Origin of the sequence: Kitasatospora sp. NPDC004614, from assembly GCF_042873675.1 — a bacterium.
GTDB lineage: Bacteria > Actinomycetota > Actinomycetes > Streptomycetales > Streptomycetaceae > Kitasatospora.
The window spans coordinates 1-109929 of sequence record NZ_JBIALR010000020.1; the positions used below are offsets into that span (position 1 = coordinate 1).

General features: G+C 72.8%; 108 protein-coding genes, 5 tRNA genes, 1 pseudogene and 1 riboswitch (1 of these 115 only partly in view). Of the genes and pseudogenes, 53 read left to right on the forward strand and 61 right to left on the reverse strand.

From position 1 onward, the window contains the following. Positions 1–471 precede the first annotated feature (471 nt). The 3 genes and pseudogenes from ACFYST_RS30075 to ACFYST_RS30085 form a co-directional block, all read right to left on the reverse strand. Positions 472–1689 (reverse strand): annotated as a pseudogene (locus ACFYST_RS30075) (PP2C family protein-serine/threonine phosphatase); the annotation flags it as partial. A gap of 252 nt (positions 1690–1941) precedes the next feature. Then, entirely contained in the window at positions 1942–3231 is a 1290-nt protein-coding gene (locus tag ACFYST_RS30080; protein WP_387866878.1) for an NAD(P)/FAD-dependent oxidoreductase, read from the reverse strand. Between the two features lie 250 nt (positions 3232–3481). Then, positions 3482–3916, reverse strand: a complete 435-nt coding sequence (locus ACFYST_RS30085) for a hypothetical protein (protein WP_387866880.1) — start codon at positions 3914–3916, stop codon at positions 3482–3484. Positions 3917–4494: 578 nt separating this feature from the next. Between ACFYST_RS30085 and ACFYST_RS30090 the strand changes: the two genes are divergently transcribed. Both ACFYST_RS30090 and ACFYST_RS30095 read left to right on the forward strand, forming a co-directional pair. Further along, a complete protein-coding gene (locus tag ACFYST_RS30090) occupies positions 4495–5301 on the forward strand; it encodes a TetR/AcrR family transcriptional regulator (protein ID WP_387866883.1) in 807 nt (268 codons plus the stop codon). A 306-nt stretch (positions 5302–5607) separates the two neighbouring features. Continuing rightward, entirely contained in the window at positions 5608–7581 is a 1974-nt protein-coding gene (locus tag ACFYST_RS30095) for a sigma-70 family RNA polymerase sigma factor (protein WP_387866886.1), read from the forward strand. A 53-nt stretch (positions 7582–7634) separates the two neighbouring features. Here the strand turns inward: ACFYST_RS30095 and ACFYST_RS30100 are convergent, their stop codons facing one another. From ACFYST_RS30100 to ACFYST_RS30110, 3 genes are all read right to left on the reverse strand, one after another. Further along, positions 7635–8330, reverse strand: a complete 696-nt coding sequence (locus ACFYST_RS30100; RefSeq protein ID WP_387640664.1) for a DsbA family oxidoreductase — start codon at positions 8328–8330, stop codon at positions 7635–7637. 90 nt (positions 8331–8420) lie between these two features. Further along, a complete protein-coding gene (locus ACFYST_RS30105) occupies positions 8421–8909 on the reverse strand; it encodes a universal stress protein (RefSeq protein ID WP_387640661.1) in 489 nt (162 codons plus the stop codon). A gap of 46 nt (positions 8910–8955) precedes the next feature. Further along, complete coding sequence (locus tag ACFYST_RS30110; RefSeq protein ID WP_387866888.1) at positions 8956–11037, reverse strand: asparagine synthase-related protein; 2082 nt, start codon at positions 11035–11037, stop codon at positions 8956–8958. A 656-nt stretch (positions 11038–11693) separates the two neighbouring features. On the opposite strand from ACFYST_RS30110, the gene ACFYST_RS30115 reads away from it, so the two are divergent. The 7 genes from ACFYST_RS30115 (at position 11694) to ACFYST_RS30145 (ending at position 17441) form a co-directional block, all read left to right on the forward strand. Next, positions 11694–13109, forward strand: coding sequence for an MFS transporter (locus tag ACFYST_RS30115; protein ID WP_387640655.1), 1416 nt, complete (start codon positions 11694–11696; stop codon positions 13107–13109). An 11-nt stretch (positions 13110–13120) separates the two neighbouring features. Further along, on the forward strand, positions 13121–14317 hold the full coding sequence (lhgO, locus tag ACFYST_RS30120; protein WP_387866890.1) for an L-2-hydroxyglutarate oxidase: 1197 nt from the start codon (positions 13121–13123) through the stop codon (positions 14315–14317). A gap of 155 nt (positions 14318–14472) precedes the next feature. Beyond that, positions 14473–15303: a tRNA (guanosine(46)-N7)-methyltransferase TrmB gene (trmB, locus tag ACFYST_RS30125; RefSeq protein ID WP_387866893.1), complete on the forward strand. Its 831-nt coding sequence runs from the start codon at positions 14473–14475 to the stop codon at positions 15301–15303. Between the two features lie 96 nt (positions 15304–15399). Further along, positions 15400–15657, forward strand: a complete 258-nt coding sequence (locus ACFYST_RS30130; RefSeq protein ID WP_387640647.1) for a type II toxin-antitoxin system Phd/YefM family antitoxin — start codon at positions 15400–15402, stop codon at positions 15655–15657. Continuing rightward, positions 15654–15914 carry a Txe/YoeB family addiction module toxin gene (locus ACFYST_RS30135; RefSeq protein WP_387640645.1) on the forward strand — a complete coding sequence of 87 codons (261 nt, stop codon included), beginning with the start codon at positions 15654–15656 and terminating at the stop codon, positions 15912–15914. The genes ACFYST_RS30130 and ACFYST_RS30135 overlap by 4 nt, the downstream gene beginning before the upstream one ends. A 154-nt stretch (positions 15915–16068) precedes the next feature. Then, positions 16069–17298: a PrsW family intramembrane metalloprotease gene (locus tag ACFYST_RS30140; RefSeq protein ID WP_387640642.1), complete on the forward strand. Its 1230-nt coding sequence runs from the start codon at positions 16069–16071 to the stop codon at positions 17296–17298. A gap of 69 nt (positions 17299–17367) precedes the next feature. Then, a tRNA-Met gene (locus tag ACFYST_RS30145) sits at positions 17368–17441 on the forward strand. Between the two features lie 418 nt (positions 17442–17859). Here the strand turns inward: ACFYST_RS30145 and ACFYST_RS30150 are convergent. Next, a complete protein-coding gene (locus ACFYST_RS30150; RefSeq protein ID WP_387866895.1) occupies positions 17860–19059 on the reverse strand; it encodes an MFS transporter in 1200 nt (399 codons plus the stop codon). A 66-nt stretch (positions 19060–19125) separates the two neighbouring features. Between ACFYST_RS30150 and ACFYST_RS30155 the strand changes: the two genes are divergently transcribed. After that, positions 19126–19512: a MerR family transcriptional regulator gene (locus ACFYST_RS30155; protein ID WP_387640637.1), complete on the forward strand. Its 387-nt coding sequence runs from the start codon at positions 19126–19128 to the stop codon at positions 19510–19512. Positions 19513–19519: 7 nt separating this feature from the next. On the opposite strand, the gene ACFYST_RS30160 is transcribed toward ACFYST_RS30155, so the two are convergent. The 3 genes from ACFYST_RS30160 to ACFYST_RS30170 form a co-directional block, all read right to left on the reverse strand. After that, entirely contained in the window at positions 19520–20260 is a 741-nt protein-coding gene (locus tag ACFYST_RS30160; protein ID WP_387866897.1) for a class I SAM-dependent methyltransferase, read from the reverse strand. A 106-nt stretch (positions 20261–20366) separates the two neighbouring features. Further along, entirely contained in the window at positions 20367–21059 is a 693-nt protein-coding gene (locus ACFYST_RS30165) for a sensor domain-containing protein (RefSeq protein WP_387866898.1), read from the reverse strand. A gap of 118 nt (positions 21060–21177) precedes the next feature. After that, a complete protein-coding gene (locus tag ACFYST_RS30170) occupies positions 21178–21756 on the reverse strand; it encodes a GNAT family N-acetyltransferase (RefSeq protein WP_387866899.1) in 579 nt (192 codons plus the stop codon). Positions 21757–21806: 50 nt separating this feature from the next. On the opposite strand from ACFYST_RS30170, the gene ACFYST_RS30175 reads away from it, so the two are divergent. Both ACFYST_RS30175 and ACFYST_RS30180 read left to right on the forward strand, forming a co-directional pair. Then, a complete protein-coding gene (locus ACFYST_RS30175; RefSeq protein ID WP_387640626.1) occupies positions 21807–22619 on the forward strand; it encodes a hypothetical protein in 813 nt (270 codons plus the stop codon). 116 nt (positions 22620–22735) lie between these two features. After that, the gene (locus ACFYST_RS30180; protein ID WP_387866901.1) at positions 22736–23242 is read left to right on the forward strand and encodes a DUF3995 domain-containing protein; all 507 of its coding nucleotides are present in this window, start codon (positions 22736–22738) and stop codon (positions 23240–23242) included. 9 nt (positions 23243–23251) lie between these two features. Here ACFYST_RS30180 and ACFYST_RS30185 read toward each other — a convergent pair whose 3' ends face one another. Further along, positions 23252–24019, reverse strand: coding sequence for a M23 family metallopeptidase (locus ACFYST_RS30185; RefSeq protein ID WP_387640620.1), 768 nt, complete (start codon positions 24017–24019; stop codon positions 23252–23254). Between the two features lie 10 nt (positions 24020–24029). Beyond that, positions 24030–24194: riboswitch (cyclic di-AMP (ydaO/yuaA leader) on the reverse strand. 216 nt (positions 24195–24410) lie between these two features. On the opposite strand from ACFYST_RS30185, the gene ACFYST_RS30190 reads away from it, so the two are divergent. The 14 genes from ACFYST_RS30190 to ACFYST_RS30255 all read left to right on the forward strand — a co-directional run bounded on the left by ACFYST_RS30190 (position 24411) and on the right by ACFYST_RS30255 (position 35235). Further along, complete coding sequence (locus ACFYST_RS30190) at positions 24411–24701, forward strand: YiaA/YiaB family inner membrane protein (protein ID WP_387640617.1); 291 nt, start codon at positions 24411–24413, stop codon at positions 24699–24701. Between the two features lie 120 nt (positions 24702–24821). Continuing rightward, entirely contained in the window at positions 24822–25652 is an 831-nt protein-coding gene (locus tag ACFYST_RS30195) for an alpha/beta fold hydrolase (protein ID WP_387866903.1), read from the forward strand. Then, positions 25652–26230 (forward strand): TetR-like C-terminal domain-containing protein, encoded by a 579-nt coding sequence (locus tag ACFYST_RS30200; RefSeq protein ID WP_387866905.1) that lies wholly within the window; start codon positions 25652–25654, stop codon positions 26228–26230. The genes ACFYST_RS30195 and ACFYST_RS30200 overlap by 1 nt, the downstream gene beginning before the upstream one ends. A gap of 31 nt (positions 26231–26261) precedes the next feature. Continuing rightward, entirely contained in the window at positions 26262–26444 is a 183-nt protein-coding gene (locus tag ACFYST_RS30205) for a hypothetical protein (protein ID WP_387640609.1), read from the forward strand. A 166-nt stretch (positions 26445–26610) separates the two neighbouring features. Beyond that, positions 26611–26835, forward strand: a complete 225-nt coding sequence (locus ACFYST_RS30210; RefSeq protein ID WP_387640606.1) for a hypothetical protein — start codon at positions 26611–26613, stop codon at positions 26833–26835. 188 nt (positions 26836–27023) lie between these two features. Further along, a complete protein-coding gene (locus ACFYST_RS30215; RefSeq protein ID WP_387866906.1) occupies positions 27024–28283 on the forward strand; it encodes an ATP-binding protein in 1260 nt (419 codons plus the stop codon). Then, entirely contained in the window at positions 28267–28677 is a 411-nt protein-coding gene (locus ACFYST_RS30220; protein WP_387640602.1) for a roadblock/LC7 domain-containing protein, read from the forward strand. The genes ACFYST_RS30215 and ACFYST_RS30220 overlap by 17 nt, the downstream gene beginning before the upstream one ends. 23 nt (positions 28678–28700) lie before the next feature. Beyond that, the gene (locus ACFYST_RS30225; protein WP_387640599.1) at positions 28701–29018 is read left to right on the forward strand and encodes a DUF742 domain-containing protein; all 318 of its coding nucleotides are present in this window, start codon (positions 28701–28703) and stop codon (positions 29016–29018) included. Then, positions 28996–29592, forward strand: coding sequence for an ATP/GTP-binding protein (locus ACFYST_RS30230; RefSeq protein ID WP_387640596.1), 597 nt, complete (start codon positions 28996–28998; stop codon positions 29590–29592). Before ACFYST_RS30225 ends, ACFYST_RS30230 begins: the two co-directional genes overlap by 23 nt. Positions 29593–30853: 1261 nt before the next feature. Then, entirely contained in the window at positions 30854–32065 is a 1212-nt protein-coding gene (locus tag ACFYST_RS30235) for a cytochrome P450 (protein ID WP_387640594.1), read from the forward strand. A gap of 71 nt (positions 32066–32136) precedes the next feature. Beyond that, entirely contained in the window at positions 32137–32406 is a 270-nt protein-coding gene (locus ACFYST_RS30240; RefSeq protein ID WP_387866909.1) for a hypothetical protein, read from the forward strand. 187 nt (positions 32407–32593) lie between these two features. Then, positions 32594–34306 (forward strand): pyruvate dehydrogenase, encoded by a 1713-nt coding sequence (locus ACFYST_RS30245; RefSeq protein WP_387640738.1) that lies wholly within the window; start codon positions 32594–32596, stop codon positions 34304–34306. A 117-nt stretch (positions 34307–34423) separates the two neighbouring features. Next, positions 34424–35029: a helix-turn-helix domain-containing protein gene (locus ACFYST_RS30250; protein ID WP_387866912.1), complete on the forward strand. Its 606-nt coding sequence runs from the start codon at positions 34424–34426 to the stop codon at positions 35027–35029. A gap of 41 nt (positions 35030–35070) precedes the next feature. Then, entirely contained in the window at positions 35071–35235 is a 165-nt protein-coding gene (locus ACFYST_RS30255; RefSeq protein ID WP_157815763.1) for a DUF6126 family protein, read from the forward strand. Between the two features lie 8 nt (positions 35236–35243). Here ACFYST_RS30255 and ACFYST_RS30260 read toward each other — a convergent pair whose 3' ends face one another. After that, positions 35244–36668, reverse strand: a complete 1425-nt coding sequence (locus ACFYST_RS30260) for a PLP-dependent aminotransferase family protein (protein ID WP_387640585.1) — start codon at positions 36666–36668, stop codon at positions 35244–35246. Positions 36669–36718: 50 nt separating this feature from the next. Here ACFYST_RS30260 and ACFYST_RS30265 point away from each other — a divergent pair, with 50 nt between their 5' ends. From ACFYST_RS30265 to ACFYST_RS30295, 7 genes are all read left to right on the forward strand, one after another. After that, entirely contained in the window at positions 36719–37195 is a 477-nt protein-coding gene (locus tag ACFYST_RS30265) for a carboxymuconolactone decarboxylase family protein (protein ID WP_387640582.1), read from the forward strand. A 216-nt stretch (positions 37196–37411) separates the two neighbouring features. Then, the gene (locus ACFYST_RS30270; protein ID WP_387640579.1) at positions 37412–37879 is read left to right on the forward strand and encodes an SRPBCC domain-containing protein; all 468 of its coding nucleotides are present in this window, start codon (positions 37412–37414) and stop codon (positions 37877–37879) included. Positions 37880–37942: 63 nt separating this feature from the next. After that, entirely contained in the window at positions 37943–38689 is a 747-nt protein-coding gene (locus ACFYST_RS30275) for an HAD family hydrolase (RefSeq protein WP_387866914.1), read from the forward strand. Next, positions 38686–41085: a glycoside hydrolase family 65 protein gene (locus ACFYST_RS30280; protein WP_387640574.1), complete on the forward strand. Its 2400-nt coding sequence runs from the start codon at positions 38686–38688 to the stop codon at positions 41083–41085. Before ACFYST_RS30275 ends, ACFYST_RS30280 begins: the two co-directional genes overlap by 4 nt. A 112-nt stretch (positions 41086–41197) precedes the next feature. Then, positions 41198–42364 carry a S8 family serine peptidase gene (locus ACFYST_RS30285; protein WP_387866916.1) on the forward strand — a complete coding sequence of 389 codons (1167 nt, stop codon included), beginning with the start codon at positions 41198–41200 and terminating at the stop codon, positions 42362–42364. A gap of 335 nt (positions 42365–42699) precedes the next feature. Beyond that, entirely contained in the window at positions 42700–43239 is a 540-nt protein-coding gene (locus tag ACFYST_RS30290) for a SigE family RNA polymerase sigma factor (RefSeq protein WP_387640569.1), read from the forward strand. A gap of 29 nt (positions 43240–43268) precedes the next feature. Further along, entirely contained in the window at positions 43269–44480 is a 1212-nt protein-coding gene (locus tag ACFYST_RS30295) for an LCP family protein (protein ID WP_387866919.1), read from the forward strand. A gap of 7 nt (positions 44481–44487) precedes the next feature. Here the strand turns inward: ACFYST_RS30295 and ACFYST_RS30300 are convergent, their stop codons facing one another. Beyond that, positions 44488–45390 (reverse strand): phosphotransferase enzyme family protein, encoded by a 903-nt coding sequence (locus tag ACFYST_RS30300; RefSeq protein ID WP_387866921.1) that lies wholly within the window; start codon positions 45388–45390, stop codon positions 44488–44490. Between the two features lie 326 nt (positions 45391–45716). Between ACFYST_RS30300 and ACFYST_RS30305 the strand changes: the two genes are divergently transcribed. The 5 genes from ACFYST_RS30305 (at position 45717) to ACFYST_RS30325 (ending at position 51313) form a co-directional block, all read left to right on the forward strand. After that, positions 45717–47384 (forward strand): carbohydrate binding domain-containing protein, encoded by a 1668-nt coding sequence (locus ACFYST_RS30305; RefSeq protein WP_387866924.1) that lies wholly within the window; start codon positions 45717–45719, stop codon positions 47382–47384. 262 nt (positions 47385–47646) lie between these two features. After that, on the forward strand, positions 47647–47883 hold the full coding sequence (locus ACFYST_RS30310; RefSeq protein ID WP_387640563.1) for a hypothetical protein: 237 nt from the start codon (positions 47647–47649) through the stop codon (positions 47881–47883). Positions 47884–48048: 165 nt separating this feature from the next. Further along, a complete protein-coding gene (locus ACFYST_RS30315) occupies positions 48049–48243 on the forward strand; it encodes a hypothetical protein (protein WP_387866926.1) in 195 nt (64 codons plus the stop codon). 57 nt (positions 48244–48300) lie between these two features. Beyond that, a complete protein-coding gene (locus ACFYST_RS30320) occupies positions 48301–50157 on the forward strand; it encodes a BTAD domain-containing putative transcriptional regulator (RefSeq protein WP_387867048.1) in 1857 nt (618 codons plus the stop codon). Between the two features lie 160 nt (positions 50158–50317). Beyond that, positions 50318–51313 carry a LuxR C-terminal-related transcriptional regulator gene (locus ACFYST_RS30325; protein WP_387640557.1) on the forward strand — a complete coding sequence of 332 codons (996 nt, stop codon included), beginning with the start codon at positions 50318–50320 and terminating at the stop codon, positions 51311–51313. An 81-nt stretch (positions 51314–51394) separates the two neighbouring features. Here ACFYST_RS30325 and ACFYST_RS30330 read toward each other — a convergent pair whose 3' ends face one another. The 20 genes from ACFYST_RS30330 to ACFYST_RS30425 form a co-directional block, all read right to left on the reverse strand. Next, on the reverse strand, positions 51395–53098 hold the full coding sequence (locus ACFYST_RS30330) for a DHA2 family efflux MFS transporter permease subunit (RefSeq protein ID WP_387866928.1): 1704 nt from the start codon (positions 53096–53098) through the stop codon (positions 51395–51397). A 43-nt stretch (positions 53099–53141) separates the two neighbouring features. Beyond that, on the reverse strand, positions 53142–54314 hold the full coding sequence (locus ACFYST_RS30335) for a hypothetical protein (protein WP_387866929.1): 1173 nt from the start codon (positions 54312–54314) through the stop codon (positions 53142–53144). Next, the gene (locus ACFYST_RS30340) at positions 54311–55411 is read right to left on the reverse strand and encodes a hypothetical protein (RefSeq protein WP_387866932.1); all 1101 of its coding nucleotides are present in this window, start codon (positions 55409–55411) and stop codon (positions 54311–54313) included. Before ACFYST_RS30340 ends, ACFYST_RS30335 begins: the two co-directional genes overlap by 4 nt. Beyond that, positions 55408–55644, reverse strand: coding sequence for a hypothetical protein (locus tag ACFYST_RS30345; RefSeq protein WP_387640548.1), 237 nt, complete (start codon positions 55642–55644; stop codon positions 55408–55410). Before ACFYST_RS30345 ends, ACFYST_RS30340 begins: the two co-directional genes overlap by 4 nt. Next, on the reverse strand, positions 55641–56624 hold the full coding sequence (locus tag ACFYST_RS30350) for a hypothetical protein (RefSeq protein ID WP_387866933.1): 984 nt from the start codon (positions 56622–56624) through the stop codon (positions 55641–55643). Before ACFYST_RS30350 ends, ACFYST_RS30345 begins: the two co-directional genes overlap by 4 nt. An 8-nt stretch (positions 56625–56632) precedes the next feature. Beyond that, positions 56633–58954 carry a beta-ketoacyl synthase N-terminal-like domain-containing protein gene (locus tag ACFYST_RS30355; protein WP_387866936.1) on the reverse strand — a complete coding sequence of 774 codons (2322 nt, stop codon included), beginning with the start codon at positions 58952–58954 and terminating at the stop codon, positions 56633–56635. After that, positions 58954–59991: an aminomethyl transferase family protein gene (locus ACFYST_RS30360; protein WP_387640542.1), complete on the reverse strand. Its 1038-nt coding sequence runs from the start codon at positions 59989–59991 to the stop codon at positions 58954–58956. Before ACFYST_RS30360 ends, ACFYST_RS30355 begins: the two co-directional genes overlap by 1 nt. Before the next feature lie 36 nt (positions 59992–60027). After that, a complete protein-coding gene (locus ACFYST_RS30365) occupies positions 60028–62058 on the reverse strand; it encodes a GNAT family N-acetyltransferase (protein ID WP_387866939.1) in 2031 nt (676 codons plus the stop codon). 33 nt (positions 62059–62091) lie between these two features. Further along, complete coding sequence (fabZ, locus tag ACFYST_RS30370; RefSeq protein WP_387640537.1) at positions 62092–62610, reverse strand: 3-hydroxyacyl-ACP dehydratase FabZ; 519 nt, start codon at positions 62608–62610, stop codon at positions 62092–62094. Between the two features lie 2 nt (positions 62611–62612). Continuing rightward, positions 62613–62903, reverse strand: a complete 291-nt coding sequence (locus ACFYST_RS30375; RefSeq protein WP_035864774.1) for an acyl carrier protein — start codon at positions 62901–62903, stop codon at positions 62613–62615. Between the two features lie 62 nt (positions 62904–62965). Continuing rightward, positions 62966–63718, reverse strand: a complete 753-nt coding sequence (gene fabG, locus ACFYST_RS30380) for a 3-oxoacyl-ACP reductase FabG (RefSeq protein ID WP_387640534.1) — start codon at positions 63716–63718, stop codon at positions 62966–62968. After that, positions 63715–64743, reverse strand: a complete 1029-nt coding sequence (sbnB, locus tag ACFYST_RS30385) for a 2,3-diaminopropionate biosynthesis protein SbnB (protein ID WP_387866942.1) — start codon at positions 64741–64743, stop codon at positions 63715–63717. The genes fabG and sbnB overlap by 4 nt, the downstream gene beginning before the upstream one ends. Beyond that, positions 64740–65795, reverse strand: a complete 1056-nt coding sequence (gene sbnA, locus ACFYST_RS30390; protein ID WP_387866945.1) for a 2,3-diaminopropionate biosynthesis protein SbnA — start codon at positions 65793–65795, stop codon at positions 64740–64742. Before sbnA ends, sbnB begins: the two co-directional genes overlap by 4 nt. Continuing rightward, complete coding sequence (locus ACFYST_RS30395) at positions 65792–68134, reverse strand: lantibiotic dehydratase (RefSeq protein WP_387866948.1); 2343 nt, start codon at positions 68132–68134, stop codon at positions 65792–65794. The genes sbnA and ACFYST_RS30395 overlap by 4 nt, the downstream gene beginning before the upstream one ends. Further along, positions 68131–69336: a PLP-dependent aminotransferase family protein gene (locus tag ACFYST_RS30400; RefSeq protein ID WP_387866950.1), complete on the reverse strand. Its 1206-nt coding sequence runs from the start codon at positions 69334–69336 to the stop codon at positions 68131–68133. The genes ACFYST_RS30395 and ACFYST_RS30400 overlap by 4 nt, the downstream gene beginning before the upstream one ends. A 12-nt stretch (positions 69337–69348) precedes the next feature. Next, positions 69349–69597, reverse strand: coding sequence for an acyl carrier protein (locus ACFYST_RS30405; RefSeq protein ID WP_035864761.1), 249 nt, complete (start codon positions 69595–69597; stop codon positions 69349–69351). Next, positions 69578–71122, reverse strand: a complete 1545-nt coding sequence (locus tag ACFYST_RS30410) for a class I adenylate-forming enzyme family protein (RefSeq protein WP_387866952.1) — start codon at positions 71120–71122, stop codon at positions 69578–69580. Before ACFYST_RS30410 ends, ACFYST_RS30405 begins: the two co-directional genes overlap by 20 nt. Next, entirely contained in the window at positions 71109–72059 is a 951-nt protein-coding gene (locus ACFYST_RS30415; protein ID WP_387640518.1) for an ACP S-malonyltransferase, read from the reverse strand. The genes ACFYST_RS30410 and ACFYST_RS30415 overlap by 14 nt, the downstream gene beginning before the upstream one ends. A 67-nt stretch (positions 72060–72126) precedes the next feature. After that, positions 72127–72921, reverse strand: coding sequence for an ABC transporter permease (locus tag ACFYST_RS30420; protein WP_387640515.1), 795 nt, complete (start codon positions 72919–72921; stop codon positions 72127–72129). Continuing rightward, the gene (locus ACFYST_RS30425; RefSeq protein WP_387866955.1) at positions 72921–73916 is read right to left on the reverse strand and encodes an ABC transporter ATP-binding protein; all 996 of its coding nucleotides are present in this window, start codon (positions 73914–73916) and stop codon (positions 72921–72923) included. The genes ACFYST_RS30420 and ACFYST_RS30425 overlap by 1 nt, the downstream gene beginning before the upstream one ends. Before the next feature lie 156 nt (positions 73917–74072). On the opposite strand from ACFYST_RS30425, the gene ACFYST_RS30430 reads away from it, so the two are divergent. Further along, a complete protein-coding gene (locus tag ACFYST_RS30430) occupies positions 74073–74327 on the forward strand; it encodes a hypothetical protein (RefSeq protein ID WP_387866957.1) in 255 nt (84 codons plus the stop codon). After that, positions 74327–74719, forward strand: a complete 393-nt coding sequence (locus tag ACFYST_RS30435) for a DNA-binding protein (protein ID WP_387640509.1) — start codon at positions 74327–74329, stop codon at positions 74717–74719. Before ACFYST_RS30430 ends, ACFYST_RS30435 begins: the two co-directional genes overlap by 1 nt. Before the next feature lie 83 nt (positions 74720–74802). On the opposite strand, the gene ACFYST_RS30440 is transcribed toward ACFYST_RS30435, so the two are convergent. From ACFYST_RS30440 to ACFYST_RS30455, 4 genes are read right to left on the reverse strand one after another with little or no spacing between them, the layout of a single operon-like run. Then, on the reverse strand, positions 74803–75207 hold the full coding sequence (locus ACFYST_RS30440) for a type II toxin-antitoxin system VapC family toxin (RefSeq protein ID WP_387640506.1): 405 nt from the start codon (positions 75205–75207) through the stop codon (positions 74803–74805). After that, positions 75204–75476 (reverse strand): type II toxin-antitoxin system Phd/YefM family antitoxin, encoded by a 273-nt coding sequence (locus ACFYST_RS30445; RefSeq protein ID WP_387640504.1) that lies wholly within the window; start codon positions 75474–75476, stop codon positions 75204–75206. The genes ACFYST_RS30440 and ACFYST_RS30445 overlap by 4 nt, the downstream gene beginning before the upstream one ends. Positions 75477–75527: 51 nt before the next feature. Next, entirely contained in the window at positions 75528–76613 is a 1086-nt protein-coding gene (locus ACFYST_RS30450) for a CU044_5270 family protein (RefSeq protein ID WP_387866960.1), read from the reverse strand. Positions 76614–76626: 13 nt separating this feature from the next. Beyond that, positions 76627–77217 (reverse strand): RNA polymerase sigma factor, encoded by a 591-nt coding sequence (locus ACFYST_RS30455; protein ID WP_387866962.1) that lies wholly within the window; start codon positions 77215–77217, stop codon positions 76627–76629. A gap of 213 nt (positions 77218–77430) precedes the next feature. On the opposite strand from ACFYST_RS30455, the gene ACFYST_RS30460 reads away from it, so the two are divergent. Continuing rightward, positions 77431–78834, forward strand: a complete 1404-nt coding sequence (locus ACFYST_RS30460; RefSeq protein ID WP_387866965.1) for a serine/threonine-protein kinase — start codon at positions 77431–77433, stop codon at positions 78832–78834. 7 nt (positions 78835–78841) lie between these two features. On the opposite strand, the gene ACFYST_RS30465 is transcribed toward ACFYST_RS30460, so the two are convergent. The 3 genes from ACFYST_RS30465 to ACFYST_RS30475 all read right to left on the reverse strand — a co-directional run bounded on the left by ACFYST_RS30465 (position 78842) and on the right by ACFYST_RS30475 (position 84246). Further along, complete coding sequence (locus ACFYST_RS30465; RefSeq protein WP_387866967.1) at positions 78842–80347, reverse strand: LCP family protein; 1506 nt, start codon at positions 80345–80347, stop codon at positions 78842–78844. A gap of 312 nt (positions 80348–80659) precedes the next feature. Continuing rightward, positions 80660–81568, reverse strand: a complete 909-nt coding sequence (locus ACFYST_RS30470; protein ID WP_387866969.1) for a phosphorothioated DNA-binding restriction endonuclease — start codon at positions 81566–81568, stop codon at positions 80660–80662. A 98-nt stretch (positions 81569–81666) separates the two neighbouring features. Next, a complete protein-coding gene (locus ACFYST_RS30475) occupies positions 81667–84246 on the reverse strand; it encodes an SdrD B-like domain-containing protein (protein WP_387866971.1) in 2580 nt (859 codons plus the stop codon). Positions 84247–84469: 223 nt separating this feature from the next. Between ACFYST_RS30475 and ACFYST_RS30480 the strand changes: the two genes are divergently transcribed. Beyond that, positions 84470–85141 (forward strand): hypothetical protein, encoded by a 672-nt coding sequence (locus tag ACFYST_RS30480; protein WP_387640731.1) that lies wholly within the window; start codon positions 84470–84472, stop codon positions 85139–85141. 5 nt (positions 85142–85146) lie between these two features. Here ACFYST_RS30480 and ACFYST_RS30485 read toward each other — a convergent pair whose 3' ends face one another. The 4 genes from ACFYST_RS30485 to ACFYST_RS30500 form a co-directional block, all read right to left on the reverse strand. Then, on the reverse strand, positions 85147–85962 hold the full coding sequence (locus ACFYST_RS30485) for a hypothetical protein (protein ID WP_387866973.1): 816 nt from the start codon (positions 85960–85962) through the stop codon (positions 85147–85149). Positions 85963–86319: 357 nt separating this feature from the next. Continuing rightward, positions 86320–86772 carry a hypothetical protein gene (locus ACFYST_RS30490; RefSeq protein ID WP_387866975.1) on the reverse strand — a complete coding sequence of 151 codons (453 nt, stop codon included), beginning with the start codon at positions 86770–86772 and terminating at the stop codon, positions 86320–86322. A gap of 29 nt (positions 86773–86801) precedes the next feature. Beyond that, positions 86802–87128 carry a ribbon-helix-helix protein, CopG family gene (locus ACFYST_RS30495; RefSeq protein ID WP_387640482.1) on the reverse strand — a complete coding sequence of 109 codons (327 nt, stop codon included), beginning with the start codon at positions 87126–87128 and terminating at the stop codon, positions 86802–86804. Positions 87129–87514: 386 nt separating this feature from the next. Then, positions 87515–88051, reverse strand: a complete 537-nt coding sequence (locus ACFYST_RS30500) for a hypothetical protein (RefSeq protein WP_387866976.1) — start codon at positions 88049–88051, stop codon at positions 87515–87517. Between the two features lie 138 nt (positions 88052–88189). Between ACFYST_RS30500 and ACFYST_RS30505 the strand changes: the two genes are divergently transcribed. From ACFYST_RS30505 to ACFYST_RS30515, 3 genes are all read left to right on the forward strand, one after another. After that, positions 88190–88813 (forward strand): HAD family hydrolase, encoded by a 624-nt coding sequence (locus ACFYST_RS30505; RefSeq protein WP_387866979.1) that lies wholly within the window; start codon positions 88190–88192, stop codon positions 88811–88813. A gap of 68 nt (positions 88814–88881) precedes the next feature. Further along, positions 88882–90066 carry a helix-turn-helix domain-containing protein gene (locus tag ACFYST_RS30510; protein WP_387866980.1) on the forward strand — a complete coding sequence of 395 codons (1185 nt, stop codon included), beginning with the start codon at positions 88882–88884 and terminating at the stop codon, positions 90064–90066. A 291-nt stretch (positions 90067–90357) separates the two neighbouring features. Beyond that, on the forward strand, positions 90358–90633 hold the full coding sequence (locus ACFYST_RS30515) for a hypothetical protein (RefSeq protein WP_387867054.1): 276 nt from the start codon (positions 90358–90360) through the stop codon (positions 90631–90633). Here the strand turns inward: ACFYST_RS30515 and ACFYST_RS30520 are convergent. The 3 genes from ACFYST_RS30520 to ACFYST_RS30530 all read right to left on the reverse strand — a co-directional run bounded on the left by ACFYST_RS30520 (position 90580) and on the right by ACFYST_RS30530 (position 91955). Next, positions 90580–90816, reverse strand: a complete 237-nt coding sequence (locus ACFYST_RS30520) for a helix-turn-helix domain-containing protein (protein ID WP_387866983.1) — start codon at positions 90814–90816, stop codon at positions 90580–90582. The two genes, ACFYST_RS30515 and ACFYST_RS30520, sit on opposite strands and share 54 nt — an antisense overlap. Before the next feature lie 271 nt (positions 90817–91087). Then, positions 91088–91160: transfer RNA gene (locus tag ACFYST_RS30525), tRNA-Lys, on the reverse strand. 123 nt (positions 91161–91283) lie between these two features. After that, a complete protein-coding gene (locus ACFYST_RS30530) occupies positions 91284–91955 on the reverse strand; it encodes a DNA polymerase beta superfamily protein (protein WP_387866985.1) in 672 nt (223 codons plus the stop codon). A 176-nt stretch (positions 91956–92131) separates the two neighbouring features. Here ACFYST_RS30530 and ACFYST_RS30535 point away from each other — a divergent pair, with 176 nt between their 5' ends. Continuing rightward, positions 92132–93352, forward strand: coding sequence for a DNA glycosylase AlkZ-like family protein (locus ACFYST_RS30535; RefSeq protein WP_387866987.1), 1221 nt, complete (start codon positions 92132–92134; stop codon positions 93350–93352). On the opposite strand, the gene ACFYST_RS30540 is transcribed toward ACFYST_RS30535, so the two are convergent. Then, positions 93319–93984 carry a transglutaminase domain-containing protein gene (locus ACFYST_RS30540; RefSeq protein WP_387866990.1) on the reverse strand — a complete coding sequence of 222 codons (666 nt, stop codon included), beginning with the start codon at positions 93982–93984 and terminating at the stop codon, positions 93319–93321. The two genes, ACFYST_RS30535 and ACFYST_RS30540, sit on opposite strands and share 34 nt — an antisense overlap. 70 nt (positions 93985–94054) lie before the next feature. On the opposite strand from ACFYST_RS30540, the gene ACFYST_RS30545 reads away from it, so the two are divergent. The 3 genes from ACFYST_RS30545 to ACFYST_RS30555 all read left to right on the forward strand — a co-directional run bounded on the left by ACFYST_RS30545 (position 94055) and on the right by ACFYST_RS30555 (position 96090). Continuing rightward, on the forward strand, positions 94055–94837 hold the full coding sequence (locus ACFYST_RS30545; protein WP_387640462.1) for an SDR family oxidoreductase: 783 nt from the start codon (positions 94055–94057) through the stop codon (positions 94835–94837). Between the two features lie 96 nt (positions 94838–94933). Next, on the forward strand, positions 94934–95635 hold the full coding sequence (locus tag ACFYST_RS30550) for a tyrosine-protein phosphatase (RefSeq protein ID WP_387866992.1): 702 nt from the start codon (positions 94934–94936) through the stop codon (positions 95633–95635). Positions 95636–95790: 155 nt separating this feature from the next. Then, positions 95791–96090: a hypothetical protein gene (locus ACFYST_RS30555; protein ID WP_387640457.1), complete on the forward strand. Its 300-nt coding sequence runs from the start codon at positions 95791–95793 to the stop codon at positions 96088–96090. 504 nt (positions 96091–96594) lie between these two features. On the opposite strand, the gene ACFYST_RS30560 is transcribed toward ACFYST_RS30555, so the two are convergent. The 3 genes from ACFYST_RS30560 to ACFYST_RS30570 all read right to left on the reverse strand — a co-directional run bounded on the left by ACFYST_RS30560 (position 96595) and on the right by ACFYST_RS30570 (position 100614). Then, complete coding sequence (locus ACFYST_RS30560) at positions 96595–97407, reverse strand: TIGR02452 family protein (protein WP_387866993.1); 813 nt, start codon at positions 97405–97407, stop codon at positions 96595–96597. Between the two features lie 119 nt (positions 97408–97526). Beyond that, positions 97527–99815, reverse strand: a complete 2289-nt coding sequence (locus ACFYST_RS30565) for a DEAD/DEAH box helicase (protein ID WP_387866995.1) — start codon at positions 99813–99815, stop codon at positions 97527–97529. A 274-nt stretch (positions 99816–100089) separates the two neighbouring features. Then, on the reverse strand, positions 100090–100614 hold the full coding sequence (locus ACFYST_RS30570; RefSeq protein ID WP_387866997.1) for a hypothetical protein: 525 nt from the start codon (positions 100612–100614) through the stop codon (positions 100090–100092). A 182-nt stretch (positions 100615–100796) separates the two neighbouring features. Between ACFYST_RS30570 and ACFYST_RS30575 the strand changes: the two genes are divergently transcribed. The 4 genes from ACFYST_RS30575 (at position 100797) to ACFYST_RS30590 (ending at position 101541) form a co-directional block, all read left to right on the forward strand. Further along, positions 100797–101138, forward strand: a complete 342-nt coding sequence (locus ACFYST_RS30575; protein ID WP_387640729.1) for a metallopeptidase family protein — start codon at positions 100797–100799, stop codon at positions 101136–101138. A 108-nt stretch (positions 101139–101246) separates the two neighbouring features. After that, positions 101247–101319, forward strand: a tRNA-Glu gene (locus tag ACFYST_RS30580). A 42-nt stretch (positions 101320–101361) separates the two neighbouring features. Beyond that, positions 101362–101435, forward strand: a tRNA-Asp gene (locus tag ACFYST_RS30585). 32 nt (positions 101436–101467) lie between these two features. Beyond that, positions 101468–101541, forward strand: a tRNA-Phe gene (locus ACFYST_RS30590). Positions 101542–101626: 85 nt separating this feature from the next. On the opposite strand, the gene ACFYST_RS30595 is transcribed toward ACFYST_RS30590, so the two are convergent. From ACFYST_RS30595 to ACFYST_RS30640, 10 genes are all read right to left on the reverse strand, one after another. Then, positions 101627–102832: a tyrosine-type recombinase/integrase gene (locus ACFYST_RS30595; protein ID WP_387867000.1), complete on the reverse strand. Its 1206-nt coding sequence runs from the start codon at positions 102830–102832 to the stop codon at positions 101627–101629. Further along, entirely contained in the window at positions 102832–103020 is a 189-nt protein-coding gene (locus ACFYST_RS30600; protein WP_387867002.1) for a helix-turn-helix domain-containing protein, read from the reverse strand. The genes ACFYST_RS30595 and ACFYST_RS30600 overlap by 1 nt, the downstream gene beginning before the upstream one ends. Positions 103021–103525: 505 nt before the next feature. Continuing rightward, positions 103526–105013, reverse strand: coding sequence for an ATP-binding protein (locus ACFYST_RS30605; protein WP_387867051.1), 1488 nt, complete (start codon positions 105011–105013; stop codon positions 103526–103528). Between the two features lie 2 nt (positions 105014–105015). Beyond that, complete coding sequence (locus tag ACFYST_RS30610; RefSeq protein WP_387867004.1) at positions 105016–105870, reverse strand: bifunctional DNA primase/polymerase; 855 nt, start codon at positions 105868–105870, stop codon at positions 105016–105018. A gap of 231 nt (positions 105871–106101) precedes the next feature. Further along, the gene (gene traB / locus ACFYST_RS30615; protein WP_387867005.1) at positions 106102–108174 is read right to left on the reverse strand and encodes a plasmid transfer protein TraB; all 2073 of its coding nucleotides are present in this window, start codon (positions 108172–108174) and stop codon (positions 106102–106104) included. A gap of 14 nt (positions 108175–108188) precedes the next feature. After that, on the reverse strand, positions 108189–108713 hold the full coding sequence (gene traA, locus ACFYST_RS30620) for a plasmid transfer protein TraA (RefSeq protein ID WP_387867008.1): 525 nt from the start codon (positions 108711–108713) through the stop codon (positions 108189–108191). A gap of 80 nt (positions 108714–108793) precedes the next feature. Further along, entirely contained in the window at positions 108794–109057 is a 264-nt protein-coding gene (locus ACFYST_RS30625; RefSeq protein WP_387867009.1) for a DUF6303 family protein, read from the reverse strand. Beyond that, positions 109054–109377 (reverse strand): hypothetical protein, encoded by a 324-nt coding sequence (locus tag ACFYST_RS30630; protein ID WP_387867011.1) that lies wholly within the window; start codon positions 109375–109377, stop codon positions 109054–109056. The genes ACFYST_RS30625 and ACFYST_RS30630 overlap by 4 nt, the downstream gene beginning before the upstream one ends. Before the next feature lie 14 nt (positions 109378–109391). After that, the gene (locus ACFYST_RS30635; RefSeq protein ID WP_387867014.1) at positions 109392–109877 is read right to left on the reverse strand and encodes a hypothetical protein; all 486 of its coding nucleotides are present in this window, start codon (positions 109875–109877) and stop codon (positions 109392–109394) included. A 40-nt stretch (positions 109878–109917) separates the two neighbouring features. Continuing rightward, a protein-coding gene (locus ACFYST_RS30640; RefSeq protein ID WP_387867017.1) for a hypothetical protein crosses the window boundary here: on the reverse strand, positions 109918–109929 show its 3' end. It continues 168 nt past the right edge of the window; 12 of the gene's 180 nt are visible here — the last part of the coding sequence; the start codon falls outside the window, past its right edge; the stop codon is at positions 109918–109920.

The following is a 109929-nucleotide window of genomic DNA, read 5'->3' on the forward strand; positions in this document are numbered from 1 at the left end:
CCAACCGATCCAGTAGGACCGGCCGGGGATGTCAACATATCTGGCGTTGACTTTTGGCACGCTGTTGAGTTCTCAAGGAACGGACACTTCCTTCGAGCCGCATTCCTGCGGGCCCTCCGGGCGCTTCGTTCTTTCGTGTTCTCAGCTTATCAGATGTTTTCCGCTCCGTTTTCCGGAGTTTCGATCCGACTTGCTGTTTGTCTTCCCTGCCTCGCGGCCGTTCCGACGTTTCAAACTCTAGCCGATCCCCGCTCCGAAAAGCGAATCCGCCGCAATCTCCGAAATCGCGCACAGCAAATACGAACGGAGACGCGAAAAGGACGCGACCGTCACGGATCAACTGGGTGGTTCTCAGGGATTGGCCGCCCCGGGACCGTCCACGCAGACGCGTGCTCGGTGCTCCCTGTCAGGCAACTCGGAGAACTCTACACACCTTCGGACCCGGCATCAAGTGGTGCCGGGAAGTGCCACCTGGAAGACCAGGACGGCGACGTCGTCGTCGTGTTCCGCCGAGACGCCGAGGGCGCGCAGGAGGCGGGAGCAGACGATGTCGGGGGTGGCGACGGAACCGGTGAGGGTGTGGGCGAGGTGGTCGATGCCCTGGTCGATGTCCTGGTCGCGGCGTTCGACCAGGCCGTCGGTGTAGAGGACGCCGGTGGTGCCGGGGAGCAGGCGGAGGGTGTGGGAGAGGTGGCCGGCGCCGCCGGTGCCGAGGGGTGGGCCGTTCTGTTCCTCGCCGCGCAGGACTGTGCCGTCGGGGGCGCGGAGGAGGAGGGGGAGGTGGCCGGCGGAGGCGTAGACGAGTGTGGTGGTGGCTGGGTCCCAGACGGCATAGGTGCAGGTGGCGATCTGGTTGGCGTCGATCTCCATGGCGAGGCCGTCGAGCAGGGTCATTACTTCGTGCGGCGGGAGGTCGAGGCGCGCGTAGGCGCGGACGGCGGTACGGAGCTGGCCCATGACGGCGGCGGCGCGCAGACCGCGGCCCATGACGTCGCCGATGACGAGGGCGGTGCGTCCGCCGCCGAGGCCGATGACGTCGTACCAGTCGCCGCCGACGGCTGCTTCGGCTCCGCCGGGTTGGTAAGTGGCGGCGACGTGGAGGTCGGCGGGCTGTTCGAGTTTCTGCGGGAGCAGGCTGTGCTGGAGGGTGACGGCGGCTTCGCGTTGGCGGCGTTCGGCGTCGCGGAGGCGGCCGGCGGCCTGGACCTGGTCGGTGACTTCGGTGGCGAAGATCAGGACGCCGGCGGGGGTGCTGTGTTCGTCGGGGCCGAGCGGGACGCAGGCGATGTTGTAGTAGCGGTTGCCGCCGAGGCCGAGGATGCACCGGGCCTTGACGCTGCGGGGGCGGCCGCTGCGCAGGACCTGGTCGAGCAGGGGGAGCACGCCGAGCGCGGTGATTTCGGGGAGGGCTTCGGCGGCGGGGCGGCCGGGGGTGCGGGGGCCGAACAGGTCGCGGTAGGCGCGGTTGGCGTAGCCGAGCGAGTGCTGCGGGCCGTGGGTGAGGGCGACGGGGGCGGGCAGGCGATGCAGGACGTCGCGGAGGTCGTAGAGCTGTTCGGGGTCGCGGAGGTCGGGGCCGGAGGCGGCGCGGTCGCGCTGGCCGGGGACGGTGACGGGTTCGTCCGCGGTGGTGGGGGGCGTCCGCCTGGCGGCTCCGGTGAGCCGGGCGCTCCAGCGCATGAGGTTCAACGTCGGCCGCTTCCTCGGGGGAACTGGGGGACTTGGGGGGAACTGATGTGGGGTGTGCCTGCTCTGCGGGTCGATTGCGGTGTGATCATCACCTTGTGTGCGTGAACCAGCACAAGGCGTGATGGGTGGGCGGGGTCGATCCTGTCAGGCTCCGGGGTGATTCCGGAAGTCGAGCCCCCGATGCGGCGCGTTCCGGCGGGCGTGCGCCGAGGTGTGCTTCCGTGCGGGCCGTAGCGCGGGTGACGGGATCTGTCAGCTGCCGGGGCCGGACGTACCGGGGCCGGTGGTGAAACCGGACTCGAACTCGGCACGGGGATGCTCGATGGCGCCGAGCGCGACCACCTCGCGCGGGAACAGGCCGCCGAACAGCCAGTCCATCAGGACCCTGATCCGGCGCTCCCGACTGGGCAGGCGGCGCAGCTGGCGGGCGCGGTGCAGCCACCAGGCGCGGCGGCCGGTGAGGCGGGCACCGCGTCGGGTGTGGGCGACGGCCCGGCGCAGGCCGAGCGAGGTGGAGCAGGCGGGGTCGCCCGGCCGGTAGTCGGTGAGGGGCTGACCGGCGAGCTCGGCGGCGAGGTTCTCGGCGAGGAGTTTGGCCTGGGCGAGGGCGTGCTGGGCGTTGGGGGCGCAGGTCTGGCCGGCCTGGTCGGGGACGGCGGCGCAGTCACCGGCCGCCCAGGCGCCGGTCAGGGCGGTGCCGTCGGGGTTGGCGATCCGGAGGGTGGGCAGGCAGGTGATCCGGCCCGCGTGGTCGAGCGGGAGGTCGGTGAGGGCGAGCACCGGGGCGGGACGAATGCCGGCCGTCCACACCAGGGTGCGGGCGGCGAAGCGCCCGCCGTCGGAGAGCACCATGACCTGATCGACGGCGGATTCCAGGGTGGTGGAGAGCCGGATGTCGATATTGCGTTCGCGGAGTTCGGCGAGGGTATGGGTGGCGAGTTCCGGGATCTCCTCATTGAGAATGCGGTCCCTGGCCTCGACCAGTACCCAGCGCAGGTCCTCCGGGGTGAGGTTGTGGAAGCCCTTGGTGGCGGTGCGGGCCATGTCCTCCAATTCGGCCAGGGCCCCGACGCCCGCGTAGCCCGCGCCGACGAAGACAAAAGTGAGGGCGGCCTGCCGGAGTGCCGGGTCGCGGGTGGAGGAGGCCAGGTCGAGCTGCTCCAGGACGTGGTTGCGCAGCGCGACCGCCTCGCCGACAGTCGCGAAGCCCATGCCGTGGTCGGCGAGGCCGGGCACGGGGGCGGTGCGGGAGACCGCACCCGGGGCCATCACCAGGACGTCGTACGGAACTTCCGTGGGCAGCCGGAGCTCGCCGCGCGGCGCCGCATCCACCCAGGCAGTGCGGACGGCGTGGTCGATCCTGGTGACGCGGGCCGTGAGCACCCGGCAGTCGGGCAGCGCGGTGCGCAGCGGGACGACCACGTGGCGGGGGTCGATGGAGCCGGCGGCGACCTCGGCCAGCAGCGGCTGGAAGGTGAGGTACGGCTGCGGTTCGACGATCGTGATGTCGATCCGGCGGTCCCTCAACTGCGGTCGCAGCAACTGCTGGAGGCGCAGCGCGGTGCTCAGTCCGGCGCAGCCGCCGCCGATGATCAGGATCCGAATGGGGCACCTCCGGCCGGCCCTCGGGCTGTGACCCGTTTCACGTTCCCCCTATGACGCACCCACCGGAGGGTTCTTGTCCACACTCCGGGCCGGATCGGCCCGAATCCGGTCCGGAAAGCGGCCCCGAAACGCGCCGTACCGCCCCGATCGAGCAACTGGCGGGGGCGGCACGGGGGTTGGGCGACGGTCAGTGCGACCAGTACGGGTCGTCCTGCCGGCCGGCGGGAGTTGCGGCAGAGGATGGACGAGGGGTCTGCTCGTCGTTGAACAGAGTGAAGGTTCCGGGGTCCTTCACTGGATCGACCGTGGCATCGAGGTGGGTGTTCCCGTGCGGTTCGATCGTCACAAAGATCCGAGCGCCGTCCGGCATGGTGGCCCCTACCCGACGGGCGGTGTCGTCGCGGGTGACGGCGGTGCGGATCAGCTTGTCGCCCTGGGAGTCCATCTCCCGGGAGAGGTTGTCGAGCAGGCGCTTCCACTCGTCGGTGCAGGAGTTGAGTTCGCTGCCGGTCTGCCAGCCGCGGAGGCCGCTCTCGGCGCTGTCGGAGGCCGCGAGGACGCCGCCGGTCTCGCCGGGGATGGCCTCGGCGGTCTGTTGGGCCGTCCGGCCGGAATGTTCCAACTCGTCGGGGGAAACGGTGAATCCGTTTCCCCCGTTTCCCCCGGGTTCTGCTTGCCGCATCATGACCCCCCATGTGGCCGGCAAATTTGTGTGGTTGTTGTGCGAGTGCGTTGATCACGCTAGCGAGGAACGGTCGTTCGGCAGGCGGAAACGTGTACGTTCGACCGGCTCGGAGCCGGGGCGGGAGCGATCCGAGGGCGCTGATGGCTCGTCAAGACCTGGCAAAGGAGGGCGAGTCGGGGCAGAGGAGTGTCGCCGACCGGATGTGATGGGCCTCACGTGGGCCGATGGGCGACGCTGGGGGGATTTGTCCGGAGTGGGGGCGAGATCGGGCCGTTCGGGGTGGCGGGTGGTCCACTTCTGCGGCGAACTTCCTTGAACTATGGTCGGATTGTGGTTCGGACCGCCGATGGTGCCGGTCCATGTACCTGCGAGCCCGGTGGCGTCGGTGCGACTGCCCGGGAGCCATCCGGGGAAGGTAGTGCGCGGACGTCGGACCGACCGGTGTCGGCAGCGCACACCAGGGGGCGCAGTGACCGTTCGGGTGCCCGGGACGGGGTGCCTCGGGGGAGGTTGGCATGTCGGAGCAGGAACAGTTGGCCGAGCGGTCGCCAAGTGGCGCGTTCGGGAGGACCGCGGTGGATGTGGTGCCGGAGCAGCGCGGGCCGGGTGCGCGGGAGCAGTACGCGTTCCCGCCCAGTGAACGTCCGAGTGAGCGCCCGGGTGAGCGCCCGGGCGAGCCGCGGGGTGCGGGTTCGCGCTTGCGGGTGGATGCCCGGCGGAACCTGGAGAGTGTGCTGCGGGCTGCCCGTGAGGTGTTCGGCGAGCTCGGGTACGGGGCGCCGATGGAGGAGGTCGCGCGCCGGGCCGGGGTTGGTGTCGGCACGGTGTACCGGCGTTTCCCCAGCAAGGAGGTGCTGGTCCAGCGGATCGCCGCCGAGGAGGTGTCGTGGCTGACGGCGCAGGCCCGGGAGTCGCTGTACGGCGGGTTGAACGGTCCGTGGGACGCGCTGGCCGGATTCCTGCAGCGGGCCGCGTCCTCGGGTGCGGGCCGGCTGCTGCCGCCGGAGGCGTTCCGCTATGCCGAGGAGATCGGCCGGGTGCCGGAGCAGCGCGGTGCCGAGCTGCGGGCGTTCGGCGGAGTGGCCGAGGGTGAGTCGAGTGCGGATCCGCGGCTGCTGCTGCAGTTGCTGGCGGCGCTGGTGGCCCGGGCGGGTGCGGCGGGCGAGTTGCGGCCGGGGGTGACGGTGTCCGATGTGGTGCTGGTGCTGACGGCGGCGGTGCCGGTGCACGCGTCGGCGGCGTTCGAGGCCGGGGACGGCGGTGAGGGTGGTGCCGGGGGCCGGCTGCTCCAGCTCCTGTTGCAGGGTCTGCGCGCGGCCTGAACCGGCACCGGGGGCCGTGGAATCGGCGGCCGGGCCGGTGACGCATCGTTCGAGTGACGGGGCGCCGCCCGGCGCGGGCGGCGCGCGGAACTGTCCGGGTACGCGCGGTGCTTGCGCCGTCGATCTCCGAACACTTCGGCGAGCGGCGGCACGGAAGAGTGGGTGCGGCACCGGGCGGCTACCGGTGGTCGCCGCACCATGCCATGCTTTGCCCGTGGTTGGAGCCATTGTCCCGTTGCGTACCGTGCCCGCCGTCGAGTTCGAGGGGCGGCCCGGGTCGCGCGCCGTGCGGGCGGGCGGTGCCAGGTGAATCCCGAGGAGCAGGGCGAGGGCGGGGAGTTCGGTTTCGGGCTGGGTGCCGCGCAGGTCCCGGACCAGGCGGGCAGCCCCGCCCGGGAGTCGTTGACCGGCCGGGTGCCGGGCCAGGCCCCCGCCGGGCAGGGCGGGGTCAGCCCGGAGGCGTTCATCACCGAGGAGTTCGCGGTGCGCGCCGCGGTGCCCCCGCCGGCCGATCCGGTGGACGGTGAACGCCCGGCCTCGGACGCCGAGTTGACCGCCCGGGTGCGGGCCGGCGACGACGCCGCGTACGAGGAGATCTACCGCCGGCACGCGGACGCGGTGCGCCGCTACGCCCGGACGTGCTGCCGGGACAGTTTCACCGCCGAGGACCTCGCGGGCGAGGTGTTCGCCCGCACCCTGCAGGCGTTGAAGGCGGGCAAGGGGCCGGAGTTCGCGGTCCGCGCCTACCTGCTGACGGCGGTGCGCAACGTCGCGGCGGCCTGGATGCGTTCGGACCGGCGCGAGCAACTGGTGGACGACTTCTCGACGTTCGCCGAGGCGTCCGCCGCCACCATCGAGTTCGACCTGGCCGACCCGGGCGCGGACGCCTGGGCGCTGGCGCTGGCCGATCAGCGCATGGTGATGCGGGCGTACGCCGAACTCCCGGAGGACGACCGGGTGGTGCTCTGGCACACCGAGGTCGAGCGGGAGTCGCCGAAGACGGTGGCGGTGATGCTCGGCAAGACCGCCAACGCGACGGCCGTGCAGGCCCACCGGGCCCGGGACCGGCTGGCCGCCGCGTTCCTGCAGGCGCACGTGTCGGGCAGTCAGGAGTCGGGCTGCGCCGGGTACGCGAACCGGCTGGGCGCGTACGCCCGCGGCTCGCTGCGCAAGCGGGCGTCGGCGGAGGTCGGCAAGCACGTCCAGGACTGCACCCGCTGCACGGCCGCGTACCTGGAGCTGGCCGACATCAACCACAGTCTGCGGGCGGTGCTGCCCGGGGGCGCGCTGCTCTGGGTCGGCGCCGGCTGGTTCACGGCCGCGGTGGCCGCGGCCGGTGCCGGGGCCGCCGTCACGGGCGCGGTCGCCGGCGGTGCAGCCGCGGCGGGCGGCGGTACGGCGGCGGGCGGGTCGTCCGGTGGTGGCGGGGCGACCGCGGCGGCCGGGCAGGGGCTCGGCACGGCCGCGAAGGCCGGGATCGCCGCGGGCATCGCCATGGTGGCGGTGGCCGTCGCCGCGTACGCGCTCACCGGTTCGCCGGAGCCGACACCGCCGGTGGCCGCGCCGCCGCCGATCAGCGCGGTGCCGGACGCCCCGACGCCGGTGCCGCAGGCGGCCGCGCCGAAGCCGACGCCCGCCGCACCGACGTCATCGCCGTCGTCACCGTCGTCGTCCCAGTCGCCGTCGCAGACTCCGAGTCCGACGCCGAAGACCGGTTCGACGCCTTCGCAGTCGCCGAGCCCGGAGCCGTCCGCCCCGCAGTCCCAGGCGCCGAGCCCGGAGCCGCCGGTCCAGGCGCCGTCGAGCCCGCCCCCGAGCCCCTCGCCGAGTCCGAGCACCAGCACGGTCAGCCGGTTCTGGCTGGACGAGCTGCCGCTGAACCGCGGGCACCGCACCCCGGGCACCCCGACCATCCGCGGCGCCGGGTCCGCCATGCAGCGGTCCGGGGCGTGGATGCAGGGCGACTTCTACCGGCACGTGCTGGCGGTCCAGGTGCCGTCCCGGGTGACCATCGACCTGAACCGCAGCTGCCGGTCGTTCGACGCCGTCGCCGGGCTGGACGACTTCGGAGTGACCTACGGGCGGGTGATCTTCGCGGTGCAGGGCGACAACGGTGAAGTGCTGTGGAGTTCCGGCGAGTTGTCCGCGAACGACGATCCGGTCGCGGTGCACGCCGAACTGACCGGCCAGTCCTCGATCCGGCTGGTGGTGACCACGGCCCGCGGTTCCGTCCCGGTGATCGACCTGGCGGACTGGGCGCAGGCCAGTCTCAGCTGCTGACGTACCGGGCGCCCGGCCAGGCCCTGCTGGGCGCCCAGGTACGTCAGCGGGCCTCAGATCTGGCAGCTGCCGTCCGCGCAGGTCTCCCCGTCCGGGACGATCGGGGTGAGCTGCCGGGAGGTCTCGGCCTCGACCTGGCGCAGCACCTGGAGGAAGGTGTCGGCCTCCTGGCCGCCCTGGACGGCCCACTGGCCCTCGAAGACGAAGGTGGGGACGGCGGTGACGCCGATGGCGCGGGCCTCGGCAAGCTGCGCGAGCGTCTCGGCCTCGCCCTCGTCGCCGGCCAGGTAGGCGGCGGCGCGCTCGCGGTCGATGCCGGTCTCGGCGGCGAGGCCGGCCAGCGCCTCGACGTCGCCGACGTTCACGCCCTCGGAGAAGTGCGCCTTCAGCAGGCGCTCCTTGAGGGCGGCCTGCACGGCGGGGCCGTACTCGGTCTCGGCGAGGTGCAGCAGGCGGTGGGCGCGGAGGGTGTTGACCTCGAGCGCGGCGTCGAAGTCGTAGTCGATGCCGAGGGTCTTACCGACCTCGGTGATCCGGGCGTCCATGGCGAGGGACTGCGGCCCGTAGCGCTCGGCGAGCCATTCGCGGTGCGGGCGGGCCTGCTCGGGGGCGTCGGGGACGAGCTGGTAGGGGCGGTAGACCACCTCGACGCCGTCCTTGCCCTCGAAGCGCTCGAGTGCCTGCTCGAAGCGCCGCTTGCCGACGTAGCACCAGGGGCAGGCGATGTCCGAGTAGATTTCGACCTTCATGGCGGGGCGGGCTCCTGTCGGGGTGGTTCGCGGCGGCCGGGTGGCCTCCAACAGGAAGATGAACGCTCAACCACCGGCGGTCATTCCTGGTCAGGCGTCCTCGGCGGGCGCCGGGACCACCAGCACGGGGCAGCCGGCGTGGTGCACGGCGGCGGTGCTGACCGAACCGAGCAGCAGCCGGGAGAAGCCGCCGTTGCCGCGGGTGCCGAGCACCAGGGTGTGCCGCCCGTCCGCGGCCCGGAGCAGCACGTCCACCACGTTGCCGAGCAGCACGTGCAGGGTGAGCGGCCCGGCGTACGGGCGGGGGCGGGCGGCCTGGACGGTGTCGACGGCGCGGCGCAGGCCGTCCGACATGCTCGCGGTGAGGCGCTGGACGCTCTCCTGGACCAGGTCGGCCATGCCCGGCGCCCAGCCGGTGGGCGAGGGGTTGACCACGGCGAGCACGTGCAGCGGCAGGTGGTGTGCCTCGGCCTCGGTCATCGCCCGGTCGAGCGCCCAGAGCGAGGCGTCGGAGCCGTCGCAGGCGGTGAGGATCGCGGCGCCGGGCGGCGGGGCCTCGGTGCTGACGGGGAGGGTCATGGCCCCGAAGCTATCCGGCGGACCGGCCCGGGCCGGGCAGGCACGCTCAGCGCTCCAGGGCGGTGCGGCGCGGGGCTGGCAGGCCGGTCCAGGCCGAGCCGGGGCGGCGGGCGGCGAGGCGGCGCAGCCAGAGTTCGACGGCGATCAGCTCGCCGAGCGCGGCGAGGGTGGCGGGCGGGGCGTCCTGCGCGGGGTCGGTGGCGGCGGCGAGGGTCTTGCGGACGGCGGGGGTGTCGATCAGTCCGGCCTCGCCGAGCAGCGGGCGGTCGAGCAGTTCGGCGAGCGCGGGGGCGGCGGCCCGGATGCCGTTCCGGGCGGCGGTGTGCGGGTCGGGTCCGTTGGTGCGGCCCCAGTCGGCGGGCAGGTCGGTGCGGCCGGCGCCGGCCAGCACGGCGGCCAGCAGGGCGGGCCGGGCGCCGGGTTGCAGCCGGATCTCGTCGGGGAGCAGGCGGGCGGCGCGGACCACCTGGTTGTCGAGGAACGGCGCGTGCAGGCGCTGGCCGTGCTGTTCGGTGGCGTGCACCAGGGTGCGGTAGTGGGCGGCCTGCCGGTGCAGGGCGAGCCGGGCCCGGCGGGCGCCGGGCGGTTCGGTGGGGGCGCCGTCGCGGGCGGCGGTGCGCAGGTGCTGGGCGAGCGCGGCGAGGGGTTCGTCGGCCAGCAGGTGGGCGGCCGGGCCGGTCCGGTGCCAGGTCAGTTCGGCGGCCATCGCGCGGCCCATGGTGCCTGCCTCGCCCGGTTCGTGCCGGAGTCGCAGGCGCAGTGCGAGGTCGTCGAGGGCGTCGGCGTAGCGGGTGCGGGCGAGGCGGCGGGCGGCGCGCAGCACGGTGACGGGGGTGTGCAGGGTGGCGGTGAGGGTGCCGGCGGTGGCGCGGTCGGCGCCGGCCAGGGCGGCGATCGGGGGGAGCAGGTGGAGCGGGCGGCCGGCCCGGATCAGGTCGGCGAGTCGGGCGGGGTGGCCGTCGAGGACCTGCCGGGCGCCGTGGCCGGTGAGGTGGTCGGCGCCGCCGGCCCGGTGCGCGGCGGTGTGCCGGGCGGCGACCAGCAGTGCGGGGCCGGGTTCGTCGGTGAGCGGGCCGCCGGGCCCGTCCAGTCCGGCGTACGGGAGGACGGGCGGGACGACGAGGTGGCGCAGTCGGGGTGCGTGCACGGCGAGCGCGAGGCCGTCGGCGTCGCCGAGGGTGACGGCCGGGAGCGTCTCGGGTTCGGGCCGTTCGCCGGCGCCGCCGCGGGCCCAGGAGCCCCGGACGGCGCCGGTGCGGGCGGCGGGCCGTTCGAGCGCGGCGCCGGGGTGCGGGCAGGTGGTCAGCGGGACGGCGGCGGCGAGCAGCGCGACGGTGGCGGACGCGGTGCCGTAGGACAGGTCGACGCCGAGCCGGGGCCGGTCGCCGGGGGCGGTGGCGCGGACCCGGCAGCGGACGGCTTCCAGCAGGGCGCGGGTGAGTTCGCGGACGGCGGGCGCCTCGGCCCGGGCCTCGGCGGGCTCGTCGGGGTGCGCGGTGTGGTGGGCGCGGCCGCCGCGGATGCCGAGGGCGTGGCCGGGCGGCACCCGGCGGACGCCCCGGAAGGGGGTGCGGTCGCCGAGCGCCTCGGGTGTCTCGGGGGTGGCGAGGCGGGCGGCGAGGTGGCCGGCGTCCAGGGGTGCGCCGACCAGGTCGGCCAGCGGCAGTGCGGCGGTGGCGTAGGCGGTGCCGCCGGCGAACGGGGTGTGGAAGACCGGCTGGACGCCGGCCAGGTCGGTGAGCAGCACGGTGGAGCGGGTGCCGGCCCGCAGCACGACGGTGTAGCTGCCGGGCCAGTGGGTGAGGTGGCGCAGCGCGCCGCCGCGGGCGGCGGCCAGGCCGTCGGCGAGTTCGCGGTCGGTGGCGCCGCAGCGGCCGGCGACGGCGAGGCGCAGGGTGGCGGGGGTGTCCTGGTCGGCGCGGTCGGTGGGGTCGCGCGGGTCGAGTCCGCCGCGGACCGTGGCGGGGGCGCCGGGGCGGAGCACGGCGAGGCGCAGTTCGTCGGGGCGCCAGTCGCCGACGGCCCAGAGCGGGTCGGGGCCGCTCCAGAGCAGGGTGCCGGCGATCGGCCGGACCGCGGCGAGCGCCGGGTCGGCGGTCGGGCCGCTCCAGCCGGTGAGCCACCGCATCGCGCCTCCGTCGTGCCTTCGGCGCGCGGCGAACATCCGATGATGTGTGGGGAATTGGCGCACCGTCAGGAGACATCGTGCCATCGGTGGGGCCAAATCGGGCCAGGCTTGCGCGGCGGGGCGCACGGACCGGGCCACCCCCTCCGGGGCCCGGGCCGTGCGGGTCCTCGAACTCCCGCCCGGGGAGCGGCCGGTGGCCGGACAGCACGGCGCGGAAGTGGTCCGTGGACGCTGCGAAAGCGGCCGAGTTTGGCCGAAAGGCATCGCACGAGCCGGGAGGGCATCCGCATGCCCTCCCGGACGCGCCGCTGCCCGCGGGGATTGAGGCAGCGTTTCCCCCGGCCCGCCGGGTCCTCGACGGCGGGCCGATCCACAGGCACCAGCGAATCGCCCACCTGCCGATGCGGCCAGGGAGCACGGATGGCGCACACGGGCACGGGACGGGAGCACGGTTGTGCGGCAGGTGCCGGCCCCTCGCTCCGGGGGCGTCAGGTCGGCGAGCGTGGCATCAGCGCGTTCCCGCCAACCGGAATGCGACCTCTTAACCGTGGGAACGCGGGCGACTACGCTAGGTGCAAGCAGTCCGGTGGCGTGCTGCTGCCGTCGCGACTCGCCGCCATCCGCGCACGACGTCGCCAGGGGGTGCCACCGCCACCATGACCGTCAGCTCACGAGGGCCGAACGACCGGCTCGGCGCCCTCCTCGCGCTCGCCCAGATCAGCAACGCCGGGCTCGCCCGCCGGGTCAACGACCTCGGCGCGCAGCGCGGCCTGACCCTGCGCTACGACAAGACCTCGGTGGCCCGCTGGGTGACCAAGGGAATGGTGCCGCAGCGCCCGGTGCCGCACCTGATCGCCACCGCGCTCGGCAACAAGCTCGGCCGCCCGGTGCCGCTGGAGGAGATCGGCCTCGCCGACTCGCACCCCACGCCCGAACTCGGGCTGGAATTCCCGCGCGAAGTCCCCGAGGCGGTCCGCTCCGCCACCGAGCTCTGGCGCGTCGACCTGGACCTGCGGCGCGGCCCTGGCGGCGGCCGGTGGAGCGACAGCCTGGCCGGCACCTTCTCGGTCGCCGCGTACGCCACCCCCGTCTCCCGATGGCTGATCACGCCCGCCGACGGTTCGGTGGCCCGGGAGTCCGCCCCCGACCTGTCCGGCTACCGGGCCGGGCACGCGGACGCCACCAAGCTCCGCGAGGCCGCCCAGGAGGCCCGCCGCTGGGACTCCAAGTACGGCGGCGGCGACTGGCGTTCCTCGATGGTCCCGGAGTGCCTGCGGGTGGAGGCCGCCCCACTGCTGCTCGCCTCGTACAGCGACGCGGTGGGCCGGGCGCTGTTCGGCGCCACCGCCGAACTGACCAGGCTGGCCGGGTGGATGGCCTTCGACACCGGCCAGCACGAGGCCGCCCAGCGCTACTACATCCAGGCGCTGCGCCTGGCCCGGGCCGCCGGCGACGTGCCGCTCGGCGGGTACGTGCTGGCCTCGATGAGCCTGCAGGCGTCCTACCGTTCCTTCCCCGACGAGGCCGTCGACCTCGCCCAGGCCGCCCTGGAACGCAACCGGGGCCTGGCCACGGCACGCACCATGAGCTTCTTCCACCTGGTCGAGGCCCGCGCCCACGCCAAAGCCGGCAACGCCCCCGCCTGCAGCACCGCGCTGTCCGCCGCCGAAGCCGCCCTGGACCGGGCCCGCCCCGGCGACCACGACCCGACCTGGATCGACTTCTACGCCTACGACCGCCTCGCCGCCGACGCCGCCGAGTGCTTCCGCGACCTCGGAGTGCCGTCCAAGGTCCGGCACTTCACCCGCGAGGCGCTGGCCCGCCCGACCGAGGGCTTCGTCCGCTCGCACGGCCTGCGGCTGATCGTCTCCGCGATGGCCGAGGCCGAAGCCGGCGACCTGGACGCCGCCGTCGCCGCCGGCGAACGCGCCGTCGAGGTCGCCGGGCGGATCTCCTCGCACCGCAGCCGCGAGTACGTCGTCGAGCTGCTGCGCCGCCTGGAGCCCTACCAGAACGAGCAGCGGGTCAAGGAGCTCACCGAACGCGCCCGTCTGGTCCTCACCAGCGGCTGAAGGGCACGGGGTTGAAGCACGACGTCAAGGTCCTGGTGGTCGGCGGCGGCATCGTCGGCCTGTCCACCGCGTACGCGCTCACCCGGGCCGGCACCTCCGTCATGGTGCTGGAGAAGGAGAGCGCCCTCGCCACCCACCAGACCGGACGCAACAGCGGCGTCATCCACAGCGGCGTCTACTACCGGCCCGGCTCGCTGAAGGCCCGCTACGCCACCGAAGGCGCCCGCGAGATGGTCGAGTTCTGCCGCGAGCAGGGCGTCGCCCACGAAGTCACCGGCAAACTCGTCGTCGCCACCGACCCGTCCGAACTCCCCCGCCTCGCCGCCCTCGCCGAACGCGGGCGGGCCAACGGCATCCCGCTGCGAGAACTCGACCCGGCCGGCATCCGCGACCACGAACCCGAGGTCACCGGCATCGCCGGCCTGCACCTCGCCACCACCGGCATCTGCGACTACACCGCCGTGGCCCGCCGGTACGCCGCCCTCGCCGGCGAACGCGGCGCCGAACTGCGGCTCGCCACCCCCGTCCTGGACATCGCCCGGCGCGCCGACGGGGTCACCGTCACCACGCCCACCGGCGAAATCCGCTGCGCGGTGCTGGTCAACTGCGCCGGACTGCACAGCGACCGGATCGCCCGGCTGGCCGGCGACGACCCCGGCCTGCGGATCGTCCCGTTCCGCGGCGAGTACTACGAACTCACGCCCGCCCGCCGGTCATTGGTCCGCGGCCTGGTCTACCCCGTCCCCGACCCGGCGTTCCCGTTCCTCGGCGTCCACCTCACCCGCGGCATCCACGGCGACGTCCACGTCGGCCCGAACGCCGTCCCCGCGCTGGCCCGGGAAGGCTACGACTGGCACACCATCAGCCTCCGCGACCTGGCCGGGACGGTCCGCTTCCCCGGCGCCTGGACGATCGCCCGCCGGCACTGGCGCTACGAACTCGGCGAACTCCACCGCTCCCTCTCCAAACGCGCCTTCACCGCCGCCGTCCGCCGCCTCCTCCCCACCATCACCGAATCCGACCTCCGCCCCGCCCCCGCCGGCGTCCGCGCCCAGGCCGTCGCCCGCGACGGCACCCTCCTCGACGACTTCGCCTTCGCCGGCACCGGCCGCCTCGTCCACGTCCTCAACGCACCCTCGCCGGCGGCGACGGCGTCACTGGCGATCGGGCGGGAGGTGGCCCGCCGGGCCATGGCCGCAGCCGGGTGAACGCGAGCTTGAGGTTGGGCGCCTTCCGCTGCGCGCAGTTCCCCGCGCCCCTGATTGGTCGCCCGCCAGCTCGCGCAAGTCTCCCCGCGCCCCCGGGTTCGCACCCGCACGTGCCCGATCACCCGATTTTCGAGCTCCCGTAGACTCGTGTGATTGTGACTTCCTCCGCCCCCAGCCCCCAGTTGCCCGCGTCGGCCCGGCTGTCCGCCGCCCCGGCGGCGTACCCCGCGCCGATGTACCCGCACAAGGCCACCGAGGCCCAGCACCGTGAGCAGCGGATCCGCAGTTTCCAGCCGCGTCGTGGTCGGATGACCAAGGCGCAGGCGGGTGCGCTGGACCGCGGCTGGGAGCGTTTCGGCCACGCCATCGACGGCACCCCGATGGACCTGCCGGCGATGTTCGACGGCCGTCCGGTGACGCTGGAGATCGGCTTCGGAATGGGCGACACCACGGCCGCGATGGCGGCGGCCGACCCCACGTCCGGGATCCTCGCGGCGGACGTCCACACCCCGGGCCACGGCAACCTGCTGCAGTTCCTGGAGCGCGACGGTTCGGAGAACGTCCGCCTCGCGGCGGGCGACGCGGTCATCCTGCTGCGCGACATGCTGCCGGACGCGTCGCTGGCGGGCCTGCGGGTGTACTTCCCGGACCCGTGGCCGAAGCCGAAGCACCACAAGCGCCGGCTGATCCAGGAGTCGTTCCTGGAGCTGGTGCTGCCCCGCCTCGCCCCGGGCGCGCTGGTGCACTGCGCGACCGACTGGGAGCCGTACGCCGAGCAGATGCTGGCCGTACTGGAGGCCTCGCCGGAGCTGGAGAACCTGCACCCGGAGGGCGACGGTTCGCCGTGGCTGGAGCCGGACGAGCACCCCGCGGGCACCGTCCCGGGCTACGCTCCGCGCCCCGACTGGCGTCCGGTGACCAAGTTCGAACGGGCCGGCCTGGCCAAGGGCCACGCGGTGCACGACCTGCTGTTCCGCCGCCGCTAGCCCGCTGCGCGGCCCGCCGGATCGCCCCTGCGGGGGAATGAAGCTTGAGGGCCCTGGGCATCCTGCGTACAATTTTCTGTACGCAGGAGGTGGACCGTGAAGACCATGTCGTACTCGGAGTCCCGCGCCCGGTATGCCGAGGTGCTCAATGCCGTCGTCGACGACCGCGAGGAGATAGTGATCACCCGCGCCGGGCACGAGCCGGTCGTCATCGTTTCGCTCGAGGACTACGAGTCCTTGAAGGAGACGGCCTACCTGCTGCGCAGCCCCGCGAACGCACGGCGCCTGCTGGCCTCCATCGAGGAGCTGGAGAACGGCGGCGGGAGCGTACGGGAGCTGGCGGATCCCGAGTGAAGATCATCTTCGCCTCCCGCGCCTGGGAGGACTACCTGTGGTGGCAGGTCCAGGACCGCAGGATTCTCAAGCGGATCAACGCCCTCATTGCTGATGTCGCCCGCCACGGCAATGAGGGAATCGGCAAGCCGGAGCCCCTGAAGCACGGTTTCCAGGGGTACTGGTCGCGGCGGATCAACGACGAGCACCGCCTGATCTACAAGGCCACCGACGATTCGATTCTGATCGCGCAGTGCCGCTACCACTACGAGAGCTGACGACGGCGGGCGCGTTCTCCCCCGCGACATCACGGGTAGGAACAACACCGAAGCGGCGTCCGCCGCTTCGCCTTGCTGACGGCCTGTCACCCCGGCCGTACGGATTGTGCTCCCCACTCCCGCCGGAGTGGAGGATTCGCCTACGCTTCTGCAGGTGAGCAGTCCGCCCGGCGGCAAGGCCTCCCCCAGCCTGCCTGTAGGGGTCGCCGCCATGGCCGCCGATCTGCCGCCTTCCCGGGACGGCGCTCGGGCGTTCCCGGAGTCGGGGGCGCACCGGGTGCGGGTGTACCTGTCGGCGGTGGGGCGGATCCCGGGGCAGCGTGGTGGCCGGGTGATCCGGGTCGCGCCGTCGGTGGTGCGCCGGTTGTGGCCGATGCGCCGGCCGGCCGCGTCCTCGGCGGTGGCGGCGCTGGCGCTGGCCGGGTCCGGGGTGCTGATCCTGCATCTGGTGCAGCGTCAGACGGGGACGGCCGGGTTGCTGGTGGGTCTCGGGCTGGCGTTGCTGCCGTTGCCGTTCGTACTGGGGGCGCTGGCGTGGCTGAACCAGACCGCGCGGGTGCCGATCCGGCACACCCTGTTCTGCCTGGCCTGGGGGGCCTGCGCGGCAACCACGGTGGCGATCATGGCGAACGGCTGGGCGAGCGACTTCCTGATCGCCCACCGGGGCGCGCGCGGGGAGACCTGGGGCGCGGAGTTCGCGACGCCGCTGATCGAAGAGGTGGCGAAGAGCTCGGCGCTGCTGATGCTGCTGCTGCCGTTGCGGCGGCGGCACCAGTGCGAACCGGGCCGCCCGTGCGGACGGCTGCGACGCCTGCTGTGGCACCGGCACGACGACCCCGAGCGGGCGGTGGCACTGTTCCGGCCCGCGCCGGCCTGGCGACTGCGGGCCCGTTCGCACCCGCGCACCCTGGCGGCGGGGGCGGTCCTGGGCGGGGTCACGGCGTCCGGCTTCGCGTTCACCGAGAACGCGCTCTACCTGGGGCGGGCGTTCACCGCGGACCGGCAGGCCCGGCTGGACGCGATCGGCCTGGGCCGCCCACCGAGCCTGCGGGACTTCGACGGGACGGTGCACACCTTCGTCCTGCGGGCCCTGCTGTCACCGTTCGCGCATCCGCTGTTCACCGCGCTGGCCGGCATAGGCCTCGCGGTGACGCTGACCACCGGCCGCCGCTGGGCGGCCCGGCTCGGCGCCCCGGCGGGCCTGCTGCTGGCGATGGGCCTACACGGGGTGTGGAACGCGGCGGCCGGACTGGGCACCGACGGCTTCCTGCTGGTGTACGGCCTGGTGATGGTGCCGTGCTTCGCGGCACTGGTCTGCTTCGCGGTGTGGGCGCAGACCCGCCGCACCCGCCAGCCGGCCGGTCCCGGCCGACCAGCGCGGTGACCTGCGCGGGTGCCCGCGGAGAACGGATTTCCCTTTCTCGCAGGAGTCACGTAGAGTCGTGTTCACCGACGCGGGGTGGAGCAGCTCGGTAGCTCGCTGGGCTCATAACCCAGAGGTCGCAGGTTCAAATCCTGTCCCCGCTACTCAGTAGCAAACGAAGGCCCGGAGGCATCGCCTCCGGGTCTTCGTCGTGCCCGCCGTGAATTGCCCGGCGAATAAATCCGTTGCCCACCCCGACAGCGGTGCCTACGCTGGCGGCACACTGAAAGGAGGTGATCCTGAGTTGAGTTCCTTCAGGATGCGTGAGGTGGCTGCTCGCTAGAGCCGCCCCTGCCTGCGCAGCGGTGAGGCCCTACTGGCCTCCGGCTCAGGCTAATTCCCAGCAGTCACCCGGCCCGTGGGCTCACCGGTACATCCCCGGTGCCTCGACCGCCGCCCCCGCCCAGCGGGGCCCGGCCCGAGGAGCAGCCCACGGGCCGTCTGCGTTCTCCGGGCCGGCTGCTGTGACAACCATGTCACCGTGGCGACGACCCGCCTGCGTTCCCCGGCCGTTCAGGTCTCTCATGGGCGCTTCGGCGGGAAGCCGTGGCGGCGGGCCAGGGTGGTGACGGCGAGGACGGGGAGGAGGAGGGCGAGGGCGAACCAGGGGAAGGCGTTGGGGCCGGAGAGGGTGAGGAGGAGGCCGCCGACGGCGCCGCCGAGGCCCATGGCGGTGTTCCAGGTGGCGACCAGGAGGGTTTGGGCGCGGTCGCCGCCCGCGTCGGCGGCGGCGGTCTGGAAGAGCGGGGGGACGGCGCCCCAGCCGAGGCCCCAGAGGGCGGCGGCGAGCAGGACGAGGGGGGCGGCGGGTGTGGGCAGCAGCAGGAGTCCGAGGGCGGCGAGGACGGCGGCGGTGGCGGCGAGGGTGAGGTGGCGCAGTCGGCGGTCGACGAGGGCGCCGGTGATGGCGAGTCCGGCGACCGAGGTGATGCCGAGGACCAGCAGGACCAGGTCGCGGCGGTCGGCCATGCCGTAGTGGTCGAGGAGTGCGGCGATGTAGGTGTAGAGCACGTTGTGGGCGAGGACGAACGCGGCGACCACGAACAGCACGGGCCGGACGCCGGGCAGGCGCAGCGCCGCGAGGAGGGGTTCGGCCCGTCCGGTGCGCCGGCCGGGGGCGTCGGGGACGGCGGCGGCGAGCCAGAGCAGCAGGGCGGCGGCCAGTACGGCGACGAGTCCGAAGGTGGGGCGCCAGCCGATCAGTCGGCCGGACCAGGTGCCGAGCGGGATGCCGAGGGAGAGGGCGAGCGGGACGCCGATGCCGGTGACGGCGATCGCCCGGCCGTGCAGGTGCGGTGGGCTCAGGCGGCGGGCGTAGCCGACGAGTTCGGACCAGATCGCGGCGACGGCGACGCCGGCGGCGATCCGGGCGGCCATGGTGAGGGGGTAGGACGGGGAGAGCGCGGTGACGGCGTTGGCGACCAGCAGGACGGCGACGGCGGCGAGTACCAGGCGTTTGCGGGACCAGCGGGCGGTGGCCCGGGCGAGCGGGATCGCGGAGAGTCCGGTGGCGAGGGCGTAGCCGGTGAGCGACTGGCCCATCGCGGATTCGCCGACCCGCAGGTCGTGGGCCATTTCGGGGAGGACGCCGGCGGGCAGCGCCTCGGTGACGATGCCCAGGAAGGCGGCGGTGGCGAGGGCCAGCAGCGGGGACCAGCGCAGGCCTTGGCGCGGGGTCAAAGGGGCTGTGCCGATGGGAAGTTCGGTGTGGGTCGCGGTCATGCCGCTATCCTCGAACCCTCACATCGATGTGAAGGTCAAGTCCTTTCCGGTGGACGGGAGACGCGGATGCGGATCGGCGAACTGGCGGGCCGGGCGGGGGCCTCGCCCCGGCTGCTGCGCTACTACGAGGAGCAGGGCCTGTTGAAGCCGGAGCGTTCGGCGAACGGCTACCGGGAGTACGACGAGGCGCTGGTGGAACGCGTCCGGCAGATCCGTTCGCTGCTGGACTCGGGGCTGTCCACCCGCACCATCCGGGACGTGCTGCCCTGCCTGACCAGCGGCCAGTACCACGTCCGGGGCGCCACCCCGGAGACGCTGGCGGCGCTGGAGCACGAGCACCGGCAGCTCACCGAGCGGGTGGAGTGCCTGTCCCGCAGCCGGGACGCGGTGGGCGCCTACCTGCGGGCGGTGCACTCGCTGCGGGACGCGCCCGCCCCGGCCGACTCCTGCTGAGGGGCGGTCACCGGGCCGGGGTCAGGGCCAGGATGCGGTGGGGCGGGGTGGTGGTCAGGACGCGGCTGGCGATCTGGTGGTGGCGGAGGGCGGCGCGGAGCTCGGTGAGGTGCGGGCTGAGGCTGCCGGTGTGGTCGTAGAGCGGGAAGATCCGGACTTCGCCGTCGGGGGCGGTGACCCGGGCGAGTTCGCGCAGGGCGCGGAACTGGTCGGCGGGGGTGAACAGCGCCGGGTAGGCGAACAGCAGGTAGGAGCTGAGGGTGAGGGCGAAGCTGCCGTCGGCGAACGGGAGTCGGGGCAGCGCCGCGGCCACGTAGTGCCCGGGGTGGGCGGCGGCGTCGGCGGCGAACAGGCGGCGGGCCCGCTCCCAGCTGCGCAGGTACTTGTCGGGGCGGCGCCGGCCGTGCCGGCCGCGGGGAAGATGGTGGGCCGGGTCGCGGCGGATGGCGCCGGCCATGGTGTCGTGGCCGACGGCGGCCAGTTCGGCGAGCCGGCGGGGGCCGAGCGCGTAGCCGGGGTCGACAGCGACCACCTCGCAGCCCAGTGTGCGGGCCTCGGCGGCGAACGCGGCGGCGCCGCCTGGGCAGTCCAGCAGCGGGCCGGGCAGGCGGCTCAGGTCGGCGCGGGTGAGGCCGAGGTAGGCGCAGTACTCGTCGAGCGGCCGGGAGGTGATCAGCACGGGCCCGGCGGCCGGCGCGCGGCGGTGCCCGGGGCGGTCTACGGGGCGGGCGCTGCTGACCGGGCACATCGGCGGTCCTCCGTCCCTCCGGACGTTCGACGGGCCCGGGGTACGGCCCGGGCCCGCAGTCATCCGACCACGGGCCCGGGGGTGGTGCATGTTCAGCGGCGCACGGTCAGCGGCCGGCCAGCAGGCCGCGGGCGGCGAGCCGGTTGGCGCCGTTGAGGGCGCGGATCAGCTGCGGGGTGAGCAGGACGAACAGCAGGCCGAGCAGGCTGACGGCGCCGATCTGGTACGGCGAGACGAGCTCGTAGACGTGCTGGGCGCCGTTCGAATCCGTCCAGTTGGCGACCCGGTAGCCGTTCCAGTCGGTGTAGCGGGGCCACACCCACTGGTAGGCGGGGAACAGCAGCAGCGCCCAGCCGACGACGAAGAAGACCAGCGAGACCGTGAAGCTGAAGACCGCCCAGGGGAACATGACGAACTGGTACAGCGCGCCCCGCCAGCCCGCCCCGTCGCCGAGCCGGGCGGTGATCAGGCCCCAGAAGCCCTCCCGCCCGGCCTTCACCGCCGCCGGCGCGGGCAGGTCGAGGCCGAGCAGGGTGCGTATCCGGTGGCGTTCGAGGGCGCCGAAGCCGCGGCCGGTGATGGTCACCAGGGCGAGCACGGGTAGGCCGAGCGCGGTGACGGCGAGCCCGATACCGGCGCTGAACAGCGCGACGACGAGGGAGAAGCCGAGCACGGCGATCGGGAGGCCGCTGAGCGCGAAGCCGAGCTCCCGGAAGGCGGCCCGGGAGAACGGGGCGCGCCAGAACCCGGGCCGGGTGGAGTGGTCGCCGGTGGAGGCACGGTACGCAGCGGTGGACATCCGCGGTCCTTCGGGTGGTCGGGGCGGTACCGCCGGTCGGCGGCGTCGGGCACTACTCCAAGGTGCCGTACCGGGCCGGGGTTCCGGAATGAGGTCTGCTTCCCGATCGATGGTGGGGTTAACCCCCGGGTCGCAGGGCGGGGGCGGCGAGTTGGACGGCCCGCCACTCGGGGGCGAGCAGCGAGTACTGGAGTGCGTCGTGCCAGCTGCCGTCCCAGTGCGACTCGGCGCGGATCCGGCCCTCGTACCGGAAGCCGGCCCTGGTCAGCACCCGGGCGGCGGCCGGGTTGTCGGGGTCGGTGCGGGCGAACAGCCGGTGCAGGCCGAGGGTGTCGAAGCCGAGCGCGCACAGCAGCGCGGTGACCTCCCCCGCGTAGCCGCGGCCCCAGGTGTCGTGACGCAGTACGCAGCCGAGCTGGGCGGCGTGTTCGCCGTCGCGGGTGAGGGCGCCCTGGCCGATCGGTTCGCCCGCCGGGTCGTCGACGGCCAGCCGGTAGTGCTGCCGCGGCTCGGCCTCGGCCTCGTCGAGGTAGAGCTCGATCTGGTCGGCGCATTCCTCGAAGTCGGCCGCGTCGAACGGGAGATGCCGGATCACCCGGGGGTCGCCGTGGAGGGCGTGCAGCGCGGCGACTTCCTCCGGGGTGTGGTGGTACTCCCGCAGCGTGAGCCGGGGGCCGGTCAACCGGACGGTCTGCATGGGACTCGACCCTACCGGTCGGCCCCGCGCGGACCGGTTAACGTACCGGGGTGGACGACGAAGACCTGCACCTGCTCCCCCGTACCCGTGCCGCCGACCTGCTGGACTGGGCGGCCGAGGAGGGTTTGGAGGCGGTACCCGAACCGGCGGTGCGGACCGTACTGACCCTGCTGGAGCTGGGCGGCGCCCGGCTGCACGACGGTTTCCCGGAGCTGTCCTCGCCGGTGCTGGAGCACCTGCTGTACGAGCAGCTGCACCTGTACGTCCAGCCGGACGGCGACGCCTGGGCGTACCCGGCGGCGGTGCGGCTGCTGATCGAACGTCAGCGGGCGGCGCGGCGGCTGAACGCCAAGCGGCTGGAGAAGCTGCGCGAGGAGGCCGACTGGCAGGGCCAGGTGCTGGTGGACTCGCTGCTGCGCCGGTCCGACCTGCTGACCTGGCCGCGCCTGTACACGCTGCTGCTGCGCGCGGACGGCGTGCCGGTGGACGACCTCGACCAGGTGCGGGGCTGGCTGGAGGACTTCCGGGCGCTGGACGTCGAGGAGCGCTTCGCCGCGTACGAGCGGGTGCCGGGGGTGGACCCGGACGGCGGCTGGGGTCCGGAGCGGGCGCTGCTGGTCGGGGTGTCCACGGACGGGGCGCGCCGGCTGCTGGAGCACGGCCTGATGCGGCGCAGCTACCGCAACCTGGCCGAGCTGAACGCCCGGGGCCTGCCGATGCCGGACGAGCTCTCCGGGGAGTTCGAGGACTTCGAGGAGGCGGTGGCGCAGGCCGCGATCGACCTGTGCGGCGAGTGGACGGTGCCCGGGCTGGCCCGGCTGCTGCTGGAGGAGTACCCGGAGCTGGCCCCCGAGGTGTACTGAGGGTTGTGGCTCGCCGGGGTCCACCGATCGGAGGACCCCGGAATCGTCCTGATGAGCCATCGGTCCTGGCCGTCCGGACGATCCGCGGGGCGGGGCCGCCGGGCCAGGGTGGAGCCATGGACATCGTGACTCCGGCCGGCGCCACCTCCGTCGGCCTGCGCCCGCCGTTCCGTCGGATCGCCGCGCAGGCCGCCGCGCTCTGGTCGGCCGTCTTCGCCCTGGTGCACCTGTACTGGCTGCTGGGCGGCCGGGCCGGTCTGCCGGGCGGGCTGTCGGTGCTGGACAACACGCCGCTGCTGGTGATCGACATCATCGCGGTACCGCTGTGCGCGGTGGCCGCGGCGCTGGCCCTGGCGCTGATACGGCCGTGGGGCGAGCGGCTGCCGGCCCGCGGGCTGCTGTGGGCGGCCCGGGGCACGGCGGTGCTGCTGATCGTGCACGCCGCGCCCTCCGTGCCGGAATGGCTGGCGCTGGCGGCGGGTCACCGCTCGGCGGCGGAGCTGGACGCGATGGCCCGCTTCGCGACCGTGCTGTACGAGCCGTTCTTCCTGGCCGGCGGGCTGCTGTTCGGCTGCGCGGTGTTCGGCCGTCGGCTCCTGCCCGAGCGCGGCGGCCGTCGATGAGCGGAAGAACTACGGCTGCAGGCCGCGCTGCTGGAGCCAGGGCAGCGGGTCGATCGGGGCTCCGCCGCCGGGGCGGACCTCCAGGTGCAGGTGCGGGCCGGTGACGTTGCCGGTGGCGCCGACCGCGCCGAGCACGGTGCCGGGGGCGACCTGGCCGGAGGCGGTGGCGATCCGGGAGAGGTGGCAGTACCAGAGTTCGGTGCCGTCGGGCAGGGTCTGGATGACCCGGTAGCCGTAGGGGCCGGACCAGCCCGCCGAGGTGACGGTGCCTCCGGCGACGGCGGCGACGGGAGTGCCGGTGCGGGCGGCGAAGTCCAGGCCGGTGTGCAGGTGCGCCCAGTGCGCGCCGGACTGGGCGAAGTGCGCGGTCAGCTGGTAGCCGGCCACCGGCAGGGTGTGCGCGGCCTGCTCGGCCTCGGCCTGCTGGGCGGCCCGCTTGGCCTCGGCCTCCTGCGCGGCGGCCAGCCGGGCGGATTCGTCGGCGGCGGTGCGCTGGCCGTCGGCCTGCTGCTGGATGCGGGCGGCGAGGGCGAGCCCGGGGTCGCCGGCGAGGAGGCCGTCGGAGGCTTCGTCCGCGGCGGTGACGGGCACCGGGGCGGCGGCCTGCGCGGGGGCGGCGCCGAGTGCGGTGGCGCCGAGCGCGGCGGTCATCGCGGTGACGCCCAGCAGGGGCGCGCCGGCGCGGGACTGACGGGGCAGCCGGTGCCGGGCGGCTTCCGGCTCGACCGGGTGGTCGAGCAACTGGGTGCCGGTGCTCTCAGTGTAGGTCGACGCCACGGGGGCGTGCTCCTTCCTTCCCTGCCGCCGACCGGGTTAGCTGACGGGTTCGGAGGTGGAAGGTCTCCTACGGTCGGGCCCAGGGCCGTCCCGATTCACCCCGGTGGAAACGTGGTTCCCCGGCTCCTGGGACGCCCCGAAGGGTGTGCCCAAGTGGATTAGGCGTGGCGCACGGTGCCGCATGGTTACGGCGTTGCCGACCGCGCTGCGTTATCAAACGTTAATCCTATGGACCCCATGATTCCAAGCCGCTACCACGAGACAGCGAAGATTTCCTGACGCCCTATGGGTGATTTGTGACGGTTCACCAGGGCCAACCTGACGGATTGTGACCGAGTGGTTGAGTATCCGTACTCACGCCACGCCTCCGGGCCGGCGCGACCCTGATGCCATGACCGCAACCGTGCCGCACCGGACCACCGCCGCCTACTTCGCCCAGGCCGCCGTCTCCTTCGGACTGGCCACCGCCGCGCTCTCGCTCGGGATCGCCTACCTGCCGGTGAGCGCCTGGATGCGCGCCTTCCTCGCCGTCGGGCTGCTGTACGAGATCACTTCCGCGTTCACGCTGGCCAAGGTGATCCGGGACCGCCAGGACGAGGGCGCGATCACCAGCCGGGTGGACCAGGCCCGGCTGGACAAGCTGCTCGCCGAGCACGACCCGTTCAAGGTGGAGGGGATCTGACGATCCGGCCGGCCACCACGACTTGACGGCTAAGGCTATTAGCCTTAGCTTTATGGCTATCGGCAGCCGGCCGGGCCTCCAGCGCCCGGCGCACCGCAACGCCCGCCCAGGAGGCCCGCCATGAACAGCACCCTCGGCACCACCCGGTACGTCGACGTCCCCGGCGGCCGGATCGCCTACGACGACACCCCCGGCACCGGCGTCCCGGTCGTCCTGCTGCCCGGCATGCTCGACAAGCGCGCCACCTACCGGCACCTCGCACCGCTGCTGACCGCCGCCGGGCACCGGGTGATCACCATGGACCTGCGCGGCCTCGGCGAGTCCTCCACCGGGTTCACCGACTACTCCCCCGCCGCGATCGCCGGCGACCTGGTCGCCCTGCTCGACCACCTCGACCTGCGCGGCGCCGTCCTGGCCGGCAACTCCTACACCGGCGCCACCGTGGTCCGCGCGGCCGAGCTCGCCCCCGGGCGGACCGCCGGGGTGGTGCTGATCGACGCCTTCATCGAGAACCTCCCGCTGAACGCCTTCCAGAAGGCCCTGTTCGGCCTGGCCGCCCCGCTGGTCACCGCGTTCCCCGGCCTGTGGAGCTCGATGCAGAAGTTCTACTACCCGACCGCGCGGCCCGCCGACTTCGACGCCTACCGGGCCGGCCTCGCCGAGATGCTGCGCGAGCCCGCCCGGAAGGCCGCGCTGCGCGGCTACCTCACGGGGGACTCCGCGCCGGTCGGCTGGTGCGAGGCCGTCGACGTGCCCGCGCTGGTGCTGATGGGCAGCAAGGACCCCGACTTCCCGAACCCCGAGCTGATCGCCGACCGGCAGGCCGCCGCGCTGCGCGGCCGTAAGGTGATGATCGAGAACGGCGGCCACTACCCGATGGCCGGCTACCCCCAGGCCGTCGCCGACGCCCTGCTCCCGTTCCTGAACGAGCTGAACGAGGTCGCCCGCTGATGGCCCGCGCCGGACTCTCCCCCACCGCGGTGGTGGACCACGCCCTCGGCCTGATCGACGCCCAGGGCGCCGAGACGCTCACCCTGGCCGCCGTCGCCGCCAAGGCGGGGGTCGCCACCCCGTCGCTGTACAAGCACGTCCCCGGGGGCCTTGCCGAGCTGCGCCGCCTGGTCGCCGTCCGCACCCTCGACGACCTGACCGACCACCTGGCCGCCGCCGTCCTCGGCCACTCCCGCGACGAGGCGGTCGCCGCCCTGCTCGCCGCGTACGCCGGGTACGCCACCCGGTTCCCCCGTCGCTACGCCGCGCTGCCGCAGGCGCCCGAGCCCGACCCGGAGCTCATGGCGGCGGGCGAGCGGCTGGTGAACGTGCTGTTCGCCGTCCTGCGCGGGTACGGCCTGGAGGGCTCCGAGGCGGTGCACGCCGCGCGCACCCTGCGGGCCATGGCCCACGGGTACGCCTCGTTGACCACGGCGGGGGCGTTCCAGCTCGCCGAGGGGCCGGACGTGACGCTGGAGCGGCTGACCGGCGTGCTGGTCGACGGCCTCGGCCACTGGCCGGGCGGACGCGGCGCGTGACCTGACGGGGGCCTGGCGCGTTCTACCCGATATGAAGAAGCGCAGCCTGCTCGCATTTGCCTCGCTCGCCGTCGGCGTGGTCGCCTCGCTCACCGCGCCCAGCGCGCACGCCGGCCCCGAGCACACGGGCGGCACCACCCCGCACACCGACACCCTCTCCGCCCCGGACCGGCCGATCGCCGAGGAGGTCCAGGAGGACGGTTCACCGGCCTGACGGCGCCTCCCGCCTGCGCATGGGCCCCCGCGCGCCCCTCCACACCATTTCGCAACCGGTTCCCCACGGATCCGACACCAATGGTGCGTAACACTGTCCTTCAGTCGGGAAGTCATACCGCGTGAAGACCTTCACGGGTGACCGACAAGCACGGAGGACAGCACACATGCCGCAGGTGACTCAGCGCATCGAGCACGGCACGGGACTGATCCCCGCCCCCCGCGCCACCTCTGACGGGTCGGCGGCCGGGACGCGGTCCGACGCGCTGCCGCAGCCGGAGGGCTGGGGCGCGACGCTCGCCCGCTGCTTCGCGGTGGCCCGGTCGCTGCGCTCGCTGCGGCCGGTGACGGCGAAGGACCCGCAGCCGTACGGCGAGGTGGACGGCCAGTAGCGGCGGCCCGCGCCGAATGTGACGGAGCGTGAGCTCCGGCCCGGCCGTCCGGCGTTACCGACGGTCCACCGGGACGCCACCTGACGGACGTCCGACGCTGCCGGTTCTGTCCGACATTGACGCGTTCTGAACAGCGATGCTTCGATCAGTTCATACGCCAGTAGGAAGTCCGCCCTAGAATTCGGCGGGTGACGACCACTCAATGGTGCTTGGCAGCAGCCGCATTGCTCGCTCTTCTCGCTCTCGCGGCCTCCGCTCGGTCCCGCGCCGTCACCCGAAACCTGCGCGGCCGGCTGGCCGCCACCGAGGACGAACTCGCCGCCACCCGCGACCGGCTGGCCGCCGAACTGGCGGACCGTCAGGCGGGTGCCGAGACGGCGCTGCGCGAGCAGGAGATGAACGCGGCCACCCGCCGCGCCTTCCTCAGCGTGGCCCGCCGCATCCTGGTGATGGCACACGACCAGCAGGCCGGACTGGACGAGATGGAGCGCACCCACGACGACCCGGTGCTGCTCGAAGGACTGCTGCGCGCCGACCACGCGGCCGCCCAGCAGGCCCGGCTCGCCCAGACCCTGGCAGTACTGTGCGGCTCCCGCGCGGGTCGCCACTGGCCGGAGCCGGTCTCGCTGGAGGACGTGGTGCGCGGCGCCCAGTCGCGCATCCTGCCGTTCCAGCGGGTGGTGGTGCACAGCCGGGTCGACACCGCCGTGCTCGGTGCCGCCGCGGAGGCGCTGATCCACGCGGTGGCCGAACTGCTGGACAACGCGACCCGCTACTCGCCGCCCAGCTCCCAGGTCTACGTCACGCTGATGCCGGTCCACAACGGCGCGGTGATCGAGATCGACGACTGCGGCGTCGGCATGACCGAGGTGACGGTGGCCAAGGCGGGCGCGGCACTGTCCGGCGGCGGCTCGCTGGAGGTGTCGCGGATCGGCGAGGTCCCGCAGCTGGGCCTGGCCGCGGTCGGCCGGCTCGCCGAGCAGTACGGCTTCCGGGTCACCATCAACTCCGCGCCCTCGCCGTACGGCGGTGTGCGGGTGGTGGTGCTGCTGCCGTCCGCGCTGCTCACCGATCCGCTGTCGGTGCCCGCGAGCAGCATCCCGCGCACCGAACCGGCGGCGGCCGCGCTGCCGACCCGTCGCCCGGCCGTCGCCGCGGACGACGACCGGCCGTCCGTTCCCACGCAGGGCGGCACCCTGCCGCGGCGGGTCAACCGCCGTGGCAGCGCCCCGCAGCAGCAGACCGGGTCCCGGGCCGAGGAGCAGCCCGCGCCGCCGCCGCGCTGTGCGCGCGAGGCGCAGACATTCATGTCGATGTTCCAGGCCGGGACCGCCAGCGGCCGTTCCGCCGCACAGCAGGACCGGCGGCCCGAGCAGGACCGCCACGACGAATTCCCCGCCCCCCAACTTCCCCAGCGCTCGGGAGACTCCCATGACCACAACCCCTGATCTCGGCTGGCTGCTGACCGACATCGTCGCCGTCCCAGAGGTCCAGCACGCCGTCGTGGTGTCCAACGACGGCCTGGAGATGGGCCGCAGCCCGAAGATCGGCCGGGACGACGCCGAGCGGCTGGCCGCCGCCTGCTCCGGACTGCAGTCGCTGTCCCGGGGCGTGGCGCAGGGCTTCGGCGACGGGCCGACCCGGCAGATCATCATCGAGTTCGGCGGTGGTTACCTGTTCGTGGTCGCCGCCGGCGCCGGGACCCACCTCGCGGTGCTGGCCTCCGAGTCGGTGGACGCCGGCCTGGTGGCCTACCAGATGCAGACGCTGGTCGAGCGGATCGGCAGCCACCTGACCGCCGCACCGCGGCAGGAGCACGCCACCGCCGGGGACCTGCGGTGAGGCGGGGGCCGGTTCGGCCTTACGTGATCACCGGTGGCCGCAGCCGGGCCAGCCGCAACGTGCTGGAGTTCGAGAGCCTGGTGCGGACCCTGCCGGGGGCCGCGGTCGACCGTACGGCCTTGAACCGCGAACAGCAGGCGATCCTCGGGCTCTGCCGGGAACTGCTGTCGATAGCCGAGGTGGCCGCCCACCTCGGCCTGCCGATCAGTGTCCTGAAGGTGCTGGTCGGCGATCTCTTGGACCTCGGGGCCGTGCAGGTCCTGCCGCCGGTGCGGCAGGCCGAACAGGTCCCGCTCTCACTGCTCGAGGAGGTGCTGGTTGGCCTCCGTCAGCTCCGTTGAGCCGACCTATCTGCCGTCCACTGTCCAGGGGGCGGTCAAGATCCTGGTCACCGGCCCGTTCGGGGTCGGCAAGACCACCCTGGTCGCCGCGCTGAGCGAGATCGCTCCGCTGCGCACCGAGGAGACCATGACCGCGGCCGGCGCCGGGGTGGACGACCTGACCGGCCGTCCGCACAAGACCACCACCACGGTGGCGCTGGACTTCGGCCGGATCACCCTGAACAAGCACCTGGCGCTGTACCTGTTCGGTACGCCCGGCCAGCAGCGGTTCTGGCCGCTGTGGGAGGACCTGTCGCGCGGCGCGCTGGGCGCGATCGCGCTGGTGGACTCCCGCCGGATCGAGGAGTCCTTCGACGTCCTCGGCCTGCTGGAGGAGCACCGCATCCCGTTCGCGGTGGCGGTCAACGTCTTCCCCGACACCCCCGCCTACCCGGACGAGGAACTGCGCGCCGCCCTCGACCTGCTGCCCGACGTCCCGATCCTGGCCTGCGACGTCCGCGACCCGGACGCCGCGCACAAGCTGCTGATCGACTTCGTGGACCACCTGCGGGCCGCCGCCGAGGAGCTGCCGTGACCGTCCCCGACCACCGGGCGGCCACCGGCTGCCCGTACACCCGCGCCCAGGGCTCCGCGCTGTACGGGTCGGCGGTCGCCGAGAACCCGCACAGCCTGTACGCCCGGCTGCGCGCCCAGCACGGCCCGGTCGCACCCATCGAGCTGGAGCCCGGCGTCGAGGCCTGGCTGGTCCTCGGCTACCCGGAACTGCTCGAACTGACCCGCAACGAGCAGCTGTTCTCCAAGGACTCGCGGCGCTGGCGGGTGCAGCAGGAGGGCCGGCTGCGGGCCGACTCGCACCTGATCCCGATGACCATGTGGCGGCCCACCCTGCAGAGCATGGACGGCGCCGCCCACCACCGGCTGTCCTCCGCGATCGCCGACACGCTGGCGAAGATCGACCACCGGCAGCTGCGGCAGACCACCGAGGAGGCCGCGCTCGCGCTGATCGAGAGCTGGGGCCCGGACGGCACCGCCGACCTGGTCACCCAGTTCACCCGGCGGCTGCCGCTGCTGGTGTTCACCCGGCTGCTCGGCCTGCCCCCCGAGGACGGTCCGCGCCTGGTCGGGCTGATCACCGACCTGGTCGACAGCAGCAAGGACTCACAGCGCGCCGCCGCCGAATTCTTCGGCCTGCTGATGGACCTGGCGGTCAGCCGTCGCGCGCAGCCCGGCGCCGACCTGGTGTCCTGGCTGATCGCCCACCCCGCCGCGCTCAGCGACGAGGAGATGGCGCACAACCTGATGGTCATGCTGGTGGCCGGCAACGAGTCGTCCATCAACTGGATCGGCAACACGGTGCGGCTGCTGCTCACCGACCGCCGCTTCCGCACCACCCTGACCGGCGGCCGGGCGACCGTCGCGGACGCCCTCGACGAGGTGCTGTGGCGCGACCCGCCGGTGCAGAACTTCCCCGGCCGGTGGGCGGTTTCGGACACCGTGCTGGGCGGCCAGTACATCAGCGCCGGCGACATGCTGGTGCTCGGCCTGGCCGGCGCCAACGACGACCCGTCCGCGCACGGCCCCGACGGCATCGCCGGCAACCGGGCCCACCTCGCCTGGGGCGCCGGACGGCACGTCTGCCCCGCGCAGGACCCGGCCCGGCTGATCGTCGAGACCGCCATCGAAACCCTCCTGCACTGCCTCCCCGACCTGCAACTCGCCATCCCCGCACACGAGCTGACATGGCGACCGTCGCCTTGGTCGCGTGCCCTGGTCAGCCTGCCGGTGCTGTACAGCGCCTTCGTCCCGCCCCGCCCCGCTTCGCCCGAGAGGACCGCATGGACACCGCAGACCAGCTCCAGCCCGTCAAACTCGACCCCGTCGGGGCCGACCAGCACGCCGAGAACGAACGGCTCCGCGCCAACGGACCGGCGACCCTGGTGGAGCTACCTGGTGGAGTGGTGGTCTGGGCGATAACCCACCACGACACCCTTCAGGAACTTCTCGCCGACCCACGGGTCGGCAAGAACGCCAAGCACTGGAACCTGTACCAGGAGGGCCGGATCCCCGAGGGCTGGCCGCTGATGACCTTCATCACCGTGCCCGGCATGACCACCTCGGACGGCGCCGACCACCGCCGCCTGCGCGGCCTGGTCTCCCAGGCCCTCACCCCGCGCCGGATCGCCGAACTGGCCCCCGCCATCGAACAGCGCGTCCACCGCCTGCTCGACAACATCGCCACCCTGGACGGCGACTTCGACCTGCGCACCAACTTCGCCTACCCCCTGCCCATGCAGGTCGTCGGCGAACTGCTCGGCCTCGCCGAGGACCAGCAGGACCGGCTGCACGAACTCTCCGACACCCTGGTCAGCTCCTCCTCCGTCCCCGGCGCCGGCGCGGCCGCCGCCCGCGCCCTGGCCGGACTGCTCGCCCAGGTCGCCGCCGGGAAGCGGGCCGAGCCCGCGGCCGACCTGACCACCGCGCTGATCGCCGCCCGCGAGGAGCAGGACCGGCTCAGCGAGGAAGAGCTCATCGGCATCCTGATGCAGCTGGTGGTGGCCGGCCACGAGACCACCCTCAACCTGATCTGCAACGCGGTCCGCGCCCTGCTCGCCCACCCCGAGCAGCTCGCGCTCGTGCTGGACGGCACGGTGGACTGGTCCGCGGTGGTCGAGGAGACCCTCCGCTACGACGGCCCCGTCGGCCAGTTCCCGATGCGCTACGCGCTGGAGGACATCCCCGTCGGCAACGTCCTCATCCGCCGCGGCGAGGCCATGCTCTCCTCGTACGCCGCCGCCGGACGCGACGGCAACCACTACGAGGACGCCGACCGCTTCGACCTCACCCGCACCAACAACCGCCACCTGGCACTCGGGCACGGGCCGCACTTCTGCATCGGCTCCGCGCTGGCCCGCCTGGAGGCCGAGACGGCGCTGCGCGAGCTGTTCGCCCGCTACCCCGCCCTGCGGCTGGCCGACGGTGCGGACCCGCGACCGATCCCCTCCTTCGTCAGCAACAGCGTCAGCAGCCTGCTGGTGCGCACCTCCTGACGCACGCCTCCGGGGCCGCCCCCGCCGGGTCGACACGTGACCGGGCGGGGGCGGCCCTCGTTGCACCTGCCATGAAGAAGCTCACCGCGCTCGCCGCCCTCTCCCTCTCCGGGCTCGCCCTCGGCACGGCACCGGCCCACGCCACCACCCCCACCCCCCTCATCCAGACCGGCAGCCTCAGCCAGGCCCACGGCGTGGACACCGGCTACCACGGCGACATGCCGTCCAGCACCGAGCTGTGCCACCGCGACCTCGCGAACTACCCCGTGGTTGGCGAGGTCGTGGAACGGGCCACGGGCGTCTGCGAGGCGGTGGGCACGACGCTCGACGGCACCAAGTAGGGAGAAGGAGTTCACGCCGGCAAGGTCGCGATCACGTGCAAGTCATTGCCCTGCGTCGCGATCTTGCGGTCGGGTCCTTCCGCTTCGCGCAGTTCCTCGCGCCCCTGGGTGCCCCCCCTCGATATGGTGCGGAATGTCCGTATTTCCCGTGGCGCGAGGTGATCCCGTGGGCAGCGTGGCCGAGCAGATGGTGGAAGTGCTCCAGCAGGCGGGGGTCGAGCGGGTCTACGGGGTGGTGGGGGACAGTCTGAATCCGGTGGTGGATGCGATCCGGCGGGCCGAGGGGATTTCCTGGGTGCACGTCAGGAACGAGGAGGCGGGGGCATTCGCGGCGGCGGCGGAGGCCGAGCTGACGGGGCGGTTGGCGGTGTGTGCGGGGAGCTGCGGGCCGGGCAATACGCATCTGATCCAGGGGTTGTACGACGCGCATCGCAGTGGGGTTCCGGTGTTGGCGCTGGCCTCGCACATTCCGTCGGCGCAGATCGGGACGGGGTTCTTCCAGGAGACGCATCCGGAGCGGGTGTTCACGGACTGCAGTGGTTGGTGCGAGCTGTTGTCGAGCCCGGCGCAGTTGCCGCGGCTGTTGCGGGTGGGGATTCAGCACGCGTTGGGGGCTCGTGGCGTCGCGGTGCTGGCGTTCCCGGGCGATGTGGCCGCGTTGCCCGCGCCGGCGCCGACCGGGCGGAGTACGTTCCTGACCGAGCAGGCGGTCGCGGCGCCGCCATGGTCGCAGGTGCAGGCGCTCGCGGAGGCGTTGAACGCGGCGCGGACGGTGGCGGTGTTCGCGGGCGCGGGGGTGCGGGGTGCGCACGAGGAGCTGATGAAGCTCGCGGGGACGCTGCAGGCACCGATCGGGCATTCGTTGCGCGGCAAGGAGTGGGTGCAGTTCGACAACCCGTACGACGTCGGGATGAGCGGGCTGCTCGGTTACGGGGCGTGCCACGAGGCGTTGCACGAGGCCGAGTTGGTGCTGCTGCTGGGCACCGATTTCCCGTACGACTCGTTCCTGCCGCAGGCCCGTACCGTACAGGTGGATCACGACGCGACGCGGTTGGGCCGGCGTACCGCGTTGGAGTTGGCGGTGCACGGGGATGTGGCGGCGACGTTGCGGGCGGTGCTGCCGCTGCTGGAGCAGAAGACGGACCGGTCGTTCCTGGACGGGCTGCTGACCAGGCACTGCCGGGCGCTGGAGACGGTGGTCGGGGCGTACACCAAGGGCATCGAGAAGCACCGGCCGATCCATCCGGAGTTCGTGGCGTCGGTGCTGGACGAGGTGGCCGCGGAGGATGCGGTGTTCACCGTGGACACCGGCATGTGCAATGTCTGGGCGGCCCGTTATCTGACGCCGAACGGGCGGCGGCGGGTGATCGGTTCGTTCCTGCACGGTTCGATGGCGAACGCGCTGCCGCACGCGATCGGGGCCCAACTGGCGTTCCCCGGGCGGCAGGTGGTGTCGATGTCGGGCGACGGCGGGCTCGGGATGCTGCTGGGCGAGCTGTTGACGGTGGCCAAGCACCGGTTGCCGGTGAAGACGGTGGTGTTCAACAACGGGGCGCTCGGCATGATCAAGCTGGAGATGCTGGTCTCCGGCTATCCGGAGTGGGAGATCGACAACGGTGACGTGGACTACGCCGCGATCGCCCGGGCCTGCGGGATCCCGGCGAAGCGGGTGACCGATCCGGTAAAGGTCCGCGAGGTGCTGGCCGACGCCCTGGAGCGGCCCGGTCCGGCCCTGGTGGACGTGGTGACCGACCCGAACGCGCTGTCCATCCCGCCGCACATCACCGCCGCCCAGCTCAAGGGTTTCGCGCTGGCCGCCGGGCGGACGGTGCTGACCGGCGGTGTCGGCAGGATGATCGACCTGGCCCGGTCCAACCTGCGGAACGTGCCCCGTCCCTGACCTGCGAATGCCGTCCGAATAAGGGCGAGGAAACTGGGAAAGCAAGGGAGGGGACGGCCCGTTTGCCTGTGGGGCAAGTTTGTTGCCCGTGAGGCACAAAGGGTGTGGACTGGAGTCATGACAGACAGTCCACTGGGCGACGACCAGGAAGTCGCGGGCCTCGGCGCGCGGCTCCGGGAGCAGCGGGTCACCAGCCGGCTCACGCTGGAGGCCGCGGCGGCCCGGGTCGGCCTGTCGCCAGCTTACTTGTCCCGCCTGGAGACCGGGCGACGTCAGCCTTCGCTGCCGGTGCTGCTCGGCCTCGCCAGGGCGTACGCGACCAGTGTGTCCGGGCTGCTCGGCGAGCAGGTGGCCGAGCCGGATCCGGTGATCCGCGGCGGCGTGGTCGAACCGGGCCGGGCCGGCGGCTGGGGGTACCGGCGCGCCGGTGCGCCGGGCCGTGCCATGCAGGCACTGCGGGTGCACGTCCCGCCGAGCTCGCAGGACGCCGTGGTGCGGGTGCACCCCGGCGAGGAGTGGCTCTACGTCACCAAGGGCCGGATGCGGCTCACCCTGGGCGACCGGGTGCACCTGCTCGGCGAGGGCGACTCCGCCCACTTCGACTCGCTGACCCCGCACTGTATCGCGGCCGACTCCGACACCGGTCTCGACCTGATCTTCGTCCACACCCTGCTGCAGAGCCCCGCCGGCGACCTGTGCCTCGGCGACGCCCCCCGCCTGTAGCCCCCGCACCCCCCGTCCGCCACCACCGTCAGGAGACCGCCATGGCCGACACCAAGCCCGCCGTCCCGCAGTACAAGGAGACCGTCGACGCGGGCTACCGCGCCTCGAACCGGGTGTGGATCCGGGTCTGGATCTACATCGTCTCGGGCCACGGTTTCGTGGGCTTCCTCTTCCTGCTGTTCTACGTCGGCCGCCACGGCAAGTAACCGGCCCGTCAGGGGCCCAGTACGGTGCACAGCGCGTCCAGGGCTGCCTCGAAGGCGTGGTCGGGCGGCGTGCCGTAACCGACCACCAGCGCCGGGGGCCACTCCGGCGGCCGGTCCGCGCCCTCGGCCCGGCTCCACCCCAGGGTGTGCACCCGAAGCCCCGCCCGCAGCGCGCGGGCCTGGAGTTCGTCCTCGCCCGGGGAATCCCCGGGCAGTTCCAGGACGGCGTGCAGGCCCGCGCTTATCCCCGTCACCCGCACCCGCGGGGCCCGCTCGGCAAGCACCTCGACCAGCCGGTCGCGGCGGCGACGCAGCAGTTGGCGGCTGCGCCGGACATGCCGGTCGTAGCCGCCGGATTCGATCAGTTCCGCCAGCGTCAGCTGCTCCAGGGCGCCGCTCTGGCCGTCCGCCAGCTGCTTGTGCCGCCCCACCGGCTCCACCAGCGCGGCCGGCAGCGCCAGCCAGGCCAGCCGCACGCCCGGCGCCAGCGACTTGGACGCGGTGCCCGCGTACACCACCCGCTCCGGGTCCAGCGCCTGCATCGCCCCGATCGCGTGCCGGTCGTAGCGGAACTCGCCGTCGTAGTCGTCCTCGAGCAGATAACCGCCGACCTGCCGCGCCCAGTCCACCGCCTCCGCCCGCCGGGCCGCCCGCAACGGCATCCCGATCGGGAACTGGTGCGCGGGCGTCAACAGCGCCAATCCGGCGTCGGTGCACGCCAGTTCGGCCGTCACTGCGCCGCCCGCGTCCAGCCGCAGCGGACGCATCGGCAGCCCCTGCGCGGCGAGCACCGCGTGCTGCGGCGGCAGCCCGTACGCCTCCACCGCGACCGCCCCGAGACCCTGCTCGCGCAGCGCCGCGCAGACCAGGCCGAGACCCTGCTGCACGCCCGAACAGATCAGCAGCCGCTCCGGATCGGTCCGCACCCCCCGGGCCCTCGCCAGGTAGCCGGCCAGCGCCCGGCGCAGCTCGATCCGGCCCCGCGGGTCGCCGTACCCGAACGCGTCGTGCGGTGCGGTCGCCAGCGCCCGGCGGGCCGCCGCGAGCCACGCGCCGCGCGGGAACCGGCTCAGGTCGGGCGAGCCCGGCTTCAGGTCGTACCGCAGCGCGACGGGCTGCCGCAGGCCCGGCGGCGGTGCGGCCGGCGCGCGCTGCGGGCCGCGCTCCGCGACCACCGTGCCCGACCCCTGGCGGGACATCAGCCAGCCCTCCGCGACGAGTTGGGTGTACGCCTCGGCGACGGTGTTGCGGGCGATCCCGAGGTCGGCCGCGAGCGCCCGCGAGGACGGCAGCCGGGTGCCGGACGCGAGCCGGCCGTCCCGCACGGCCGTGCGCAACGCGTCCTCCAGGGCGGCCCGCAGACCGAGACCGCGAGTGCGCCCGGCAGTCAGGTCGAGATGCAGATCGCCGCCGAAAGTGGCCCAGGAACTCATCCCCCCAATGAACCACACCACCGGTCCAACCCCCGCCTAGCGTGGGGTTCATGACTGACCAGACCCCCGCCCCCGCCCCCGCCCCCGCCCAGCGCCTCGCCCTCGCCCGCGTCGCCCCCGAGTTCCACCGCAACCTGATCGCCCTCGACCGCCTCGCCCAGGCCGGCCTCGGCGACCCCGTCATCGCCCACCTGGTCGACCTGCGCGCCTCCCAGATCAACGGCTGCGCGTTCTGCCTCGACATCCACTCCCAGGACGCCCGCGAGAACGGCGAAGCCGAACACCGCCTGCACACGCTGTCCGCGTGGCGCGAGACGCCGTTCTTCACCCCCCGCGAGCGCGCTGCGCTGGCCCTCACCGAGGCCATCACCCTGGTCGCCACCACGCACGTCCCCGACGAGGTCTTCGACGAGGCCGCGAAGCACTTCTCCGAGACCGAACTCGCCCACCTGATCGGCATGATCACCACCATCAACGCGCTCAACCGCGTGGGCGTCTCGACCCGGATGTCTCCTGCGCAGCGATGACTGGGCGACAAGCGCACGCCCGTCCGTTAGGTCGCGATCAAGTGCAAGTCATCGTCCTGCGCCGCGATCTTGCGGTCGGGTGCGTTCCCCTTCGCGCAGTTCCCCGCGCCCCTGGTTTCGCGTCCGTCTGCGTTTCGCGTCCGTCTGCGTTTCGCGCCCGTCTGCGTTTCGCGCCCGCGTGCGTTTCGCGCGATGGTGGGTGGTGAGGTGAGTGCGATGGCCGAGATCGCCTTGCAGGTCGACGTCGCGGCGTCCCGGGAGCGGTTGCTGGCGGCGTTGGACACCCGGGTGGGGTTGACGTCGTGGTGGAGCACCGGGATCGAGCGGGACGGGGAGGATCTGCTGGTCACGGTGCCGGATGCGCCGGAGCCGCTTCGGCTCCGGCGTGAGCGTGCGGACCTGGACCGGGTGGGGTGGCGCAGTGTGGGGATGTATCCGCCGACGTGGCAGGGCACGACGGTGACGTGGGACCTGTTCGATCATCCGGACGGGTCGCGGCACACGCTGTTGCTGCTGCGCCATCTCGGGTGGGGGCCGGACACGGTGGCGTCGGTCCCGGCGGCGGCGGGCGGGTGGGCGGAGGCGATCGTCCGGTTGAAGGACTACGCGCAGAGCGGGCGTCCGCAGCCGCTTTTCGTGCCGGACGGCCACTCGCATCCGGGGGTGCACGCGGCCGCGGACTGACCACGACGCGCCGTTCCGGGTGATGACCTGCATGGAGTGGCGACGGCGGGTGAGACTGGCAGCATGTTGGGACTTCCGGACCGAATCAACGCTTTCCTGTTCGACCTGGACGGGGTGCTGACCCAGACCGCGAAGGTGCACGCGGCCGCGTGGAAGCACATGTTCGACGGGTTTCTGCGGTCGGAGGCGGAGCGCACCGGCGCCCCGTTCGTCCCGTTCGATCCGGTCGGCGAGTACGACCGGTACGTGGACGGCCGGCCCCGGTTGGACGGCACCCGGCAGTTCCTGGCGTCGCGCGGGATCGAGCTGCCGGAGGGCACCCCGGAGGATCCGCCGGGGGCGCGGACGGTCAACGGGTTGTCGGCGGCGAAGAACGAGACCGTTCTGCGGATGATCCGCGAGCAGGGCGTGCAGCCGTACCAGGGTTCGGTGGCGTACCTGCACCGGCTGCGGGAGTCGGGGCTGCCACGGGCGGTGGTCTCGTCCAGTGCGAACTGCCGGGATGTGCTGAAGGCCGCCGGGATCGACGGCCTTTTCGACGTGGTGGTGGACGGGATCACCGCGGCCCGCGACCACCTGGCGGGCAAGCCCGCGCCGGACACCTTCCTGGCCGCCGCGAAGCAGCTGGGGGTGGAACCGGAGCACGCGGCGGTGTTCGAGGACGCGCTGGCGGGCGTCGCGGCGGGCCGGGCCGGCGGTTTCGGCACGGTGGTGGGGGTGAACCGCACCGGGCAGGCGGAGGCACTGCGCGAGCACGGCGCGGACGTGGTGGTGGATGACCTGTCGGAGCTGCTCGGGGAGCGCGGATGAGCCCGTCCGAGGCGTTCACGGTCGATCCGTGGGGGATCAGCGAGCACGGTCTGGACCTGCCAGGACAGGCCCGCGCGGAGTCGGTGTTCGCGCTGTCCAACGGCCACATCGGGCTGCGCGGCAACCTGGACGAGGGCGAGCCGCACGGCCTGCCCGGCACCTACCTGAACGGCGTGTTCGAGCTGCGTCCGCTGCCGTACGCGGAGAGCGGCTACGGCTTCCCGGAGTCCGGGCAGAGCGTCATCAACGTCACCAACGGCAAGCTGATCCGGCTGCTGGTCGACGACGAGCCGTTCGACCTGCGGTACGGCGAACTGCGCAGCCACCGGCGCAGCCTGGACTTCCGGGACGGCATCCTGCGCCGGGTGGCCGAGTGGACCTCGCCGGCCGGGCGGACGGTGCGGGTCAGCTCCCGCCGGCTGGTGTCGCTGACCCAGCGGGCGGTGTGCGCGATCGACTACTCGGTGGAGGCCGTGGACAGCCCGGTGCGGATCGTGCTGCAGTCCGAGCTGGTCGCCAACGAGCAGATGCCGGGCGGCGGGGACGGCGACCCGCGGGCGGCGGCCGTGCTGGAGGCCCCGCTGACGGCCGAACTGCGGCACGCCGACGGTACGAAGGGCGTGCTGGTGCACCGCACCCGGTTCTCCGGGCTGCGGGTCGCCGCCGGGATCGACCACGTGATCGACGGGCCGGAGCGGATCGACACCGCCGCCGAGTCCTCGGAGGACCAGGCCCGGATCACCATCACCACGGTGCTGAACGCCGGTCAGAAGCTGCGCCTGGTGAAGTTCGTGGCGTACGGCTGGTCGGCGACCCGTTCGCTGCCCGCCGTCCGCGACCAGGTGGAGGCGGCGCTGACCGCCGCCCGGTACACCGGCTGGGACGGTCTGGTGGACGAGCAGAAGGAGTTCCTGGGCCGGTTCTGGGGCGACAACGACGTCGAGATCGAGGGCGACGTCGAACTCCAGCAGGCCGTCCGGTTCGCGCTGTTCCACGTATTGCAGGCGGGTGCCCGCAGCGAGGAACGGGCCATCCCCGCAAAGGGGTTGACCGGCCCCGGGTACGACGGGCACTCGTTCTGGGACACCGAGACCTTCGTGCTGCCGGTGCTCACCTACTGCCTGCCGGAGGCCGTCAAGCAGGCGCTGCGCTGGCGGCACACCACGCTGCCGATGGCCCGTGAGCGAGCCGCCCAACTGGGCCTGGCGGGTGCGGTGTTCCCGTGGCGGACGATCCGCGGCGAGGAGTGCTCCGGGTACTGGCCGGCCGGCACCGCCGCGTTCCACATCGGCGCCGACATCGCGGCCGCCGTGGTCCGCTACGTCCGGGCCACCGGCGACGCCGAGTTCGAACGCACCCACGGCCTGGAACTGCTGGTGGAGACCGCCCGGATGTGGCGTTCGCTGGGCCACCACGACGCCAAGGGCAACTTCCGGATCGAGGGCGTCACCGGCCCCGACGAGTACAGCGCGGTCGCCGACAACAACGTCTTCACCAACGTGATGGCGCAGTCCAACCTGTGGAACGCCGCCGACGCCGCGCTGAAGTACCTGCACGAGGCGTCGGCGTTCGGGGTGGACACCGAGGAGGCCGCCGCCTGGCGCGACGCCGCCGACAAGATGTTCATCCCGTACGACGAACAGATCGGCGTTCACCCGCAGGCCGACGGCTTCACCGACCACCAGATGTGGGACTTCGAGGCCACCCCGCCCGAGAAGTACCCGCTGCTGCTGCACTACCCGTACTTCGACCTGTACCGGAAGCAGGTCGTCAAACAGGCCGACCTGGTGCTCGCCATGCAGACCCGCGGCGACCTCTTCACCCCCGAGCAGAAGGCCCGGAACTTCGCCTACTACGAGCGCCTGACCGTCCGCGACTCCTCGCTGTCCGCCTGCACCCAGGCCGTCATCGCCGCCGAGGTCGGCCAGCTCGACCTGGCGTACGACTACACCGCCGAAGCCGCCCTGATGGACCTGCACGACCTCGGCGGCAACACCCGCGACGGCCTGCACATGGCCTCGCTGGCCGGCGCCTGCATCGCCCTGGTGGCCGGCTTCGGCGGCCTGCGCGACCACAGCGAACACCTGTCGTTCCGCCCCCGGCTGCCCGCCGGACTGCAACGGCTGTGCTTCTCCATGAGCGTCCGCGAACACCTGCTGCGGGTCGACATCACCCACGCCACCACCACCTACACCCTCCGCCGCGGCAGCGTGCTGGCCGTCCTCCACGACGAGGAACCGCTGCACGTGGAAGCCGGCAAGCCCGTCAGCCGCCCCACCAAGAAGATCGGCACCCCCGCCGAACGGCCCACCCAGCCGCCCGGCCGCGAACCGGCCCGCCGGCACAGCCAGGCCGGCGTCCAGGTCGGCGCCGTCGACCATCTACCGGCCGAGTGATGCACGCATAAATCGTTGACGCGGCGTCAACACTCCCTGTACGAACCGTGACCGGTCGTGCAGGGAGCTTCACGCGCGCCACCGGTCCGCAGTCCCGACCGGAGGCAAGTCCGTGCGCACCTTCGCCCTCACCGCCGCCGTCCTGCTCACCACCCTCACCGCCGCCACCCCCACGCACGCCGACACCACCCACCGCGGCACCCGCTGGGTGCACAACTGCGCCCGCCCCGCCCACACCGACACCGCCGCCTGCCAGGCCCTGCGGGTCGTCAGCGCCGCCACCGATCGGGAGGGCTACGGCCCCGCCGACCTGCTCGACGCGTACGGGCTGCCCGCCGACGGCGGCGAAGGCACCACCGTGGCGATCATCGACGCCTACGACAACCCCAACGCCGAGGCCGACCTCGGCGTCTACCGCGCCCACTACGGGCTGCCCGCCTGCACCACCGACAGCGGCTGCTTCCGCAAGACCGACCAGCGCGGCGGCACCCGGATCCCGCGCGCGGACAGCGCGTGGGCCGGCGAGACGGCGCTCGACCTCGCCATGGTCTCCGCGATCGCCCCGCGCGCCCACCTGCTCCTCGTGGAGGCCGACAGCGCCGGCGTCGCCGACCTCGGGGCCGCCGTCAACACCGCCGTCGCGATGGGCGCCAAGATCGTCTCGATCAGCTGGGGCGCACCCGAGAACGGCAACGCCGCCTCCTACGACACCCGGTACTTCGACCACCCCGGCGTGGCCATCGCCGTCGCCTCCGGGGACGGCGGCTACGGCGTGATCTTCCCGGCCTCCTCGCCGCACGTCACGGCCGTCGGGGGCACCTCGCTCCGCAACGACAGTTCGCCGCGCGGCTGGGCGGAGGACGTCTGGTCCACGAGCTCCACCGAAGGGACCGGCAGCGGGTGCTCCACCAAGCTCACCAAGCCCAAGTGGCAGACGGACACCGGCTGCACCCGGCGTACGGTCGCCGACGTCGCGGCCGTCGCCGACCCCGAGACCGGCGTCGCCGTCTACCAGACCTACGGCGGCAGCGGCTGGTACACCTACGGCGGGACGTCGGCGGCGGCGCCGATCATCGCCGCGACGTACGCGCTGGCGGGCGAGCCGGCGGTCGGGAGCCGGCCGGCGAGCTTCCCGTACGCGCACCCGGACGCGCTCAACGACGTGGTCAGCGGCTCGACGGCCTCGTGCCGGCCGGCGTACCTGTGCACGGCGGGGCCGGGGTATGACGGGCCGACGGGGCTGGGGACGCCGAACGGGGTGGGGGCGTTCCGGAACTAGGGAGTGCGAGGACAGGAGCGCGTGGGGGCACCTCCCGGCCCGCCAGGGCTGAGGGAGAACTGCGCGAAGCGCAAGGCCTGTCCGTTAGGTCGCGAGCACGTGCAAGTCATTGTCCTGCGTCGCGATCTCGCGGTCGGATCCTTCCGCTTCGCGCAGTGCCCCGCGCCCCCGGTTTCGCACCCGCGCAGTCGGCGATCGGTGGGCTTTTCCGTCCTTCCAGCGGGTGGGGTCGCGGGAGCCGTCCGCTACCGGACAGGAATCTTCTCGCGAGCCGGATGAAACATCCTGGCCGTGCCGGGCCGTCATAGGGCGGATCCGGTGGAGGGAGAGGAAACGTGGCCACAGCTCGACGGCGGGCGGCCCTGGAGGAGGAGTTCGTCGCGTTCGCGGCGGCCCGGTCCGGGCAGCTCTACCGCTCGGCGTACTTCCTCACCGGCGGGGACGCGCATCTGTCCGAGGATCTGGTGCAGGAAACGCTCGGTCAGATGTACACCCAGTGGCACCGGCTGTACCGGCCGAGCTGGGCGGGGCGGATCGACAATCCGGCCGGGTACGCGCAGACCGTGCTGGTGCGGGCGTACCTGACGCACCAGCGGCGGCGCAGCAGCAGTGAGCGGCCGAGTCAGGTGCTGCCCGAGCTGGTGGAGCACGGGCCGGACTCGGCGTTGCGGCTGGCGCTGGTCGATGCGCTCGGTCAACTGCCGCCGCGGGACCGGGCGGTGGTGGTGCTGCGGTACTGGGAGGACCGCAGTGTGGAGGAGACCGCGGCGATGGTGAAGGACAGTTCGGCTGCCGTGCGCACCCGGTGTTCGAGGGCGCTGGTCAAGTTGCGGGGGCTGTTGGGCGCGGATCTGGCGGAGCTGGTGGCGCGGTGAGCGGGGATTTCGGTCGAGGGAGTGGTGAAGTGACGGACGGGAACGGGGAGTTCGAGGTGCACTTGGGGGCGGCGTTCGGGCAGGCGGGCGGGGGGCCCGGTCCGGAGGTGACGGCGAGACTGGTGGACGGTGGGCTGGCGGTGGGGCGGCGGCTCAAGCGGGCCCGGCGGCGGCGGGCGGCGCTGCTGGGGGGTGCGCTGGCAGCGGCCGTGGTGGTCGGGGCGGGGGTGCTGACGGTGCCGCACGGTGTGCCGGGGGTGCGGTCGAACGCCATCGAGCTGGCCAATTCGGCGACGCCGCCGCCTTCGGCGCCGCCGGAGCAGGGCGTGACGATCCTGCTGGTGGGCCTGGGGTCCGGCCTCGGCGCGCTGGGCGGGCCGGTGGACACCGGCCCGGACAGCCCCGACACGTTGATCCTGGTGCACGTCCCGAAGGACGGTGGCGAGGTCCGGCAACTGTCGGTACCACGGGACCTGTTGGTGCCGGACGGACACGACGGGAACGCCGTCATCAGCGACCTGTACCCGAAGGCGGAACTCGCCGAGATGAACCGGCTGCGCGGGCAGGGCCTGGCCGCGGACGAGCTGCGGCGCCGTGGCCGGGAGGCCGGGCGGGCCGCGTTGATCACGGCCGTGGAGCAGGTCGCGGAGATGCCGGTGGACCACTTCGCCGAGATCTCGATGGCCGGCTTCGACCGGGTGGTGCATGCCCTCGGCGGAGTGCCGGTCTGTCTGAACGAGGCGGTGAAGGACTCCTGGAGCGGGATCCGACTGCCGGCCGGGAAGCAGGAGTTGGGCCCGGCGCAGGCGTTGGCGTTCGTCCGGCAGCGGCACGGCATCGGTGACGGCTCGGACGTGCAGCGGACCACCCGGGCCCAGGCGTTCCTGGCCGGGGTGCTGACGAAGCTGCGCACCGGCGGGGTACTGGCGGATCCGGCGAAGCTGTCGGCGCTGTACGACGCGTTCTCCGACCAGTTGGTGACCGACAAGGGGTGGAGCCCGGTGGACTTCGTCCGCCAGGTGCCGGCGCTGGCGGCCGGGCGGGGCACCGCCACGACGCTGCCGATCGCGTTCGAGGGGACTCACGTGCGCACGGCGGACGGGGCGGCCAAGCAGATCCTGCTGGGCAGCGGGCCGGTGCCGTCGGTCTCACCGAACATCTCCGAGGAGACCGGGGAGGCGTATTCGGGGAACTCCGGGCAGGCGCCGGTGAAGCTGGACGGGGTGCCCTGCGTGGACTGACGGCCGGTCAGTCGATGGCCGTCCACCGCCAGGGCCGGGGCCCGTGTTCGCCGCGCAGGCAGGCCAGTCGGTAGTGGGCCTGGGCGCGGTGACGGGCGGGGTCGGTGGCGGCCTGCTGCAAGGCGTAGAGGGCGAGGCGCAGTTCGCGGATGGCGCGGAGGACCGGGTAGCCGGGCCACTCGGTGACGTCCGCGCCGTACGCGGTGCAGAAGGCCGCGTAGCCGGGGGTGGAGAGGCTGCCGAAGGAGTCGTGGGCGACGGCGGTGGAGGTGAGGTCCCAGGCGGGTGGGCCGAGGGCGGTGCGTTCGAAGTCCAGTAGGTGGGCGGCGGTGGCGGTGACCGCGAGGTTGCCGCTCCAGGCGTCGCCGTGGACGACGGTCAACCGGTGGGCGGGGTGGTCGAGTTCGGCCCAGGCGGTGCGCAGGGCGGCGAGCCGGGCGTGCAGCCAGGCGCGCTGCGGGGTGTCGAGGGTGGTGGCGCCGTCGATCCGGGCGGGGAGTCGGACGAACGGGTCGATGGTCTCCAACCCGGGTTCGGGGGGCGGCAGTTGGTGGAGCCGGCGGAGCGCGGCCGCGAGTTCGGGGGCGGTGGCGTGGCGGTGCGGGGGCAGTTCGCGCCAGAAGGTAACGGGGCGGCCGCGGACCACGAGCGGTTCGGGCGGGTCGGCGAGCGGGCGGACGGCCGGGACGCGGTGGGCGCGCAGCCAGCGGGCCACCGTCAACTCGCGGGCGGCGACGGCGGTTTGGCCGGGGCGGCCGATCCGGACGACGACCCCGCCGGGCAGTCGCCACAGGGTGTTCTCGCCGGCCCGGATGAGTTCCGCGCCGGCGCTCGGGCGACCGGCGGCGGCGCAGGCCTCGGCCAGCAGGGCGGCGGGGTTTCGGCAGTCCACGTCCAGGGCTCGTTCCACTCGACGTCCGGGGCCGCGACCGGCATGACGCGGCGCTCCGGAGCACCGGAAGGGCGCACGGGGTCAGTGTTCACCTTGCTTATGCGGTAAGGGAATTCGGGGCCGCGGCGCTCCCAGGACCGGCCGCCCCTCGCCGATGGTCCAGACCACCCTTGCCTTTGGTCCAGACCTATTGACGGGCCCTGCCGGCACTTTTACGATCCGGTCGGCACAGCCCCACATGTCCCCCACCTCACCCAGAGCCGGGCGTCACGCCCCCACGCGCACGGTCCCCACCATGGCGCTCGGCGGGAAGGGAGCACCACATGTTCCGTCGGAGCTCACGCATGTCACGCCCGCACCGGGCGGGCGTGGAACGCGCAGCGCAGGTGATCCGGCCGGACGCCGGACCGAGCATGCTGAAGCGCTCGCTCGCCGGGATCTGCGCGACCGCCGTGGTCGGCACCGGCCTCGCCGTCGCCGGCACCGTCACGGCCGCCGCCGACACCACCAACCTGGTGGTCAACTCCGGCTTCGAGAACGGCCTTTCCGGCTGGACCTGCTCCGGCGCCGGCACCGTCGGCAGCCCCGTCCACTCCGGCAGCTCCGCGCTCCAGGCCACCCCCGGCGGCCAGGACACCGCGCAGTGCAGCCAGACCATCAGCGTGCAGCCCAACTCGCAGTACACGCTGAGCGCGTACGTGCAGGGCAGCTACGTCTACCTCGGCGCCACCGGCACCGGGCTGACCGGATCCCCGTCCACCTGGACGGCCAACAACGCCTCGTACGGGCAGCTCAGCGTCTCCTTCAGCACCGGCGCGAACACCACGTCGGTGACCGTCTTCGTGCACGGCTGGTACGGGCAGCCCGCGTACTACGCGGACGACGTCACGCTCTCCGGTCCCGGCGGCAGCAGCCCCTCGCCGAGCGGAAGCCCGTCGTCGAGCCCTTCCTCCAGTCCTTCGTCCAGCCCGTCGAGCAGCCCCTCGTCGAGCCCGTCGAGCAGCCCGTCCGGCAGTGCGTCCAGCAGCCCGTCGTCGAGCCCGAGTTCGGGTGACGCGACCTGTCCGACCAAGCCGCGGCCGGCCGGCAAGGTGCTGCAGGGGTACTGGGAGAACTGGGACGGCGCGTCCAACGGCGTGCACCCCGGGATGGGGTGGACGCCGATCACGGACAGCCGGATGGCCGCGCACGGGTACAACGTCATCAACGCCGCGTTCCCGGTGATCCTCTCGGACGGCACCGTGCTGTGGCAGGACGGCATGGACACCGGCGTCAAGGTCTCCACGCCCGCCGAGATGTGCCAGGCCAAGGCGGCCGGCGCGACCATCCTGATGTCGATCGGCGGCGCCGCCGCGGGCATCGACCTGAGCTCCAGCGCCGTCGCGGACCGGTTCGTGGCGACCGTCGTGCCGATCCTGAAGAAGTACAACTTCGACGGCATCGACATCGACATCGAGACCGGCCTGTCCGGCAGCGGCAGCATCGGCACGCTGTCCCCCTCGCAGTCCAACCTGATTCGCATCATCGACGGCGTGCTGGCCCAGATGCCGGCCGGTTTCGGCCTGACGATGGCCCCCGAGACCGCGTACGTCACCGGCGGCAGCGTCACCTACGGCTCGATCTGGGGCGCCTACCTGCCGGTCATCAAGAAGTATGTGGACAACGGCCGGCTGTGGTGGCTGAACATGCAGTACTACAACGGCTCGATGTACGGCTGCTCCGGCGACTCCTACTCGGCCGGGACCGTCCAGGGCTTCACCGCGCAGACCACCTGCCTGAACAACGGCATCACCATCCAGGGCACCACCATCAAGGTCCCGTACGACAAGCAGGTCCCGGGCCTGCCGGCCCAGCCGGGCGCGGGCGGCGGGTACATGGCGCCGAGCCTGGTCAGCCAGTCCTGGGGCGCCTTCAACGGCCAGCTGAAGGGTCTGATGGACTGGTCGATCAACTGGGACGGCTCGAAGGGCTGGAGCTTCGGCGACAACGTCAAGGCGCTCCAGGGCCGCTGACGTTCCACTCGCAAGCTTGTCCACAGACCTGTGGACAACGACTTGACGCGACCCCGGGAGCGCCGGCCGCTCCCGGGGCGCTGTCGCCCTTCGGCCCGAAATGGCCCGATGCCTGGCCTGGTCGGTTTATGTCATGACCTAAATCGACCAGGCCGGAATCGACCGGGCCCCTAGTGAGGGGGTCGAAGATAAGAGTATGTATCTGGTCCACGCGCGACTACGCTCGCCGGTCGGTCGAGGCGCTCCTCCCGACCTGGCGGAATTGATTCGTTCTCACGCGGAAGTCCCGGACGCGCTGGAGCACGTGAGCGTCCATCTGACCGGATCCGACGAGGTCACCGTGGGTGTGTTCAGCCTGGCATCCACCCTGCTGGAGGCGGAGGACCGGGCGGCCGGGCTGGTGCGGCGGGCGGTGCGGAAGGAGTCCGCGCTGGTCGGCTTCGCCGTCCTCTCGGTGGGCACCGCACTGGCTCCCGGGCCCTGGTGGGACTTCGACTAGCCTCCGCGTGGACGGCTTAGGACAGTGCATGTTCCGTCCAGGCGCGACCCGTTCCCACCGGGGCGGGGGCGGAGCACAGTAGCGGTGTCGGCAGAGCGCGGACGCCGGCAGAAAACCCGGGAAAACAATCCCGAAGAAATCCCACCATTTACGAGGAGAATTCCAGTGCCGGTCGCCCGCGTCTCCAAGTTCCTCGCTTTCTCGCTCGCCGCAATTGCCGCCCTGGCCTTTTCCGCGACAACGGTGGAACACTCCGGAAATCTCGCCGACGGCACCGGCGCCGGTCAGGTCGCGCAGACCGCGACGGCCACCCCGGGCCCGGGCGCCTCCCCGAACGGCGACGTCACCTGGGGCGGCTGAGCCCCCGCACGACACCGACGAGCACACATCCGACCGACACTCACGGGGGTGAAGACGATGGAATACCTGGTCCTGGGCGCGCTGGAGACGCGTCAGGGCGGCGTCCTGGTGGACGTCCGGGGCATGCGGCAGCAGAGACTCCTGGCGCTGTTGCTCCTGAACGCCGGCCGGGTGGTGCCGATGGACTTCCTGGTGGACGAGCTGTGGGAGGACCCGCCGCCGTCGGCCAGACCCCAGGTGCACAACGCGATCCGCGACCTGAGACGGGTGCTGGCCGCCGGCGAGCACCGGCTGGTGACGGTCGACGTCGGGTACCGGCTGGCCGTGCCCGAGGACGCGGTGGACGCGCACCGCTTCACCCGCAAGGTCCGCGAGGCCCGGGCCGCCGAACGCGACGGGCAGGTCCTGGAGGCGATCCGGCTGCTGCAGTCCGCGGTGGACCTGTGGCGCGGCGACGCCTTCGCCGGCATCCACTGCCCCGCGGTGACCAGCGCCGCCGTGAAGCTGAACGAGCAGCGGCTGACCGCACTCGAAGACCTGATGGCGCTGCGCCTGAAGGTCGGCGAAACCTCCTCACTGGTCGGCGAGTTGACGGCGCTGCTGGCCGAGTACCCGCTGCGCGACTCGCTGCGGCGGAGCCTGATGACGGCACTGTGCCGCAGCGGCCGGCAGGCGCACGCGCTCGCCGTGTACGACGAGGGCCGCCGCTTCCTGGCGGACGAACTCGGCCTGGAGCCGAGCCCCCAACTGCGGGCGCTGCAGGCGGAGATCCTCGCGGACGCGCCCGGCGTGCACGACACCCCCGGCCAGGTCGGCGAACCGGTCACGGCGCGGCCGCCGGCCGGCAGCGACCCGGCGCCCGGCCAGCGGCCGAACTGCCTGCCGCACGACCTCTCCGACTTCACCGGCCGGACCGGCGAACTCGTCCTGCTCCAGGAGGCGGTGTCCCAGCGGACGGCCGGAGCTCCGCTGATGCTGTCCATCGACGGCATGGGCGGTGTCGGCAAGACCACCCTCGCGGTGCGCCTGGCGCACCGGGTGACCAGCGACTTCCCCGACGGCCAGTTCTTCGCCGCGCTGGACGGCTTCGACGAGTCCAAGCCGCCGGTACCGCCCGCCCAGGCGCTGGCCTCGCTGCTGCGCGCCGACGGCGTGCGGCCCGAGCGGATCCCGGCCTCGCTGGAGGAGCGCTCCGCGCTGTGGCGCTCCCGGCTGGCCGGCCGGCGCTGCCTGCTGGTGCTGGACGACGCGGCGGCGACCGCCCAGGTGCGCCCGCTGCTGCCCGGTGCCGGCGAGACCCTGGTGCTGGTGACCAGCCGGCGCAAACTGAGCGCGCTGGACGGCTCGGTGGCGCTGCCGCTGGACGTGCTGCCGCCGGGTGACGCGGTGGAGCTGATCGCCCGGATCGCCGGGGAGCGCCGGGTGGCGCGGGAGCCGGTCCGGGCGGCGGAGGCAGCGGCACTGTGCGGCTACCTGCCGCTGGCGGTGCGGATCGCCGCGACCCGCCTGCGGGACCGTCCGGCGTGGTCGGTGGCCGACCTGGTGGAGCGGCTGGCCGACCCGGAGCGGCGGGCGCGCTGCCTGCGCACCGGGGACCGCGACCTGATGGCGCTGCTGCGCGCGTCCTACCAGTACCTGGACCGGGCCCAGCAGCGGTTCAGCTGCTTGATGAGCCGTCAGCCCGCCGGGTCGTTCGACGTGGACCGGGCGGCGGCGGTGACCGGGCTGAGCGCGGACGAGGTGGAGTGCTGCCTGGACGCGCTGTTCGAGAACAACCTGATCCGACAGGAGGGGGCGGCGCTGTTCTCGTTCCACAGCCTGGTCCGGGACTGCTCGCGGCTGCTGCCCGAGCCGTCGGACGGGGCCGGTGCCCCGGCCGCACCGGCGGACCGTCAGCTGCTGGTGACAGCCTGAGGACGGGTGGATTTCCGAACGTTTCACGGGCCGTGTCCGGGCCGTTGTTGTCCGGACACGTTTCCGGAATGTGCGGGTCAGGGTGTGGTTGCCCGGTGTCAGTAAGCTCAGGAAATCATGTAGACCTACTTACTGGCGCTGATCGAACGGGGACCGATCCATGCTGGACGTTCTGGGGCTCGACGCGGAGGCCGAGTCCATCTACCGCCGGATGCTCGCCGACCCGCGGGCCGGGGTCATGGCGCTGGCCACAGCCCTGTGCCTCACCGAGGACAGAGTGCGCACCGGACTCGACCGGCTCAGCGAACTGGCCCTGATCCAGCCGTCCGCCCGCGAGGGAATCGGGTTCCGGGCGGTCGGCCCGGAGACCGCGATGGAGGTGCTGCTGGCCCGCCAGCAGGCCGAGCTGGCGGCCCAACAGTTGCGGATAGAGGCATCGCGGGCCGCGGCGGCCCAACTGATCGCGGAGTGCTCGGCGTTCCGGCCGACCGCCACCGACGCGGCGTCCGAGCAGCTGGACGGCCCGGAGACGATCCGCGAGCGGCTGGCCGAACTGGCCGGATCGGTGCGCTGCGAGGTGGCGACCTTCGCCCCCGGCGGCGCCCACACCGAGGAGGACCTGCGGGCCAGCCGGCAGCCGAACGCGGCGCTGCTGGAGCGCGGGGTGCAGATGCGCACCGTCTACCTGGACAGCGTCCGCAACCACCGGCCCACCCTGGACCACGTCACCTGGCTGAACCTGCAGGGCGGCCAGGTCCGGACGGTGCCCGAACTCCCCATCCGCATGATCATCTTCGACCGCCAGCAGGCGGTCCTGCCGATCGACACCGACAACGCCCGGGCCGGCGCGGTGGTACTGCGCGGCGCCGGCACGGTGGCCGCGCTGTGCGCGCTGTTCGAGGGCGTGTGGGCCAGTGCGATCCCGGTCGGCGACGCGCCCAAGTGCGACGAGAACGAGATGCCGCCGCACGAGCTGGCGGTGCTGAAGATGCTCGCGCAGGGCCACACCGACGAGGCGATAGCCAAGCGGATGGGCGTCTCCCCGCGCACCGCCCGCCGGTTCGCCGCCAACCTGATGGAACGTCTGGACGCCCGCAGCCGCTTCGAGGCCGGGGTGCACGCTGTCCAGGACGGCTGGCTCCCCGCCACGCGCTAGGCCTGTCCGGCGGGATCGGCCGGACAGGCCTTGTGGGCGTCGCGCTGGCGGTTCGTCACGCCGTCGCGGCTTGGCGGTTCGTCACGCCGTCGCGGCTTGGCGCTTCTTCTCCCGGCGGTCCGCGAGGAGGAGCGCCAGTGCGGGCAGCAGCGTCACCCCGTACACCCCGAGCAGCCAGCCGAAGGAGTGCGCGAACGCGGCCGGCACCATGCCGTGGTGGCTGCGGGCGGAGTCGGTGAGCACCACGGTGACCACCGCGATGGCCAGCGCGCCGCCGATCCGCTGGGTCAGGTTGAGCTGCGCGGAGGCGTCCGGGATGGACTCCTGACGGATCGACTGGAACGCCCGCGTCATGGTCGGCACGATGGTCAGGCCGGTGCCCAGGCCGCGGACCACCAGGCTGCCGCAGATCAGCCAGTACGGGGTGGTGCCGGTCAGGCCGGTCATCGGGACGGTGGCGATCATCGTCAGGCAGATGCCGATCAGCACCGTCGCGCCGCCGCCGATCTTCCGCAGCAGCACCCGGGACAGCCAGGCGGCGGTCACCACGCCCAGGCCGCCGACGGACATCAGCAGGCCGGTGGTCACCGCGGACTCGCCGCGGGCGTCCTCGAAGTACAGCGGGATCAGCATCATCGGCGAGTACAGGACGAAGCCCAGGCAGAAGATGTTCACCACCGCGGTCGCGTACACCGGGATGCGGAACAGCCGCAGGTCGAGCAGCGGGAACTTCGCCTTCAGCTCACGCACCACGAACACCGCCGCACCGACCACCGCCAGGCCCAGCGGCACCAGCAGCGAGGCGCTCACCTCGGCGCCGCGCTCGGCGTACGCGTGGATGGCCAGCACCAGAGAGACGGTCGCGGTCGCCGAGGAGACCAGGCCCAGCAGGTCCAGCGGCTTGGCGCTGCCGGCCGGCGGGGCGTCCTTGCGGACCCAGCGCAGGGTGGCGGCCAGCAGGATCGCGCAGAACGGGATGTTCACCACGTACACCGCCGACCAGCCGCCCCAGGCGACCAGCAGACCGCCGATGGTCGGGCCGAGCAGCGGACTGATCAGCATCACCGAACCGTTCAGGCCCTGGATCTTGGCCAGGTGCTCGCGCGGCACACCGCGGGTCAGCAGGATCGTCGACGCCGGGGTCAGGATGCCCGCCGCCGCACCGGACAGGCCGCGGGCCGCGATCAGCTGGTCCAACGACTGGGCGGCGGCGCAGCCCAGCGAACCCAGCGCGAACAGCGCCGTCGCCGCGGCGAACACCCGCTTGGTGCCGAACCGGGTGGCCAGCCAGCCGGTGGCGGGCATCGTCGCCGCCAGCGCCAGCAGGTAGGCCGTCACCACCCACTGCACCTGGTTGATGCCGCCGAACCGGGCGGTGGTCTCCTGCATGGAGACGTTGACGATGGTGGTGTCCAGCAGCGCGATGAACCCGCCGGCGATGGCGGCGGCCATGGTGATCAGCGCGGCCTTGGACGGGGCGTCCTGGGGCGGGGCGTCCTGGGGCGGGGCGTCCTGGGGCGGGCCGGCCTGGGGCGGGGCGGCGTCGGCCTTCGGGGCCTCGGTCTGCGCGGTGGTGGCCGGCGTCTCGGGCTCGGCCGCGGCGAGTGCGACGGTCTCCTCGACCGCCGGCTTGGACTCGGCGGGCTTCGGGGTGGCGGCAGTGGTCGGCTTCGCGGCGGCGGTGGTGGTGGGCTTCGCGGCGGGCTTGCGCGCCGGACCCGGCTTGCGGCGGGCCGTGCCCTTGACCGCGTTCACCGTGGTGCGGGCGGGCTGCTTGGTGGGCATCTTCGCAGGTCCTTCATCAGCGGGAGGGAGGAGGGGTGCCGGGTCAGTCGGTGGCGAGCAGGGCGCGCTCGACCTCGTCGAGGACGGCCTCGGCGGCCGGACGGGCGTCGGGCCGGTTGCGGCAGGACAGCGTGAGTTCGGTGCGGCCGTCGAGCTGGCAGGTGCTCAGGAACATCTCGGCGTACGGGACGAGCATCGGCAGCGTGTAGTACTCGGTGGGACGGAAGTCCGCGGTGCGGTACAGCTCGGTGTCGATCCGGCCGTGGTCGGTGAGGATCGCGGTGCACGGGAAGCGGGTGCCGTCCAGTTCCTGGGCCTCCCGCAGCGAGTTCGCGAACGGGTTGCTGCGCAGGAAGTCCCGTTCCAGGGCGGCGACTTCGCGCTTGCGGAGCATGGCTGCGAGCAGCTGGCTGTGCAGCCGGTTCCAGCGGTCCTCGCGGTGCAGGTCGAGCACCAGCTGGGAAGTCAGGTTGGCGGTGGAGCGCACCTCGCGGTCGTGCCGGCGCAGGTCCACCGGGATGATCAGGCGACCGGATTCGGCGGCCAGCAGGCGGGACACCGCGGCGCCGATCCGGGCGGTGGCGGCGGACGGCGTGGCCGCGACCGAGCGGCGCAGCCAGAGCGCCGTCCCGTCGGCGGGCCCCTGCCCGAGGATCGCCGGGTACCCCTCCACCCGGGCCGGGACGGGGGCGGCCGGGACAGGGGCGGCGGCGGTGCGGAAGTGGGTGTCGTCGACGGTGGAGTCCGCGCCGAGCAGGCTCTCGCCGCGCAGCGCGCGGAACAGGTCCTCGATCCAGTAGCGCAGGCCGCGGCCGTCGGTGACGATGTGGCTGGCCCGCACCACCAGGCGGGTGGTCACCGGCCCGTTGGCGAGGCCCAGTTCGCAGACCGGCCCCGCCACCACGTCCAGGTCGCGGTGGAAGAACGGGTGCTCGAACCCGGCGTCGACGGGCAGCTCGGTGATCGGCGGGAGGGTGTCCTCGGCCCGCCAGTTGGGGCCCTTGCGACGAACCGCGAGACCGGGGTTGACGGCGGTGGACTGCCGTACCGCGTCGGCGAGTTGCTCCGGGTCGATGCGGCCCTCGCCCTCGATCACCATCTGGATCAGCTGCGGGGTGCCGGTGGCGTTGGCGTTCAGGTAGCCGCGCTCGATCTGGGAGATCCGCCGGGTGTAGGCCCGGGCCGGGGCGGCGGTGGCGGTGGCCGTGGCGGTCATGCGGCAGGCTCCAGAGTGAGGGCTTCGGTGCGGACGGCGGGGAGTGCGAACTTCGGCGCCGGGCGGTCGACGGAACGGCGCTGCGGTGCGGCCGGGCGGCCTCGCCGCGAGCGGCTGCGGGCGGCGGCGACGGTGCCGAAGCCGCGCTGCGCGCGGTCGGGTTCGAGATGCGGGGCGTGGGCTGCGGCGAACTCCGGCGCCAAGGTGGCGAGTTCGAGCTTCGACGCCGGGCGACCTCGCCGCGAGCGGCTGCGGGCGGCGGCGACGGCGCCAGAGTCGCGTTGCGCGCGGGCGGGTTCGAGCTGCGGGGCGCGGGCTGCGGCGAACTCCGTTGCCGAGGTGGCGAGTTCGAGCTTCGACGCCGGGCGACCTCGCCGCGAGCGGCTACGGGCTGCGGCGACGGTGCCGAAGCCGCGTTGCGCGCAGGCGGGTTCGAACTGCTCGGCGCGGGCTGCGGCGAACTCCGGTGCGGGGGTGCAGAGTTCGAGCTTCGACGCTGGTCCGCCTCGCCGCGAGCGGCTACGGGCTGCGGCGACGGTGCCGAAGTCGCGTTGCGCGCAGGCGGGTTCGAACTGCTCGGCGCGGGCTGCGGCGAACTCGGGTGCGGAGGTGGCGAGTTCGAGCTTCGACGCCGGGCGACCTCGCCGCGAGCGGCTACGGGCGGCGGCGACGGCGCCGAAGCCGCGCTGCGCGCCACCGAGCTCGGACCGCCGAGTGCAGGCCGCGGCGACGGCGCCGAAGCCGTACTGCGCGCCACCGAGCTCGGACCGCCAGGTACGGGTCACGGCGACGGTGCCGAAGCCGTACTGCGCGCCACCGAGTTCGGACCGCCAGGTGCGGATCGCGGCGACGGCGCCGAAGTCGTACTGTGCGCCACCGAGTTCGGGCCGCCAGGTGCGGATCGCGGCGACGGCGCCGAAGCCGCGCTGTGCGCCACCGAGTTCGGACCGCCGGATGCGGGTCGCGGCGACGGCGCCGAAACCACGCTGCGCGCCACCGAGTTCGGACCGCCGGATGCGGGTCGCGGCGACGGTGCCGAAACCACGCTGCGCGCCACCGAGTTCGGGCCGCCGAGTGCGGGTCGCGGCGACGGTCATGCGACGAGCTCCAGGGCCGGGGCGACGACGCCCTCGGCGGGTTCGGGCAGGCAGTCCCACTGGGCGCAGGTGCGTGCCACGACCTGGCGCCGCGCGCTGCCGGGTTCGGCCGGCGTCGGGGCCGGGCCGGAGTCCGTCTGCGGGTCGACGGGTTCGGCCGAGCAGTCCCATCGCGGGCAGGTGCGGGCCACGACGGCTTCCGCCCCGGGCCGGGGGTGGGCCGTGGCGGTCATGCGGCGGCCTCCGGGGTGAGTGCTTCGGTGCGGGTGGCGGGGGCGGTCGGGTTCGGCTGCCACCACCAGCGGACGGCGGCGGGGGCGTCAGTGGCGAGGGCGAGGTGCAGGCCGTGGCCGAGGTCGGCGGAGCGGATCAGGTGGCCGGTGTTGGTGGGCCGCCAGCCCGGTCGCCAGTCCGGGAGCCGGACGCCCGCAAAGGTCTCCTTGCGCAGGTGGGAGGCCTTGATCAGGGCCTCGCACTCGGCGAAGTCCCGCATGGTGGCGGGTTCGCCGTCGGGGCGGCCGAGCAGCGCGCCCAGCCACTGCATCGCGTACGGGCGGTCCCGGTGGTCCTGCAGGTCCACGCCGACGGTCTGGTCGGAGACCAGTGCCACCGTGGAGTAGGTGGCGCAGTGCGCGACCGAGGCGGTCAGGCCGAGGGCCGGGACGCTCCACCGCCGGTGCTCGTCGCGGGCCAGTTCGCGGGGCCGCAGCCGGACCCCGTACAGGCTGGCCACCGCCTCGGTGATCAGCCACCGGCCGGCGTCGTTCAGGCGGTTGCCCATCCGGTCGCGCGGCAGGTTGGGGTGGTGGGTGACGAGGCAGTCGATGGTTGCCTCGTCGTCCTGGCTGATCTGCGGGGCGGGCGCGCCGGCCGTGATCTCCGTCGCCGCCCGGGCCTGCGGGCGGTGTGCCGGGGTGGGTGCCGGGCCGCCGCCCGGCACCCGGCCGGAGTTCGGTGCCCCGCCGGGCTCCGAGTCCGGCGTCCTGAACCGGCCGTCCGTCGGCGCCAGGTCGGTCTCCGGGCGCTGTTCCTCGGTCAGCCAGTCCCCGGCGGCCCGGGTGGCCGGCACGGGGCCGGTGCCCGGGCCGGCCACCGGCCCCGCCGCGGCGAGTACCGGGCCCAGTCGGCCGGCCCAGCCGAGCGTCACCAGGTCCGTCTCCGGACGCTGTTCCTCCGTCAGCCAGTCCCCGGCGGCCCGCAGGGCCGTGCGCACGGTGCCCATCACGGCCTCGCGTCGAACACCGCGGCAGCGTAGGAGCCGCCGTAGGCGAAGCTGGAGAGCAGCAGGCGTCCGGCGGGGGCGTCCCCGGCGAGGGCGGCGACCAGGCCGAGGGCGCCGGCCGAGCCGTAGGTCTCGCCGAGCAGCGCCTTGGGGGTGACCGTGGGGCGGTCGGAGAGGCCGGCCAGGGCCAGGGCGCGGGACTGGGCGACGTCGACCAGGCGGTAGCCGGAGGCGGCGGAGACCACGGTGTCGATCTGCTCGGGCGTGGAGTCGGCCTCGGCGAGGGCGCCGCGCAGGGCGCGGGCCCAGGCTTCGCCGTCGCGGCCGATCCGTCCGATGCCGGCCGGTTCGCCGGAGGCTCCGAAGCCCCGGACGTCGGCCAGGACGTTCGCGCCGCGGGCGGCGGCGGAGGCCTCGGACTCCAGCAGGATCGCGGCCGCGCCCTCGGAGAGCACGGTGCCGGTGCCGCGGCCGGGCTCGATGTGCGCGGTCTTGGCGTATCCGGGCAGTCGGGCCTGGGTGGCCAGGGCCTGCTCGGGGAACTCGTCGGCGACCACGACCATGATCCGGTCGGCCATGCCGCGGGCGATCACCCGGGCGGCCAGCTGGAGCGCGAGGACGGAGGAGGTGCCGCCGTTGGCGATGGTGGCGGTGTAGCCGCGGTAGCGGTGCAGCATGCCGACGTGTCCGGCGGCGGCGTTGACGACGGTGTTGGCGAAGGTCGCCGGGTTGGCGCCGGTGATGCCCTTCTCGATGACGCCGCGGTGGAAGTCAAGCACCGAGGTGACGGGGCCGTAGCCGGTGGCGAACACGATGCCGGTGCCTTCGGCCTCGGCGCGGGACGGCTTGCCGTGCCGCTCGTACAGGTCGCCGACGGCGCCGGCGGCGAGCACGCCCAGCGGGTCCATCCGGCGGGCCTTGCTGGGGTTGAGGCGCTTGGCGACGGCCTTGACGTCGATCCGGCCGATCGGGCGCTCGCCGATGCCGGCGACCTGCTCCAGGGTGTCGAAGCCGACCTTTCCGGCGGCGAGCGCGGCGGTCAGTTCCTCGGTGGAGGCGGACGAGCCGGCCAGTCCGGCGACGCCGGTGACCACGACGTGGTGCACGGGCTGCGTGCGCCGGGCCGAACGGGCGGGCCGACCGGGCTTGTTGAGGACGACGGTGGCGTTGTTGCCGCCGAACGCGAAGGAGTTGGAGGCGACCACCTCGAGCGGGGCGGGCCGCCCGGTGTTCGGGACGATGTCCAGCCCGAACGGGGAGTCGACGCCGCGGGTGCTGAGCGTCGGCGGGATGACGCCCCGGTCGATCGCCATGGTGGAGACGATCGCCTCCACCGCGCCGGCCGCGCCCAGGGTGTGGCCGAGCATCGACTTGGTGGAGCTGGCGGGCGGCACCTCGGCGCCGAACAGCAGCTTCACGGCCTTGGGCTCGGACACGTCGTTGGCGGGGGTGCCGGTGCCGTGCAGGTTGACGTAGTCGACGTCCTCGGGCGCCAGGCCGGCGGTCTGCAGGGCCTGGGCCATCGCCGCGGCCGCGCCCTTGCCGCTCGGGTCGGGGGCGGTCTGGTGGTAGCCGTCGCAGGAGAGGCCGTAGCCGCCGAGTTCGGCGAGCGGGGCGGCGCCGCGTTCGGCGGCCCGTTCGGCGGACTCCAGCACCATGAAGCCGGCGCCCTCGCCGAGGGTGAGCCCGGTGGAGGCGGACATCGGCGCGCACGGCTCGGGGTCGAGCGCGCCGAGGGCGGAGAAGCCGTACGCGGAGAGCTGGGCCAGCGGGTCGACGCCGCCGCAGATGACGTAGTCGACCTCGCCCTTCCAGAGCAGTTCGGCCGCGTAGCCGAGGGCGACCGCGCTGGCGGCGCAGGCGTTGGAGAGGACCACGCGGGGGCCGCGCAGGTCGAACTCGGCGGCGATGTAGTCGCCCACGCAGGGGAGTTGGGAGGCGGCGGCCTGGACGGCGTCCAGCACGCCGTCCTTCACCAGGCCGCGGTGCACGGTCTCCAGGGTGGGCATCGCGCCGAGGCTGGAGCCGACCACCACGGCGACCCGGTCGCGGTCCACGGTGTCCAGGTCGAGGCCGGAGCTGCGCAGTGCCTCGCGGATCGCGGTGGCCGCCAGCGCGTAGCAGCGGTCCAGGTCGGCGGGCTGCTCGGCGGTGACCATGCCGGCCCAGTCGGTGAGCAGCTCGGTGGTGGGGAAGAGGGTGTTGGTGCGGATGCCGGAGACGCCCTGGGAGATCGACGCCCAGCTCTTCTCCACGTCATCGCCGGCGCCGGTGATCAGCCCGAGGCCCGTGAGGGCGATGCGTTCGGTGGTCTTGGTCATCAGTGGATCCGGGTGGTGAGCGAGCGGGCGATGACGCGGGGCTGGGTGACGGTGCGCACCGGGGTGTCGGCGCCGTCCTCGTTGGCGGCGGTGAGCTCCAGGCCGGGGACCCAGAACGGGGCGTCCAGCTTGGCGACGATCAGTTCCTCGTCGGCGTTGGCGGACGGGGCCTGCCAGATGACGGTGCCGATCTGCTGCCCGCCGGCGGTGACGGGGGTGCCGACGGTGAAGGCGGCGCCGGCCGGGGCGGCCAGGGCGGTGATCTTGGCGTTCTCGGCGGTGGGCTTGACCAGCTCCTCGGAGCCGAGGAACTCGCCGATGCGGTTCCAGTCGACCATCCAGGCCAGGTCGGCCTCGTGCACCGGCAGGCCGGCGAAGCCCGCGGCGTAGACGGCCATGCCGGCCTCGGCCTGGACGCGGGCCAGGCCCTCGTCGCCGACCTCGGCGCCGCCCTGGGCGAGCACCGCCTCGACGGCGGCGGCGTGGCCGGCCTCGGGGGCGTTGGACAGCAGCAGGTAGCCGTACTCGCCGGTGGTGCCGACCCGGGCGAGGTGGGCGAGCGCGGCGGGCTCGCCGGGGACGGCGGACTCGGTGACGCCGTGCAGGGTCAGGCCGGAGATGTCGAACTCGACGAACGCGGCGGCCGCGGCCCAGGCGGTCGGGCCCTCGAACGCGGTGGCGCCCCAGCCCTCGGGGGCGACCTCGACGGTGACGTCGGCCGGGGCCTCCAGGGCCTCCAGGTAGCCGGTCAGGGCCTCGGCGGAGACGGGGGTGCGGGGCAGCAGCCAGGAGTCGTCGCCGATCTCGAAGTGCAGCAGGATCGCGAACGGCGAGCCGTCCTGGTTCAGCGCCAGCGCCTCGCGGACGGTGTCCGGCTCGACGTACTCGCTGGACTTGGCGAGGAACAGGTCGAGGAACTCGTAGCGGTCGCCGCCGGAGATCCGGACCAGCGGGGCGGTGATCGGGTAGACGCCGATGGCGGTGCGGACGGTGGTGTAGTCGTCCTGCGCGGTGCGCACGGCAACGGTGGTGGTCATGGCTCTGGTGGTCCTTTCGAGGGTTTTCGACGGGTGTCAGATCGCGGGTGCGGGGTGGACGGACAGCTGCCAGGCGGCCTCGGTGGCGGCCGTCGCGCAGCCGATCAGCAGTCCGGAGGAGGTGGTGCGCAGGACGATTTCCGGCGCTCCGGGCCCGCCGGCGGCGGGTGCGAGGTGCAGCCAGTGGCCGCTGGTGAGGCGGATCGCCGCGGCGGAGGCCCAGACCTGTCGGAAGGCGGTGGAGTCGAGCTCGTGGCGCTGTCCGGCGGAGTGCAGCACCACGGGGGTGCCGGCCGGGGTGTCCGGGGTGAGCCAGAGCACCGTCTCCTCGTCCGCGCCGGGGGCGTGGATGTCGATCCGGACCGGCTCGGCGGCCTGCTCGGGGGCGGTGACCTCCCAGCTGATCCGCTCCTGCGGGGCGGCCAGGCCGAGCGGGTGCTTCTGCTCCCACTCGCGGACGGTCGGGACGCCCCAGCCGAGGCCGGTGGCGAGGCTGTGCCGGTGGTGCTCCAGGGTGACCCAGGCGCCTGCGCTCCAGCGCGGGTTGCAGCCGAAGGCGCGGGTGCGGGGGGCGGGGCTGCGCAGCACCTTCTTGCCGTTCTCGGTCCAGGAGGTGATGCCGCCGGCGTTCGCCTTGACGGTCAACTTCCGTTCGCCGGTGGCGGGTTCGGCCGTTGCGGTGCTACGGGGGGTGGTGTCGTGGTCGGCGCCGGTGCGGAGTTCGGTGCGCAGCCGGGCGGTGCCGTCGGCGTCGGGCTCCAGGTGGCGTTCGACCAGGGTGGTGTGGATCAGCCGGACCGGGCGGCCGGCCGGGAGGGTGATCCGGGTGCTGCCGTCGGTCCAGTCGAGGGTGGATCCGGCGGGTGCGGTCTGCGCGGCCGCGACCACCTCGGAGGTGTCGCGGACGCCGATGCCGGTGCCGATCAGGTGCTGGGCGGCGTCGGTGTCGGGGCCGGTCAGGGTGAAGTCGCCCTGGCGGAGTCCGACGGTCTGGAAGATCCGGCCGGGCCGGGTGGTGTACGTGAACTGCTGGTCCAGCACGCCCTGGTGGAGCGTGAGGGTGCCGGTGACCTGGTTGCCGCCGGTGGTCTCGCGGACCTGCACGCCGTGCTCGACGGGGTGGATCTCCAGGTCGCGGGCCTGGCCTTCGCGCCAGCCGGCCGAGCGGTCGGCCTCGGCGCTGGGCCAGGTGGAGACGAACACCGGCCCGTGGTGGCCCTCGGCGTGCACGGTGAGGGTGCCTTCGGCGGCGTCCAGCTCGACGGTGAGGCCGCTGTCGCCGAAGCGGTGCGGCTCGGCCGGCTGCTGGATCCGGACCTCGTACGGCGGTTCGGCGATCTTCAGCGGCCGGGTGGCGCCCTCGGGGGTGGTGAGGGCCGCTTCCAGCATCAGGCCGCGGTCCACGTCGATGGTGGCGGTGAGCTTGAACTCGCCGAGGGCCAGAGCGTAGGCGACGGTGCGGATTCCGTCCACCACCCTTACGTCGGACCGGAGTTCGTCGTCGCGGCCGCCGGCGACGTTGCCGAAGCTGCTGAGCTGGCCGAGTGCGGCCAGCGCCTCGGGGTCGAGGTCGTGGAAGACGCTGCGCAGGATCAGCGGGATGTAGTTGTGCAACTCGACGTTGCCGTCCTCGCCGGGGACGGTCTCGCCGACCGACACGCAGCCGACCCGCCGGTAGAGCTTGAAGGCGACGGTGTTGGCCGGGTTGACGGTCAGTCGGAGCACCAGGCAGCCGCAGCGCATCATCCATTCGACGGCTTCGGTGAACAGCCGTCCGGTGATGACGCCGTTGCGGTAGGCCGGGGCGACGAAGAACATGTCGGCGATGAGTTCGCCGGCCCGGGCGGAGCGGCGTCCGGTGCTGTGGAACAGCCCGAAGGTGCCCACCACCCGGTCGTCGTCGACGGCGATCAGGAACGTCGCGGTGTCGCGCTCGGCGAGTTCGCGTTCCAGTTCGCCGCCGGTGATTCCGCCCGCCACCGGGTTGGGGTTGTCGCGGTGACGGTTGTAGAGCTCGGCGATGTCATGCGCGTCGCCCTCCTGGTACGGGCGGATCGTGATGGACATTCCACACCTCCTTGTCTGCTCCCTGAGGGCAGGTCAGCCCTTGCGTTCGGTGGTGACGATCAACGAGCCGGCGGCGGCGAGTTCGGTGCCGACGGTGGCGCGGACGGAGACGGAGCGCAGGCCGCCGAGCTTCTGGCCGAGCTTGGCCTCCAGGGTGAGCTGGTCGCCGGGGACGACCAGCCGGGAGAACTTCATCGAGCTGATCGAGCCGAGGTAGCCGACGCTGGCCGACGGATCTCCCTCGGCGGGGGCCGGAGACTCCAGCAGTTCGGCGACGTAGACCACGGCCACCAGCTGGGCCATCGCCTCGACGATCATCACGCCGGGCATGATCGAGTGGTCGGGGTAGTGGCCGGCGAAGAACGGCTCGTTCACCGAGACGCTCTTGATGCCGCGTCCGGAGACGCCGGGGACCACGTCGTAGGCGCGGTCGATCATCAGCATCGGCCAGCGGTGCGGGAGCATCCGCTTGATGTCGTCGGAGGAGTAGGCGAAGCCCTTGCTCGGCTTCTCCTTGGCGACCGGCCGGGTGGGTGCGACGGCGGTGGCCATGGTCAGACCTCGCGGGCTTCGATGAAGTCGACCAGGGCGTTGATGGAGCCGAAGGCCTCGAAGTCGTCGTCGCTGATCAGCACGTCGTACTCGTTGTTGATCATGACGACGATCTCGAGGGTGTCCAGCGAGTCCATCTCCAGGCCGCGGCCGAACAGCGGCTGGTTGTCGGAGACGACCTCGGCCTCGGCGTCCAGGCCCAGGCGGTCGATGATCATCGACTTGATCTTGAGGTTCTTCTCCAGGCGCTGCTCGGCCTGGGTCCGGACGTCCTCGAAGGTGGCGGTGGACATGGTGCTGCCTTTCCGTTGGGGAGGGTTGATGGAACGTCAGTTCGATTTCAGAGGAGGGCGGGTCAGCTGTAGAGCATCCCGCCGTCGACCGTGAGCACCTTGGCGGTGATGTACGAGGCCGCCGGGCTGGCCAGGAAGACCGCCGCCTGCGCGACCTCCTCCGGGGTGCCCATCCGGCCCAGCGGGATCGCCGCCGCGGCCTCCTTCAGCTGGGCCCGCGGCACCTTCTTCACCATGTCGGTGTCGATGAAGCCCGGCGCCACCACGTTGACCCGGATGCCCTTGGGGGCGCCCTCGTAGGCCAGGGTCTTCGCCATCGCGATCACCCCGCCCTTGGAGGCGGCGTAGTTGGCCTGGCCGACCCGGCCGGCGATGCCCGAGGTGGAGGCGATGAAGACGATCGACCCGCCGCTCGCGTACATCTGCTTGGTGGCCTCACGGGCCGTCAGGAACGCGCCCGTCAGGTTGGTGGAGATCACCTCCTGCCACTTGGCGGCGCTCATCGCCGCGAGGTGACCGTCGGCGGTGATGCCCGAGTTGAGGACCGCGACGTCCACGCCGCCCCAGGCGGTGCGGATCTCCTTGTACATCGCGGTGACCTGCGCCTCGTCGGACACGTCGGCCCGCACCAGCAGCGCCTTGCGGCCGAGGCCCTCGATCTTCTCCGCCAGCTGCTCGGCCTTGCCGGCGCTGGAGCGGTAGTTGAGCGCGACGTCGCAGCCGTGCTCGGCCAGGTGCAGCGCGATCGCCGCGCCGATGCCCCGGGAGGCCCCGGTGACGACGGCCCTGGTGCCTTCGGTGAACAGCTGACTCATGCCGTGCTCCCGGCGAGGTTGGAGGTGACCTTGTGGCTGCCCGGGTCGAAGCCGTCGACCTCGGTGCCCAGACCGTGCCGCTCGGCGTGGTTCAGCACCGCCTCGGCGACGGCCAGGTCCAGCACGCCGAGGCCGAACGGGGCGAACACCACGGTGCGGGCGGCGGGCAGTTCGGCGGTGCCGTCGAGCAGCGCGCCGATCTCGGCGGTGACGAACCGGCGGTGGCCCACCTGCTGCTCCGCCTTGTGCAGCGAGGTCTGCTCGCGGATCGCGTGGTCCGCGTCGTCGGTGACGTTGACCGCGCCCAGCACCGAGGCGACCGACAGGTCGCGCAGCGACAGGTGCAGGATGACCTGCCCGTCGGGGCGGTTCGGGTGGTCGGCCAGGTCCAGCCAATACGAGGAGTCGGTGGTGGCGATCGAGACCGTGTCGGCGGTCAGCACCTGACCGAGCGTCGCCGCCCTGAACTCGACGTCCGGGTACTCGGCGGCGAGCTCCGCGGCGAACACCTTGGCCCGCTCCGGGAAGGCGTCCTGCAGCAGGACGGTCTCCAGCCCGTCGTGCACCTGGGTGAGGAAGTGCACCACCTGGTTGTTGATGGTGCCGCAGCCGACCAGGCCGACCGTGCGGACCTCGCGGTCCGCGTTCAGCAGCCCGGAGGCGAGCGCCGCACCGGCCGCGGTGCGGACCGCGGAGATCTGGCTGCCCTCCATCAGGGCGAGCGGGTAGCCGGACTCCAGGTCGTTCAGGATGCACAGCGAACTGGCGCGCTGCATACCCCGCTTGACGTTCTCCGGGAAGGACGAGATCCACTTCAGGCCCATCACCGGGGCCGGTCCGCCGAGGTAGGCGGGCAGCGCGATGATCCGCGAGTCGGAGCGGTGCAGCGGGCGCAGGAAGGTGGAGAACGGGAGGTCGGACTTGCCCTGGCTGTGCAGCACGTAGGCGTTGCGCACCAGGTCGATGACGGTGGAGTCGAGGTCCGCGAGCGCGGCCCGGACGTCCTCCCGGCCGAGGATCCTCATGCCTGGCCCCTTTCTTGGTCGGTCGGCGGCAGGTACTGCCGGAGGTAGGACTCCACCCACTGGTCGTCGTAGATGGTGTCGAGGTAGCGGTCGCCGCCGTCCGGGAGCACGGCGACGCAGGTGCTGCCGGGTTCGATCCAGGACTCGGCCTGCATCAGGGCGGCGATCACCGCGCCGGACGAGCCGCCGGCCAGGATCGACTCCTCGGCGAGCAGGCGGCGGCAGCCGCGGATGCACTCGGAGTCGGTCACCTTGACCACCCGGTCGGCAAGGCCGGGGCGGAGCAGCTGGGGGACGACCGCCGCGCCGTGGCCGGGGATGGTGCGCCTGTGCGAGGACTCCCAGGGCTCCGGCGGGCCGAAGATCACACTGCCCACGGCGTCCACCGCGACCACCCGGGTGGGCAGTCCCTGGTCCTGGATGAACTCGGCGCAGCCTCGCAGCGTGCCGGTGGTGCCGGCCGCCAGGAACAGGTAGTCGGGGGCCTCGGGGAGGGCCTCGAAGATCTCCCGCATGGTGGTGCGGTGAGCGCGCGAGTTGTCCTCGTTGGCGTACTGGTTGGGCCACCAGGAGTCGGGGACGGTGTCCAGCAGGTGCTTGACCCGGGCGATCCGGGCGGGCAGGAACTCGCCGGTGGCGGGGTCGCGGTGCTCGACCACCTCCACCCGGGCGCCGTAGGCCCGCATGATGGCGAGGTTCTGCGGGGTGGTGCGCGGGTCGACCACGATGATCAGGCCGAGCCGGTAGAAGTTGCAGAGCTGGGCGAGCGCGATGCCCAGGTTCCCGGAGGAGGACTCCACCACGGTGGAGACCCCGGGCACGATCCGGCCGGTGGCGATGGCCTGTTCGACCATCGACTTGGCGGCGCGGTCCTTGATGGAGCCGCCGGGGTTGAACCGCTCGCACTTGGCGTACACCTGGAAGCGGTCGGTGGCGAAGAGTCGGTCCAGCGCCACCAGCGGCGTGCCGCCGATCGTGGAGACGATGTCGGGGTCCGACGGACGGTGCGGGCGGACCCGCAGTTCGGCGCCGTCGGGGACGAGCACGGTCATTCCGGCACCTTTCGGCTGATCTGGAGCCGAAGCTCACTGACGTACTGCTCACCGTCGGCGTCGGGCAGCCAGGACTCCTCGGGGGCCGGCAGCGGTTCGCTGACGGTCACCCTGGCGTCGGGGTCCGACTGCACCGCCCGGCGGACGAGGTTGGCGAAGGAGAGCACCAGCGTCGGGCTGGTGAAGTCGACCAGGGAGGGCTTCGTCTCCTCGGGGAACTTGACGAAGGCCCGGTCGGGCAGCGCGTTGTCGGTGACCCAGCGGCGCACCGTCAGGTAGTCGCGCATCCGGTCGGCCTTGGGCGCGAGGGCCACGCCGGTGGCGGGCAGCCGCCAGGTCTCCCGAAACAGCACCAGGTCGTCGAGGGTGACCCGGGGGGCGTGCGGGCGGTCCAGGCCGATCTTGAACGCGTCGCAGGCGATGATCGAGATCAGTACCGCGAGCAGTTCGGAGAGCGTCCGGGTGCGGCCGTCGATGGTGGTCGCGGTGATCGTGCCGTCGTGCTCGGTGAGGGTGATGGCCACGGCGGGTTCGATCCGCTCGCGCTGGTCGAAGGGGGCGCGGGTGAAGCCGATCAGCCGGTCGCCCGCGCCGATCGGGGCGGGCACCATGCGGCCGCTGTTGCGCTTCCAGCCGACCGGCAGCAGCGGCACCAGCCGCTCGCCGCCGATCGCCCGGTTGACCTTGTCGCGCAGCGAGCCGGTGTCGGCCGTCCAGTCCAGGAACGGCAGGTCGAGGGTGGCCAGGCAGGCGTGCAACTCGCCGAGCACCACCAGGTGTCGGCCGGCGTTGACGGCGTCCACCGAGCGGGCGACGACCTGCAGGTCGGGGCTGTGCACGGCGAGGTGCGGGGAGCGGACCTCGCCGGTGGCGAACACCTTTTTCGCCGAGTCGATGATCTGGTCGACACTCAGGTCGACCCGGGTGGCGCCGTCCGGCACCTCGCCGATGACCTCGCGCCACTTCAGCGCCAGCTCCCGGACGGCCTGCTGGACGGGGTGGTTGTGCTCGCCCCAGAACAGCGCCAGGGTCTGCGGCCAGACGTCGGCCAGCGTGACGGCGGTGCCGGGGCGCTGCCGTTCGGCGGCCTTGCGGACCAGCGCGACCACCTCGGTCTCGACCAGTTCGGCGAGCCGGTTGCCGAACCAGTCGGCGGCGTCGGCGACCAGGGCGAGCGGGCGGGCGATGCCGTCCAGGAAGTCCCGGCCGAGCTCCATCCGGCAGTCCCGCAGGGTGTCCTGGTAGACCAGGGTGCGGCCGGCGTACGCCTTGCCCTCCTCGCGGGAGGCGGCCTGGCCGGTGGTCTCCACGAAGTACGCGTCCAGCGCGTCCAGTGCCTCGACCAGCTGCTCGGCGCTCCCGGCCCGGTCGATCTCGCCCTTGTGGCGGGCGAGTTCGGCGAGCACCGCGTCGTAGCGGACGAACATCTCGGGGTCGCCGATCGCCGAGACGCGGCGGCGCAGCACCTCCTCGGCGCGGACGTCGACCGGGATGTTGGCGTCCCAGCCGAGCACCCGCTGCCGCAGCAGCCGGTTCAGCACCTTGTCGACGGCTCCGCGGGCGCTCGCGGCGTCCCAGCCGTGGTCGGCGATCAGCAGGTCGGTGATCTGCTCGGCGCTGCGGTCGCCGTCGGCGAGCCGCAGCACCTGCGCGTCCTCGGGGCGCAGCCGGACGGTCTTGCGGTTGGCGAGCACCAGCTGCTCGCCGTCGAGGTGGACGTCGGGGCGCAGCACCGGCGGGAACCACCAGCGGGCGCCGGGCTGTTCGGCCATCCAGTCGGCGATCGCGGCGACCGTCCAGCGTTCCAGCGAGGTGCGGGCGGCGGCGACCAGGGCGGGGCCGTGGTCGATGCCGATGGCTTCCTGGGTGCGGCCGACGCCGATCCAGGCGCCGGGGCCGAAGAAGCCGATGGTCTCGGCCTTGGCGCAGTAGCGCAGCCAGTACATGGCGAGGGTGCGTTCGCGCTGGCGGCGCTTGGTCTCCTTGCCGCCGGGGGCGGCGAGCGAGTCGAGGATGCGGAAGACGGTGCGGTTCTGCCAGGCGATGGCCAGGCGGAGCTTGGGGTCGGTGGCGAGGGCGGCGAGGCGGGCGGCCTCGGCGTCCACGTCGGCGCGGTAGGCGGTGTCGAACTCCTCGGCGGTGCCCTCGCCGGCGGCGAGCCGGGCGGCGGCGGCCGGGGCGGAGATGCCGCCGATCAGGTCGAGGCCGGAGACCGGGAAGCCGGCGTTGCGGAGCAGTCCGACGCCCCAGACCTGCCAGTCGGAGCCGGCCAGCGGGTGGAGCGGGGCGAAGTCCGCCCAGTCCACGGCGCGGGCGGCCTCGACGGCGGGGGCGGTCATCCCGACACCTCCGCCAACTCGGCTGCTGCGGCGGGGGTTTCGGTGAGCGCGGCGGCGAGCCGGGCGATGCCTTCGGCGATCTTCTTGCGCGGCACGTTGCTGAAGCACAGCCGGATGCCGTCGTTGTGTTCGCCGTCGATGGAGAAGTGGCCGCCGGGGACGAAGGAGATGCCGTGCGCGGCGGCGGCCTGCGCGTAGCGGGTGGCGTCGGCGCCGTCGCGGTGGCGCAGCCAGAGGTAGAAGCCGCCGCCGGGGCGCTGCCAGGTCCACGGGCTGTCGGTGCCGAGTTCGGCGTCGAGCGCGTCGGCCATCTGGGTGCAGCGTTCGCGGTAGCTGTCCCGGTAGCGGTCGATCAGCTCGGTCCAGCCGTTGCGGGAGTAGTAGGCGGCCAGCGTGCCCTGGGCGAGCGCGGACGGGGAGAGCGAGATGATCTCGGCGACCCGGGCGAGGTCGTAGCGCAGGTGCTCGGGGGCGGCGATCCAGCCGGAGCGCAGGCCGGGGGCGAAGATCTTGGAGAAGGTGCCGAGGTAGACCACCTGCTGCGGGTCGAGGGCCTGGAACAGCGTGGTGGTGGTGCCGTCGAAGCCGAGCAGGCCGTACGGGTTGTCCTCGATCAGCAGCAGGTCGAGTTCGCGGCAGGCGGTGAGGATGGCGGCGCGGCGCGGGACGGAGAGGGTGGCGCCGGTCGGGTTCTGGAAGGTCGGGTTGACGTACAGCAGCCGGACGGTGCGGCCGGCCTCGCGCAACTCCCGGACGGTGCTGCGCAGTTGCTGCGGGCAGAGGCCTTCGGCGTCCTCGCCTGCGGCGTGCAGTTCGAGGCCGGCGGTGCGGAAGGCCGCGGTGGCGCCGGGGTAGGCGGGGGTCTGCACCAGGATGGTCTCGCCGGGGGCGCCGAGGGCGAGGGCGACGGCGGTGAGGCCCATCTGGGAGCCGCTGGTCGGGATCAGGTTCTCGGCGCTGGCGTGGCCGTCCTCACGGGCCATCAGGTCGGAGACGGCGGGCACGAGGGCCTTGGCGACGTGCGGGGTGGTGTACTGCAGGGCGAGCTTGCCGCCGAGCCGGACGAGCCGGGCGAGCTGCTGGGAGATGTCCCCCAGCGGGAGCACGTCCAGGTCGGGCAGTCCGCCGGCCAGGGAGATGACGTCCCCGCCCCGTTCGAACAGCCGGGGCATTTCTGCCGCGGGTCTGGTGTCGGTCCACATGGCTGTCGGTCCTCAGACTCGGGCCGGGGCGGCGTCGGCGGCCCAGGCCTGCACGTAGCGGAACAGTCCGGCCGGGGAGGCCAGCGCCGGGTCGGCGAGGGCGTCGGGGTCGACCTCGATGCCGAACTCCTCCTCGACGGCCATCACCAGGGCGATGGTGTGCAGCGAGTCCACGCCCAGGTCGACGAGCGGGGTCTCGGAGTCGGTGACCTGCACGGAGCAGATCCGCTCGACGAGCTGGTCAAACTGCGACTGGTTCATGGCTGCCCCTCGGGGATGCGGTGACGGACTGGTGGATTCGGTACTGCTCTGCCTCGGCCGCTTCGGCAGCGGCCGCGTCGACCAGGCGCTTGGCGGCGGCCCGGTCCGGCTTGCCGTTGGCGGTCAGCGGGACGGTGTCCAGCGCGACGACCCGGTCGGGCATCCGGCTGGGGTCGAGCCGGCCGACCAGCGCGGCCCGGACCTGCTCCGGCGGGAGGGTGCCGTGCACGGCCAGCAGCAGCGGCGCGTCCTCGGTCTCGGGGCGCAGCGCGACGGCGGCGGTGACGCCGGGGAGGCGTTCGGCGGCGTCCTCGATCTCGGTGAGGGCGATCCGCATGCCGCGGCGCTTGATGACGTCGTCGTCGCGGCCGACGAAGTACAGCCGTCCGTCCTCGTCGAGCCGGCCGCGGTCGCCGGTGTGCAGCTCCAGCGTGCCGTCCGGGCGGCGGATGAAACGGTTCTGTGCTTCCAGCGGGATCCGCCAGTAGCCGGCCATCACGGTCGGTCCCCAGACCACGATCTCGCCGGTCTCGCCGGGGCCGAGCCCGCTGCCGTCGGCGGCGACGATCCGGACCTTGTCGCCGGGGATCGGCGGGCCGACCGAGTCGGGGTGCTCGGCGTACTCGGCCGGGTCGAGGATGGAGATCCGCTTGCACTCGGTCATGCCGTACATCGAGGCGAACTCGGAGCCGGGGAAGACCTCCAGCAGGTCCGCCATCACGGCCCGGCCGGGGCGGGCGCCGGTGTTGGTGAACAGCCGCACCTTGGTGGGCCGGTGCAGCTTGCTCTGCAGCAGGTGGAGCATCTGGGCCAGCGAGGGCACCAGCGGGACGACGGTGACGCCGGTGCGCTCGATCAGCCGGAGCAGTCCGACGTCCTCGCTGCGGCGGGCCAGCACCAGGGTGCCGCCGACCAGCGCGGACAGCAGGGCCTGGTAGAGGCCGTAGTCGAAGGAGAGCGGCAGCCGGCACAGCACCACGTCGTCCTGCCGGTAGCCCAGGCAGGCGTTGATGGCGTCGAGGGCGGCGAGCATCTGGCGGTGCGGGCAGACCACGCCCTTCGGGCGGCCGGTGGTGCCGGAGGTGTAGATCAGCATCGCCACCTGGTCGTCGTCGAAGTCGGCGCGGAAGCCGTCCTCGGCGGTGGCGAGGACCTGCTGCCAGGCCTCCTCGACCTCGACGGTGCGGGCGGCGCGGGCGCCGGCCGCCGGGCGGCAGATGGCCAGCGCGGCCTCGGAGTCGGCCACGATGTGGTCGATCTGCTGGTCCGTCAGCTCCGGGTGGACCGGGACGAAGATCGCCCCGATCCGCAGGGTGGCCCAGAACAGGGCCAGGAACGAGCGGTCGTTGCCGCCGGTGTACACCACCCGGTCGCCGGCGGTGACGCCCTGGCCGCGCAGCCAGCCGACCGCGCGGTCCACGGCGGTGCCGAGCTGACGGTAGTTCAGGGTGCCGTCGGCGTCGGTGACGGCGGGGTGGTCGGCCCGCTCCGCGAGCGGGTAGTCGAGCAGGTCAGACACCGGCATGGACGGCCACTCCCTCGCTGATCCCGGCGGCGGTGAGCCGCTCCTGGGCCCGGGTGACGTCCCGGGCGGTGTTCACGGAGACCACCTCCAGCTGCGGGTGGTGGCGCTTGAGCAGGTTGGCGAGCGTCTTGGCGGGCGGCAGCGAGAACGTCGCCTCCGGGGCCAGTTCGCCCAGCCGGTCCAGGCAGAGGTCCCAGCGGACCGGGCTGACCACCTGCTGGACCAGTCGGCGGCGGATCTCCGCCGGGTCCTCGACGGCCGCGCCGTCCGCGTTCGACAGCAGCAGCTGCGTCGGCGCGGCGAACGGCACCGCCTCGGCGGCGGCCTCGAAGGTCTGCCGGGCCGACTCCATGAACGGGGTGTGGAAGGCGCCGGCCACGCTGAGCCGCTTGACGGTGGCCCCGGCGGGCGGGGCGGCGGCCAGCTGTCCCAGCGCCTCTTCGAGACCGGCCGCGACGATCTGGCCGGGTCCGTTGAAGGTCGCCGGAGTCAGGCCCAACTCCGCTGTCCGTGCCAGGACTTCGTCCTGCTCGCCGCCGATCACGGCGGCCATCGAGGTGGGTGCCTCGGCGCAGGCCGCGGCCATCGCCCGGCCGCGGATCGCGGCCAGCCGCACCGCGTCGGCGGGCTCCAGCACCCCGGCGTACACCGCGGCGGTGAGTTCGCCGACCGAGTGGCCGGCCGCCACCGCCCCGCCCGGCCGGACGGCACCGGCCAGTACGTGGTGGGCGAGCAGTCCGGCGGCGACCAGCAGCGGCTGGGTGTTCTCGGTGCGGGCGATCTCGGCGGCCGGGGCCTTGGTGCCGAGCTGGACCAGGTCCAGGTCGGCGGCCTCCGACCAGGCCCGCACCCGCTCGGCGGTGGCCGGGTCGCGCAGCCAGGCGGCCAGCATGCCCGGGGTCTGGGAGCCCTGACCCGGCGCAATGAATGCGAACATTTGTTCGAACCTCCTTTCGAGTGGGGCCTGCGCCCGGCGCATCAGCGCCCGGCGGGGTGCCGCGTGCTTACGGGCGGCCGGTGGACTTGCGGAAGCGGCGGATCGCCAGGAACGAGAAGCCGGCGAACCAGGCCAGCAGGTTGAACACCGCGCCGGCCACGCTGGAGTGCTCCCCGTGGAACGAGAAGCCGTCGTTCAGCGGGTACCGGGCCAGCGTCGCCACCCCGTACATCGGGGTGTAGCGGGAGATCTCCAGCATCACGCCGCTGAGCGGGATGAACAGGTTGCCCAGGAAGGCCAGGGCGGTCATGGTCAGGCCCGGCATGTGCATCACCACGTCGGGCTTCAGCGCCAGGCCCATGCCGATGCCGAGCGCGGCAAACACCGCGGCCCCGACCCAGGCCACCAGCAGCGAGACCACCCACACGTTGGCGTCGGCCTCGGCCCCCGTCAGCGCGCCCAGCACTCCCACGATGGCGACCGGCACACCGGCCATCAGCACCGAGCAGAGCACCTTGACCAGCAGATAGCCGGGCGGGGTGAGCGGACTCATCGCGATCGTCCGCATCCAGCCGACCGACTTCTCCACCGAGATGGTGGCGGCCGAACTGACCGCGGCGGTGGCCGCGCCGTACACCGCCTGACCGATCATCATCCAGGCGGCGAAGTTGCCGTGCGGCAGGGTGGCGCCACCGGACGGGCCGGTGCGGAACAGGGCCAGGTACAGCACCGCGGGCAGCAGCACCGTGAAGATCGTGGTCTGCCGGTTGAACCGGCGGCGCAGCTCGTAGCGGACGAAGGTCGGGTTGACCCCGTTGAACACCGAGGTGCGGGCGGCGGCGGGCGCCGTGACGGCGGCCATCAGACGTTCTCCTTCTGGGCGTTGGCGGCGCGGTCCGCGTTCGCGGCGCTGTCGGCGCGGCCGGCGTTCTCGGTGATGGCCATGAAGGCCTCCTCCAGGCTGCGCGGCGCCACCTCGATGTCCCGCGCCTGCGTCTCACCGACCAGAACCCGCAGCAGCGCGTCCGAGTCGGTGCAGGTGAAGTAGGTGCGCTCGCCGCGGACGGCACTGGAACGCACGCCCGGCGTCCGGGACACCACGCCGGCCTCGTACGGGCTGAGCACCGCCGAGACGGTGCGGCCGCTGGTCGCGGCGCGGATCGAGGAGGCCGAGCCGTCGGCCACCACCGCACCCTTGTTGATCATGACCACCCGGTCGGCGAACTGGTCCGCCTCCTCCATGTAGTGGGTGGCGAACATGACCGTCATGCCGCGCGCCGCGTCCTCCCGGACAGCCGCCCAGAAGTCCCGCCGCGCCACCACGTCCATGCCGGCCGTCGGCTCGTCCAGCACCAGGAAGTCCGGCTTGGACAGCAGCGCCAGCGCGAAACGCAGCCGCTGCTGCTCACCCCCCGAACAGGCCGCCACCCGGCGGGCCCGCAGCTCGGTGATGTTCGCCCGCGCCATGCACCGCTCCGGGTCGGCCCCCGGGTGCAGCGACGCCAGCATGTGCACGGTCGCCTCGACCGTCAGGTCCGGCAGCAGACCGCCGGACTGCAGCACCGCCGCCACCCGCCCCGCCCGCACCGCCTGCTCGGGACTCACCCCGAACAGCCGCACCTCGCCCTCGTCCGGCCGGGTCAGCCCCAGCAGCATGTCGATCGAAGTGGTCTTGCCCGCGCCGTTCGGCCCGAGGAACGCCACCACCTCGCCCCGCCGAATCCGCAGATCCAGCCCGTTGACGGCGGTGAACACCTCGCCCTTGGCGTTGGTGAACCGCTTGACCACACTGGACAGTTCAGCCGCCAGGGGGGACGCCGTCCCCCTCGACGCCGTACGGTTCTGGTAATCGATCATCATCCGAGTCCTCACGATTCGGCGGAGGTTCGCCTCTTGTGAGCACTACTCTCCCGGCCACCCCTATCGCCCCGAACCGACCCGGCTATCGGACCCCTATCCCGGGACCCGCAGCACTCCACACAGCCTCTTGCCACCACCGGTAGGATCGGGAGCATGAGCGGTAGCAAGAAGTATTCGGTCAGCCTGCCCGAGGACCTTGCGGAGAGCATCCGCAGCCAGGTAGGCCCGGGCGGCTTCTCGGCCTACGTCGCCGAGGCACTGGAGCACCGCGTGGCGATGGACAAGCTCCGCGAGATCGTCGCCGGCTTCGAGGCGGACAACGAACCACTCACCCCCGAGGAGATCGACGCCGCCCGCGCGCTGCTGCGCCACGACCGGCCCGCTGCGACCGGCGACGCCGCCGCCTGATGCCCGGCACCCTCCTCCTGGACAGCGAGGGCCTGTCCCGCCTCTACCTGAACGACCGACAGGTCGCCGCCTTCCTCCAAGCCGCCGCCGCGGAGGGTGTGCGGGTCGGCACCACCGCGATGACCGTGATCGAGGCGGACCACGCCCGCGCCCATCCGGCCCGGATCCGCTGGGCCCTCTCCCGCATCGACGTCCACGACGTCACCCGCGAGATCGGCAGCCAGGCGGCGGCGCTGCTTCGCGAACACCGGCTGCACGGCCACAAGTACGCGATCGACGCCGCATTCGCTGTGATCGCGCGCTCGGCACCCGGCCCGGTCACCGTCCTCACCTCGGACCCGGAGGACCTCACCCTGCTCTGCGGCCCCCGCGTCCTGGTCGTCGGGCTCTGAACCTGCGCCCGAAACGGCAGCCGGCCCGGCACGCCGAACGCGGTGCCACGGAGAGCCCGTGACACCGCGTCCGGTCAGGGGCGTCAGACCGGGATGATCTCCACTCCGGTCTCCAGCCCCCGGAAGTCGTCCGCGTTGCGGGTGTAGAGCGGCAGCCCGTGGGCGGCGGCGGTGGCCGCGATCATCAGGTCCATCCGGCGCGGCCGCGGGTTACGGTTCGCCTTGACAGTGAGCGCGACCAGCGTGCCGAACCGGCGGGCCGCCTCCCGGTCGAACGGCAGTGCCGCGAACTCCGCCTCGGCATCCGCCAACCGCTGCGCGCGGGCCATCATCTCGACCGGATCGCCCGCTACGGCCACCCCTTGGGCGAGCTCCGCGAGCACCACGGTGGAGACGGCGGCCTCCAGCGGCAGCGAACCAGGGTCGATCGAGGGGAGGTCGATCACCACGCAGGTGTCCAGCATCCCCCGCAGTCGGCGGCCGCTCATTCCCGCCCCTGCGGCTCGTCACCGATCCGGTCCTCGTCGCCGAAGAACTCGTCCGCTTCCGCACGCATCCGTTCCGCGTCGATCACCGAGGCACCACGCCACTTGCGCTGGAGCTCGTCGACCGGCACGAAACGGCGACGCGTCCCCAGCGGACGTACCTCGGCGATCTCCGTGCCGTTCCGGGTGATGTGGTAGGTCTCGCCGGCTTCCACATCGTCCAGCACGGCCTTGGACCGGGCGGCGAGTTCTCGCTGCGTGATGGTCTTCATTCCACCAGCGTATTGCACTGCAATACGGCGCGCCACAGGCGGCGCGCCCGGTCAGGACGGCAGCTGCCCCACCGCGTCGACCAACGCGATCTTCCGCACCGCGCTGTTGAACGCGACCGTGCCGTCGTGGCCCTCTCCGGGGCGGCCGAGGATGCGTTCGCCGAGGAAAGCGTGGGTTTTCCGGTCCAGGATGAGCTGGACGATGCCCACCTTGGGGTCGAGCAGGGACACCGCCTCGCCGGTCCGGCCGAGGGCGTCGGTGGCCTCCTCGTGGTAGGAGATGTTCGGGATCTTCGCGGCGGCCCGGAACAGCGCGGCCTTTTGCGGGGCGGGGCAGGGGCCCCCCATGAGAGAGCGCAGGATCGTCCAGACCGCGACCTCGCGGGTCATGTTCTTGGCGTCCGTCATCCAGTGCACGAACGGGTCCGCGTAGAGGATCTCCAGCAACGCGTCGGGGTCGGTCGGCAGTTTGGCCAGCTTGTCGTAGGGAGGGTCCGCGTAGAGGCTGGGGCTTGCCTGCTGGGGTTCCACGACGGAGTCCTGGGAGGAGAGCCCGCCGGACGAGCGTTTCACGAGGTCGGCGTCGATGTCCCCGCCGGACGGGCGTTCCACGGCAGAGCCGTCGGTGAGCCCGCCGGACGGGCGTTCCACGGCAGAGCCGTCGGTGAGCCCGCCGGACGGGCGTTCCACGGCGGAGGCGTCGGTGAGCCCGGGGCCGGACCACCGGACCAGGCCGGGCTTCGATCCGTCGACGGAGAGCCAGCGCTGGACGGTGGTGATGGCGTTCGGGTCGCTGGTGGTGTGGATGGAATCCAGGTATACGAACTGGTCCGGCCGCGGTGCCGGGGTCTTGTCGGCGGCGAGCGCGTCGGCCGCGAGGTTCAGCACCGAGACCGCATGGGCGCTGGATTCGGTCGCACCCGGTCCGGCGATCTGGGTGCTGACCAAGCCCGCGGTGAGCGCCGTCGTCAGGGCCACGGCGACCAGCACTCGGCGCGTGGTCAGCCGTCGGCCCCGTCGTGCTGCGGGCGTTCCGGCGATGGCGTCCTCCAGCTGCCGACGGCCGCGGAGACGGGCGTGAGTGGTCATCGGTGCGGTGTCGGCTCGGAATTCGGCGAGCCCGGTGATCTCGTCCACAAGAACTCCTCTGTCAGTGGGTGGGTCGGTCGAGTGCGGTGTGCAGCCGTCGGCGGGCGCGGTTGAGGCGCGAACGGACCGTGCCGTCCGGGATCCGCAGGGCCTCGGCGATCTCCTGGTAGCTCAGCTCGGCCCAGGCGAACAGCAGCAGGACGTCGCGTTCCTTCGCCGTCAGCCGGGCCAGTACGCCGGCGATCTCCTGGGCCCGGGCGCCGGCCGTCACTCTGGCGGCCACCGTGTCGGCGTGGTCGCCGGTGTCGAGCGGGTCGACGCCGCTGCGGGCCAGCGCCCGGTAGCCGGAGCGTTCGGTGCGCTGGTGGCGGTGCAGCAGGTTGGTGGCGATTCCGTACAGCCAGGGCCTGGCGTCGGACCGGTCCCGGTCGTAGCGGCCGCGGATCCGGAACGCCGACAGGAAGGTCTCGGAGGTGAGGTCGTCGGCCACCGAGGCCCCGATCCGCCGGGCCAGGTAGTGGTGCACCGCGACGGCGTGCCGGTCGTATATCTCGCCGAACCGGTCGGGTTCGGCGAGCGACGCCCCGATGACCGCCGCGTCGTCGTCGACTCCTTCCCGCAGGGGCGTGTCCGTGCCGAGTACCGCCGTCACCGGCCCGCCCCCCGCCGGCCGGTCACCATTACCTGGTCGGTGCTGCGCATGGGTTCTCCTTCGCGCCGGCTCCTCCGGCGCTTCCACCCTCTATTGCCATCTCGCCGGGGCCCGGTTCGGCGGTTTCGACGAAAACTTTTCGGCCACCGAACACCCTTGGCCGGAGCGGGAGTTCTGCGAGACTGCCGGGCAGCGGCGAGGAACGGGGGCGGGATGACGGAGGGTCGGCTGGTCGGCGGCCGGTACCGGCTGGTGCGGGCGCTCGGCGCGGGCGGGTTCGGCAGCGTATGGCTGGCGCACGACGAGACGCTGCGGGTGGACGTCGCCGTCAAGGAGGTGCGGCTGCCCCCGACCGGGACGGCCGCCGAGCACGCCGAACTGCTGGAGCGGGCGCAGCGCGAGGCCCGGCACGCGGCCCGGCTGCGCGACCATCCGCACGTGGTCGGGGTGCACGACGTGGTGCTGGACGGCGGCGCGCCGTGGACGGTGATGCAGCTGATCGTCGGACGGTCGCTGCACGAGCGGATCGCGGAGGGCGGCCCGCTGCCCGTCCCGGAGGCGGCCCGGGTGGCGTCCGCCGTACTGGCCGCGCTGGACGCCGCGCACCGCGCCGGGATCGTCCACCGGGACGTCAAACCGGCCAACATCCTGCTGGCGGACGACGGCCGGGTGCTGCTCGCCGACTTCGGGATCGCCGTCCAGCAGGAGCAGACCGCGCTGACCGCCTCCGGCATGTTCGTCGGGTCGGTGGACTACATCGCGCCGGAGCGTGCCCAGGGCGGGCCCGCCGACCCGGCCGGCGACCTGTTCTCGCTGGGCGCGACGCTCTACCAGGCCGTCGAGGGGCGGCTGCCGTTCCGCCGCGACACCCCGGTGGGCACCCTCACCGCCGTCCTGTTCGAGCCGCCCGCACCGTGCGTGCTGGCCGGTCCGCTGGCGCCGCTGATCGACGGGCTGCTGGCGAAGGACCCGGCCGCCCGCCTCACCGGTGCCCGCGCCGCGGCGATGCTCGCCCCGCACTTGGGCGCGCACGCCCCGACGGCCGTGTTGCCCACCGCTGCGGCCACCGCCGCCGCCACCGTCCCGAACGCGCTGCCGCCCGCGGTGCCCCGGGCCGCCCGCCGTTCGGTGGCGACGGTGCTGCCGCCGCTGCTGGCGCTCGCCGCACTCGGTGCGGCGCTGCTGCTGAACGTGTTCTCGTTCCACCCGGACAGTCAACTGCCGCCGTCCGGCGCCGCCTTGATGAAGCTGGCACACACCCCCCTGTTCGAGGCGCTCAGCCTGAACTTCGACAGCAGCGCCGTGGGGCTGTCCTGGCTGTGGCTGCTGCCGACGGCGATCGCCCTTCTGGCCACCGCCTGGTACCCGCCCCGGGTTCCGGCCGCAGTCCGGACCGCCGGGTTCCTGCTGACGCTGGTGCTGCCCGTTCGCCTGGGTGTCGCCGGCCTGTGGGATGCGGACACGCACCTCGAACGCCTCGTGCACGCCCTGCCGCCGGAGGCCGCGTCCCACCTGCACGTCGGCTACGGCCCGGGCTGGTGGCTGCTGCACGTGGCGGCGTTCGCCGCCCCGGTGGTGCTGCTGGCGGGCCAGTTGCTCCACCGGAGGCGGCGCTGACGCGACGTCAGGGCGCGGAGAGCGGGATGTCCGGGCTCTTGTCGAACGCCTTGATCGGGGTCATGCCGCCGAGGCCGGGAAGGTAGGCGGTGTAGTCGTGGCTGACCTTGACGCAGGTGTCCTCGTTGTCGGCGGTGCTGGCCTCGGCGCCCTTGAGCGCAGCGGCCGGGTCCACGGGGGCGCTCGAACCGCCCTGCCCGCCAGGGTAGGTGGTGCCCGACTTCCAGTCGGTGCCGATCACCAGCTCGATCGAACTGCCGCTGCCGGCCTGGACGGCGCTCTCGGGCATACCGAGCGCGGCGGCCACCTGCTTGGCGTCGCCCTCCTTCCCGGCCGGGTAGCGGACGGTGCTCTGCTCGGCGGACAGGTTCGTGCCCGCGGCGGTCTCCTTGGAGAACCCGGCCGCTTGCAGCGCCTGGGCCAGCTCGGTGGCCCGGCGCTGGGCACCGCTGCCGTTCCGCACCGTCACGGCGATGTTCTTGCGGGGCGTGCTGTTCGCGGGCGGGGCGGTGGTGGCCTCGGCGGGCGGCGCCGAGGAGGGCGGCGCGCTGCTCGCGCCGTTCGGGTCGGCGCTCAGCGGCTGGTCGTTCTTGATCGACGCGAACAGCTTCTTCGCGTCGGGGCCGGTCACCAGCCGGTTGTCGTCCTTGGGGTCCGGATCGGTCTGCATGGTGGTGAAGGTGACCCGGGACGGCGGCACCTTGTTCAGGTCGTTGGCCAGGCCGACCAGCTTGGTGATCCCGTCGAGTTCCGGGTCGACGGTGAGCGCCTTGGTCGCGGCATCGGCCAGCGACAGCACCTTGCCCGGGTCGGTGAGCGTCCCGGCGTTCTTCAGCTCACGGATCATCGATCCGAGGAAGGCGTGCTGGGCGGCCGCCCGCCCGAGGTCGCCGCCGTCCCCGAACCCGTGCCGGGTGCGGACGAACTGGAGCGCCGCCATTCCCTTCAGGGTGTGCTTGCCCTTGGTCAGCTTGAGGTGCGAGTACGGGTCGTAGACGTTGTCGCTGACGCACACCGGGACACCGCCCACCGCGTCCGACATCTTGATCACACCGACGAAGTCGACCTTCACGAAGTGGTCGATGGGTATGTCGGTGAGCTGGTGCACGGCGGCCACCGTGCAGCCGGGGCCGTACGCCAGCGTCGAGTTGATCCGCTCGCGGTGGGCCTTGGACTTGGTGTTGTTCTTGCTGTCTATGCAGCCCGGCAGGTCGGTCACCAGGTCGCGCGGGATGCTCATCACGGTGGCGTTGGAACGGTCCGCCGAGACGTGCAGCAGCAGTTGGACGTCGGCGTTGGCGCCGGCGCCGCACTCGCTGCCGCCGATGTCGCAGTCCTCCTGGGTGTCGCGCCCGTCGGAGCCGATCACCAGCACGTTGATCGGGGTCCGCCCGAACTCGTCCGGCACCTCGTGCCCGGCGTCCCCGCTCTCACCGGCGTACAGCGGCGCGGACTTGATGTTGCCGTTGTAACGCATGTACAGGTAGCCGCCCGTGCCGACGGTCAGCACCACCAGCCCGGCGACGCTCCAGGCGGCGATCTTCAGCCCGCGCCGCCCGCGCCCCTGCCTGGACGCCCGCCGGCCCCCGGCCCGTCCCCCGTTCCTCGACCGTTGCCGGGGAACCTGTCCCTCTTCCCCCTCCGACACCGGCTCGACGGTTCCGGACTGTCCGCTTACCACATCGCACCCCCGCCGCCCGGCCCCTCCGAGCTTTTCTCCCCCTAATAGATGCACAAGGGGGCGCAGATGTTGCACGCGGGGGTGCAATCTTCCGAACGAGGTGACGAACGTCCCACTCCCGCACGGCCGTTGAACGCCCGTCGGTCAGCCGACACCCACCGGCTCCCGGGCCTCACCGCGGAAAACCTGCCGGGTGTGCCACGCACGATGCTGCGCCGCAACGGACGCGGTACCCGCCTGCGGGCCGATGACCGGACGTCCCGCCAGGGCGAGGACGTGCTGCCGACTGGCCTCGCTGCGGCCGACGAAGCGCCGGGAGACCAGGATCCGGTGGTCGTCCCCGAGGCCGAGGACGCCCTTGTCCAGGAGCTTGTGGTGCAGCGAGCACAGGCACAGGCCGTTGTCGACCTCGTCCGGCCCGTCGTGCGACCACCAGCGCACGTGCGCGGCCTCCAGGCCGACCGAGGTGCCGCCGAGCATCCCGTCGTAGCCGCAGAACGCGCACTGGAACTCGTAGGCGGTGAGTATCAGTTCACGCATCCGCCGGTCCCGCTGCCGCCGAGCCGCGGCCTCGGCGCCGGCCACCGCCCCGTTCTCCGCGAGCTCCAGATCGAGCCCGACGGCTTCGCACAGCTCCAGGTGCAGCGACGGCGCGAAGTGGGTGTCCAGCAGCACCCGCACCAGCCGCCCGAGCAGCGACGGCTCCCGGCGCAGCGCGGCCCGCAGCTCCGGCGCGAGCCGGCCGGCGGCTCCACTGGAGCGGAGCACCCCGATGCCGCTGCCCGGACTCCCCGTTCCCCCGTCGGTCCGCACCTCCCACACCCCGTCGTTGACCAGGTGGTGGAACGGGTAGGCGGGGGTCGTCGGATTCGACGGTCCGTACTCGGCGAGCAGCCTCTTCAGCTCCTCCTCGACCTCGCTGTACCGGAGTTCGCGGTCGGCGTCCCGCTGGTGACTCCCGAGCGCGTACAGCAGCAGCAACGGCTTGTGCGGAGCCCGCGCGCCGTTGCTCGTCCACCGTCTCAGCTTCGCCACCCGCTCGAGCCAATCCATGCCCGCCAGGGTAGTTCGGAGCGCTGAAGGCCCGTCACCGGGCCGGAATGCCGACGGGCCGGTGCGTGCGGCACCGGCCCGTCGGGTGGTTCGAGGCGTCAGTGGCGCCTGGCGTGACGCTTCCGGCTCAGCAGCACGAGCGCCGCGCCCGCACCCACCAGCAAGGCGCCGAGGAGCACGATCCGGCCCGTGCCGGAGCTGCCGGTGAAGGCGAGCGATCCCTTCGGAGTGCTGGTCGGGGCGGGGCCTGCGGGCGTCGTTCCGGCCGGCGGCACGGACGCCGTCGGGCTCGAACTCTCGCTGGGGCTCGCGCTCGGGCTGGGGCTCGAACTCGGGCTGGGGCTCGAACTCGGGCTCTGCGACCCGGATCCCGACGGCTCGGGACTCGGCGAGGCGGAGTCCGACGGGCTGGGACTCGGCGACGCGGAGCTCGACGGCGTGGCCTCCGGGACGTACACGCCGGCGTCGATGGTGTGGTCGACGCCGCCGGGCTCGGACGGTGCGGTGACCTGCGCGTGCCCGAGGCCGGGCGGGCCTTCGGTCGGCGGGATCACGTTGGAGTCGTGGGCCCGGTCGTCGCCGGCCGTCGGGAGGGTGTACCGGAGGTCGGCGGCGGCCGGTTTGCCCGGCACCCCGCTGGTGTCCGCCGTCGAAACGTCGAACTCCACGGTGTAGTCCGCGCCCGGCGTCAGCTGGTAGGCGGCGCCCACCCCGCCGAAGTAGTACTCGCCGTTGGCGTCGGTCTTGGTCGTCGCGACCACCTTGCCCTCGGCGTCCAGCAGGTTGACGGTCACGCCCGGCAGCGACGCCTCCCCGGCGTCCTGGATGCCGTTGTGGTCGCCGTCGAACCAGACCCGGTTGCCGATCTGGACGGGCGCGTTGGCGGCGGTGTACGCGATGTCGCCGAGGCCGCCGGCCTTGCCGAAGCCGTTCTTCTGGACGAACTCGTAGCCGTTGGCGTCCGGCTTGTTGCCGGGGCCGGCGCCGGTGTCGATGTCGTAGTAACCCGTGCCGCTGGTGAAGTAGTTGACGGTCGGGTCCATCTGGGTGCTGATCACCCACTGCTGCTGCGGGATGAAGGCGACGCCGCCGAGCGAGGTCTCCTGGTGGTAGAAGACGGCGAAGTCACCCGCGAAGTACGAGACGACGCCGCTGGGCCGGGGCAGCGGGGGCGTGTTGGTGGCGGCGTGGTTGGGGCAGTTTCCGGTGCCCTCCCACGCGTACCCGCCGGTGGGGACGGCGCAGGCCATGTTGATGTCGCCGCCGGCGTACCCGGATTCGGTCTTGTTGTTGCCGGGCCGCGGGTCGAGTCCGACGGAGGCGACGTCCATGAACCGGTCGCGGAAGCCGAGGATCATCGAGCCGTCACGGGCGAACGCCATGCTGGCCAGCTCCGGCTCCGGGTAGACCATCCAGCCGCTCAGCAGGTAGCTGTCCCAGTTCTCCAGCCCGGCGTGCCACGGGTTCCAGTAGTGGTCCTGGTCGTACTCGGCCACGCCGGTGCCGACGTAGCTGCGCTCGAAGTCCAGTGCCTGGCTCAGCACCTTGGTGAACCGCTTGCCGTCGTAGCCGTAGACGACGGCCTTCAGGTCGGCGCGCTTCTGGGTGCTCTCGGCGGAGCACACGCCGCCGACGTACAGGGTGTTGTCGTGGACGGCGAGGCCGGCCGGACGCCAGTCGCCGGACGCCGCGCAGCCGGGGTCGGGGATCGCCACCGTGTTCTCGGGACCGGTGGCCTCCGACCCGCTCGCGTCGAAGCTGACCAGGCTACGGGTGAGCATGTTCACCGCGTACAGCGTCGAGCCGTCCTCGGACAGGGCCAGCCCGCCGATGCTCTCCTTGCCCGGCGCGTCGACGAACTCGGCGTCCTTGATCATGTTGGTGCCGTGCGCGGTCTCGGTGGAGCCCGGCACCTTCGCGAACAGCGTCGGCGCGCTCCCGCCGTCGGCCGGCACGGCGTAGATCGCGTCGCCGCCCTCCGGCCCGTACGCGGTGAACCGCCGGGCGAACGCCGCCTGGAACAGCCGGCCGCGGTACTTGTCGTACGCCAGCCCCGAGGTCGTCCCCACCTGCTGCTGGGTGTCGAGCACGGTCGGACAGGCCGGTCCGGTCGGGCAGGTACCGCGGACGTCCTTGCCGAACGACACCAGCGCCCGGGTGTCGCTCCCCATCACCCTGTCGGTCTGGACCGGCACGAAGTAGCGGACGTCCGGCTCCGTGTAGTCCGCCGCGTCCCAGACCCCGGTGATCACCGAGGCGTCCTTGCCGGCCGAGACGTCCACGAACGAGGTGAAGCTGTCGAAGTGGTTCGGCGCGGTCGAGGCGGGCGCCGCCCGCAGGTAGCCGTCGAACGGCGCCGGGACTGTGACGTCCACCCGGTACCGGCCACCGGTCAGCGCGCCCGACGGGGCCACCACGACCTTTCCGGTGACGTCCGTGGTGCCGGTCACCCGCCGGCCGGCCGGGTCGGTGACGCTGATCTTCATGCCGCGCTGTGGGACGTCCATGGCCGTGTTGATCACGCCGGTGCCGAAGAAGTCGCGCAGCACCTGCACCGTCAGCGTCCCATCGGTGGCCGTCGCACCGGCCTGCCCGGCGCCCGCCACGACCGCACCGGCGGTTCCGCCCACCAGTAACAGGCCGCACAGCCCCACTCGCGCCAGTTTGGTAGTTGGCATCGTGCTCCTTCGCCTCGCCCCACACCGGGCCTTGGCCCGGCAACTTGCGGCAGTTTCCCACAAGTTGACGAAAACTTACACAATCGGAACGATGGATTTCGGATAGCCTGACGGAGGTCTGTCGGCCTCCCGCCGCGTGGGGAGCATCGTGGGGAACATCAGGATCGTTCGGGGCCGTACGCGCTGGGTGCTGGTCGCCCTGCTCGCCGTCGCGGCCACCGCGATCAGCACCTTCGCCCTGCTCGGCACAGGCGACGACCCCACCGGCCCGCGCCCGCCGACCACGGACGAGGCGAACCGGCTGGCGCTCACCCGGTTCCGCAACTACGAGGCCGGCGGCCGCGCGCTGACCATCACCGTGCCCGGCACCGCCGGCCGGCTGACCGTCACCGGATCCGTCGACTTCCGCACCAGAACCGGCTACGGAGTCCTGCACGGAACCGGCCGCGACAGCTCCACCACCGGCCTGATCCAGTGGACGCCCACCACCGTCCGCGTCCTCCCCATGCCCGACGCCCCGGCCACCGCCCCCGCCACACCCCCCGCCTCCGGCTGGTCCACCCGCCCGCTCCAGACCACCGGCAGCTCCCTCGACACCTCACTCGCCATCGCCCTGAACCTGGCCGCCGACCGCCCCGACAACCCCCAGCTCCTCCCCCAGAACGGCGCCACCTGGCTCTCCCGAACCACCCTGAACGGCCACCCCACCGACGTCATCACCGGCCCCAACGCCCGTGGCACCACCACCACTTCGGACACCGTCCGGTACTGGATCGACCCCGACGGCACCATGTACCGCGTCCAGGCCGCCCTCGCCTCCGACCCCCAACCGGTGATCGTCGACTTCGACACCCAGCCCTACGCGCCCGTCCCCGGAGTCACCCCCACCCCGTAGCTGCCTCAGGCGTTCCGCTCCGCCTCCGGACCGATCGGCCTGGTCAGGTAGTACTCCCGCACCCGCTCGGTGAGCACCAGACGCAGGGTCGGCTGCAGCACCGGGGCCTCGGGGATCGCATCCCACTTCATGTAGGGCCACCACCGGCCATGGGCGGCAAGGAGTAGCCGCTCGCCCCGGGCGATCTCGCCGCGCACCGCGTACCAGCCGGCCATCCAGAGGCACGCGGCGAAGCGGTCCGGCGTCTCACCGGTGCTCTCGACCAGTGCGTGGGCGCGGTCGAAGGCATTCGCACTGAACAAGTCCTGCCAGAGCAATTGCCGCTCCGCCACCGCCAGTTCGGCAAATCCCTTCGCCAGCATGCGCTCCGTCGCCCCGTCCAGCGGCCTGGCCGGACCGCCCCACTCGCAGTGGCAGGGCAGCAGCTCCTCGACCGGGCGCCCGGGCAACTCCTCGGCCACCCACGCCAGATCCTCAGTCAGATTCCGACCGGCCGGAAGCCGCCCCACCAGCGCCGCCAGCCGCGGCCCGGCCGGCCGCCCCGCGTACAGCTGGGCCGCCAGCAATGCCTCGCGGAACGGCACGTCCTGATCGCACAACTCCCCTCCGAGCGGCCCGTCCCGGACGATCACCTGCTCGGCCAACTCCGCCGCCTCGGCGAACCGGTCGCGCCAGCAGAGAATCTGAACCGCGGCGGCAACGGACTCCCACCCCTCGTCCCGCGGACCGTCCACCCGCCGGGCCATCTCCAGCAGCTCGGGCAACACCACCTCGAACCGGCCCCGACGGGCCAGCGAGATCAACTCCTCGGCAGCGTTCATCCGTCCCCTCCCCTCCCCGCCCCTGAGCCACCTCGGAAACGCTCGAGGCCAGGTCAGAAAGTCTCCGACCTGGCCTCGAATCCGGTGGGCCGCCAGGGGATCGAACCCTGAACCTACGGACTAAAAGATCAAGCCCGATCGTGCCCCGCACAGCTGTCATCGCTCATTACGTGCTACTTCTGCAGGCTGGCAGGTTGTGGCGTGCCGCTTGATCCGCCTGTGAAGTGGCTCTGACGCGCGGTCCGCTCACGCATAGCTCACGCACTCGCAGCGGGCCCAGACTCCTGAAGCCACCGATGACGCGGCCGGGCGAAGGGTCTGACGCGTTCCCTCCACTGTTCCGGTCCGAGCTCGGGATCAGACCTGGACCACATGGACGTCCTGGGCGTCCAACGCCTTCAGGTAAGCCGTGAGGTCAGTCGGGTCACTGGTGAAAACAACAGCGCTGCCATGTCGGGCCGCAGTCAGCGCGACCAAGGCATCCACGGCGACCGGACGCTTCTTCGGAGGCAGCTCGGCCACAGCAAGCGTGCTACCGATGCGCTGCCACTCCGCCAGATCCGGCCCGGTCGCACACATGATGCAGACGGTCTGTCCAGCAGTAGTGGGACGCATCGCCAGGGCCGAGCTCCGCGCCTGCGGCACCGTACAGTCCTTGAGGGCCGCGGCCATGGCGTGCACAGTGGCAGGACTGGGCCGCCATACCTGGGCCAGTACCGGCCCGAGCACGACCGCGCGATGCGGCGTCTCCTTGAGGCCGGCGTGCAGCCGTACCGCCTTGGGCTTTCGATCAGCGAGCGCGATCAGCATGCCAGTGTCATAGACCGGCACCCGCGCGGTCACGCGGCGTTGCCCGGACGGGCCACAGGAGCATCCGCACCATAGATAAGTTCCATGGCCTCCGCGACCTCCCGGCGCTCCTCCTCCGTAAGGTCTTCATCAGCGACGTCAGGCAGCGGAGGCAGTTCGGCGGCCTCTGCCTCCGCTGCGGCAATCACCGCGTCGATCCGCGCGAACTGCGCCTCAGCGGCTTCCGCCTCGGCCATTTGCCGGGTAGCGGCGTTGACGAGATAAGCCGAAACATCCAGACCCGCGCGCTCGGCATGCTCCCGAATGCGCTCGGCATGATCGCTGTCGAGACTGATGCTGATCCTGGTCTTGGCCATGTCGTTAGTTTATTACGCGTATTACGACGCGCCAAGCGCTTTCCGCTCAACGATCGTCACCGGGGCCCACCCCCTCCGGTCCAGGCTCCGGGACGAGGGGCCCACTCGTCGCCGGCACCCACCCCGGCGGTGTCAGTCGCCGGCCAGACCGTGGGCGCGCCGGTAGTCCTTGATCAGCCCGCTGGCCAGCCGCCCGCGCTGGAGGCTGGCCAGGACGAGATCCGGCACGAGCTCCACCCCAACTCTGGCGGCAGTCTCCGGGATGCCGTCAACCGGATCGAGGATGCCGTCGCCCCGCCTTCAGATCCGGACAGCCGGTTAGCACCCGCTTGACCACCACCGCCCCGCTCGGCTCCGGCCGGCGGGGCGGTTCGTCGTGTCCGGCGTCAGCCCTTCAGGGCGTCGGCAAGCGCCTTCGCCTGATCCGGCGACAGCCGTTGCGAAACCCGCAGCACTGCCGTCTCCCGCACCACGAAGTCGTACTCGACGAGGGCGGGCATGGACTTCGTGACCTTCTCCAGGTAGGCGGCGCGAGCGGTCGCGTCGGCCGCCGACGCGAACACTTCGATGCTGCCGCCGCGGATCACCGCGTCCTCGTCCTGGCCCTCGACGTCCTCGGCCTTGATGCGCGAGTCGTTGAACGCGACCTTCGACGTGTACTGGCCGGGCCTTCCGAGCAGGTGGTTCGGGTCGGTGTCGGCGGTGTATGCCTTCACCTGCTTGATGGTGGGAGCGTGGGCGGTGAGCGCCGCCAGGGCGGCCGCCGCGTCGAGCTGCTGCTTTGCCGGTGCCGGTGCCGACGCAACAGGAGTGGAGGCGGCTGGCGCCGCGGTGTTGCTGGAGTCGGTGCTGCTGCTGCAGCCGGTCACGATGAGGGCGATGCCGGCGGTGGCGGCGGTGGCGGCGAGGACGGTGCGGCGCATGGTCTCCCCTGGGGTGGTGGCGTACGGAGGGACGGTACCGGCCGGGGAGGAAGCGTGTACTTGATGTGCTCATCTCGTGACACTGCCCTGCCCATTCCGCAGGGGCCCCACTACGCTGCCCGCATGACGATCGAGGCAGTGGTGTTCGACATCGGCGAGACCCTGACCAGCGACACCCGGTACTGGGCTGACTGGGCCCGCTGGCTGGACGTTCCAACGCACACCATGTCCGCGCTCGTCGGCCACGTCCTCGCGCGGGGCCTCGACAACGCCGAGGCGATCCGAATCCTGAGGCCGGGCTGCGACGTTGGCGCCGAGTGGCGGGCCCGCCAGATCGCCGGGCAGGGCGACCACCTCGAGGAGAACGACCTCTATCCCGACGTCCGGCCGGCGCTCCAGCAGTTGCGCGACGCCGGGGTTTGGGTGGGAATCGCTGGCAACCAGAACGCCCAGGTGACCGACCTGCTGCGAGGGCTCGGCCTTCCGGCCGATGCGATCGCCACCAGCGGCGAGTGGGGCGTCGCGAAGCCGAGCAGCGCGTTCTTCGACCGGGTCGCCGGGTGGGCCCCGGCCCCGCGACACGAGATCGTCTACGTCGGCGACCACCCTGCGAACGATGTCACCGCCGCCCGCGCTGCCAGCCTGCGGGCCGCACACCTGCGACGCGGCCCGATCGGCCTGACCACGCCAGCGCCGGATGCCGACTGGACCGTGGATTCGCTGACCGAGCTCGCCGACCTGATCATCCGTCAACGTCACTGAACCGCCCCAACAGTGGTGTTGGGGCGGTTCGCACCCGAGATCGTGACAGCGCGGGTACCGTGCCCAGGATGCCCGCCGCCACCGCCACCCACCTCGGGTACCGCGTAGCCGCTGCCCGCGCCGCCATCGGCCTGACCCGCCGCGAGACCTACGAGGCCTCCGGTGTCTCGGTCAGCATGATCCGCGCAGTCGAGGGCGGTACCCGCACACCGAGCGACACCGTGCTCGAAGCCCTGGCCCGGGCCCTGCACACCACCCCGGAGTATCTGGCCGACGGTCCAGGCCGTACGGACTCCCGAGTACACCAGGCCATCCCCGCACTCCAGGCCGCGATCACCACCTATGACCTGCCGGAGGACGGCCCGGTGCGGCCGCTGCGCGACCTCGCCGCCGCCGTAGAGGAGATGACCACGGCCCGGGTCAATTCCCAGTACAGCCACGTTGCCGAGCGGGTCCCAACCCTGCTGGAGGAGCTGTTCCGTGCCGTCGACCAGGCCGACGGCGCCGCTCGCCGCCGAGCCGCCCACCTGCTCGCGCTGGCCATCCGGTCCGCCGACGCCGCGGCCTACAAGTACGGATACCGCGACCTGTCCGGCAGACTCATCGAGCTGATGCGCTGGGCTGTCGCCATCGCCGAGGACCCGGCGCTCACAGCCGTCGTGGCCTACGTCCGTACCGAGGTCTTCTTCGCCGCCAACCGGCTGGCTTCAGGCCTACGCGCACTCCAGCGGGCCGCAGACCGAATGCCGCCACCCACCACGGTGCCACTGGCTGCCGCGGCCGCCGCCCTCCACATGCGGGCCGCCGTCGTGGCAGGCCGGGCTGGCAGCGCCGACGATGCGCGCGTGCACCTGGCAGAAGCCGAGCGGCTCGCCCGTGGCGTCCCGGAGCGACTGTACGACGGGACTGCGGTAGGCCCGGGTTCCGTGCGCATCCACCAGCCGGCAGTCGCCGTCGAACTCGCCGACCCTGCCGATCTCGGCCTGGCGGTGGCGGAGGCCGGCCGTTGGGCGCCGTCTCGGGACCTGCCGGCGGAGCGTCGGTCGCACTACTACATCGACCTTGGACGCGCTCAGATAGCGCTGGGTCGCCCCCAGCACGCCCGCGAGTCCCTCCTGGTGGCCCGTCGGATCGCCCCGCAGCATGTCCGTGAACATGGCCAGGTGCGTACGGAGCTGGCCACTTTGGTCCGGCTCGGTCGAGGCCGTGACGATGAGCTGCTGGCCATGGCCAGGTGGGCACGGGCCGTCTGACGAGTGACACAGGTTGTGTCACTTCGGGCCCATCCGGCCGGGGATCGTAGAGGACGTGACAGCAACCCCCCTGCCCAACCAGGGCATTAGCCCTGCCCGCCTCCATGGCGAGGCCTGCATCGTCTGCGGCTCGGCTGAGCCCCCACTCCACCCCAACGGCATCCTCACCCTGCCAGGAGAATGCGAGGGTGTCGTCCACGACCACGAGACGGTCGTATGTACCTCGCATCTGGAAGAGGCGCACCGTGAGTAGCCTGCAACGGGACATCACCGAGTGCCCGCCTGCTACCCATGACGACTGACGCGACTTTCGCGGATCGCATCCGCCGGGCCGTCGCGCACCCGGTAGTCGTACGCATCCACCTCGACACGGACGACTACTGCTCGGCCGAGTGCAGCTTCGGAGCGCACCACGCGTGCCCGGGCGGACTGCGGGTCGGCCTGGTCAGTGGCGAGATCGTGCGGCTGCACTGCCAGTGCATCGCGCAGGAGTGCGCATGCTGGCTGCGCCGGTCATCCGTAGAACAGGCGCCAGGTTTGGATCTGGAGCGCTCGGGCAAGGGCTGACAGGTCATCCACCGTGGGCGGCGTAACAGCGCGCTCCCACAGACCGACCGTCTGCCGATCCCTGCCGATCACCTCGGCCAGCCGCTCCTGGCTGAGCCCACGCTGGTGTCGGAAGTGGCGGATCCGCTCGGCGACTTCACGACGTTCGCGCAGCTGGTGGGCGTCAGGGAGAGGCTGTGGCACCTCTTGACGCTCACGCGCCGATGCTCGAACGTCTGTATACCAAACCCACCGCTAGATCGAACACCTGATCGAAATGATGGCTGACGGGCTGCCACCCCGATGCCGTCCAAGACGCCCCGCTCCACCAGCGCGAACTATCACCATCACATGGACTTCCCAGACCCTTCGGGCCAGCAAGGAGCCAGCAGAAGACCAAGACACTCTCACCCTCGCTTAACGTGAAAGCCCCTCATCGACCAAATCTGGCTGGTGAGGGGCTTTCATGTTGCGGTGGGCCGCCAGGGGCTCGAACCCTGAACCTACGGATTAAAAGTCCGCAGCTCTGCCAATTGAGCTAGCGGCCCGGTGGCAGGCGTGGGCCTCGTGGGACAGCACCTGCCGGGGTGATCCTACCTGGTGCCCGGCGGGAGTTGGCCAGCGGATTACCGGGCGGGTCGGCGGCGGGGCGGGGCGGGGCCGACGGGCGGTCAGGTGGTGGGCAGGTGGGCGGCGCGGACCTTGCGGAGCCAGCTCTCGGCGGGGCGTTCGTCGGGTGTGGTGGGAAGTACGCCGGGGCGGTCGAAGCGGGCTTCGGCGTCGGCGAGCAGGGCGGTGGCGTCCTCGGGGCGCTGCGTGTACTGCTCGCCGAGGGCGCGGACCCGGTCCGGGTCGGGGAGGCGGATCTCCAGGTGGCCGGTCTCGTGCAGGGTGACGCCCTGGCGGACCAGGCGGACCAGGTGCCGGGCGTGCTTGGCGGCGCGGGCGGCGCCCGCCGGGTCGGTGCGGTCGCGGGCGGCGAGTTTGCGGAACTGCTGCCGGGCGTAGCCGAGGTAAGCAGAGCGCACCGCCGGGCCGCTCAGGAAGGTCTCCCGGAGGCCGATCAGTTCCTCCCCGAGCGGCGTCCGGACTTCGTACAACTCTTCGGGCAGCCAGACCAGTTCGGTGGCGGTGGGGTTGCCGGAGAGGGCGAGCCGGCACCATTTGGCCGCCTCGTGCAGGGTGCGGTCCGGGGCGGTGGTGACGTGCGACTCGGCGGGCCGGTGCAGGCCGTGGAAGGCGACGGTGGGCGCGGCGAACAGGCCGAGCCGGTCGAGGTCGGAGCCTGCGTGGGCCAGGCCGTACGCGGTGGAGCCGACGATGCCGGAGAGCAGGACGTGCACGGGAGATCACCTCAACAAGAGCCGTCCCGGCAGTCTCGCCCCGAACGACCCGTACGCGCGAGCGATTTCCGACACGGCCGAGGGTGCTCCGCCCAGCAACGCCCCGTACGCGCGAGCGATTTCCGACACGGCCGAGGGTGCTCCGCCCGGCAACGCCCCGTGCCGATACTGGGCGCATGGCGAACGGCGAGATCCCGGCGGCGAAGCTCCGGGCCTGGTGGGCGCACCGGCAGTGGCTGGACGGCGGGCTGCACCAAGGGGCGTCCCCGGCGCAGGTGCTGGCGGCGACGGGGTGGGCCCGTTCGGTGGGCGGTGCGGCGCCGTACCTGGGGCTGTTCGCGCGGGCGGGGCTGGGCCGGGCGGCGGTGGACGCGGCGCTCGCGGCCGCGGAGGTGCAGGAGTTGCCCGCGGCCCGGGGCTGTACGTACGTGCTGCCGGCGGAGGACTTCGCGCTGGGGCTGGCCGCGGGCGCGGGCGTCGCGGAGTCGGAGATCGCGGCGGCGGTGCGCCATCTCGGGGTGACCAGGGACGAGGTCGAGCAGCTCTGCCTGACGGTGTCCGAACTGCTGTCCGACACCGAGCCGTTGGGCCCGCAGCAGATCCGCACCCTGGCCGGCCCGGCGGCCCGCCCGCTGGGCGAGACGGGCCGCAAGCGCGGCGTGTCGACCACGCTGCCGCTGGCGCTGGGCCTGTTGCAGTCGCGCGGGATGATCCGCCGGGTGCCGGTCAACGGGCGCCTGGACCAGCAGCGGTACGGCTATCTGCGCTGGGACCAGGCGGTGCACGGCGAGGCCGCCGACCTGGCCCGGCACTACTTCTCCTGGGCGGCGCCCGCCTCGGTGCGGCACTTCCGCTGGTTCTCCGGCTTCAACGCCGCCACCGCGAAGGCCGCACTGGCCCCGCTGCACCTGGTCGAGCTTCCCGGCTCCGAAATGCTGCTGATGCCGGCCGAACTCGCCGACGAGTTCTATGAGTTCACCGTCCCGGAGCAGCCCGCGTACGCCCTGGTGGCAAGCATCGACGGCCTGCACCTGCTGCACCGCGACCTGCCGCGGCTGATCGACGAACGGGACGCCAACCGCCACGCCCCGGCGTCCCGGACGGGGCGGAGCTTCGGCAGCGAGGCCGACCCGTCGACCCACCTGGTGGTGGACCGCGGCCGGATCGTCGGCTTCTGGGAGTACGACCCCGAACAGCGGGAGCTGGTGCACCAGTTGTTCGTGCCGATGGACGCCGCGCTGCGCGCCACCATCGACGCCGTCGAGACCTTCGTCCGCGAGGAGTTGGGCGACGCGCGGAGCTTCGGCCTGGACTCGCCGAAGAGCCGCGCCCCGAAGCTCGCCGCGCTGCGAACCGCCAACCGCTATGCCACGCCCGGGAGTTCGAGCGGCAGGTAGCCGAACCCGGCGGCGCCCGGCCGGGCCCGGCGCAGGCCGTCCAGCAGCACCGGCGGCGGGGCGGCGTACAGCGTGGAGTAGTGGTGCTGGCCGAGCGCCGGGTCGTTGGCCCAGGCGGGGCGCTCGGTGGCGGGGGTGGTGGCGAAGTGCCCGTCCGCGCCGTTCCGGTTGCCCCGGCCGTCCAGCCGGACCCACCACGAACTGCCGGGCAGCAGAACGCCGTTGAGGCCGTGCAGCACCTCCAGCCGCTGGTAGGCGAGCCCGGCGGGGATGCCGTTGGCGCGCAGCAGCGCGGCCAGCAGGTGGGCCTTGCCGTGGCAGATCGCGTTGCCGGCGGCCAGCACGTCCGAGGCCCGGTAGGCGGCCGACCAGTGGCCGACGTCCGCCGAGTGGTCGATCCGGTCGCGGACGAAGCCGAACACCGCCTCGGCGGTCGCCACCGGGTCGTCCTGCCGCAGCGCGGCGGCACGCTCCAGCACGGCGGGGTGCCGGTGGTCGACCACCTCGTCGGCGGCCAGATACGCGTCGAGGGCGGGGTGCCGGTGGTCGACCACCTCGTCGGCGGCCAGGTACGCGTCGAGGGCGGGATGTTCGGCCCGGAGCAGGCCGTGCGGGGAGACGGAAGGGTCCATGGCAGTGATGCTGCGTCGCCGACTCGCCACCGGGCAAAGGGATTTCACCCCATGGACTACCGTCTGCGGCATGGTCTCCGTGAACGAAGGGACGGGCGGCATGGCACAGCACGAGGTACTGGTGGTCACCGGCGGCGGGCGCGGCATCGGAGCGGCCACCGCCCTGCTGGCGGGCGAACGCGGCTACCGGGTGTGCGTCAACTACCGCGCCGACCAGGCCTCGGCGGAGGGCGTGGTGGAGCGGATCCGCGCCGCCGGCGGCACGGCCGTCGCGGTGCGGGCGGACGTCAGCACCACCGCCGAGGTGGAGCGGCTGTTCGACACCGCGGAGCGCGAACTCGGGCCGCTCACCGCGCTGGTGAACAACGCGGGCACGCTGGAGAAGCAGTGCCGGCTGGACGAGCTCGACGAGGACCGGCTGAACCGGATCTGGGCGGCCAACATCACCGGCCCGTTCCTGTGCGCGGCGGCGGCGGTACGCCGGATGTCCACCCGGTACGGCGGCCGGGGCGGGGCGATCGTCAACGTCGGCTCTGCGGCGTCCCGGCTGGGGTCGCCCGGCGAGTACGTGGACTACGCGGCGTCCAAGGGCGCGCTGGACTCGATGACCACGGGCCTGTCGCTGGAGGTCGCGGCCGAGGGCATCCGGGTGAACACCGTCCGCCCGGGCCTGATCTACACCGACATCCACGCGCTGGGCGGCGAGCCCGGCCGGGTCGACCGGGTCGGCCCCAACCTGCCGATGGGACGCGGCGGTCGGCCCGAGGAGGTCGCCGAGGCGATCCTGTACCTGCTCTCCCCCGGCGCCTCCTACATCACCGGCTCCTTCCTGGACGTGGCCGGCGGTCGCTGACCCGCCATCGGCCCGTATGAACATCACGCATTGCGGCGATACCGGTTCGGTCAACGCCCCGGCGTGTCACCGCCCACCGCCCCTACGGTGGGCGGCATGACCGAGACCGAAATCGCCGCCGCGCCGTTCCTCGACATCCCCGACGTGCTCAACCTCCGCGACGCCGGTGCGGGGGTGTACCGCCCCGGGCTGCTCTACCGTTCGGCGAGCCTCAACCGGCTCACCGACGAGGGCGCCGCCCGCCTCGCGGAACTCGGCATCCGGACGGTCGTCGATCTGCGCAGCGCCGCCGAGCTCGAGATCTGGCCGGACCGCCCGATCGGCGAGGACGTCCAGTACCTGCACCTGCCGCTGCTCCCGGACCCGGCCACCACCGACCTGGCCTGGCCCGAGGACCAGGCCGCGCTCTACCCGTTCATGGCCGAGACCGGCGGCGTCGCGGTCGCCGCCGCCGTCCGCGCACTGGCCACCGGCGGCCCGGTGCTGGTCCACTGCGCCGTCGGCAAGGACCGCACCGGCCTGACCATCGCCGTCCTGCAGACCCTGGCCGGCCTGCACGAGGGCGCCGTCATCGCCGACTTCCTCCGCTCCAACGTCGGCCTCGGCCTCGACAACGGCCCCGTCCCCTACCTGGACACCGCCGGCGCGGAACGCCTCTCCCGACCCATCGAGGCCGCCCACCTGACCGCCGCACTGGCCCGCGCCCAGGAGCTCCACGGCACCCTCGAGAACTACGTCCTCAACCACGGGGCGTCCGACGCCGACCTCGCCGCGCTGCGCGCCCTGCGCCCGGAATGAGCTGACCCGCAGTCCGCCGTCCCGTTCCCTCCCGGCGGCCCGGCTCGTTGGTCGCGTTACGGTGGGCGGTGCGCGCGTCGGTCACGAGCTGCAGCGCGCGCCCACCAGGTACGTCCAGCAGGTACGTCCACCAGCCGTCCGAAGGAGTCCGTCCCATGGCCCGCTTCCCCGCCACCGCCGCCGTCGCCGCCGCCGGTCTGATCGGCGGCTACGCCACCGCCCGGTTCAGCGGCCGGCGCGAGCTGGGCGGCGCCGTCCTGGCCGTCGCCGGGACGGCGGCCGCCGTGCGCTGGCAGCGCCGCGCGGGCACGCCCGTCGCGGTCGGCCTGACCACGCTGTACGTGGCGGCGTTCGGCGGCTCGCACCCGCTGGCGAAGAAGATCGGCGCCTGGCCGTCCGTCCTCGCCGTCACCGGCGTGGTCGCGGCCGCCTCGGCGATCGCCACCCGCGACTGACCCCCACAGGCGCCGAGCCGCGCCACGCAGGCCGGTCCGCCGCCGCCCCAGAGCTGGCCACCGGCGAGTAGGCACAGGCCGGACGGCGAACCGCGCCGCGAAAGCCGGTCCGCCCCTCGGCGTCGGCCACCGACGAACAACCGCAGGTCAGGCGCCGAACCACGCCACGCAGGCCGGTCCGCCGCCGCCCCAGAGCTGGCCACCGACGAGTGAGCACAGGCCGGACGGCGAACCACGCCGCGACGGCCGGTCCGCCGCCACCTCGGCGCTGGCCACCGGCAAGTAGGCACAGGCCGGACGGCGAACCGCGCCGCGAAAGCCGGTCCGCCCCTCGGCATCGGCCACCGGCGAACAACCCCAGGTCAGGCGCCGAACCACGCCACGCAGGCCGGTCCGCCGCCGCCCCAGAGCTGGCCACCGGCGAGTGAGCACAGGCCGGACGGCGAACCGCGCCTCGAAAGCCGGTCCGCCCCTCGGCGTCGGCCACCGGCGAGCAACCGCAGGTCAGGCGCCGAACCGCGCCTCGAAGGCCGCCCGGTTCGCGGAGGGGACGCTGCGGTCCCAGACCGCGAACACCACCCGGTCGAAGGCCGCGCCCCACGCGTCCAGGGCCTGCCCGAACGCGTCCGCGACCTCGGCCGGGTCGTTGCGGAACACCCCGCAGCCCCAGGCGCCGAGCACCAGTTCGCGCGCCCCGTGCCGGGCGGCCGCCGCCAGCACCCGGGTGGCCCGCTCCGCCAGCAGCGGCCCGAGGTCGAGCGCCTTGCCGGGCGAACGCAGCGCCAGCTGGCCCGCGTTGGGTGCCGGCGAGGTCAGGAAGCCGAGCCGGTGCGGCTGGGCCAGCAGCTCCCCGTTCCCGTCCCGGATCACCGGCACGCCCGGCGACCAGATCACCCGGTGGCTGTAGTGCAGGTCGCTGGAGGCGCGGTGCGCCTCGTAGTAGTCGGGGGCCTCCAGCAGGCAGCGGTACAGCAGTGCCGTCCGGCAGACGTCCTCCTCCTGGGCCTTGGCGCCCCGCAGGTACCCGCCGCCGGGGTTGCGCGCGGACGCGAAGTTCAGCACCGCGACGCTCCGCCCGCCGTCCGCGACCAGCCGCTCGGCGGCCTGCATGCTGCCCTCGCCCGTCACCTCGGCGGCCCCGCGCATCGGCCCCGGCCCGGCCCCGAACTCGGCCTCCGGCGGATAGGACACCGTCCCCGCCCGGGCCTCGGCCAGCTCCTCGGCGATCCGCACGAGCGTGCCGTCCGCGCACCGGTACTCGCCCCGGTCGGCGATCTCCTCGTTCTGCGTGGCGAGTGCCCGCTGCCTACTACTCATGCCGGGCACGCTAGCTCGCCGACTCCCGCCCCCACCAACGGATTTCCGCCCGCCCGGGAACGCGGACGGGCCCGCGCCACCGAAGTGGAGCGGGCCCGGCCAGTGCTCAATGCAGAGCGTCAGTTCTTCCAACGCGGCTTGCGGTCGCCGCCGTTGAAGCCACCGCGGTCGTCGCGGTTGAAGCCACCGCGCTCGCGGTCGCCGCCGAACGAACGGCCGCCACGGTCGTCGCGGTTGAAGCCACCCTGCGGACGGTCGCCGCCGAAGGAACGGCCACCGCGGTCGTCACGGTTGAAGCCACCCTGCGGACGGCCGCCACGGTCGCCACCGAACGAACGGCCACCACGGTCATCGCGGTTGAAGCCGCCACGCTCACGGTCGCCACCGAACGAACGGCCACCACGGTCGTCACGGTTGAAGCCGCCACGCTCACGGTCGCCACCGAAGGAACGGCCACCACGGTCATCGCGGTTGAAGCCACCCTGCGGACGGCCGCCACGGTCGCCACCGAACGAACGGCCACCACGGTCGTCACGGTTGAAGCCGCCACGCTCACGGTCGCCACCGAAGGAACGGCCACCACGGTCGTCACGGTTGAAGCCGCCACGCTCACGGTCGCCACCGAAGGAACGGCCACCACGGTCATCGCGGTTGAAGCCGCCACGCTCACGGTCGCCACCGAACGAACGGCCACCACGGTCATCGCGGTTGAAGCCACCACGCTCACGGCCACCACGGTCGTCGCGGTCGCGGTTGTACGCGGGGCGCTCGCTGCGGGCCTCGCGGTAGGACGTGGTGCGCTCCTCGGCCACCGGCTCGGCCGCGGCGACCGGCTGCTCGGCGGTCTCGGTGCCGGCCTCGACGGTCGCCTCGTCCGTCTCGACCTCGTCCTCGATGCCCAGCTCGGCACGCTCGCGGGCGGCACGGGCGGCCAGGCGGTCGGCCTCCTCGCGCAGCTCGTTGGCGCGGCGCTGGAGGCGCTCCAGCTCACGGGTGAGCTCGGCGACCTCGCGCTCGGCGGCGCCGGCGATGCCGGACGCGCTCTCGGCCTGGACCTCGACCAGCGAACGGGCGCCGGTGATCTTGGCGACCTCGGCGTCGAAGGCGTGGTCGAGGATGTGGCGCGAGGCGTCCACGCCCGCGTCCTCCATCAGGCGGAACACGCCGCGGCGCTGGTGCGGCAGCACCAGGGTGACGACGGTGCCGGAGCGGCCGGCCCGGGCGGTGCGGCCGGAGCGGTGCAGGTAGTCCTTGTGGTCACCCGCCGGGTCGACGTTCAGCACCAGGTCGATGCCGTCGACGTGGATGCCACGGGCGGCGACGTCGGTGGCGACGACCACGTTGAGGTAGCCGTCCTTGAAGTCGCCGAGGACGCGGGTACGGGCGCCCTGGGTCATGCCGCCGTGCAGCGCATCGGCCTTCACGCCGGACTCCACCAGCTGCTGGGCGACCCGGTCCGCGCCCATCTGGGTGCGGACGAAGATGATGGTGCGGCCCTTGCGGGCGGCGATCGCGCTGGTGATCGGCGCCTTGTCCTTGGGCTTCACGACCAGGATGTGGTGGGTCATGGTGGTGACCGCGCCGGCCGACGGGTCGACCTCGTGGGTGACCGGGTTCTTCAGGTAGCGCTTGACCAGCGTGTCGATCTCGTTCTCCAGGGTGGCGGAGAACAGCAGGCGCTGGCCGCCGGCCGGCACCAGGTCGAGGATCTCGGTGACCTCGGGCAGGAAGCCCATGTCGGCCATCTGGTCGGCCTCGTCGAGGACGGCGATCTCGACCTCGTCCATCTTCGCGGAGCCGCGGTTGATCAGGTCGCGCAGGCGGCCGGGGGTGGCGACCAGCACGTCCACGCCGCGCTCCAGCGCGTAGATCTGGTTGGACATCGAGGTACCGCCGCAGACCACCTTCAGGCGCAGGCCGAGCACCGAGCCGAACGGCTCCAGGGCGTCGGCGACCTGCATGGCCAGCTCGCGGGTCGGGACCAGGATCAGACCGCGCGGGTGCTTGGCCTTGGTGCGCTCGCCGCCCGCCAGGCGGGTCAGCAGCGGCAGGCCGAAGCTCAGGGTCTTGCCGGAGCCGGTGCGGCCGCGGCCGAGGACGTCCTTGCCGGCCAGCGCGTCCGGGATGGTCGCGGCCTGGATCGGGAACGGGGTGGTGACGCCGCGCTTGGCGAGCGCCCGGACGACCTCGTCGTGCAGACCGAGGTCACCGAAGGTGATGGTCGGCTCGGCGTCGGTGGCGTCGGCCTCGGCCGCGTCGGTGTCGGCCTCCGCGGCCTCGGCGGCGTCGGCGGCGTCGGTCAGCTCGGCGAGCTCCGCGTCGAGCGTGTCGGTGTCGAGAGAGTCGGTGTCGGCGGCGTCAGAGCCGTTCGCGGGCATGGCGAAGCGGGCGTCGTCAACGAGAGACATGCAAAACCTTCCGGAAGTGGCACGCGCCAAAGTCCGGGGGTCTGTTGGAAATACCGCCTCTATGCGGTCAGCCACGGATCGCCGGAACGCGCCAAGGGCGCTCAAAGGTGTGAGGAGCGCCAGCCAAATAGGATCAAACGAACGATCTACCACCATAGGGGAGCCTACGGATCAGAGGCAAATCCCCTGGCCAGCGCCCCGGAAGCAAGGCTTAGCCGCCGCTTCCGGGCCCGGCGGCGGCCCGCCCGTCGCGCTCAGCGCCCGACCGTCGCGCTCAGTGGCCGGACGGCGACTCACTGGGCTCCGCCGGCGTCCCGCTGGGCGTCGGCGAGGGCTTGGCCGAATGCGAGGGCTCCGGCGTGCTGGGCTGCGGCGGGGTCGGCGTGGACGCGCTTCCGCCACCGGTCGGGGTCGGCGCGGGCGTTCCCGGCGTCGCGGGCGTGCCGGTCGGGCCGGGAGTGCCGGCGTTCGTCCCGGGCACCGGCACCGGAGCGCCCTGCAACCCGACCGCCGGCGGCGTCGGCCCCGGAACGTGCGCCCCCGGGGACGGTGCCGCGCCGGGTGACGCGCCGTCAGCACTCGGCGCACCGCCACGCTCCCCGCGCTGCCCGCCCTGGTGCCCACCGGCCCCCACGCCGGCCTTGAGCGTGGTGGCCGTCCCCGGGCCGGTCGGCTTCACCCGGTCCGGCCCGGCGGGCGGCTGCCCGCCCACCGACATGCAGCCGCTCAGTCCGAACACGGCGACCGCCGCCATCGCCGCCCCCGCCACCACCCGTCGCCGCGCCGACCGAACCGCCATCACCGAGCCACCTCCCGCACGACCCGCCCGGGCCGCCAATCGTTCTCGGGTGCCCAACGCGCGTCCGCCCCACCGGGACACGGGCAACCGCCGACCATCAGCCCCGCGCCACCTCTCGCGGGCGCACCGGCGCGGATCATCTGGCGTCCCGTCAACGGACCTCCGACAATGGACGGGTGGAGATGACCAGGGACGAGTTCGAAGCGCTGGTGTCCGACGCGCTGGACCAGATTCCGCCGCAGCTGGCCGCGATGATGGACAACGTGGCGGTCTTCGTCGAGGACGAACCCGACCCCGCCACTCCCGAACTGCTCGGCCTCTACGAGGGCATCCCGCTCACCGAACGCGGCGAGTGGTACGCCGGCGTCCTCCCCGACCGGATCCTGATCTACATGGGCCCGACCCTCCGTCACTGCGACTCCCGCGACCAGGCCGTCGAGGAGGTCCGCATCACCGTCATCCACGAAGTCGCCCACCACTTCGGCTTCGACGACGACGAACTCCACGACCTCGGCTGGTCCTGAAACCCCCGCCGCGCCCACCCCCGGAAACCGTTTTGGCGTTCCAGCCCGGCATCCCATATGCTTCTCGACGTCCCCGAACGCCGGATAAACCGGCCGGAAGGGCCGCAAGCCCTCATCGTCTAGTGGCCCAGGACGCCGCCCTTTCAAGGCGGTAGCACGGGTTCGAATCCCGTTGGGGGTACGCAGTACCGTAGTAAGGTCCTGTGCGGAGCAATCCGCATGAGGTCCCGTGGAGCAGTTGGTTAGCTCGCCACCCTGTCAAGGTGGAGGTCGCGGGTTCAAGTCCCGTCGGGATCGCTCGTCTCGCAAGAGGCGTGCAGTTGCAGTACGGCCAGGTAGCTCAGTTGGTACGAGCGTCCGCCTGAAAAGCGGAAGGTCGCCGGTTCGACCCCGGCCCTGGCCACACAGTTTGACCAGCAGAAAGCCCCCGAGCGCATCGCGCTGCGGGGGCTTTTTCATGCCCGGTACGCCAACCGGTACGCCAACGGCTAGGCCAGGGCCTCACTCAGCGACCCGAGGGCCTTCCGCTGCTCGTCCAGCGAGGCGTGGGCGTAGACCTTCATCGTCACGCCGATGTCGCTGTGCCCGGCGATCTGCCGGACGATGTGCGGCGGGACGCCCAGATCCAGCAGCAGCGTCACGCAGGTGTGACGCAGATCATGGAACCGGAGCGTAAGCCCGAACCGATCCCGGAGCGGGTACCAGCTCCGCCGAAGGTTGTCCGGCTCCATCGGCGTCCCGACCCGGCTGGTGAAGACCAGACCCGACTCCTTCCATCGGTCGCCGGCGGCGGCGCGCTCCTGGGCCTGGTGCTCGCGGTGAGCCTGAAGCGCGTCCAGGACGAACGGCGGCAGCGGCAGCGTCCGGAGCGACGACGCGGTCTTGGTCGGGCCGAGCAGGAGTTCGCCGTCCACCCGCTGGAGGTTGCTCGACACGATCAGCGTCCCCCGCTCCAGGTCGATGGCCGCCCAGTGCAGGCCGAGCAGCTCCCCCCGGCGCATGCCCATGGCGAGCGCCAGCACGTAGAGGGCGTGCAGCCGATCCGCGCTGGCCGCCTTGAGCAGAAGCCGGGCCTGCGGCACGGTGAGCCCCTTGCCGGTGCCGTAGTCGGGCGTGGGGACCTGCACGAGCCTGGCGACGTTCCGGAGGATCAACTCCTCGCGGACGGCGTTCTCCAGGGCGTTCCGCAGGACGGCATGGATCCACTGGACCATCCGACGGGACAGCTTGTTCTCGCAGCATTCCCCCGCCGCGCAGCACCGCGGCTGCTTCCGGGCCTTGTCCACGCCGCTCGCGCAGCACTGGCAGGTGTTGGCCACCTTAGCCAGCCACGTCCGGACGTCGGACGCCTTGAGGGTCCGCAGCTTCTTGTTGCCGAGCCCCGGCACCAGGTGGACGCGGACGACGCTCTCGTACCCCTGGTAGGTCTTCGGCCGGCGGTTCACCCTGACGACGGCGTGCAGCCAGTACGTCAGGTAGTCCGCCATCTTGATGTTGGTGTCCGGGACCGGGATGCCCTGGTGGTGCTGGGCCTGAAGCGCGGTCATCTTCTCCCGCACCTCGTCCCGGGTCTTCCCGTAGACGGACACCCGCTTCACGGCGCCCGACGTCGTCGTGACGTAGACGCGGCCGTGGAAGAGGTCGCGCCCCTTCATGCGGGTGATGCTGCCGTCGCCGTTGGCGCGCTTGGCCATCAGTGGTTCCCCTTGGTCTGGTTGGTGATGAAGGTCGCGAGGTCGTGCGAGGCCACGCGGCGGGCGCGGCCGATGGTGAAGCTGGGCAGGGCGTTCGAGCGGATCAGGTCATAGACCTTGGTGCGGCCGAGTCGGAGTGCCGTCATGACCTCGGGCACGGTCAGGGCGACGGGTGTGGCGGTGGTCAAGGTGGTCCTCCCTGTGCAGTGCTCAGGTGGGCCGGACCCCGTGACGTACCGCCGGAACCGACGCAACCTGTGCTGATCGGTTCTGAGCTGGTGGTGCGGTTGGCAGGCTCGCGGTGGATGTGTCCTAGGTGGGGATTTCTGCGTCACCGCGTCATCTGCGTCATTCAGGTGCTCTGACCTGGGGTTTTGGGTGACGCAGGGGCTTGGACGTGCGTCACCGCTGCGTCATGGGCTGCGTCATCGGGTGACGCAGGTGACGCAGGATGACGCAGCGTCCGTCGTCTGCGTCACCGCTTTCCGTGCAGGTCAGGGGCAGTTTTTCGGGCCGGGTGACGCGGGTGACGCAGCGTTCCTCTACTTAGGAAGAGGAGGGGCTGTCTGTTGGTGGTTGTGTGCGCCTCAGGGCGAAAGGAGGAGCCGCTTCGCGGCGCGTCCTGGGGCGGCGCAGCCGCCAACCGCAAGAGGAGCACGCGGGGCTGAGTGCGCGCCGTGCTCCTCTTGCTGTTCAGGCGCGGTGGTCGGGCAGCTCGGGCTGTTCGTGCTGGGGGGCGGGGGCGGGGCGGGCCAATTCGAGGTAGCGGCCTTCTTTGGTGCGGCCGGTGTCGATGAGGACCTGGCGGGCGGCGAGGGTGGGTTGGAGGCGCTTGAGGCGGTCGGAGAGGACTTTGCCGGTGGTCGGCCAGCCCTTGGGCAGGGGGCGCGAGTCGTCGCCGCTGTAGAGGCGGCTGAGGCACTGCAGCCACTCGGTGGAGGTCATCCGCTGTGCGCCGCCGGGGGCGATGGTGTCGGCGTGCTTGAGGACGGTCTGCGCGAGCAGGTCGCCCTCGATCACGTCGTCGTTCAGGTCGTCGAGGCTGGCGCGGTAGGCGGCGAGCGCTCCGAGGCCGGTGGCGGCGTCGAGCTGCGCGCACAGGTGGGCGAAGTCCGCCATCCGCAGATCCGTCGGCGTCTCCGCCTCCGCCGCCCGCACCTGGACGGTGAGGTCAAGCAGGGAGCCGAGGATGGCGGGCAGCGCCTGCTCGTAGTCGGCCCACAGCTCGGCCTCGGTGCGGCGGACCGTGGGCCGTTCCAGCCGCAGCGGCAGGAGGCGCTCGGCGAGGTCGGGGCGGATGACGCCGACGTCGATGCCGGTCAGCAGCAGGGGACGGCGGTAGGAGGCGCGGTGGACGTCGCCGTCGGTGAACAGGGCCCGCTTCACGCTCTCGGCCCCGGTGACGATGCAGCACATGGCGTCGGACAGGTCCGGGGTCATGTGGGAGAGGTTGTCGAGGGCGGTGACCCATCCGGCCGCGACGGCGGCGATCAGGTTCTCCTCGTCCTTCGGCGCCCGGCGCAGGTCGCCGCTCATGCCCTCGACGATCCGCACCAGCATCCGGCCGCCGGTGGACTTGCCCGCGCCCTGCGGCCCGGTGAGGAACGGCGCGGGCACCGGCACCGACGGGCCGAGGCAGCCGATCAGCCACGCGACGGCCAGGCACTCGGAACTCGCGTTGGCGAAGTTCGTCAGCCGCAGCAGCAGGTCGATGCCCTTGCCGTCCGTCTCCTTGGCCGGGACCGGGAGTTCGCCGGTGAGCTGGGTGCGACGCCAGCACACCTCGCGCGGGTCGGGGGTGAGGACGTCCCAGCCGTTGGGGTGGATGCGCACCGACAGGCCGTCGGCACGGCCGAGGTCGAGCCAGGTCGCGCCGTCGAAGCCGGGGGCGACGCGGATGTGCACGGGCTGCACGTCCTCGGACATGGCCAGCGCTTCGATCAAGTCCAGTGCCTCCTTGAGGGCGGTGCCGTTGAACACGCCGACGCCGTCCCGGAACAGACCGACCATGAGTTCCTGGCGGTGGCTGCCGGTGGTGCCCTGCGAGCGGATCGGCCGGGCGACGGGGTGGCCGATCCGCTGGGCGTAGACGGTGCCGTCGGCGGTGCGGAAGTACCGGAAGTGGGCTTGCGCGTAGTCGGCGATGACCTCGCGCGCCGGGGTCTTCTCGTCGTCGGACACGGTCACAACCCCAGCGTGGTCAGGGCGTTGGCCCACGCGTCCGCGCAGTGCCGGGGCGACTCGCCCTTCGCGCCGGCGGCGGCGAAGAGCCGCTGCGTGTGGGCGTCGGTCAGGCAGCCGCACCGGCCGTGCGTGGACAGGACCGCGAGGAACGCCCCGTAGACGGTGGCGTGCACGGCGCTGGTGGCGGCGGCGATGGTCTGCTCGGCCATGGCGATGCCGCGTTCCAGGAACACCGGGCTGCGGTGCGGGCACCGGCCGCCCCCGGCCGGCACCGGAACGGACACACGTACCGGGCGGACCGGTGAGGGCTCCCGCACCACCAGGTCGCGGACCACGTCCGGCAGGGCGGCGAGGGCGCCGGTGCCGGAGCCGAGCCAACGGGCGTAGGACATAAGCGACTTGACGTCCACGCCGGGCCGTACGGCGTTGGCGGAGGCCATCGCGCCCCGGTAGAGCCAGTGCTCGCCCCGGGCGGTGACGACGCTCTGCGTGGCGGGCAGGTTGGCCTCCGCCCAGGCGATGGCATCGGTGTTGTCGAGATCCACGACGGTCAGGCCGGCGCCGCCGGGGTGGTAGGCCACTCCGGCCGCCTGCCGCCACTCCCGCGCCCACGCGGGCGAGCCGATGACGTCGGGGTCGGTGGTGGCGGCGGCCCAGCCGTGGCACGGGTTGGGGCAGGTGCAGGGGCCGGGGGTCTTCATGTTCGGCCGGCCGCCGCACGCGTTGTTCACGCAGGCGCGGCAGTTGCCGAACGGCACCTTCCCAGCGCGCAGCGGCAGTACGGGGATGCCGGCGGCCGCGAGGGAGAGCGCGGCGGCGAGGTGGTCTCCCCGAACGGGGGCGGTCTGGGTCATGCTGGTGTCTCCAGTTCTCTAGAACGGTGCTGGATGGGCGGCGGCCCCGCTTCTTGGCGGGAGGGGGCCGCCGCCGTCATGCGTGCCCCCGGTACCGGAGCCGCGCGCCGGACCGTCAGAGGCAGCGTCAGGGCGGGTGTCAGGCGGGGGTGTCAGGCGGTGTCAGGCGCCCCTGACATCCCCGTTTGCCTAGGGGTTTGGGTGTCAGGGGGTGTCAGGCGTCAGGGGGTGTCAGACCCCGGCCATGGCGGGCACGATGCGGTACCGGCCGCCCTTGGAGGTGGGGGCCAGGCGGCCGTCCTCGACCATGCGGCGGAACTCGCCGGAGACCCACGGGCGCTTGCGGCCGAACCGCTCGGCGTGCTCCATGACGTCCTTCGGGCCGATCACCATCACGCCGTCGCGCTCGAACTCGGCGACGATGGCGTCCATCGCGGCGCGGGCCTCTTCCGGGGTGAAGTCGGGGCCGCCTGCGGGCTCCCCGGCGAACGTCCATCCGCTCAACTCGGGGGGAACCGAGCCGAGTTCGGCGTTCGGGTCCAGGTCGGCGTCCTCGGCGTCGACCTGGCCGTCGCTCTCGTACATGCTGGCCTCTTCAGGGGTCTCGTCGCTCTCCTGGTGGTGCTCGCCGTCCTCGAGCTGGCCGTTGGACCGCTCGGTGTACGCCTTGCCGACAGCCGCGGCTGCCGCCTTCGCGGTGACCGGGTCCACCTTCGCGCCGTTGCGCACGGACCATTCCGCCAGCTGTTCCATGACGCGGGCGGCACGGCCGGTGAAGCGCCAGGTGCGGCCGGGGGCGCTGTAGCGCTGCTCGTCCACTCCGGGGGTGACGAGGTAGCAGTAGCCGGGGCGGCGGTTGCCCCACGCCCCGGGGTGGGCGCCGGCGTCGATCACCGGGCCGGGCAGGGCCATGCCCTCGTCCTTGGCGTCCAGGCCGAAGGCCAGGACCGAGGGCAGGGAGGCGCGGGTACTGGTGGAGAGCTGGTCGTGGCTGGGGCGCTGGAGCGAGATGACGATCGCGATACCGGCCGAGCGGGCTTCCTGCGCGGCTCCGGTGAAGGCGTCCTCGCCCATGAAGCGCAGGGTGTTGGCGGCCTCCTCGAACCAGCCGACCAGGAACGGCATGCCCTCGCAGCCGCACACTTCGCCCTTCCGGCAGGAGTGCGTGGGGTCGTACTGGCGTCGGGCCGCCTGCGGGGTCCACTGGCGGTAGCCGTGGGCACCGAGCCAGCGGGTGCGGGCGGGGATGACCGCCTGGAGCGAGGTCACCATCGTCTCGGTCGCGGCCCCGCCCTCCACGGCCCAGTCCAGGCCGGACCGCAGCGGGCCGAAGTCCTGGAAGCTCTTGGGGTCGGACAGCCACACGATCACGTCGCGGCGGCCGAGGATCTCGCAGAGCACGTTGAGTGCGCCGTCGCCCTTCCCGGAACCGGAGATACCGCAGATCAGCAGGTGCGTGCTGTTGCGGCCCGCCTGCGGGTCGCCGGGCAGCCACAGCTGCAGCGGGGAGCCGTCGTCGTAGCGGCCGATCACGAGCGGGTCGGCAATCGAGCCGCCGACGTGGGTGGGCATCTGCCACTCGACCACCTCGGCGAGCATGTCGCGGGGGACGACGACCAGGTCGCCCCGGCGGGCGGAGTCCGGGTCGGGCAGGTAGCGGACGGCAGTGGGGGCGACGTCGAGCGCGGAGGCGATGTTCTTCAGCGACTTGGTGACATCGTCATTCGTCATCTCCCCTGCCGGGAGGGCGAGTTCGGCGGTGACCCGGTTCGGCTCGACCTCGGCGTTGCGGATCTTCGCCCCGGCCAGCTTCACCTTCTCCAGCAGCGAGCCGTCGGCGTCCGTAGCGCTCCGGACGGCGTCGGGGTTGCGGCGCATCACCTGCCGTACGTTCCAGGACAGGGCGAGCGTGCTGCCACCGATCCAGAACGCGCCGAAGGTGAGGGAGTTCCAGCCGCCCAGCGCGACGGCGGTGAACTCGGTGGTCGCCGCCGCGACGGTGACCGCCGAATGCAGGCGGCGCTGCGCGCCGGTCGCCTTCGCGGCCCACCAGGTGGCGCCGGTGAGCGCGACCGACCCGAGGGTGAGGCCGACGCCGTATCCGACGGAGTCGTGCGCGGGCACCCACGCCGCCGACGCGGCCACACCGGCGGCACCGGTCAGGATCCACGGCGGGGTGTAGGGCTTGAGCTGGTGCGCGACCCATGCGAGGATCCCGCGCCCGTTGCTGGCCCCCTCCAGGGACTCCCGGTGCCGCCTGTCCATGTCGGCGGCGCTCTCGCTGGTGGTGTTCTTCCCTGCCATCGCTGGGTCTCCTCTCAGAACTGGAACGGACGGTGCTGCTGCGGGCGCTGGGGCGCCATGACGTCGGCGTACTCGCGCTGGAACGCGGCCCACGCGGCGGCGGCGTCCTTGGCCGCGTCGGTCAGCGCTTCGGCGGCCTTGGCGAGCTTGCGGGCCACCGCCCGGGCCCGGGTGCGCTGCTGGAAGACGTGGTCCCCGGGGATGGCCGGGGCCTGCTCCAGCGCGGCCTTGAGGATCTCCGCCGCCACGGTCACCTCGATTCCGGCGTACATGGCGAACGCCCGCAGCGCCTCGCAGTACGAGCGGACGTCGGCGGCGGAGTAGAACGCGGGTTCCGGCAGCGCCAGCGCGCTGGAACGCTCCAGGCCGACGCCGGGGTTCGCTGCCGCGCCCGCCTGCGGGGCGGCTGCGGTCTTGTTGATGTTGATGTTGAATCCGGGGGAGAACGACGCCCCGGACCCGAAGCCGTTGCGGGTGCTGCTGTTGGTGCCGCCGGCGTTGTTCCCACCGCTGTTCGGCGACGTGGCGTTGATGGTCATCGCAGGCCTCCCTGTGGGCCGGGACTGTCCCGACTCCCCACCCCCGCCCGGCAGTTGATCCGGGCGGGGACGGGCAGCCGTCAGGCGGGCCGGGCCCAAGTGCTGGCGAGCAGGGTGACGCGACCGTCGGTGTCGGTGTCCTCCCACCAATCCCAGTCGGCCCCGGCGGCGAGCCGGTAGCCGAGCTCTTCCAGGGCCGCGTCGCGGTCACGGATGGTCGGGATCGCGGCACCCGGGAACTCCGCGTCCGGCCAGTCGGCGACCCGGCCGGGCAGGGCCACGAACAGGCGCCAGGAGTCTCCGCCCCGGCTGGAGAGGACGGTGCGGTAAGTGGGTGTGGTCACCGGGCCTCCCCGCGCATGTCGCGGATGATCCACCGGATCACCAGCGCGGACACGGCGAGAGCCAGCGCGGCCATGCCGACCGCGACCAGCGCGGCGGTGGTGGCCAGCAGCACCGGGATGAGTACGGCGGCGGCCCCGGCTCCGGTGGCGATGTACCCGCCGTACCGGTTCGCCGGCGGGGCGGACTGCGGCTGGACCGGGGCGGGCAGGGCGTTGGCCTGCTCGGCGCGGAGCTGGGCCGCGACCAGTACGGCGAGGCTCTCCACGTCGTAGCGCGGTTCGTCCCCGGGCGGCGGCACCGAGGCGAGGTGGCGGTTCATCAGGGCATCTCCTTTCAGGCGGAAGCGATCAGGGCGGCGACGGTCTCGCAGCCGTGGTGGAACGCCTGGTCGAGCAGGTAGGAGCCGTTCATGCCGTGGTCGGCCAGGCGCGCGAAGTTGCCCTTGCCGGTGGCCTCGGCGAAGCGGCGCAGGGGCTCGCGCCGGTCGGCGACGTAGTGGGTGACCGCGCTGAACGCGAGCGCGGCGGCCACGCGCCCGGGCCGCAGACGAACGCCGAGCAGACGGGAGCCGACCAGCAGCGCGATCCCCTGGAAGCCGACGTAGGTGGCGACGTGCGCGGCGCACGCCCGGCAGCCCTCGGCGGAGCCGTGGACGGCGATCACCCGCCCGTCCTCGTCCCGGTCGATCACCGGGTTCCGGTCGGTAGCGCCCTTGATGCGGGCCTGGTGGTCGGTCTGGATCCAGTGGTCCGCCACGTCGGCGGCGGCGCGGAACAGGGGGTAGGCGACGGCAAGCTTGACGGCACGAGCGGAGATCACGATTGACTCCAAACAGGCTGCGGTGGAAGGGAGTTGGCGATCAGATGCGCTT

What these genes read in the sequence shown, in the direction of transcription:
- ACFYST_RS30570 (WP_387866997.1), bottom strand. Translation starts at nt 100,614, where the DNA reads ATGGCGGTTCGGTCGGCGCGGCGACGGGTGGTGGCGGGGGCGGCGATG.
- ACFYST_RS30510 (WP_387866980.1), top strand. Translation starts at nt 88,882, where the DNA reads ATGCCCGCCGCCACCGCCACCCACCTCGGGTACCGCGTAGCCGCTGCC.
- ACFYST_RS30280 (WP_387640574.1), top strand. Translation starts at nt 38,686, where the DNA reads ATGAGCCCGTCCGAGGCGTTCACGGTCGATCCGTGGGGGATCAGCGAG.
- ACFYST_RS30260 (WP_387640585.1), bottom strand. Translation starts at nt 36,668, where the DNA reads ATGAGTTCCTGGGCCACTTTCGGCGGCGATCTGCATCTCGACCTGACT.
- ACFYST_RS30160 (WP_387866897.1), bottom strand. Translation starts at nt 20,260, where the DNA reads ATGTGCCCGGTCAGCAGCGCCCGCCCCGTAGACCGCCCCGGGCACCGC.
- ACFYST_RS30340 (WP_387866932.1), bottom strand. Translation starts at nt 55,411, where the DNA reads ATGACCGTCGCCGCGACCCGCACTCGGCGGCCCGAACTCGGTGGCGCG.
- ACFYST_RS30170 (WP_387866899.1), bottom strand. Translation starts at nt 21,756, where the DNA reads ATGCAGACCGTCCGGTTGACCGGCCCCCGGCTCACGCTGCGGGAGTAC.
- ACFYST_RS30610 (WP_387867004.1), bottom strand. Translation starts at nt 105,870, where the DNA reads ATGACCCAGACCGCCCCCGTTCGGGGAGACCACCTCGCCGCCGCGCTC.
- sbnB (WP_387866942.1), bottom strand. Translation starts at nt 64,743, where the DNA reads ATGAGGATCCTCGGCCGGGAGGACGTCCGGGCCGCGCTCGCGGACCTC.
- ACFYST_RS30515 (WP_387867054.1), top strand. Translation starts at nt 90,358, where the DNA reads ATGACGACTGACGCGACTTTCGCGGATCGCATCCGCCGGGCCGTCGCG.
- ACFYST_RS30205 (WP_387640609.1), top strand. Translation starts at nt 26,262, where the DNA reads ATGAAGAAGCGCAGCCTGCTCGCATTTGCCTCGCTCGCCGTCGGCGTG.
- ACFYST_RS30440 (WP_387640506.1), bottom strand. Translation starts at nt 75,207, where the DNA reads ATGAGCGGCCGCCGACTGCGGGGGATGCTGGACACCTGCGTGGTGATC.
- ACFYST_RS30415 (WP_387640518.1), bottom strand. Translation starts at nt 72,059, where the DNA reads ATGTTCGCATTCATTGCGCCGGGTCAGGGCTCCCAGACCCCGGGCATG.
- ACFYST_RS30405 (WP_035864761.1), bottom strand. Translation starts at nt 69,597, where the DNA reads ATGAACCAGTCGCAGTTTGACCAGCTCGTCGAGCGGATCTGCTCCGTG.
- ACFYST_RS30255 (WP_157815763.1), top strand. Translation starts at nt 35,071, where the DNA reads ATGGCCGACACCAAGCCCGCCGTCCCGCAGTACAAGGAGACCGTCGAC.
- ACFYST_RS30355 (WP_387866936.1), bottom strand. Translation starts at nt 58,954, where the DNA reads ATGACCAAGACCACCGAACGCATCGCCCTCACGGGCCTCGGGCTGATC.
- ACFYST_RS30495 (WP_387640482.1), bottom strand. Translation starts at nt 87,128, where the DNA reads ATGGCCAAGACCAGGATCAGCATCAGTCTCGACAGCGATCATGCCGAG.
- ACFYST_RS30345 (WP_387640548.1), bottom strand. Translation starts at nt 55,644, where the DNA reads ATGACCGCCACGGCCCACCCCCGGCCCGGGGCGGAAGCCGTCGTGGCC.
- ACFYST_RS30545 (WP_387640462.1), top strand. Translation starts at nt 94,055, where the DNA reads ATGGTCTCCGTGAACGAAGGGACGGGCGGCATGGCACAGCACGAGGTA.
- ACFYST_RS30265 (WP_387640582.1), top strand. Translation starts at nt 36,719, where the DNA reads ATGACTGACCAGACCCCCGCCCCCGCCCCCGCCCCCGCCCAGCGCCTC.
- ACFYST_RS30420 (WP_387640515.1), bottom strand. Translation starts at nt 72,921, where the DNA reads ATGGCCGCCGTCACGGCGCCCGCCGCCGCCCGCACCTCGGTGTTCAAC.
- ACFYST_RS30360 (WP_387640542.1), bottom strand. Translation starts at nt 59,991, where the DNA reads ATGACCACCACCGTTGCCGTGCGCACCGCGCAGGACGACTACACCACC.
- ACFYST_RS30365 (WP_387866939.1), bottom strand. Translation starts at nt 62,058, where the DNA reads ATGTCCATCACGATCCGCCCGTACCAGGAGGGCGACGCGCATGACATC.
- ACFYST_RS30375 (WP_035864774.1), bottom strand. Translation starts at nt 62,903, where the DNA reads ATGTCCACCGCCACCTTCGAGGACGTCCGGACCCAGGCCGAGCAGCGC.
- fabG (WP_387640534.1), bottom strand. Translation starts at nt 63,718, where the DNA reads ATGAGTCAGCTGTTCACCGAAGGCACCAGGGCCGTCGTCACCGGGGCC.
- ACFYST_RS30460 (WP_387866965.1), top strand. Translation starts at nt 77,431, where the DNA reads ATGACGGAGGGTCGGCTGGTCGGCGGCCGGTACCGGCTGGTGCGGGCG.
- ACFYST_RS30330 (WP_387866928.1), bottom strand. Translation starts at nt 53,098, where the DNA reads ATGCCCACCAAGCAGCCCGCCCGCACCACGGTGAACGCGGTCAAGGGC.
- ACFYST_RS30555 (WP_387640457.1), top strand. Translation starts at nt 95,791, where the DNA reads ATGGCCCGCTTCCCCGCCACCGCCGCCGTCGCCGCCGCCGGTCTGATC.
- ACFYST_RS30430 (WP_387866957.1), top strand. Translation starts at nt 74,073, where the DNA reads ATGAGCGGTAGCAAGAAGTATTCGGTCAGCCTGCCCGAGGACCTTGCG.
- ACFYST_RS30630 (WP_387867011.1), bottom strand. Translation starts at nt 109,377, where the DNA reads ATGAACCGCCACCTCGCCTCGGTGCCGCCGCCCGGGGACGAACCGCGC.
- traB (WP_387867005.1), bottom strand. Translation starts at nt 108,174, where the DNA reads ATGGCAGGGAAGAACACCACCAGCGAGAGCGCCGCCGACATGGACAGG.
- ACFYST_RS30445 (WP_387640504.1), bottom strand. Translation starts at nt 75,476, where the DNA reads ATGAAGACCATCACGCAGCGAGAACTCGCCGCCCGGTCCAAGGCCGTG.
- ACFYST_RS30550 (WP_387866992.1), top strand. Translation starts at nt 94,934, where the DNA reads ATGACCGAGACCGAAATCGCCGCCGCGCCGTTCCTCGACATCCCCGAC.
- ACFYST_RS30190 (WP_387640617.1), top strand. Translation starts at nt 24,411, where the DNA reads ATGACCGCAACCGTGCCGCACCGGACCACCGCCGCCTACTTCGCCCAG.
- ACFYST_RS30090 (WP_387866883.1), top strand. Translation starts at nt 4,495, where the DNA reads ATGTCGGAGCAGGAACAGTTGGCCGAGCGGTCGCCAAGTGGCGCGTTC.
- fabZ (WP_387640537.1), bottom strand. Translation starts at nt 62,610, where the DNA reads ATGGCCACCGCCGTCGCACCCACCCGGCCGGTCGCCAAGGAGAAGCCG.
- ACFYST_RS30235 (WP_387640594.1), top strand. Translation starts at nt 30,854, where the DNA reads ATGGACACCGCAGACCAGCTCCAGCCCGTCAAACTCGACCCCGTCGGG.
- ACFYST_RS30195 (WP_387866903.1), top strand. Translation starts at nt 24,822, where the DNA reads ATGAACAGCACCCTCGGCACCACCCGGTACGTCGACGTCCCCGGCGGC.
- ACFYST_RS30305 (WP_387866924.1), top strand. Translation starts at nt 45,717, where the DNA reads ATGTCACGCCCGCACCGGGCGGGCGTGGAACGCGCAGCGCAGGTGATC.
- ACFYST_RS30540 (WP_387866990.1), bottom strand. Translation starts at nt 93,984, where the DNA reads ATGGACCCTTCCGTCTCCCCGCACGGCCTGCTCCGGGCCGAACATCCC.
- ACFYST_RS30395 (WP_387866948.1), bottom strand. Translation starts at nt 68,134, where the DNA reads ATGACCGCCCCCGCCGTCGAGGCCGCCCGCGCCGTGGACTGGGCGGAC.
- ACFYST_RS30115 (WP_387640655.1), top strand. Translation starts at nt 11,694, where the DNA reads ATGACCGTCAGCTCACGAGGGCCGAACGACCGGCTCGGCGCCCTCCTC.
- traA (WP_387867008.1), bottom strand. Translation starts at nt 108,713, where the DNA reads ATGACCATCAACGCCACGTCGCCGAACAGCGGTGGGAACAACGCCGGC.
- ACFYST_RS30250 (WP_387866912.1), top strand. Translation starts at nt 34,424, where the DNA reads ATGACAGACAGTCCACTGGGCGACGACCAGGAAGTCGCGGGCCTCGGC.
- ACFYST_RS30100 (WP_387640664.1), bottom strand. Translation starts at nt 8,330, where the DNA reads ATGAAGGTCGAAATCTACTCGGACATCGCCTGCCCCTGGTGCTACGTC.
- ACFYST_RS30485 (WP_387866973.1), bottom strand. Translation starts at nt 85,962, where the DNA reads ATGAACGCTGCCGAGGAGTTGATCTCGCTGGCCCGTCGGGGCCGGTTC.
- ACFYST_RS30240 (WP_387866909.1), top strand. Translation starts at nt 32,137, where the DNA reads ATGAAGAAGCTCACCGCGCTCGCCGCCCTCTCCCTCTCCGGGCTCGCC.
- ACFYST_RS30470 (WP_387866969.1), bottom strand. Translation starts at nt 81,568, where the DNA reads ATGGATTGGCTCGAGCGGGTGGCGAAGCTGAGACGGTGGACGAGCAAC.
- ACFYST_RS30105 (WP_387640661.1), bottom strand. Translation starts at nt 8,909, where the DNA reads ATGACCCTCCCCGTCAGCACCGAGGCCCCGCCGCCCGGCGCCGCGATC.
- ACFYST_RS30325 (WP_387640557.1), top strand. Translation starts at nt 50,318, where the DNA reads ATGCTGGACGTTCTGGGGCTCGACGCGGAGGCCGAGTCCATCTACCGC.
- ACFYST_RS30180 (WP_387866901.1), top strand. Translation starts at nt 22,736, where the DNA reads ATGGACATCGTGACTCCGGCCGGCGCCACCTCCGTCGGCCTGCGCCCG.
- ACFYST_RS30500 (WP_387866976.1), bottom strand. Translation starts at nt 88,051, where the DNA reads ATGCGCCGCACCGTCCTCGCCGCCACCGCCGCCACCGCCGGCATCGCC.
- ACFYST_RS30245 (WP_387640738.1), top strand. Translation starts at nt 32,594, where the DNA reads ATGGTGGAAGTGCTCCAGCAGGCGGGGGTCGAGCGGGTCTACGGGGTG.
- ACFYST_RS30400 (WP_387866950.1), bottom strand. Translation starts at nt 69,336, where the DNA reads ATGTGGACCGACACCAGACCCGCGGCAGAAATGCCCCGGCTGTTCGAA.
- ACFYST_RS30425 (WP_387866955.1), bottom strand. Translation starts at nt 73,916, where the DNA reads ATGATCGATTACCAGAACCGTACGGCGTCGAGGGGGACGGCGTCCCCC.
- ACFYST_RS30595 (WP_387867000.1), bottom strand. Translation starts at nt 102,832, where the DNA reads ATGGCCAAGCGCGCCAACGGCGACGGCAGCATCACCCGCATGAAGGGG.
- ACFYST_RS30560 (WP_387866993.1), bottom strand. Translation starts at nt 97,407, where the DNA reads ATGAGTAGTAGGCAGCGGGCACTCGCCACGCAGAACGAGGAGATCGCC.
- ACFYST_RS30410 (WP_387866952.1), bottom strand. Translation starts at nt 71,122, where the DNA reads ATGCCGGTGTCTGACCTGCTCGACTACCCGCTCGCGGAGCGGGCCGAC.
- ACFYST_RS30475 (WP_387866971.1), bottom strand. Translation starts at nt 84,246, where the DNA reads ATGCCAACTACCAAACTGGCGCGAGTGGGGCTGTGCGGCCTGTTACTG.
- ACFYST_RS30490 (WP_387866975.1), bottom strand. Translation starts at nt 86,772, where the DNA reads ATGCTGATCGCGCTCGCTGATCGAAAGCCCAAGGCGGTACGGCTGCAC.
- ACFYST_RS30565 (WP_387866995.1), bottom strand. Translation starts at nt 99,815, where the DNA reads ATGTCTCTCGTTGACGACGCCCGCTTCGCCATGCCCGCGAACGGCTCT.
- ACFYST_RS30220 (WP_387640602.1), top strand. Translation starts at nt 28,267, where the DNA reads ATGACCACAACCCCTGATCTCGGCTGGCTGCTGACCGACATCGTCGCC.
- ACFYST_RS30335 (WP_387866929.1), bottom strand. Translation starts at nt 54,314, where the DNA reads ATGACCGCCACGGCCACCGCCACCGCCGCCCCGGCCCGGGCCTACACC.
- sbnA (WP_387866945.1), bottom strand. Translation starts at nt 65,795, where the DNA reads ATGACCGTGCTCGTCCCCGACGGCGCCGAACTGCGGGTCCGCCCGCAC.
- ACFYST_RS30150 (WP_387866895.1), bottom strand. Translation starts at nt 19,059, where the DNA reads ATGACCGCGACCCACACCGAACTTCCCATCGGCACAGCCCCTTTGACC.
- ACFYST_RS30575 (WP_387640729.1), top strand. Translation starts at nt 100,797, where the DNA reads ATGACCAGGGACGAGTTCGAAGCGCTGGTGTCCGACGCGCTGGACCAG.
- ACFYST_RS30320 (WP_387867048.1), top strand. Translation starts at nt 48,301, where the DNA reads ATGGAATACCTGGTCCTGGGCGCGCTGGAGACGCGTCAGGGCGGCGTC.
- ACFYST_RS30155 (WP_387640637.1), top strand. Translation starts at nt 19,126, where the DNA reads ATGCGGATCGGCGAACTGGCGGGCCGGGCGGGGGCCTCGCCCCGGCTG.
- ACFYST_RS30200 (WP_387866905.1), top strand. Translation starts at nt 25,652, where the DNA reads ATGGCCCGCGCCGGACTCTCCCCCACCGCGGTGGTGGACCACGCCCTC.
- ACFYST_RS30270 (WP_387640579.1), top strand. Translation starts at nt 37,412, where the DNA reads ATGGCCGAGATCGCCTTGCAGGTCGACGTCGCGGCGTCCCGGGAGCGG.
- ACFYST_RS30275 (WP_387866914.1), top strand. Translation starts at nt 37,943, where the DNA reads ATGTTGGGACTTCCGGACCGAATCAACGCTTTCCTGTTCGACCTGGAC.
- ACFYST_RS30535 (WP_387866987.1), top strand. Translation starts at nt 92,132, where the DNA reads ATGGCGAACGGCGAGATCCCGGCGGCGAAGCTCCGGGCCTGGTGGGCG.
- ACFYST_RS30110 (WP_387866888.1), bottom strand. Translation starts at nt 11,037, where the DNA reads ATGCGGTGGCTCACCGGCTGGAGCGGCCCGACCGCCGACCCGGCGCTC.
- ACFYST_RS30210 (WP_387640606.1), top strand. Translation starts at nt 26,611, where the DNA reads ATGCCGCAGGTGACTCAGCGCATCGAGCACGGCACGGGACTGATCCCC.
- ACFYST_RS30165 (WP_387866898.1), bottom strand. Translation starts at nt 21,059, where the DNA reads ATGTCCACCGCTGCGTACCGTGCCTCCACCGGCGACCACTCCACCCGG.
- ACFYST_RS30435 (WP_387640509.1), top strand. Translation starts at nt 74,327, where the DNA reads ATGCCCGGCACCCTCCTCCTGGACAGCGAGGGCCTGTCCCGCCTCTAC.